This is a genomic window from Nonomuraea cavernae (genome assembly GCF_014646355.1).
Taxonomy (GTDB): Bacteria; Actinomycetota; Actinomycetes; order Streptosporangiales; family Streptosporangiaceae; genus Nonomuraea; species Nonomuraea cavernae.
In genome coordinates this window covers 1-105,614 of sequence record NZ_BMNH01000020.1, presented here as the reverse complement: position 1 = coordinate 105,614, position 105,614 = coordinate 1, and the positions used below count along the sequence as shown (strand labels likewise).

Below are 105,614 nucleotides of genomic sequence, written 5' to 3'. Positions count from 1 at the left end.
CTACCACGGTGCCGCGGAGGTGGGTGCTACCACGGTGCCGCGGAGGTGGGTGCTACCACGGTGCCGCGGAGGTGGGTGCTACCACGGTGCCGCGGAGGTGGGTGGGCGTTCCGGCCGACCGCGATTGCCCGGGGTCTGGTGATGTTCGCCTTCGGCCTTGTTTCGGGCGCGGGGGTATCTGGCACGGTCTTAAGTCGGCCGGAACGCCCACCCACCTCCGCTCTACGGCGCCCCACCGTCCTGTCGCCCCGCCGCAGAGCGGGCCGGGCCTCGTCGCCTTCCTCCTCGCCGACGCTGAAGCGCCCGATCCCGTACGTCGCGGCCGGCCGCCGTAGGCTGAAGCCTGCACTTTCCGACACAGCGCGGGCCGGGCGCCGTAGCCGTGGCGGAGCGCCCGACACGGCCTCCCGGTACACATAAAGGACAACAGGCGCATCCATCTTCGGGTGCAAAGGATCGGTGAGGTGGGTGCCGTGACCTGCTACCGCCAGCCGCGTACGGCTTGAGGAAACACGAGCAACTGAACACGATTGGATTCCTCGCCCGGCTGGAGACAGGAACTAGCTGGTGAGGTGTTCGAGTAGGGCGAACCGCTGGGCGAACGCGGACAGCTCCTCGCGCTGTTGGTCTGGTTCGGCGGCAGTGGCACCTATGACGATGCGGGTCACACCTTGGGCTGCGAGGTCCTCGACCTGGTCGACAGTCATGTCGATCGAACCCCAACGCGTGTACTCCAGAGTTTCCGGGCTCCGACCGGCTTCGACGGCGGTCGATCGAGCGAGGTCCATCTGGGTGGCGCGCTCGTTCGGATCGAGCGCGCCACCCGGGAAGTAACCGTCGCCGCGTCGTCCGGCGCGGCGCGCGGCCGCCCGGCTCGATCCGCCGATGTGGATCGGCAGGTGGGTGACCCCGTGGGGCTTTGGGAATTGGCACAGGTCGTCAAAGGTGAAGAACTCCCCGGCGAAGCTGACGCCGTCTTCGCCGCCGGCCCAGAGCAGCCGCATCACGTCGATCGCCTCGTCGGCCCGACGGCCCCGGGTGCTGAAATCGACCCCCACTGCCCGGGCCTCACCAGGCAGGGTGCCGAGCCCCACGGTCAGTAACCGCATCCGCCCCTTGGACAGCACGTCAATGGTCGCCAGACGCTTGGCGAGAACAACCGGATGGTGATACGGCAGTAGCAGCACGCCTGTCCCGAGCAGGATCCGTCGGGTAGCCGCGGCGACGAAGCTCAGGCAATCGAGCGGGTCGAAGTACGGTAACGACGGCGGGAGCTCAAAGCGACCGGCCATCGCACCGGGATACAGCGCGATGTGCTCGGGCAGATACAGCGACTCGAAGCCGCAATCCTCGGCATGCTGAGCGTAGGCCACGATCTTGTCAGGGTCGACACCGTAGTAGGGCGTGCTGTAGCTGACTGCGAACTTCATCGTCATTCCTCCGGTTAGTCAGCCGATGTGATGGATGGGCGGTCGCTGGTCTGCTCGGCAGATGCAACGGAGGCATCGTGCCCCCGCCATGCGTCCGCGGCCTTCCCACCCGCTGTCGCAGGCACCTTAAAACCTTGTCACCGGCGTCAGGGCAACCTTCGCCCGGTGACATCGCCACGCCTCGAACAGGCAAGTGATCTCAGCGGCCAAGTCGGATCTCCCGCTCAGAATCGGGTGTCCGCCTGGCAAGATCTACGAAAGTGCATGTAGGCCGTTGACAGGCCAGACCCACTTCCGCACGACCACGGAGGGATCGTCGATCCGGCACTCGGGCGGACACGACCACCGGTGTCAACGCTTCTCCAGTCTTCAGAAAGCTGCGACACACCGGTGCCTGCCATTCTCCGTGCAACGCCAGGAGGCATTGTCAGGCGCTCCGCCACGACTACGGAGCCTGGCCCGCGCTGAAGCCCTGACTTTCCGACTGAGGGGCCACAGTGCGGGCCGGGCGCCGCAGCCGTAATGCGTTCGCGGGTGGGCGGTCGCCGCCGTCATGATGTGCCGATGCCTCCGAAGACCGCTTACCACGATGCGCTCGGTGACTACTTCGCTGAGCACGCCGGCATCAGCCCGTACAACGCCTACACCGATCGGCCCGCGATGCTGGAGCTCGCCGGTGACGTCGCCGGCGCGAGGATCCTCGACGTCGGCTGCGGAGCCGGGCACTACGCGACCGAGCTGCTGGCACGCGGCGCCGAGGTGGTCGGCGTCGATGGCAGCGCCACGCTGCTGGATCACGCGCGGGCACCCCACCTGAGGAGCCCGGCGTGTCCGGAAAACGCCGGGCTCCTCAGGTCAGGCGCTCGGCCGCGGCTGCGGCGCCCGGCCCGCACTGTGCCGGCAAGTGAAGGCTTCAGCTACGGCGAGCAGGCCCAAAGGACCGGAAGCGGGCGCTTCAGCATCAGCGGGAAGGAAGGCGACGGTCCCCGGCCCGTTCTGCGGCGGGCAGGCAGCACGGCGGGGGCAGTGGAGCGGAGGCGGGTGGGCGTTCCGGCCGACTTAAGACCGTGCCAAGTACCCCCGCGCCCGAAACAACGCCGAAGGCGAACATCACCAGACCCCGGGCAATCGCGGTCGGCCGGAACGCCCACCCGCCTCCGCGGCCACCCAGGTCAACCCGGCCGTGTGGGCCCGGGGGGCAACCCCGGCCGCGTGGCCCCAGGCAAGACCGGCCGCGTGGCCCCAGGCAAGACCGGCCGCGTGGCCCCAGGCAAGACCGGCCGTGTGGGCACCTCGGCTTGCGGGACACCCGTACAAGCACGAGGCTCCGATGGGTATGGCGTTGGGTCCTGGGAAGTCCAGAGCGTCCCGAGCGCAACCACGGTCTCGTCGTAAGGGATGACCCAACCCCGGTTCTGCCTACAGCCGAGGAGGTGCGACCCGGTCAAATCTGGGCATGTCCCTTCGGGAGCGAGCGCTCGACTACACACGGTAACGATTAAATGGTTTACCAGTAGGAAATAAGGATTAAGGAGGTGACGTCAATGAAGCAAGCTCTGGCGACGATCGTCAAACCCCTGCCGGACCACCTGTTCACCCTGCGCGAGGGCAACGCGGAGATGCGCTGGGAGGCCATGGCCGGCGAGGGCTACCACACCCCCAACGACCGGTTCTTCGTCCGCAACCACACTTCCACCCCTCTCATCGACGCCGCCACCTGGCGGCTGCGAGTGCACGGGCCAGGGGTGCGGCACTCCCGCACGTACGACTACCGGCAGTTGCTGGCCATGCCCTCCCGGACCGTCGACACGGCGATCGAGTGCGCCGGCAACGGGCGGCGGTTCTACGACGTCCAGCAGCACGATCCCATCCCCGGCATCCAGTGGGGCCTCGGCGGCATCGGGGTGGCGCGATGGCGCGGGGTGCCGCTCGGCCACCTGCTCGAACACGCCGGGCTGCGGCCCGACGCCGTGGACGTGGTGCCGCGCGGGCTCGACGCACCGTTCGAGAACCACGGGCACGTACGCCGGCCGCTGCCCGTCGCCAAGGCCGTGGACGACGTGCTCCTCGCCTACGAGATGAACGGTGTGCCGCTTCCACCCGACCATGGATTTCCGGCGCGCCTGGTGGTGCCGGGATGGGTGGGAATCGCGTCCATCAAATGGCTGGGCGACCTGGAAGTGACCACCGAAGAAGCCTCCACGCCATGGAACACCGTCTTTTACCCGGACGTCACGACCCAGCCGGTACGGAGCGCTTTCGAAATCGCCTGGAATGCGACGATCACCATCGGCGGCCCGCACATCCTGCACGGCAGATCATGGTCCGGCAACGGGCGGATCGTCCGGGTCGAGGTCAGCTTCGACGGCGGGCTCACCTGGCAGCAGGCCGAGCACCACGGCCACCACCTGGTCGGCGCCTGGTTGCCGTGGCACATCGGGTGGGCCCCGCAGCGGCCCGGGCCGCACGTGCTCATGGCGCGGGCCACCGACGAGTCCGGCGCGACGCAGCCTCTGATCACGCCACGGCAAGCTTTCGGTTATAACTTCGACGCAGTCGTGCGGCATCCCGTGCAGGTTGTCCATGGATAGGGAATTGTCACCGATCCGGGGTGAGCTGCACGTTCGCGAATAGGGTGTCCGGCTTACCCGAATTCATCTGAAAGACTCTCGCAGAAACGCCGCAGAAACCGTCTCATGTGAGCCTTACCACACGCTGAGGAAAAGGAGGGAAGATGCGCCAGTTGACCGCACTCGACGCGCAGTTCCTCAACGTCGAGTCCGCGACCACCGCCGCTCACGTGGCGGGTCTGGCGATCCTCGACCCGGCCGACGGCTCGGTCAACCGTGAGACGCTCGCCGCGCTCCTGCTGGAGCGACTCCACCTGTCACCCGCGCTGAGCCTGCGGCTGGTGCGGGTGCCGTTCGACCTCGACCGCCCCTACTGGGCGGCCGACCCCGACTTCGACATCGGCAACCACCTGTTCGAGGTCACCCTGCCGCGGCCCGGCGACGACCGGCAGCTGGCCGACGAGGTGGCCCGCATCCATGCCCGCCGGCTGGACCGTGCCCATCCACTGTGGGAGATGCACCTGATCCACGGGCTGGCCGACGGCCTGATCGGCGTCTACACGAAGGTGCACCACGCGGCCATCGACGGCGTCTCCGGCGCCGAGACCCTCGCCACCCTCCTCGACCTCACGCCCGACACCTGCCACGCCACCTCCGGGCGCTCCCGGCGCGGCGCGACCGCAGCCAAGGCGGCCAAGACCCCGGCCAAGACCCCGGCCAAGGCGGTCAAGGCGGCGGCGGGCGTGCCGGACGGTCAGGAGGCGGCCGGTCCGGGCCTGGTCGAGATGCTGGCCGGCGCCGCCGTGCGGACGGCGACCCATCCCGTGCGGGCCCTGCGGGCGGCGGTCCGGGCGGCCGGCGACCTCGACGCGATCCCGCTCGCCGCGACGCTGCCCGGCGCGAAGGCCATCGCGCAGGCGGCCAGGTTCGTGACGGGAGACCGGCACCACCGGCCCGAGCTGCCCCGGCTCTCCGCCCCTCGCACGCCGTTCAACGGCCCGATCAGCGCCCGCCGCCACCTGTCGTTCGGGTCCGTGTCGCTGAAAGACGTCAAGAGCATCGCTCGCGCTCACGGCATGAGCGTCAACGACATCGTCATGGCGCTGTGCACCTCCGCCCTGCGGTCGTGGCTGATGGAGCGCGACGCGCTGCCCGAGCAGCCGCTGATCGCGGCCGTGCCCGTCGCGGTCCGTACGGCCAACGCCCAGGACCTGGTCGGCAACCAGATCTCCGCCATGGTGGCCCCGATGCCCACCGACATCGCCGACCCGCAGGCCCGGCTGCGGAAGGTGGGCTCGACCATGAACGCGGCCAAGCGCCGCTTCGTCACCGCCCCGGCCGGCTGGCTGCTGGAGCTGTGCTCGTTGCTGCCCGCGCCGGTGACCAGCGTGGCGAGCCCGGCGTTGTTCCGGCTGGCGTCGGCGGTGCCGCCGATCAACCTGATCATCAGCAACGTGCCCGGCCCGCAGTTCCCGCTGTATCTGTGCGGGGGGCGGATCCTCTCCTACTATCCGCTCTCGGTGCTGACCGACATGACCGGCGGCGTCAACATCACCTGCTTCTCCTACGACGGCATGCTCGACTTCGGCATCGTGGCCTGCCCCGACCGGATGGACGACGTCTGGGGCATGCTCGGCCACCTGCGGACCGCGCTCGACGAGCTGCTAGACGAGCGAGTGGGCGATGAGTTTCGCGACGGCGTCGGGATCGATCTGGTGGCCGGTTAGCTGGCACAGGTTCTCCTGGTAGAGCAGCACGGCGGCGAACGTGGCCGCCGCGACCTCCAGCCTGGCCGCGTCGCCCCGGCTGCCCGGCAGGGCCAGTTCGAGCGCGAACTTGGCCCGCCTGATCAGCTCTCCGTTGAGGCGGCCGAGCCGTTCCCTGACCGAGCGGTGCGTGTCGGCCTCCCGGAACAGGATGCGCCGCATCGCCGGCGAGGCGTGCAGCGGCAGCCGGCGCGCCAGCCCGGACAGGGTGCCGGCGGGATCGCCGGGGACGGCGTCGACCTCGCGCGACTCCTCGATCAGCGTGCGCTCGTCGACGAGTGCCACCAGCACGTCGATCTTGCGGGGAAAGTAGTGGAAGACCAGCCCCTTGGGCACCCTGGCCAGCCGGGCGATGAGCGCGGTCGGAGTGGCGTCGTATCCGCCGCCGGCGAACAGCTCCTCGGCCGCGTCCAGGATGCGCGTACGCGCGTCACCGATCACCACAGCCGCACCCTAACCGGCACACGCCGGGCACCACCATGCCGCGAACGGGAGACCCTCGTGACGGTCGGTCACCGGACGCCGATGGCCTCCGTCAGCATGGGGTAGGCCCGGTGCAGCTCCCGCTGCCAAGAGGCGTGGTCGTGCCCGCCGTGGTGGAAGTGGGTGCGCACGGGGATGCCCAGCTCGCCGAGCCGCCCGGCGAACTCCCTGGCCGCCCGGTTGGCCAGGTCCTCGACCAGGTCGCCTTCACCGGCGGCGACATACAGCCGGACGCCCTTGAGCTTGCCGGCCTGGTCGTAGGGGTTGTGCGCGCGCCAGACGGCGCGCTGCCGCTCAGGGTCGCCCCAGAGGCGTTTCCAGTCGGTGCCGAAGCAGCCGACCGTGGTGCCCGCCATCACGGCCTGCGGCACGCCGGGGTGCAGGATGTGCACGGCTCCGCTGAACGAGGCGGCGGCCTTGAACCCACCCTTGGCGGCGTACAGCATGGCGCCCTGACCGCCCATCGAGTAGCCGGCGACGGCGCGCTCGCCGCCCGCCCGGTAGCGGGACCGCAGCAGCGGCAGCAGCTCCTTGAGGTGGTAGGTCTCCCAGCGGGGCGGGCCGCCGTCGCCGCCGTTCCACCAGTCGGAGTAGCTGCCGCACTTGCCGCCGTCGGGCATCACGACCATCAGGCCGGAGTCAGCGGTGAGCGCGGCGACGTCGGTTCTGGCCGTCCAGGAGGTGTGGTCGTCGAGGCCGCCGTGCAGGAGCCAGAGCGCGGGCCAGTCGCGCCGGGACTCCCATCCCCTGGGCAGCAGGAGGCGGACCTTCGTGGTGGCGTCGAGCGCCCGCGACCTGATCGTCAGCTCCATCCTGCGCTCGTCGAGCCGCTTCTCCTCGACCACCTCGGCGGTGTCATAGGTCTGGGCCGGCGTCGAGGAGGGGGAGGCTGCCGGGACGGGCGGCTCGTCTCCCCACGGGAGCACCGCGAGGAGCGCCGCCACGACGAGCACACAGAGTCCGCCGGCGACGATCGCGCCGACCAGGCATCCACGCAACCGGAGGGCCATGGAGTCTCCTTGTTGGATGCGCGGATAATAGCGCTATGAGATCGATAGGCACCACGGCCCTGACCGTGTTCCCGATAGCCCTGGGCGCCAACGTCTTCGGCTGGACCGCCGACAAGAAGACGTCCTTCGAGGTGCTCGACGCCTACGTCGAGGGCGGCGGCAACTTCATCGACACGGCCGACTCCTACCCCTACTGGGCGACCGGCGAGTCCACATCAGAGACGATCATCGGCGAGTGGATGGCCAAGCGCGGCAACCGCGACTCGATCGTGCTCGGCACCAAGGTCGGCATGCTGGAGGGGTTCAAGGGCCTGGCGCCCGCGAACATCCGCGCCGCGGTCGAGAGCTCCCTGCGCCGGCTCCGCACCGACCGCATCGACCTCTACTGGGCGCACATCGACGACCGTGACACGCCGCTGGCCGAGACGCTGGCCGCGTTCGACGCGCTGGTGCGCGAGGGCAAGATCCGCTACATCGGCGCCTCCAACTACGAGGCCGACCGGCTGGCGGCGGCGCTGAAGATCTCCGACGACGAGGGCCTGGCCCGCTACGTCGCGCTGCAGCAGCAGTACAACCTGGTGGAGCGCGGCTACGAGGGTGCCCTGCGGGAGGTGACGGCCCGGGAGGGGCTGTCCAGCACGCCGTGGTCCTCGCTCGCGCGCGGCTTTTTGACCGGCAAGTACGCCCCGGGCGTCACGGTCGACAGTCCCCGGGCTGGAGGGGCCGCCGGATACCTTGAGACCGAGCGGGGGCCGCGGACCATCGAGGCGCTGACCAAGGTGGCGGCCGAGCGCGGGGTCGAGCCCGCCTCGGTGGCGCTCGCCTGGCTGGGGGCCCAGCCCACGGTCGCGGCGCCGATCGCCAGCGCCCGTGACGTGGCGCAGCTCCAGCCGCTCCTGGCCGCCGCCGGGCTCAAGCTCGGCGCCGAGGAGCTCCGGCTGCTCGACGAGGCCTCTCGCCCCTGACCGCGCGTGCGCGGAGACGCCCCTGATCACGGGGTACGCGTACGGCGCCCCGCGTGCGTGAGACACGCCCCGCTCTGCTCGGTCCAGGGCCGGGCGGGGTGTCTCGCGGCGAGGTCAGTGGCTTCGCTCGACGAGGGACAGGCAGAGGTCGCGTAGTTCGGTGGCCTCGGGCAGGCACTCGACGACGATCTCCATGGCCGTCGTGAGGTGCAGCCGTGCCTGGTCCAGGGCCGCGGTGCGGCCGCCCGCCTCGATCACGAGTCCGGCGGCACGGCGTACCTCGTCGTCGTCCAGGGCGTCGGAGGCGAGCAGGCCGGACAGCTCGCGGGCGGCCCGCCCGGCGGGGCGCGCCTCGGCGAGCGGCGAGGACGGGGCGAGGGCGGCGAGGACGGGCAGCGTCTTCTTGCCGCGACGCAGGTCGTTGTGGATGGGCTTGCCGGTGACGGCCGGGTCGCCCCAGAGGCCCAGCAGGTCGTCGACGATCTGGAAGGCGACGCCCAGCTCGCGGCCCATCGTCCAGAGGGGTTCCGCCAGGCCGGGCGCGCCCCCCAGCGCGACACCCGCCGCGGCGGCGGCGCCCAGCAGGCCGCCGGTCTTGCCCGCCGCCATCTGGGTGTACTCCTGGACCGTGACCTCGCCGGGGCCGGTCCACGGGCGGTTCTCGAAGGCCATGTCCTCCGTCTGGCCCCGCACCAGCTCGATCAGGGCCCGCGACAGGTAGCGCATCGCGACGGGAGCGTCCGTCAGCTGATCGACCGCGAGTGCCAGCAGCGAGTCGCCGGCCAGCAGCGCGGGGCCCACGCCGTAGGCCTTCCAGAGCGCCTCGCGGTGCCGGCGCCGCTCGTCGTGGTCGATGATGTCGTCGTGCACCAGCGAGAAGGCGTGCACCAGCTCCACCGCCACCGCCCCGGGCAGCGCCGCCTCCGGGGGCGCGCCGACGGCCTCGGCGCAGAGCATGGCGATGGTCGGCCGCAGGTGCTTGCCGCCGCCGGCCACCAGGGGCCCGCCGTCGGCGTCGGACCACCCCAGTGTGTGGGCGGCCATCTTGGCGCCCCACGGGTGCAGTGCGGAGACCGCTTCTCGAAGGGCTGGTTCGAGCAGTCGCCGGCAGCGCGCTGTCGCGTCGCCGCCGGGGCTGCCCGCCGCCTGATGGCTGACGTCCACGTGGTGCTCCTGCCGAAGTGCGATCTTGAATCTATACACACGACCATGTGATAATCCAGCCCAGAAACGCACTTTTGCGGGAAATATCCCGTCATGCGTGACGGGCAGGTCGAAGGAGCATACGTGCCCATTGGGGGCATTTCGACACGTAAAGCTACCAATGTCCCCTTCTTAGCCTCTTTGACCAGGAACGCGCGCACGCCGATCGACGCCTTCACCGAGGCGAGCGAGCGAGCCGGCGGCGAGCTCGTCCGGCTCAACATGGGCCCGTTCCGCCCGTATCTGGTGACCCACCCCGACCACGTCCAGCATGTGCTGATCCAGAACCAGCCCAACTTCGTCCGGGAGGGCATGTTCTGGAAACCACTGGCGCCGCTGCTCGGCGAGGGCATCCTGTCGGACGGCGAGACCTGGGCGGAGAGCCGGCGGATCCTGCAGCCGCTCTTCACGGCCAGGTACGTCAACTCACTGGCCGAGCAGATGGCTGTGATCATCAACGAGCTGATCGAGGAGACGATCACCCCCGGCCGGCCGTTCGACATCGCCAAGGGGATCTCGGCCATCGTGCACCCGACGATCGTCCGGCTGTTCTTCGGCTCGAAGATCTCCGTCGCGGACATCCAACGGCTGGTGCCGGCCTACGACGTCGCCGTCACGGCCAAGGCCGTCCGGCTGCTGATGCCGTTCGTGCCGCAGGGCGTGCCGATGCCCGGTGACCGGGCGTTCCGGCGTGCGATCAAGACCATCGACGGGGTCGTCTACCCCCGGATCCGGGAGGCCAGGGCACGGGCCCTGGAGAGCCCGGGTGAGGAAAGCACCGACGTCGTCTCGCGCCTGGTCAAGGCCCGCCAGGACGTTGCGGGCGAGGAGGGCGATCGCCGGATCAGGGACGACCTGGTGGCCATGCACGGAGCCTCCACCGAGACCTCGGCCACGGCGCTGACCTGGGCATGGCCGGTCCTCGACGCCCACGCGGACATGGCCGCGAAGGTGTACGAGGAGATCGACCGGGTGGTCGGCGGCGACCCGGTCAGCACCGCGCATCTGCCGCACATGCCGTACCTGCGGATGTTCGTCAACGAGCTGCTGCGCCTCTACCCGCCGGGCTGGATCCTGCCACGCATGGCGGTGGCCGCGGACGTGATCGGCGGGGTCGCGATCGAGGCTGGCTCCACCGTGCTGCTCAGCCCGTATCTGACGCACCGGATGGCGGAGTTCTGGGACTCGCCGTCGGTGTTCGACCCGGACCGGTTCGCGCCGGGGCGGGAGGCGGGGCGGCACCGGTACGCGTACTGGCCGTTCGGCGCGGGCCCACACGTGTGCCTGGGGCAGCATCTGTTCTTGATGGAGGCGCCGCTGGTGATCGCCGGCATCCTGCGCAAGTACCGGCCGGTGATGCGCCTCGACCGGCCGGTGACTCCGCGGCTGGCCTCCTCGCTGCGCCCCCCGTCCGGGCTGACGATGACCCTTGTACCGAGGGGGCGCTCGTGAACGATCCTGACGCGTTGCGCATCGCCGGGCGGACGTGCGCGCTCGCGGTGGCGGGCGGGCGCGAGCTGGAGCGGTGCGCGGCACGGTACGACGGCCTGTTCCCCCGTGAGTCCTTCGACTCCGGCCTCTACGGCTCGCTGGCGATGGCCGGGGCGTTCGGCTCGCCGTGGGCGAGCGTGGCGGGGCTGCGCGTGGTCAACCGGGCGTCGCTGCTGGTGTTCGCGGTGGACCGGCTGTTCGACGAGGAGGCGGCCTCGCGGGACGACGTGGCGGCGCTGACGGGGACGTGCCTGGCGGCCGTGGCCGGCTCGGCACCTGTCTCCCCCGTCGCCCGCTTCCTCGCCGACCTGCGTGCCGAGCTCACCACCGCACGCGCCTTCGCCACGCTGGAGGCGGACTGGCGTGACCGGCTGGAGCGCATGCTCGCCGCGATGGCCCGCGAGTGGGAGTGGAGCCGGGGCGGGAACAGGCCCGCCCGGGAGGAGTATCTGGCCAACGCCGACAGCAGCGGCGCCCTGTTCATCGCCGTCTCTCACTGGATCTACACCGGCGAGGTCAGAACTCCCGGGGACCTGACGCGGCTGCGTGCGGCGGGCGAGACGGTGCAGCGCTACCTGCGGCTGCTCAACGACCTGGCCACGCACCGCAGGGAGTCGGCCTCCGGTGATGTCAACGCTCTCACGATCGGCATGACGGCGGACGAGGTCAGCGTGCGCATGGCGGAGCTGTCGAGCGAGGCCGCCGCGCTGATCCAGCCGGTGCGCGGCGACCATCCCCGGGCCGCCGAGTACCTCTGGTGGCAGCTCCACTACAGCGCCGGCTTCTACGGGCTGTCTGACTTCTGGGCTTCGAGAGAGCTGTGAGCGAGAGAGCCGTGAGCGAAAGAGCCGTGAGCGAAAGAGCCGTGAGCGAAAGAGCCGTGAGCGAAAGAGCACTGAACGTGAGAGCACTGAGCACCGACATCGCACGGCGTGCCGCCGATCTGATCGCCGGCCTCATGGCCACCCCGTGGGGCCAGGTGTCCCCCTCGGTGTACGAGACGGGGCGGCTGGTCACGCTGGCCCCATGGCTCGTCGGTCATCCGGAGAGGATCGCGTTCCTGCTGGCCGAGCAGGGAGAGGACGGCTCGTGGGGCCAACCGGGCGGATACCGTCTCGTACCGACGCTGAGCGCGACGGAGGCGCTGATGAGCGCGGCGCGCGACGGCGACCGCGAGGTGCTCCTGTCAGCCGCGAAGGCGGGGCTGGAGGCACTGCGTCGCATGCTGACGCAACCGGCCGAGCTGCCGGACACCCCGGCCATCGACCTGATCGTGCCGTCGCTGGTGGCGCTCGTCGACGCGCACGGGTTCGGCGATCCGCTGCCGCGTCCGGCCGGGCTGGACGGTTCCCGGCTGGGGCTGGTCAAGCGCATGCTGGAGTCCGGCACGGAGCCGCCGCGAAAGGTGTTGCACGTGCTGGAGGCGATGGTGCCGCAGCGGATGGACGGCATGCTGCCCACGCCGATCGGCACGGTCGGCGCGTCGCCGGCGGCCACGGCCGCGTGGCTCGGAGGCTCCGCGCCGTCCGATTCGGCCGACTTGGCCAGGCACCACCTGGAGGCGGTGGCCGAGCGGTTCGGCGGACCGGTCCCTGTCGGGCTGCCGATCACCGTTTTCGAGCGCGGCTGGGTGCTGAGCTGGCTGACCAGGGCGGCCGTGCCGGTGGAGGTGCCGCCGGAGATGATCGCCGACCTGCGGGCGGCGATCGCTCCGGAAGGCGCGCCGGCGGGGGCCGGGCTGCCCGCCGACGCGGACACCACCAGCGTCGCCCTCCATGCGCTGGCCCTGCTCGGCGTGCCATGCGACCCCGCGTCGCTGCTGCTGTTCGACACGGGCACGCACTTCTGCACCTGGCAGGGCGAGGACGGCTTCTCGCCCAGCGTCAACGCGCACGTGCTGGACGCGTTCGGCCAGTACGTGCGGGCGAGGCCCGCCGCCGCCGGGCGGTACGGGGCGGTGATGGCGCGGGTGGCCGGCTGGCTGGCCGGGCGGCAGCGGCCTGACGGGAGCTGGGAGGACCGGTGGCACGCGTCGCCCTACTACGCGACGCTGGGCTGCGCGCTGGCGCTGGGCGAGTTCGGCGGACCGGAGCACGCCGACGCCGTGCTGCGGGCCCGGGAGTGGGTGTTGGCCACCCAGCGGGAGGACGGGTCGTGGGGGCGGTGGACGGGCATCGCGGAGGAGACCGCGTACGCCGTGCAGACCCTGCTGCTGTCAGGACCGGAGCCGGACGAGCGGTGTAAGCGGGCAGCGGGGCGCGGATACGACTATCTTCTACAGGTGGTCGATCTGCCGCATTTACCACCAATGTGGCATGACAAGGACCTATACTCGCCGACAGCAATTGTGCAAGCCGCGATCCTGGCGGCCCTACACGTGACAGAACGCCACCTACAACACGAATTTAACCGGCAAAACGGGACATAGCGGCCTAATGGTGGCGTTTTGTGTTGAGGGAGTAATAGCGCATTGCTAGGGTGACCCGGGTGTCAGATTCCTGGTATGCCCCTTTTGCCGTCTTGACAAAGCATGCTTACGGCGCTTTTCCGCTGGGTGGGCCCAATGCGCTTCCGTAACGCCAGCGTCCGGTCCAAAATCACGGCCCTGATCGTGTCGCTCACCCTGTTGTGGGCGTTCGCCGCGTGGGTGACGCTGCGGGAGGGCGTCAACCTGATCGGGGCGGCCGCCGTTGACGCCCAGTTGGTCGAACCGAGTGAGCCGCTGCTCGTCGAGCTGCAGCGCGAGCGCCGCCAGACCATCGCCCGCGTGGGGGGCGGGGCCAGGATCGTCGACAAGGCCCTGCGTGACCAGCGCGCGCGCACCGACGCGGCCCGCGCCGAGTTCGCCACCTCCCTTGACAGCTCCAGCTTGGCGCTGGCCGCCGACGACGCGCTGATCGCGCGCGCCAGGGATGTGCTGGACGAGCTGACCAAGCTGGACACGGCCAGGAAGTCGATCGACTCGGGCCGGGTCGGCGCCTCGCAGGCCGTGGCCGCCCCGTACAACAATGTGATCGACTCTCTCTACCGCATGTACGACTCGGTGGCGGCGTTCGACGACAAGGAGATCGCCAAGGACGGGCGGACCCTGTCGGAGATCAGCCGCTCGCGCGAGTTGCTGGCGCGCGAGGACGCACTCATGGCCGGCGTCTTCGCCAGGGGCGTCTTCACCGGGGACAGCCACGCCGAGTTCGTCTCCACCGTGGGCATCTTCCGCTACACGCTGGCCGAGGCCATGTCCAAGCTCCCGGAGGAGGACCGGACGGCCTACGACCGATGGACGAAGAGCGCGCACGCCACCCGGGTACGGGCGATGGAGCAGCAGCTCATCCAGCACGAATCCGGCACCGGCCCGCTGCCTGTCGACGCCGAGGAGTGGCGCAAGGCGACCGAGTCGACGCTGACGGACATGCAGGCGGTGACCCTCGCGGCGGGCGACCGCCTGGCGGAGCGCATCGTCCCGATCGCCGTGGGCGTCGTCGTCCGGCTCCTCCTGGCCGGTGGCCTGGGCCTGCTGGCGGTCATCGCCTCGATCGTGCTGTCGATCACCACGACGCGGCAGCTGCTCGCCCAGCTCAGGAAGCTGCGCGACGCCGCGCACGAGCTGTCGGACGAGCGGCTGCCGAACGTGGTCGAGCGGATCGGCCACGGCGAAGTGGTGGACGTCACGAAGGAAGTGCCCGACCTCGACTTCGGCGACGACGAGATCGGGCAGGTCGGCCAGGCGTTCAACACCGTGCAGCACACCGCCGTCAGCGTCGCGGCCGAGCAGGCCGAGCTGCGGCGCAGCATCCGCGACATCCTGCTCAGCCTGGCCCGCCGGACGCAGGGCCTGGTGCAGCGGCAGCTGAGCGTGCTGGACGTGATGGAGCGCCGGGAGACCGACCCGGAGGAGCTGAAGGAGCTCTTCCGCCTGGACCACCTGGCCATCCGGATGCGGCGCAACGCCGAGAACCTGATCGTGCTCTCCGGCTCCTCCCCCGCCCGAACCTGGCGCCGCTCGGTGCCCATGGTGGACGTGGTCCGCGGCGCGCTCGCGGAGGTCGAGGACTACACCCGCGTGACGCTCATGCCGATGGGCGACGTCGTGCTGGTGGGCCGGGCCGTCGGTGACGTCATCCACCTGCTCGCCGAGGTGATCGAGAACGCCGTCTCGTTCTCCCCGCCCTACACCTCCGTGCAGGTCAGCGGGCAGCTCGTGGCCAACGGCTACGTCATCGAGATCGAGGACCGCGGTCTCGGCATGAAGCCCGAGGACCTGGACGCCGCCAACGAGCGCATCGCGGACCCGCCGGAGTTCCGCATCACCGGCACCGCGCGGCTCGGACTCTACGTGGTCAGCCGGCTGGCCGAGCGCCACGGGATCCAGGTGGTGCTGAAGTCCTCGCCGTACGGCGGGACCACGGTCGTCGTGCTGCTGCCGCCGGAGCTCGTGGAGCAGGAGGAGACCCCCAAGCCTCCCGACGACACGCCGCGAGCCGGTCTGCCGCGCAGGCCGACGGCCGTCGCCACGGCGACCCGTCCGGCCTCGGCCGAGAACGTCCGCACGCTCAACGTCGCCTCCTCGCGCCGGGCGCTCACCTTACAGCCCGACGTGCCCCAGGAGCAGGCGGCGCCCGTCCCCCGCGAACCGGAGCCCGAAGGGGAAAGCGATGTGAAGCCCGCCGAGTTCACGCCCTCGGGCCTGCCACTCCGGGTGCCTCAGGCCAACCTGGCGCCCGCCCTGCGCGAAGAGGCCCCTGCCGTACTGACCAGCGACAAGGAAGACGATGACGAGCGCTCGCCGGAAGAGATCAGGGCCATGATGGGATCCCTCCAGTCGGGCACCCGGCTGGGCCGGACCGAAGCCGCCAAGCTCATCGAGGACCAGCAGCCGGGAGGCTCCACGTGACACCGACTTCTGGCACGGATCTCAACTGGCTCCTCGACGACCTGATCGGCCGGGTCAAGGACGCCGAGCACGCCATCGTGCTGTCGTCCGACGGGCTGCTGATGGCCTCGTCGGCGGGGCTCGAACGGACCGACGGCGAGCACCTGTCGGCGGTCTCCTCCGGGTTGCAGAGCCTGGCGAAGGGCGTCTCCGAGCACGTCGGAGGCGGCGCGGTCAAGCAGACGGTCGTGGAATGGCGCTCGCAGTTCCTCATCGTGACCGTCGCGGGAGAGCGCGCCTGCCTGGCCGTGCTCTGCGCGCAGAACGCCGACATCGGGCTGATCGCGTACGAGATGGCCATGCTGGTGGCCCGCGTCGGCCAGTACCTCACCTCGGCGGCGCGGACCGGCGGGGCCGTCGCCGGGAGCGACCGGTGAACGGCCCGGACGAACCGGGCGAGGACCACTGGATCGACCCGGAGATCATCCGGCCGTACGTCGTGACGCGCGGGCGCACCCGCCCGGCCCACGGGAGGTTCGATCTCATCTCCATGGCGCTGGCCGTCGGCCCCCCGCCGGGCCCGGAGGCCGGCCTCGACCCCGAGCATCTCCGCATCCTGCGGCTGTGCCGGGAGCCGAAGTCGGTCGCGGAGATCGCCGCCCATCTGAATCTGCCCGCGGGCACGATCCGCGTGCTGCTCGGCGACCTGTTCGACAGAGAACTCGTATCGGCCCAGGAACCGCAATCCGAGGTGGACATGCGTGACATGAAGATGTACAGGGCGGTGCTCGATGGTCTTCGATCGCTCTGAACGCCCGCGTATCCCGACCGCGATCAAGATCCTGATCGCGGGCGGTTTCGGTGCGGGCAAGACCACGATGGTCGGCGCGGTCTCCGAGACCCGGCCGCTGCGCACCGAGGAGGTGCTCACCGATCGGGGAGTCGGCATCGACGACCTGACGGCGGTGGAGGCCAAGCGCACCACCACCGTGGCGATGGACTTCGGCCGCATCACCCTCAGCGACGAGTACGTCCTCTACCTGTTCGGCACTCCGGGGCAGGAGCGGTTCTGGTTCGTCTGGGACGAACTGGCCGAGGGCTCGCTGGGCGCGGTCATCCTGGCCGACACCCGCCGCCTGGCCGACTGCTTCCCCTCGGTCGACTACTTCGAGCGGCGCGGCACGCCGTTCGTGGTGGCGGTCAACTGCTTCGAGGGGTCGTCCACGTTCGAGCTGGACGAGGTACGGCTGGCGCTCCAGCTCAACCCCTCGATTCCGATCATCATGTGCGACGCGAGGAAGCGCGATTCGAGCAGGGAGGTGCTCATCGCGCTGGTGAAGCACTCCGCCCGGCTGCGGGCCGAGCCGGTGAGCTCGTAGGGGCCCGGGGGCCCGGCCGCGACGGGACGACCGGGCCCCCTTCACCGAGCGGGGATCAGTGCTTGGTGGCCTGCTCGGCGCCGACGCCGGTGAGCGAGCGGACCTCGATCTCGGCGTACTTGGCCGCGTTGTACTCCTTGCTCAGCACGGTGCCGAGCCAGCCGCACAGGAAGCCGAGCGGGATCGAGATGATGCCCGGGTTGCTGAGCGGGAACCAGGCGAAGTCGGCCGTCTTGAACAGCGACGTCGGCCCGCCGGACACCACCGGGGAGAAGATGACCAGGACGAGCGCCGAGACCAGGCCGCCGTAGATGGCGCTGACCGCGCCGGCCGTGTTGAACCTCTTCCAGAACAGGCTGTAGAGGATGGCAGGCAGGTTGCCGGAGGCGGCCACCGCGAACGCCAGCGCCACCAGGAACGCGACGTTCTGCCCCTGCGCCAGGATGCCCAGGCCGATCGAGACGGCGCCGATGACGAACGCCGAGACGCGGGCCACCAGCACCTCCTCGCGCTCGGTGGCGGTGCCGCGCTTGAACACGTGCGCGTACAGGTCGTGGGCGAAGCTGGAGGAGGAGGCGAGCGTGAGGCCGGCCACCACGGCCAGGATCGTGGCGAACGCGACCGCGCCGATCAGCGCCAGCAGGATCGTGCCGCCCACGTCCCCGAGGAACGTCTCGCCGATGGCCTTGGCCAGCAGCGGCGCGGCCGTGTTGCCGGCGGCGTCGGCGGCGGCGATCGCCTTGCTGCCGACCAGGGCCGCGGCGCCGAAGCCGAGGACCAGGGTGAGCAGGTAGAACGTGCCGATGATGCCGATGCCCCAGAGCACCGACTTGCGGGCGTCCTTGGCGGTCGGGACGGTGTAGAAGCGGATCAGGATGTGCGGCAGGCCCGCGGTGCCGAGCACCAGGGCGAGGCCGAGGCTGATCAGGTCGATCTTGCCGGCCAGGCCCTGCGCCTCGGTGCCGTACTTGAGGCCGGGGATGAGGAAGTTGTCGCCCTTGCCGCTCTGCGACGCCGCCTCGCCCAGCAGGGACGAGAGGTTGAAGCCGTAGTGCGCCAGGACGAGAACGGTGATCAGCGCCGCGCCGCCCATCAGCAGCACGGCCTTGACGATCTGCACCCAGGTGGTGCCCTTCATGCCGCCGAACACCACGTACACGATCATGAGGGCGCCCACGCCGACGATCGTCCACGCCTTGCCGGCGGGCGAGGTGACGCCGAGGAGCAGGCCGACCAGGGCGCCGGCGCCGACCATCTGGGCGAGCAGGTAGAAGATGCTGACCGTGATCGTCGAGACGCCCGCGGCGGTGCGCACCGGGCGGGGGCTCATCCGGAAGGCCAGCACGTCGGCCATGGTGAACTTGCCGGAGTTGCGCATCAGCTCGGCGACCAGCAGCAACGCGACCAGCCACGCCACCAGGAAGCCGATGGAGTAGAGGAAGCCGTCGTAGCCGGACAGGGCGATGATGCCGGCGATGCCCAGGAAGGACGCGGCCGACATGTAGTCGCCGCCGATCGCCAGGCCGTTCTGCGCGCCGCTGAAGGACCGGCCGCCCGCGTAGAAGTCGGCGGCGGTCTTGTTCTGCCTGCTGGCCCTGAACGTGATCACCAACGTCAGCGCGACGAAGGCGAGGAACAGGACCGTGGCCAGGAGTTCGGAGTTCACTGAGTCTTCTCCTCGACCTCGTGGCGGAGCTTGTCGGCGATGGGGTCGAGCTTCTTCTCGGCGTGGCGGGCGTAGGCCCAGGCGATCCAGAACGTCGACACGAACTGGAGCAGCCCGAACAGCAGCGCCACATTCAGGTTGCCGACGAGCTTGATGCCCATGAAGTCACGCGCCCAGCCCGACAGCACCACGTACAGCAGGTACCACACCAGGAAGGCCACGGTCATCGGGAACGTCCACCGGCGGAAGCGCCGCTTCAGATCCTGGAATTCGCTGCTCTCCTGAACTTCCTCATAGACGGATGCGTCATGTTCTCTGGTTGTCACGAGTCCTCCACTGTGATGCGGATCACGCTCAAGGTAAGAGCGCAACCTATCCGGCGTGGAGAGCGGGGACGGGGTTGTTCGGCGAGTCGCAGGCGAGCGGCGGTTAGTTGTGTACGGCTTGCGATGAAAGGTCCCATCCGTACGACGAACGGTCGCCCCTACGGGGTCAGGAGGAGCGGGGCCGCCAGTCACCTCGGTCGAGGGCGAGGTTCTCCGGCGTGTGCAGCCGGACCATCGTCCTGGCCACGCCCGCCGGCACCCGGTGCGGCGTCAGGAACGACACCGCCACCATGACCGTGAACGCGATCGGCACGGTCCAGGCCGCGGGCTGGGCGAGCAACGCGTCGGCCAGCCCCTCGTACGGCCCGCCCACGATGGTCACCAGCACCGCCGCGCAGGCCAGCCCGCCGCCCACGAACAGCCCGGCCAGGGCACCCGTGCTGCTGAGCCGCCGCCACCAGATGCCGAGCACGAGCAGCGGGCAGAACGACGACGCGGCGACCGCGAACGCCAGCCCCACCACGTCGGCCACCGGCAGGGCGCGGGCCCACAGCGCCAGCGCCAGCGGCACGCTGACCGCCATCAGCGTCGCGATCCGGAACGAGCGCACTCCGCCCTTGAGCAGGTCCTGGGCGATCACCCCGGCCACCGACACGGTCAGCCCCGACGAGGTCGACAGGAACGCCGCGAACGCCCCGGCGGTGACCAGCGCCGTCAGCAGGTCACCCAGGGTGCCGCCGACCATCCGGCCGGGCAGCGTGAGCACGACCGCGTCGGTGCGGACCAGGTCGGGCGCGTACATCCGGCCCAGCCAGCCGTACACCGAGGGCAACAGGTAGAAGGCGCCGAGCAGCGACAGCACGACCAGCGTGGTGCGGCGGGCCGCCTGGCCGTCGGGGTTGGTGTAGAAGCGCACCAGCACGTGCGGCAGCCCCATCGTGCCCAGGAACGTGGCCAGGATCAGCGAGTAGGTCGAGTAGAGCCCGTACTCCTTGCCTCCGGCCAGCGGCACCTGCCAGGTCGCGGCGTCCGCCGCGCTCACCGCCGGAGCGCCGTCGCTCTTCCAGGCCAGCAGCAGGAACACCAGCGGCAGCGCCAGCGCGGTCAGCTTGAGCCAGTACTGGAACGCCTGCACGAACGTGATCGACCGCATGCCGCCCGACAGCACGTTGACCGCGACCACGACGGCCACCAGCAGCCCGCCCGCCCACACCGGCGCCCCGGTGATCGTCCGCAGCACCAGGCCGGCGCTCTGGAACTGCGGCATCAGGTAGAGCCAGCCGATGAGCACCACCAGCACGCTGGCCGTGCGACGCACCGACATCGACTCCAGCCGCGCCTCCGCGAAGTCGGGCAGCGTGTAGGCGCCCGAGCGGCGCAGCGGCGCCGACACCAGCACGAGCAGCACGAGGTAGCCGCCGGTCCAGCCGACGGGCAGCCAGAGCATGTCGGCGCCGAACGACAGGATCAGCCCGGCCACGCCGAGGAACGACGCGGCCGACAGATACTCGCCGCCGATGGCCGAGGCGTTCCACAGCGGGCTGACCGTGCGGGAGGCGACGTAGAAGTCGGAGGTGGTGCGGGAGAAGCGGATGCCGAAGGCGCCGATGAGCACGGTCGCCACCATCACGGTGACCACCGCCGCCAGACTCACCGGCCCGGCTCCGCCGAACGCCCGCTCACGGGCGTTCGACCAGGTCGGCGAAGTGGCGCTCGTTGCGCTCGGCCTGGCGCACGTAGAGCCAGGCGCCGACGACGAAGGCGGGGTAGATCAGGCCGGCGAGCACCGCCCACGGCACCGGGATGCCGAGCAGGTCGGCCTCGCGCAGCTCGGGGATGGCCAGGAACAGCAGCGGCAGGCCGCCCACGACACACGCCAGCACGGTGCAGACGAACAGCGCGAGACGGAACTGGGTGCGCAGCAGCGAGCGCATGTAGACCTCGCCCAGGTGCGTCTGCTCGTCGATCTCGCGGGTGGCGGGATAGCGGGGGCGGCGCGCGGCGGCCGTGCGCGGGCTCGTCACGGTCACCCGGCGGGGGACGTCGCCGCGGCCGGACGGGACCCTGCGGGCCGGCCGGGGCTCGGGGCTCACTCCGGTCTCCCCTTCCTGGCCCGGCGGACCAGCAGGTCACGCAGCTCACGGGTGTGACGGCGGCTGACCGGTATCTCGGTCTCGCCCACCCGGACCGTACACCGCCCGGAGTCGATGTGCAGCTCCTCGATGTGCTTGACCGCGACCAGGTGGCTGCGGTGCACGCGGACGAACCCGGCCGTGGACCACCGTTCCTCCAGCGTGGCCAGCGGGATGCGCACCAGATGGCTGCCCGCCGCCGTGTGCAGCCGGGCGTAGTCGCCCTGCGCCTCGACGTAGACGACGTCGGCGCTGGACACGAACCGGGTCACGCCGCCCAGCTCGACCGGGATCGTGTCGGACTCCCCGGCGTCCACCGGCACGTCCGCCGAGACGGCGACCCGCCTGATCGCCTCGGCCAGCCGTTCCGGGCGCACCGGCTTGAGGAGGTAGTCCTCGGCCTTGATCTCGAACGCGTCGACGGCGTGCTCCTCGTACGCGGTGACGAACACGACCCGCGGCGGGTTGGCGAACTGCGACAGCAGCCGCCCCAGCACCACGCCGTCCAGCCCGCGCATCCTGATGTCGAGGAAGACCGCGTCGATCGGCCGGCCCTCGGCGATGGCCCGGTCGAGCAGGCGTAACGCCGCCGCCCCGTCCCTGGCCGTGGCGACCTCGCCGATGCGGGGATCGGCGCGCAGCAGGTAGGACAGGTCTTCCAGGGCCGGAAGCTCGTCGTCGACCGCGAGGACCCGTAGTTGTGCCATAGACAGTGATAAAACCGACAAGAAAGATCGAGGTCAACGGGCGGAGACGCCGGGGTGATACTTCGGCACCCTGACGTTGACCTTCGTGCCCGCCCCCGCTCCCGTCTCGACGACCAGCCCGAAGTCGTCCCCGTACACCTGGCGGAGCCGTTCGTCCACATTGGCCAGGCCCACCCCGCCCTCGGGGGCGATCTCGCCGGCCAGGATGCGGCGTAACCGGTCGGGTTCCATGCCGAGGCCGTCGTCCTCGACGCTGATCCGGCACTCCGCCCCGGCGTCCTCCGCGATGATCGCGATGCGGCCGACGCCGTTCTTGCTCTCCAGGCCGTGCCGGACGGCGTTCTCCACCAGCGGCTGCAGGCACAGGAACGGCACCGCGACCGGCAGCACCTCGGGCGCGATGCGGAGCGTCACCTGCAGCTGGTCGCCGAACCGGGCCCGCTCCAGGATGAGGTAGCGGTCGATCGAGCGCAGCTCCTCGGCCAGCGTGGTGAACTCACCGTGCCTGCGGAAGGAGTAGCGGGTGAAGTCGGCGAACTCCAGCAGCAGCTCGCGGGCGCGTTCGGGGTCGGTGCGGACGAACGAGGCGATGGTGGTGAGCGAGTTGTAGATGAAGTGCGGGGAGATCTGCGCGCGCAGCGCCCGCACCTCGGCCTCCATCAGCAGCGTCCGCGAGCGGTCCAGCTCGGCCAGCTCCAGCTGCGAGTCGACCCACCCGGCCACCTCCTGCGCGGCCCGGACCAGGCCCGCCGAGGCGTTCGGCCCGTAGGCGGCCAGCGCGCCGACGACCCGGTCGTCCGTGGTCAGCGGCACCACCACGGCATGCCTGATCGGGCACTCCAGCAGGTGGCACTCGATGGCCAGCACCTGGGTGCGGCCGTCCTGCAGCGTCGCCTGGGCGTGCTCGAACGCCTGCGCGGCGTGGTGGTCACCGGCGCCGTCGTAGACCAGCAGGCGTTCGCCGTCGGTGACGGCCAGCGCCGACGAGCCGAGCAGCGCGCGCAGATGCCGCGACGCCCGCTCCGCCCCGTCCGCGGTCAGGCCCGCGCGCAGCGGCGGGCCGGCCAGGGAGGCGGTGTGCAGGGTCTCGAACGTGGCCCGCTCGGCCGGGCTGGTGCCGAGCTCGCGGCGGCCGCGCATGACCCGCCAGAGCACGATCGCGGGCACGCCCACGAGGACGGCCACGACCGCGACCCCGACGAGGTATTCCACGTCGCCGGAGCCTACCCGGCGGACGTCACGTCGCGCCCCCGGACAGCGCCCCGGCGATCGTGGCCGCGTAGGACCGGGCCTCCTCGTCGGAGGCGTACCTGGTGCGCGGCCAGAAGAAGCCCCGCAGGCCGTCCATGGGGTTGCGCGGAACCACGTGCACGTGCAGGTGCGGGACGCTCTGGCTGACGCGGTTGTTCAGCGCGACGAACGTCCCGCCCGCCTCCAGGCCCGCCTCCACGGCACGCGCCATCTCCTGGACCCGCTCGAAGAACGGGCCCACCTCCGTCAGGTCGGACAACGTCTCGACATGGGCCCGGGGCACCACCAGCACGTGCCCCTTGAAGACCGGGCGGCCGTCGAGGAAGGAGACGGTCAGGTCGTCCTCATGGACGACGAACGCGGGCCGCTCCCCCGCGATGATCCGGCAGAACGGGTCGTCGCTCACGAGGCCGCCGCCCTGGCGGCGAAGGCCGTCCAGCTCGTCATGTTCGGCGCCGACCAGGCCGTGGGCGCGTGCAGGAAGTGCTCGCCCACGTGCTCACGCAGCCGGCCGGGCACCTCGGCCGTCTTGGCGCCCCGGCAGTGGTAGACCAGCGCGCCCTCGCGCTGCCCCATCGCCATCCACGGCAGCCACGGCGAGACCCGGCACCAGGAGAACACGCACGGCACGTCGGGCATCTCCGAATCGAGGTCGCCGGCCCGGGCGAAGAACTGGAACAGCTCCATCGCCCGGTAGGTGTCGCCCGCCGAGTGGCGCGGATGGTCGGCCACCCTGAGCGGCGACGGGTAGGCCAGCCGGACGTCGACGTTGAACGCCACCTGCTCGCCCAGGCGCGTGGCCGGCACCGGACGATCGCCGAGCCGCTGGTTGACGGGGTCGTTGAAGACGTGCTGGACCTCGACCCGCTCGCCGGTGAACGGGTTGTCCCAGGCGTCGACGACCTGCCTGGTCTCGGGGTCGAGGTAGGCCGCCGCCTCGCGGCTGAGCAGCCGCCAGCCGTCGTCGGCTCGTACGGCGCGGGCCACGTTGAGGCCCTCGAAGCCGAACAGGTGGTGCGGGCCGTCGTCGCGCCGCCAGCCGTACACGTCGCCGGTCCACCACGAGATCGTCTCCGCGCCGTCGCCGGACGCGCGCACACGCATGAAGTCCACCAGACTGAAGTCCATGCGGCGAAGCCTCCCGGAGGCGGCCGCCGGGGGCAAGGACTCACCTGACGGTGAGCTCGAAGATCGCCTCGCCGGACAGCTGCCTGCTCTGCTCGTCGGGCGGCGCCGTGCCGGTGCCGCACCGGACGCAGTCGCGCAGCGTGATCCGGGCGCTGCCGGGCCCCTTGGTGTTGAAGACGAAGTAGGTGGTGCCGCCCGCGCCGGGCGCGTCGCCGGCGGGGCGGCGCTCCTCGCTGATGTACGAGGCCACCGTGGCGTCGGGCACCGCGACCAGGCTCCACTCGTCGCCGGCCGACGGGTCGTCGGCGACCGCGAGGGAGAAGCGCTTGCCGACGCCCAGCTCGACCGGCACGGTCGCGCCCTTGGCCCCCTTGACCACGGTGCCCAGGTCGCTGACCGCCGATCCTCCGCCGCAGCCCGCGGCCAGCAGCGCGACCAGCGCGACGGACGGCAGCGCCTTTCGAGACCTCATCCCGGCAGGCTATCGGGCTCCGGCTCGTCACGCGGGACCGCGTAGGGCTCCTGCTCCACACGCCCGCCCTCGGCGATGTGCCGCTCCCTGATCAGCTCGGCGTCCAGCTCGGCGCCGAACAGCAGCGCCATGTTCGACAGCCACAGCCAGATCAGGAAGACCACGACCGCGGCCAGCGTGCCGTACGTCTTGTTGTACGAGCCGAAGTACGCCACGTAGAGCGCGAACCCGCCGGAGACGATCACCCACAGGAGCACCGCCAGGAGCCCGCCCGGTGTGATCCAGCGCAGCCCGGGCTGGATCACGTTGGGCGCCGCCCAGTAGAGCACCATGACCAGCCCTGCCGCGATGAGGGCCAGGACGGGCCACTTGAGCACGTCCCAGGCGTTCACCGCGGCGCTGCCGAGCCCGAAAGCCTTCCCCGCCACGTCGGCCAGCCGGCCGGTGAGCGTGACCGCGATCGCCCCTGCCGCCAGCAGCACGGTCACCAGGATCGTGAGGCCGATCCTGAGCGGGGTGACCTTCCAGAAGGGACGCCCCTCCTCGATGTCGTAGATGACGTTCGCGGCCCGGATGAAGGCCGCGATGTAGCCGGAGGCCGACCACAGCGCGACCGCCAGGCCCACGATCGCCATGAGACCCGCCGAGCCGCCCACCCGCTGGACGCCCGACACGCCCTCCGTCAGCAGGTCGCGAACCTCGGCGGGCGCCAGCACGGTGATGCCGCCGACCAGCGCGGCGGTGTCCTCGCGGCCGAGCAGCCCGAGCAGCGACACCAGCACGATCAGCGCCGGGAAGATCGACAGCACCGCGTAGTAGGTGAGCGCCGCTGCCAGGTCCTGCACCCTGTCCCGTCTGAACTCGGAGAACGTCCGTTTCAGCACACTCCACCAGGCTCGGCGCGGCAGATCCGTGGGACCCTGCGGGGCGCTCAACGGGTCACTTCCTCCTCGTGCGCCGGGTCATCCGGCGGAGCAGGAGCGCGACGACGACGCCGGCCGCGGCGATCGCCAGCGCCGGCCGCCTGCGCGCCTCCGCGGTGACCTTGTCCGCCGCGTCCTTCACCTGGTCGGGGGTGACCTCGCGGACCTTGCCGGCCACCTCGGCCGCCTTCTCCTTCGCCACCGCCGCCGCGTCGGACGCCTTGACCTTGGCCACGGCCGTCGCGTCGGACGCCTTGTGCCTGGCCAGCGCGGTCGCGTCGGCCGCCCTTTCCTTGGCCAGCGCGGTCGCGTCCGCCGCCTTGTGCCTGGCCGCCGCCGTGGCGTCGGCCGCCCTCACCTTCGCGGCGGCCGCGGCGTCGTTCGCCCGAGCCTTCACGTTGGCCTTGTCGGCGAGTGCCGCCACGGTCTCACCGAGCTCCTGCCGGGTGGTCCTGATCTCTTCACGCACGCGTTCCTCCTCGTCGTCTCCCACCGCCCACCGGCGTCCTCCGGTGCCGGTGTGGCGGGTGGTGGTATGGGTGCCGGCCGGCCCGGCCTGATCCCCGCCCTGCAGGGACCGCGTCTCGAGCTCACGGGCGCGGAGCGCGGCGGCCCGATCGTCCTCGAGCGGGGCCTCGGGGATGAACTTCCCGTGCTCCTCGCGTTCCTCCTCGGCGTGCAGCGCGTTCTCCGCCGCGCCCGCCCTCGTCGGAGGCACGTTGATGGACTTGTCGTCCGTGGGCATGCCCACCCTGCTCCTGTGGGCGCCCACCTCTCCGGCGTGCTCCTCGCTGTAGCCGGGGTCCGTCTCGCTCATCGCCGCACACTCTCCTTGACCGTCTCGATATCGGCCTTGACGCTCGCGATGGTCTCCGCGGGCATCGGCGAACCGGCCTGCTTGACCTTCTTCTTGCCGACCAGCCCGAGCACGCCGGCGATGGCGAACAGGACCACCGCCACGACGACCGCGGCCACCCATGCGGGCATGACCAGGGCGAGCAGCATGACGAAGGCCGCCACGAGCGTGGCCGCGCCGAAGAACGCGACCATGCCGGCTCCGCCGAAGAGACCGGCGCCGAATCCGGCGCGTTTCCCCTTCTCGGTCAGCTCGAACCGGGCCAGCCGCACCTCGTCTCTGACGAGCCTGGAGACCTGCTCTGACAGATCGTTGACGAGCTTGTGTGTGTCGTTCACGTGGTCGCCTCCCTCTGCTGAGGAAGGCGACTACCCAGCCAGAACGCCTTCTATCACGCGGACGGCGCGACGGCGCGGGCCGTCACCTCCTGGCGGCGCGAACCAGGAAGTCGAGCACCGACAAGATCGGCGACTTGGGCGTCTCACACCAGTTGTCGGGCTTCTTCGGCTTGCTCCACGCGGACGGGAGCTCGCACGAAGGAGCCTGCGGCTTGGGCCGCTCACACCACGATCCGGGAGGATTCATACCTCAAGCCTACGACTCCTCCCTTCGCTCGCCGCGGTCCGCGGCCACTCTCTCGCTGGGTCAACGGACGGTCACGCGGTGTAGTGTTCTCGATGACACGGACGAAGGGGTGACGGCCATGGCCACCGGCATCACGGGCAGGAAAACCCGCCAGCACGACACCGTGCGGGGTCCCGAGCCGCAGCCGCCATCCGCCCGCACGTGGGGGCCGGGATGGGGGGCATCCGGCCCGACCGAGGACGAGCTCCGCCGCGAGCGGCTCTGGCAGGACCTCATCCAGGACGGCTGGAGAGCTGAGATCGTGGGCGGAAGGATCATAGTGAGCCCTTGGACCGAGAGGCGCCACGCGCAACTCGTGCACCGTATCCAGGTGCAGCTTTTCAACATCGTGGTGGAGAACGGCTGGGAGTTCTACCAGACGTGGTCCGTTCACATCCCCCCTGCGCGTGGTGACCGTCGGCTGCCCGATCTGCTCGTGGCCCCACCGGACAGCCCCGAGTTCGACGACCATCAGGCCTACGGATATGGCACCCTGCTCGCGGTCGAGATCACCTCCTCGGACAACCGTGTCGACGACCTGGAGGTGAAACCTGCCGAGTATGCCAGGGCGGGCATTCCTATCGTGCTGATCGTCGACGAGTTCACCGAGCCCAAGGCCATCACGTTGCTCTGGGATCCTCATGACGGCGAATACCGCTCCATGACGAAAGTGAGCGAAGGAGTGCCGGTGGAGCTGCCGGAGCCGTTCGGGATCAAGCTGGAGACAGACCTGATCTTCCGCTGAGCCGGTAGCCTGCCGTGGTGTCAGTGCTACACGCGGTCTGGGCGGGAGACGGTCTCGCATTCTGGGCGGAGATTCCCGATTCCGCTCCATCCCTTGCCCCTCCTGCCTCCCCGGCGACCAGACCCGGGACCGCGCGCCTTCACCCCTTCGCCGCACCGGCCCACACTCTCGCCGACGCCCTCGCCCACACCGGTCTCGAAGCCGAGGGCTCTGAACGGGTGCTGGAGCTGTTGCTGCCCGGGTCGGTCAGGGAGCCGGTGCCGTCACCCGAGACGGGGCGGCTGTCCGAGGTGGTCAGGCCGCGTCTGCGGTTGTGGCGGGTGCCCGCCGTCGTGCCGGCCACCGGCGACGCCCTGCGCGTCCTCGCGCAGCCCCCGCCCACCGCCACCGTCCGCCACTGGGCGGCCGTCGCCGCCTTCGCCCACGATCTGCTGCGACGCGGACGCGTCATCCCCCAGTTGGTCACCGCCCCGGCGTCTGCCCCCACCGCCCGGGCCGGCGGCCCACGCGCCCGGCGGGACCGGCCGGAGGCGGGCGCGCGGGCGGTGTGGCGGCCGGTGGTGACCGGTGCCGACGCCGCCTACGCGAGGGAGCTGGCCGAGGCGATGCCGCCCGCCTGCCGCACCGCCGCGACCGAGCGCCCGTCCGGCGCGGTGCTCACCGAGGCGCTCGACGTGTTCACCGACGCGTTGATGAGGCAGGCTCTGCACGAGCCGCTGGTGAGCGGGCCGAAGACGCTCGAAGAGCGCTGGCTCGCGGCGCTGACCGGCCCCGACCCCTCCTGCCCTGACGATCCTCGGCTGCGGGCGGAGCTGGAGGCGTGGCGCGAAGCGGTCACCAGGGCCGAGGGCGCCACCCGCGTCTGCTTCCGTCTCGTGGAACCCCCCGTCCCCGACACACCTGCCGGGGAGAGCGAGCACACCCCGGCCGTCGAACCTGCCGAAGCCGGTGAGACCGCCAGGGTCGCCGAGCCTGCCGGGGGCGGTGAGTGGCGGGTGGAGCTGGCTCTGCAGGCGGCCGACGACCCGAGCCTGTACGTGCCGGCGCGCACGGTGTGGAGGGGCGAACGGGTCACGGGCCTGCCCGGCCGGCCCGAGCGGGAGCTGCTGGCCGGGCTGGGCCGCGCCGCGCGGCTGTATCCCGAGCTCGACCGGGCGTTGCGCGTGGCCGAGCCGGACGAGCTGCGGCTCGACACGGCGGGCGCGTTCGCGTTCCTGAGGCAGGCGGCGCCGCTGCTGCAGGCGGCGGGGTTCGGGGTGCAGCTGCCGCGCTGGGCGGGCCGCAGCAGGCTGGGCCTGAAGCTGACCACCCGCGCCAGGTCGCAGGCGGCGGCGAGCCAGGGGTTCGGGCTGCGCGAGCTGGTCGACTTCCGGATCGACCTCGCGGTGGGCGACGAGACGATCAGCGAGGAGGAGCTGACCGAGCTGGCCAGGCTCAAGGTGCCGCTGGTCCGGGTCCGCGGGCAGTGGGTGGAGCTCGACGACCGCGGGCTCGACGCGGCGCTGAAGGCCGTGGAGCGCGAGCGGACGGGCGAGTTGCCCGTCGCCGACCTGCTGCGGCAGGTCGTGCAGGGCGACGACGAGCTGCCGCTGGTGGCGGTCGACGCCGACGGGGTGCTCGGCGACCTGCTGTCCGGCCAGGCCGAGCAGCGGTTGCGTCCGCTGGCCACGCCCCATGGCCTCGACGCCGTGCTCAGGCCCTACCAGGAGCGGGGGCTGGCCTGGCTGAGCTTCCTGTCGGAGCTGGGCCTGGGCGGGGTGCTGGCCGACGACATGGGCCTGGGCAAGACGGTCACCACGCTGGCGCTGCTGGTGCACGAGGCGGCTGAGACGCCGACGCTGCTGGTGTGCCCGATGTCGCTGGTGGGCAACTGGCAGCGTGAGGCGGCCAGGTTCGCGCCGGGGTTGCGCGTCTACGTCCACCACGGCGGCGGGCGCGACACGGCGGAGATCGCGGGCGCCGACCTGGTGATCACCACCTACGGCACGGCGCAGCGCGACCTGGAGGCACTGCGGCAGGTCGAGTGGCGCCGGGTGGTGTGCGACGAGGCCCAGGCGATCAAGAACAGCGGCACCCTGCAGGCGCGGGCGGTGCGCGCCATTCCGGCCCCGACCCGGCTGGCGCTGACCGGCACACCGGTCGAGAACCACCTTGCCGAGCTCTGGTCGATCATGGAGTTCGCCAACCCGGGGCTGCTGGGCTCGCGGCAGAGGTTCAGGAGCCGCTTCCAGGAGCCGATCGAGGCGCGCCAGGACGAGCAGGCGGCGCGGGCGCTCAAGCGGGCGACCGGCCCGTTCGTACTCCGGCGGGTCAAAACCGACAAGTCCATCATCTCCGACCTGCCAGAGAAGCTGGAGGTCAAGGAGTGGTGCCCGCTCACCCCCGAGCAGGCCACGCTCTACCAGGCGGTCGTCGAGGACATGCTGGCCAGGATCGACGGCAGCGAGGGCATCGAGCGGCGCGGCCAGGTGCTGGCGGCCATGGCCAGACTCAAGCAGGTCTGCAACCACCCCGCCCACCTGCTCAAGGACGGCTCCCGGCTGGCCGGCCGGTCGGGCAAGCTGGCCCGGCTGGAGCAGCTGGCCGAGGAGGTCCTGGCCGAGGGCGAGAAGGCGCTGGTGTTCACGCAGTACGCGGAGTTCGGCACGATGCTCCAGCCCTACCTGGCGCAGCGGCTCGACCGGCCGGTGCTCTGGCTGCACGGCGGGCTGCCGAAGAAGACGCGTGACCGGCTGGTCGAGCGGTTCCAGCGGGACGAGGAGCCGACGCTGTTCCTGCTGTCGCTCAAGGCGGCGGGCGTGGGCCTCAACCTGACGGCCGCCAACCATGTGATCCACGTCGACCGCTGGTGGAACCCCGCCGTCGAGGACCAGGCGACCGACCGCGCCTTCCGCATCGGGCAGCGGAAGAACGTACAGGTCCGCAAGCTGATCTGCGCGGGCACGCTGGAGGAGCGCGTCGACGAGATGATCGAACGCAAGAAGGCGCTCGCCGAACGCGTGGTCGGCACCGGCGAGGACTGGCTGACCGACCTGTCCACCGAGGAGCTGCGCGACGTGTTCCGGCTGACGGCCGAGGGGGTGGCCTGAGCATGCCGATCGGCAGGGACGGCTGGTTCGAGGCGACCAGGGCGATCAGTGTCGAGGGCGGGATCCGGGCCCGCACGCAACGCGGCTCGATCGGCTCCACCTGGTGGTCGAGACGGTTCATCGACATCCTGGAGCGGGTCTGCGACAAGGGCCGCCTGACGCGCGGGCGCGCCTACGCGCGCAAGGGGCAGGTCCTGTCCATCGACCTGTCCCCCGGCCTGGTCCGCGCGTCCGTCCAGGGCTCGCGGCCCAAGCCCTACCGGGTCACGATCAGGATCGAGGCGTACGACGAGGAGCGGTGGGCGTCGATCGAGGAGGCGATCGCGGCGCAGGCGGTGCATCGGGCCAAACTGCTGGCCGGCGAGATGCCGACGGAGATCGAGGAGGTGTTCGCCGCGCTGGGCGTCGACCTGTTCCCGCGCGACCTCGACATGGACTGCTCGTGCCCCGACTGGGGTTTCCCGTGCAAGCACCTGTCGGCGGTGCTGTATCTGCTGGCGGAGTCGTTCGACGACGATCCGTTCCTGGTGCTGGCCTGGCGCGGCCGGGGCCGGGAGGAGCTGCTGGGGTCGCTGGCCGACGAGCCCGCGGCGGCCGGCCTGTCACAGGTGGAGGACGTGCCGTTCGCCGACCGGCTGGCCGACTTCTACGCGCCGGGCGCGACGGCGCACCGGCCGGAGCGCCGCCCGTCGGCGGCGGCACCCGATCTGCTGCTGCGCGTCTTCCCGCCGCCCGGCGACCTGGCCCCGGCGCTGACCCCCGCCTACCTGCGCCTGGGTGATGCCTGGCAGGCCGGCGCAGCGCTGACCTGACGCGGGCTCACGGCCGCGTCCCGCGGGACGTCCTGGCGGCTCGGGCACACCCCGTCGTACGGGTCAGCTGTCCTCGAAGGAGGCGGGCACCATCACGCGGACGCCGTTGGGCACCACGCGCAGGCGGATCGGGGTGCGCAGGCGCACCTCGCCGTCGACGTCGGCGGCCATCGGCGGGTCGGTCTCCAGCAGCATCTCGCGGCCCGTGACGAACGGGCCGCCGGCCAGGCTGCGCCAGCGGCCGGTCGTGGCGCGGGCCAGGGTCTCGACGAGCAGCCGCAGCTTCTTGCCCGAGCCGAGCTGGTAGGCGACGAGCAGGCCGTTGTCGATGCTGATGTCCTTGGCCACCTGCCAGCCGCCGTGGAAGCGGCCGTTGGCGATGTTGAGCTGGTGGGTGAGGAGCTCGTGGCGCTCGCCGTCGACCGTGATGTAGGCGCGGAACGGCGTGTGGCCCGGCAGGATCGTGAGCGCGGTGAGCGGGTAGGCGGGGCGGCCGATGACGCGCTTGAGCCAGGGCTTGACCTTGCCCGCCACCTCGACCGAGACGCCGAAGCTGGCCAGGTTGGCGAACGGCCGGTCGTCGGCCATGCCGAGGTCGATGTCGGCGACCTTGCCGGTGGTGAACACCCGGATCGCGCCGGCCAGGTCGAGCGGCAGGCCGAGGCTACGGGCGAAGTTGTTGGTGGTGCCGAGCGGCAGCACGCCGAGGGCGACGTCGCGGTGGGCGACGTGGCGGACGGCCGAGGAGAGGGTGCCGTCGCCGCCGCCCACGACCAGCAGGTCGGGGCCGGTGGCGAGGGCGGTGTCGAGCAGGTCGCGCAGCCGCTTGGGGTTGTAGACGCCGATCTCGGCCAGCGGCTCGATGCCGAGCGCGTGAATCTGGTCGATCACCTCAAAGTAGTGGCGCCGGCCCCGCCGGGAGCGAGTGTTGACCACCACCGCCACCCGGCGTTCCGTGCGGATCGCCTCGGTGTGCTCGGCCTTGGTGCGCAGTTCGCTCATGGTCATCAATCGTAGGCGTAGCGGCCGGTGCCTGAGGTCGCCTCAGGGCCGCCGGGAGGGGGTCCCGGCGGCCCCGGAGGGTCACTTCTTGGGCGGCGTCACCTGGATGACCGCGGCCAGGTTGCCCGGCAGCGGCGAGACCAGCTGGAACTGCACGCCCAGGGCCTTGCCCTCGTCGCCGGGGTTGCCGGTGCCGAGGATGTGCCCGTCGCCGAGGTCCGTGCCGTACAGCTCGGTGGCGGGGGTGCCGTCGAGGTTCACGACGCGGGTGGTGTACATCTGGTCGTCCTTGGACGGGACCACGACGGAGGCGTCGAAGTCACGGTAGAAGAGCGACCCGTTCTGCACCTCGAGACCCGGATACCAGGTCTTGGCGTCGGTGAACTGCGAGACGCCCTTGAGCGCCTTGATCTCGGTGCAGTACTCGCTGAACGGCTCGTCGGGCGCCTCCAGGCACTCCTTGAGCGGGTAGGTCTTGCCGAAGGAGAACGCCGCGTTGGACGTCTGTGTACGCCCTTCCATGTTCTTGTTCCTGGACGGGTCCTTCGTGGCCGCGGCGCCGTCCCGGCGTAGCGGCTCGAAGTGGGAGTCGACCAGGAGCAGGGTGCCCTTGCTGCCGATGCTCGGCGGCAGGTTGAGGTTGGGGACGATCACGTTGTTGGTGTAGGTCGAGTCGCGGTACCAGACCAGCAGGCCGGGGGCGTTGTACTTGACCTTCTCCACCTTCCAGGCGCCGTCACGCGAGTACGTGGTGTCGTAGGCGTACTGCAGGCCCTTGTCGAACCCGTCGAAGTTGCGCCACTCGGCGAGGTAGAAGCGGGAGATCTCACGCGAGCCGTTGTTGATCGTCCAGCCCTGGCCGCTGGTGTTGGTGAACGTGCCGCCGGAGGCGTGCCAGCCGTTCGCGCCGCCCTCGACGTCGTCGCTCCACACGGCGGTGCCGCCGTTGGTGAGCTGGAAGTCGTCGGCGTGCCAGCCGCGCGGGGTGAAGGCGGCGTCGGTGTTGTAGACGAGCCGCAGCTTGACCGTCTGCCCGGCGAACGGGGTCAGGTTGACGTAGTCGTGCCTCCAGCCCGGGGTGTCACCGGTGAGGCCGTACTTCTTGTCGCCGAACGTCTTGAGGTTCTTGTTCGGGTCCGGGTAGTCGTCCGGGGTGGTGACCTCGGTGCCGGCCTCGTCGAAGACCTTCTGCTGGGCCCAGGTCTGACCGTTGTCGGTGGACACCTCGACGAAGCCGAAGTCCCAGTCGGACTCGATCTCGTAGTTGTTCCACATCCAGAACCGGACGTCGGTGCCGGCGGGCACCTGCACGTCGCGGACCAGGGAGACGTTGGCCCACTCCTGGTCCATGCCGGACCACCAGGCGTTGGCGCCGCTGTGCGGGTCGATCATCTTCAGCGGCTCGGACGCCAGGTTGACCCGGACGCCGTCCTGGGTGAGCTTGGGCGTGCGCGAGGACTGGCCGACGGTGACGAGGCCCTTGCGGTCACCCGGGTCGAAGACCTTGGGGTTGGCCCAGCCGAGCACCCACTTGTCCCACAGGCCCATGTGGGTGGGCATCGACTGGAAGATCGGCCCGGAGTGCGAGCCGCTCGACATCAGGTCCCAGAAGTCCACGGCGGAGCTGCCGGAGCCGGAGGTGTCGTACAGGTCGGGCAGGCCGAGGTCGTGGCCGTACTCGTGGGCGAAGACGCCGACGCCGGAGTCCTCGGGCTGCACGATGTAGTTGGAGATCTTCTTGTCGGTGCCGGGCACCTGGTAGCCGCCGGCGACCGCGCTGGAGTGCGCCCAGATGGCGTAGGTGCCCTCCGCGCCGCCGTCGGCGGACTTGTCCTTGCCGGCGTGCACGAGCACGAGGTGGTCGATGACGCCGTCGGGCTCGGCGAAGTTGCCGTCGCCGTCGGCGTCGGAGACGTCCTCGAGGTCGTAGTCGGCCCAGGGGAAGTCGGGCTGGGTCTGGGCGAGCACGTTGACCGCGTCGATGGCCAGTTGCCCGGCGCCGAGCGGGTTGTCGGGGTGGCCGGACATGTCCTGGGGATTGCCGCCGCAGGCGGCGGCGCCGTACCACGCCTCGGAGTGCGGGGCCTTGATCCAGCCGACGGCCGAGCCGGTGACGGAGTAGGCGCCCTTGGACATCTCCTCGTACATCTTCTTCAGCGTGAAGCCGGAGATGTCGATGCCGGGTCTGCCGTCGCGCGGGTCCTTCAGGTCGGGACGCACGCGCTCGGTGATGCCCTGGTCGGTGTAAAGCATCTTGTTGAAGTGGGCGGTGCTGAAGTCCTTGACCCAGAAGGAGTTGTTGTCCTTGTTCGGCAGCGTGGCCGGGTCGGGGATCGTGTTGTGCAGCGGCCCGTTCATCCGGGTGCCGGGCGGCTCGACGAGGCAGTCGTCCGGCGGGCTGTCGACGGTGCGCAGCCGGTTGAAGCCGGAGAAGTCGTCGTTGGCGTTCTCGTTGAACTCGACCAGCACGGTCAGGAGCTTGGCGGTCTTGGCCTGCTTGGCGTTCTTGAAGATGAACTCAGCGGGGTTGCGGCCGGTCTTGATGGCCTGGTTCTCGCGATTCGCCAGGACCCTGGCGGTGACCGGGTTGCCGCTGGCGAACTTGCGGTCGATCTTCTGAGCCGGAGTGAGAGAGCGGGCGTTCTTGCCGGGAAGGCGCGGATCGCCGGGATCCGGTTCGACCCTCGGGGGCGCGTAGTTGATGTAGTAGTCGGACGCGCTCGGCTCGTACGTCGCGACGGAGGCCTGAGCCGCCGGAGGGGCGGTGAGTGCGGCTCCGAGGAGGGCGGCCGCCGGGAGTGTGGCTAACAGGCGCTTTTTTCTATGCACCGGGAACCCTCTCTGCCCGGCATCGCCGGGCGCATGGCCATGAGGTATTGCCATGCGGGACGGTAGAGGGTGAGTAAAGCCACCGTAAAGAGGAAAGCTGAAATGTAATGATTTCAGGACATTTCACAACAGCACAACGGCGGCGGTCACCCCGCCCGCGACGGCCGCGCCGTAGCAGAGCACCGCGATCACCAGGTCGAAGCGGGCGATGCCCAGCAACTCCTCACTGGTGAACCTGATCCGGTGCGCGGCGTGAAACAGGCAGAGCACCACGACGACCACCAGCGCGAGCCGTACCAGCAGGTGGTCCAGGAGCGCGGTCAGATGGCCGGCGGACGGCCAGTCGACCACCCCCAGCGGCATCAGCACCCCGAACAGCAGCACCAGCACGGGCAGCGCCAGCGCCGCCACCACCCCGCCGCCGCTGAACAGCAGCCACAGGTACGGCTCCAGGGTCCGCTTCACGACGACCTCAGCACGAAGTAGGCGATCAGCCCGGAGATCACCAGCCAGGCCGAGTGGTTGCCGCCCTGGATCACCCAGTCGGGCACCCGCCAGCCGTCCAGCCTGACCACGGTGGCCTTGGGCGCCAGGTTGAGGAACGTGACGGCGTGGAAGGCGGTCGCGGCCAGCGCCACCACGTTCAGGGCGATCATCCAGGGCCGGGCGGCCAGCGCGGCGAACTCCCGCGTGGTCCCGCTCAGCACGGCGTCGGCGAGCAGCAGCAGGAAGACCACCGACCAGGCCACGAACACGCTGGTCAGCTCACGCAGCACGAACACCGTGGCGGAGCGGGTCCGGGTGAACCACAGCCTGTCCCGGGGCGGCCGGTACGGCGCCCGGACCGTCATCGCCTGCTCCAGGGCAGCACCGAGCGCAGCGCGGCGGTCAGCTTGTAGCGCTGGATGGCCTCGGCCGGATCCACGTGCTTGGGGCACACCCGCGTGCAGTCCCCCACGAACACGCACCCCCACACCGCCTCGTCCAGGTTGAGCACGTCGAACCGGTCACCCATGTCGCGCGAGTCGAGGTTGTAGCGCTGGGCCAGCGCGATGGCCGCCGGGCCGAGGAAGTCGGGGTCCAGCACGTAGACGGGGCAGGCCGAGTAGCACAGCATGCAGTTGACGCACATGCTGTACTGCTTGTAGGCGTCGAGCTGCTCGGGCGTCTGCGCGTACTCCGCGGTCAGCGGCGGCTCCTCGCCCTCCCTGATCAGCCAGGGGCGCACCGACGAGAGCTTGTCCAGGAAGTCGTCGATGTCCACGACCAGGTCCCTGATCACCGGGAAGCCCTTCAGCGGCTCGATCCTGATGGGGCCGTCGCCGTACTCGGCGAGGAACGACCCGCAGGTCAGCCGGGGCTCGCCGTTGACGTTCATGCCGCACGAGCCGCAGATGCCCATCCGGCACGACCAGCGGAAGGACAGGCTGCCGTCGAGCCGGTCCTTGACGTAGGCGAGCCCGTCGAGCACCGCCCAGTCGTCCATCAGCGGCACGTCGTAGCCCTGGAAGACCGGCTCGCTGTCCTGTTCCGGACGGTAGCGGGCGACCTCCAGCCTGATCGTGGCCGGTTGCTCGGCGTCAGTCACGGCCGTAGACCCTTTCGCCTGGAGGCCAGCGGGTGATCGTCACGGGTAGCAGGCCGACCGACGGCGTGCCGTCGGGCGCGCGGTGCACCAGCGAGTGCGCCAGGTAGGTCTCGTCGTCCCTGGCCGGGAAGTCGGTGCGCTGGTGGGCGCCGCGCGACTCCTGCCTGCCCAGCGCGCAGGCCACGACGGTCCGCGCGACGTCGAGCATGGCGCACAGCTCCTGCAGGTTGATCAGCTCGGTGTTGAACGTCGCGCTGGTGTCCTCGAGACGGGCCTCCTGCGCCCGCTCACGCAGGTCGGCCAGCGTGTCCACGGCCTTGGTGAGCTCGTCGCCGGTGCGGTAGATCCCGGCCGCGCCTTCGAGCGCGTGCTGCATCCGCTCGCGCAGGTCGGCGATCCGCTCTCCCGTGCGCGACCCCTCACGCGTCCGCGCCAGCCGCCGCGCCTCGTCGTCTCCCTGGCTCCGTACGGCGGGCGGCTCGCTCTCCCGGTGGGCACGGGCGAACTCCGCGGCGGCGACGCCGGCCCGGCGGCCGAAGACCAGGATCTCCGGGAGCGAGTTGGAGCCGAGCCGGTTGGCGCCGTTGATGCTCACGCAGGCCGTCTCGCCGGCGGCGAACAGCCCGGCGATCGTGGTCGCGCCGTCGAGGTCGGTGTGGACCCCGCCCATCATGTAGTGCACGACCGGGCGGACCGGGATGAGGTCGGTGGCCGGGTCGAGGTTCTGGTAGCTGCGGCACAGCTCGCGGACGAACGGGATGCGGGCGTCGATCTTCGACTCCCCCAGGTGCCGCAGGTCGAGGTAGACGACCGGCCCGTACGGGGTGTCGACCGTGCGGCCCTTCCGCTGCTCGTGGACGAACGCCTGGGACAGGCGGTCGCGCGGGCCGAGCTCCATGGCGCGCAGCCGGGGAGTGGGGGTCGGGCGGCCGAGGTCGTAGTCCTGCAGATAGCGGTAGCCGTCCTTGTTGATCAGCCAGCCGCCCTCGGCGCGGGCCGCCTCGGTGATGAGGATGCCGGTGAACGGCAGGCCGGTCGGGTGGTACTGGACGAACTCCATGTCCTTGAGCGGGGCTCCCGCCCGGTAGGCGAGGGCCATGCCGTCGCCGGTCTTGATCGCGGCGTTGGTGGTGAACGGGAAGACCCGGCCGCCGCCGCCGGTGGCCAGGATGACGGTCCGGGCGGCGATGGTCTCGACGCGGCCGGTCCTGATGTCGAGGGCCACGACGCCGTGGACGCGGCCGTCGTCGACGACGAGGGTGGTGACGTACCACTCGTCGTACCTGATGATGTCCTGATATTTCAGGGTTGTTTGGAACAGGGTGTGCAGCAGGTGGAACCCGGTCTTGTCGGCGGCGTACCAGGTGCGCATCCGCTTCATGCCCCCGAACGGGCGGACCGCGACCCGGCCGTCGGCCTCCCGGCTCCACGGGCAGCCCCAGTGCTCCAGCTGGATCAGCTCCCGGGGCGCCTCGGCCACGAACGCCTCGACCGCGTCCTGGTCGCACAGCCAGTCGCCGCCCGAGATCGTGTCGTAGCAGTGCTCGTCGAGCGTGTCTCCCACGCCGATCACGGCCGCCGCGCCGCCCTCGGCAGAGACCGTGTGGCTGCGCATCGGGTAGACCTTCGACACGACCGCCACCTTCAGCGCCGGGTCCGTCTCGGCGACCGCGAGGGCCGCGCGCAGACCCGCTCCACCCCCTCCGACGATGAGCACATCGATCATCTGCGTTCACTTCCCGCGGTCGGGTTCGCTCTGGTCTCGTACGCGCCTGCCGTCGTGGCGGACGACGGACAGGTGGATGCTGCCGTCGTGGTACTCGTGCCGGATCCGGCGACAGCCGCAGTCGAAGAACTGGTCGCGGATCACCAGGCCGTAGCCGTCGTCGTCGAACAGGCGTTCACCGCCGGACCTCTTCCCGCAGGGGGCCGTCTCGGGGGCGAAGGGGGTCTTCGTGCCTGTCATCGCCGATCTCCTTAGATGGCGGACTTTGGCGAAAATTTGGCGAAACGTCACCTCCACACAAGCACCGTGACCTTCGCCGGGAAAGGGTCAGCCGAGCGTTTCCTTCGGCTCCTTCGGCGCGTGCGGGTAGTGCAGGTCGAAGGCGGGCCGTTCGGAACGGATGGGCGGCATCGAGGTGAAGTTGTGCCGGGGCGGCGGGCAGGACGTGGCCCACTCCAGGGAGTTGCAGTAGCCCCACGGGTCGTCGAGCGTGACCTTGGGCGCGTGGCGGGCCGTCTTCCAGACGTTGTAGAGGAACGGCAGCGTCGAGGCGCCGAGCAGGAACGCGCCCACCGACGAGATCTCGTTGAGCGCGGTGAACCCGTCACCCGGGCTGTAGTCGGCGTAGCGGCGCGGCATGCCGATCGCGCCCAGCCAGTGCTGCACCAGGAACGTGGTGTGGAAGCCGACGAACAGCGTCCAGAAGTGCACCTTGCCGAGCCGGTCGTCGAGCATCTTGCCGGTCATCTTGGGCCACCAGAAGTAGAACCCGGCGAACATCGCGAACACCACGGTGCCGAAGACGACGTAGTGGAAGTGGGCGACGACGAAGTAGGTGTCGCTGATGTGGAAGTCGAGCGGCGGCGAGGCCAGGATCACCCCGGTGAGCCCGCCGAGCAGGAACGTCACCAGGAAGCCGATGGAGAAGAGCATGGGGGTCTCGAAGCTGAGATGGCCCCGCCACATGGTGCCGATCCAGTTGAAGAACTTCACGCCCGTGGGCACCGCGATGAGGAAGGTCATGAAGGAGAAGAACGGCAGCAGCACCTGCCCGGTGGGGAACATGTGGTGCGCCCACACCGTCATCGACAGCCCGGCGATGGCGATGGTCGCCCCCACCAGTCCCATGTACCCGAAGATCGGCTTGCGGCTGAAGACCGGGATGACCTCGGTGATGATGCCGAAGAACGGCAGCGCGATGATGTAGACCTCGGGATGGCCGAAGAACCAGAACAGGTGCTGCCAGAGCAGCGGCCCGCCGTTCTCCGCCAGGAAGACCTGGGTGCCGAGCTTGCGGTCCGACTCGAGCACCAGCAGCGCGGCGGCCAGCACCGGGAAGGCCATCAGCACGAGCATGCTGGTCAGCAGCGTGTTCCAGGTGAACAGCGGTAACCGGAACATCGTCATGCCGGGCGCGCGCATCCCGATGATCGTGGTGACGAAGTTGACCGACCCGAGGATCGTGCCGAGACCCGACAGCGCCAGCCCCATGATCCACAGATCGCCCCCGATGCCGGGCGAGTAGGTGGCCGAGGCGAGCGGCGTGTAGGCGAACCAGCCGAAGTCGGCCGCCCCGCCCGGCGCGGCGAACCCGCCCAGCGCGATCAGCCCGCCGAACAGGAACAGCCAGTACGCGACCGCGTTCAGCCGGGGGAAGGCGACGTCGGGAGCGCCGATCTGCAGCGGCATCACCACGTTGGCGAACCCGGCGAACAACGGGGTCGCGAACAGCAGCAGCATGATCGTGCCGTGCATGGTGAACAGCTGGTTGTACTGCTGCTGGTCGACCAGCTGCATGCCCGGCTGGGCCAGCTCGCCCCTGATCACCATCGCCATGACGCCGGCCACCAGGAAGAACACGAACGACGTGATCAAGTACAGGTAACCGATGACCTTGTGGTCGGTCGTCGACAGCCAGGAGGCGATCACGGTCCCGGTGCGACGCCGTCTGACCTGCTCGATCGAGGTCTCGCGAACAGTGGTCACGGCTTGCTCCCTCCGACTGGAGTGGTGGCCTGCCCCGATTCCCATCCATTTCACGCCAACGATCGCCGCTCGGGAAGCGGTTCGGCGACATTGCCCGTGCCGCGACGCGCCCGACGCGCCGATCTGGGCCATCCACATCGCGAAACCGGTTCCAGGTCCGGTGTCCGCGTCTTCTATCCTTCGTATCCGTACCGATCGGAGGAGAAAGATCTCGTGAACGCCCAGCGCGACTACGCCGACCTCGTCCAGCGTGGCCTCTCGCTCGACCTGACCCGCGGCAAGCCGTCCCCGCGCCAGCTCGATCTCTCCAACGACATGCTCCGGCTGCCGGCCTCCTACCGGGCGGCCGACGGGACCGACGGCCGCAACTACGGCAACCTGCAGGGCCTGGCCGAGCTGCGCGAGCTGTTCGCGCCGCTGCTCCAGGTGCCGGCCGCGCAGCTGGTCGTGGGCGGCAACGCGAGCCTGGCCATGATGCACGACACGGTCGTGCACGCCCTGCTCTCCACCGTCCCCGGCGCCGTCCGCCGCTGGGTGGAGGAGCCGGAGATCACGTTCCTCTGCCCGGTCCCCGGCTACGACCGGCACTTCACCATCTGCGAGCGGCTCGGCATCAGGATGGTGCCGGTGCCGATGGGCGCCGACGGCCCCGACATGGACGTGGTCGAGCGGCTCGTCGCCGCCGACGCGAGCGTCAAGGGCATCTGGTGCGTGCCCAAGTACAGCAACCCCTCCGGCATCGTCTACAGCGACGAGACCGTGCGCCGGCTGGCCGCCATGGAGACCGCCGCGCCCGACTTCCGGATCTTCTGGGACAACGCCTACGCGGTCCACCACCTCACCGACACGCCCGCCGAGCTCGCCGACCTGCTCGCGCTCTGCGCCGAGCACGGCCACGCCGACCGGGCGTTCGTCTACGGCTCCACGTCCAAGGTGACGCTGGCGGGCTCCGGCGTGGCCTTCTTCGGCTCCTCACCGGACAACGTCGCGTGGTTCCTGGCCAACACCGGCAAGCAGTCGATCGGGCCCGACAAGCTCAACCAACTGCGCCACGTGGAGTTCCTGCGCGACGCCGAGGGTGTGGCCGCGCACATGCGGCGGCACGCCGAGCTGATCTGGCCCAAGTTCGAGCTGGTCGACCGGGTCCTGGCCAAGGAGCTGGGCGGGCTCGCCACCTGGACCAGCCCGCGGGGCGGCTACTTCATCAGCCTGGAGGTGCCGCACGCCGGCGAGGTCGTGGCGAAGGCCAAGGCCGCGGGCATCGCGCTCACCCCGGCCGGCGCCACCCACCCCTACGGCACCGACCCCGCCGACAGCACGATCAGGATCGCGCCGACCTACCCCGACCTGGAGGAGCTTGAGCAGGCCATCGCCGGGCTCGCGGTGTGCGTGCGTCTCGTCGCGGAGGAGCGGGGCTGACGGCCGCCGCTCGCGCCGCCCTCCCGCCACACCGGGAGGGCGGTCAGACGCGGGTACGCCGGAAACCGAAGATGTACTCCCTGGTCTCGCTCGGGTGGAACGACACGTCCACGCCCGGCTCGAAGGCGACGTTGTCGCGGCGGCAGTAGTAGAGGCGCTGCCACACGCCGAACGCCTGCTCCCTGGCCGGGGCCTCGGCCAGGTCCCGCTTGCGCGCGCCGTACGAACCGACCACCTGCAGCACGCCGAACAGCCAGAACACCCCGGTCAGGCAGAACGGCGCGAGCAGCACCTCGCCCCAGCCGGTGTCCTTGCCCATCGCGATCACCAGCGAGACCACCAGGTGGACCAGGGCGGCGATGATGAGCAGCACCCAGCCCTGGTTGCGGACCCACGGCGTGTAGTGACGGCTCGGGAACGACAGCCACACCGCGAGCTGCGTGCGGCTCATCAGCCGCTTGGAGGCGCCCAGTGACGCCGCCGTGGGCAGGTCGGCGATGTCGCGCTCGCCGGGCAGCCGGACGCGCCCGATCCGGTACGTGGTGCCCTCGGCCACGGTCCCCGGCACGGAAGCGACCTGGTCAGCATGGGCGCACATCGGGCACATCACTTTCACCCGGGCAGTCTGGCCTTAAGCACCGGTCCACGCAAACCATAGGCTTCTATCTGTGAGACCGATGGAAATCCTGGCGAACGCCCTGCCCGCCGGCCGCGTCCTGACCGACCCCGACGTGACCGGCTCCTACGCTCGTGACCGCACGTTCGTCGAGCCCGGCAAGCCCCTGGGCGTGGTGCTCGCCACCTCCCGTGACGACGTGGTCACCACGCTCCGGTGGGCCACGGAGCACCGGGTGCCCGTGGTGCCGCGCGGCGCGGGCACCGGCCTGGCCGGGGCCGCCACGGCGACGGACGGCGCGATCGTCCTGTCGCTGGCCAGGATGACCGCGATCAGGGAGCTCTCCCCCGCCGACGAGATCGCCGTGGTCGAGCCCGGCGTGATCACCGCCGACCTCGACCGGGCGGCCAGGGAGCACGGGCTCATGTACGCGCCGGATCCGTCGTCGTACGAGATCTCCACGATCGGCGGCAACCTGGCGACCAACGCGGGCGGGCTGCGCTGCGTGAAGTACGGCGTGACCCGGGACTCGGCGCTCGGCCTGGAGGTCGTGCTGGCCGACGGGCGGATCCTGGACACCGGCCGGCGCACCATGAAGGGCGTCACGGGCTACGACCTGACCGGGCTGTTCGTCGGCTCCGAGGGCACGCTCGGCGTGATCACCGCGGCCACGGTACGGCTGCGCCCGGCGCCGGCCGCGCCGCCCGCGACGTTCGCCGCGGAGTTCGGCTCGCTCCGCGACGCGGGCGCGGCGGTTTCGGCGATCATGGCGGCCGGCTGCCAGCCGTCGCTGATGGAGTTGCTCGACCGCGCCACGCTGGAGGCGATCGACGACTGGCGCAACATCGGCCTGGAGCCCGGCACGAACGCCATGCTGATCGGCCAGTCCGACGCGTCCGACTCCGAGGTCGCGGTGCGGCGGATGGAGGAGCTCTGCATGGACAACGGCGCGTCGTTCGTCGCCGTCTCCTCCAGCCCGCAGGAGACCGAGGAGCTGATCGGCCTGCGCAGGATGGCCTACCAGGCCAAGGAGCGGCTGGGCGCGTGCCTGGTGGAGGACGTGTGCGTGCCCCGTTCGGTGCTGCCGGACATGATCACCGCGATCGAGGCGGCCGCGGCACGGCACGGCGTGCGGATCTGCACCGTCGCGCACGCCGGCGACGGCAACCTGCACCCGGTCTTCATCTTCGAGCACGGCACGGCCGAGCCGCCTGCCGAGGTCTGGGCGGCGGCCGACGAGGTCTTCACGCACGCTTTGAGGCTCGGCGGCACGCTGACCGGCGAGCACGGCGTCGGGCTGCTCAAGCAGCGGTGGCTGGCGCTGGAGTCCGGGCCGCTCACCCAGGAGGTGCAGCGGGGCATCAAGGCGGTGTTCGACCCGCTGGGGCTGCTCAATCCGGGCAAGGCCATCTGACCCGGTCCTATCTGGGACTGTTTCCGTTTCGAAACACTGACATCCGTCATCAAAACGTGAAAGATTTGGCACGGTCCGGCCACGCACCAATCGTCACGCTGGTAGCGTTTCGCCGCAGCTGTCGATTTGTCATGTGTGGTCTTGGGGGTCCGACGTGAATCAGTACCAGCCGTTGGCGTCGGACGACCCGCAACGGCTGGGGACGTACGATCTCCTCGCCCGGCTGGGCGAAGGCGGCCAGGGGGTCGTCTACCTCGGCAGGAGCGACTCCGGCGAGCAGGTCGCGGTCAAGCTGCTGCACCACGCCTCCGTGGCCGACCCCGAGGCCCGCAGCCGCTTCCTGCGCGAGGTCGCCGTCGCGCAACGGGTCGCCCGGTTCTGCACGGCCCCCGTGCTCAACGCCGACCTGGAGGGCAGCCGGCCGTACATCGTCAGCGAGTACGTCCCCGGCCCGTCGCTGCGCGAGCTGGTCATCAACGAGGGCCCTCGCCGTGGGGCCGCCCTCGAACGGCTGGCGATCAGCACCGCGACCGCGCTGGCCGCGATCCACCGGGCCGGCATCCTGCACCGCGACTTCAAGCCAGCGAACGTGCTCATGGGCCCCGAAGGCCCCGTCGTGATCGACTTCGGCATCGCCCGCGCCCTGGACTCGCCCGGCGCGACCGCCACCGGCATGGCCATGGGGACGCCGTCCTACCTGGCGCCCGAGCAGCTCAGCGGCGCCAGCGTGTCGGGGGCGGCCGACGTCTTCGCCTGGGGCGTCACCATGGTGTACGCCGCCACCGGCAGGCCGGCCTTCGGCGCCGACTCGATCCCGGTGGTGATGCACCGGATCCTGCACGAGCCGCCGCAGCTCGGCGGGATGGAGGGGGCGCTCGCCCAGGTCGTCGGGGCGGCCCTGTCCAAGGACCCCGCGCACCGGCCGTCGGCGGACGAGCTGATCATCCGCCTCACCGGCCAGCCCTTCCCCTCCGCCGTCCTCTCCGGCCCCCAGGCCCCTCCCGCGCAGCCCGGCCCTCAGCCGGTCGGCCCGGGTCCGCAGCCCGTTCCGGGGCAGCCAGGAGGCGCGCACGGCGCAGGTGGCCGGCCGGGGCCGCACGCCCACCCGGGTCAGCCGGTCCACCCTGGCCAGCCGTCCGCACCTGACGGCTCCCTGGCCGCGTGGATGCAATCCGGGGACAGACCTCAGCCTGGCCAGGCAGGCCCCTTCGGCCACCCCGTCGCCCCGAACGGCCCGGTCGGCCCGAACGGCCCGCTCGGCCCGGTCGGCCCCATGACCGCGGGCCCTTCCACGCCCAACGGCCCACACTCCGCCGGAGGCTGGCCGGGCATGGGCGGCCAGCAGCCCCCCTTCGGCCCCGCCTCGGGCGGCGAGCAGGCGCCGACGGCACAGCCACCCGGCCATGCCCCCGCATCGCGCCAAACGCCCAGACAGGCGCCGGCGGCGCAGCAGGCGGCCGGCCACACCCATGCGGCGCAGGGTCCGGGCCATGCCACCGTGGGTCAGCGAACAGCCGGGTACGGTCCTGGGGCCGGGCAGGCGGGCGCCACAGGACAGCCGACCCCTCCTAAGCAGAGGGACGGATCGGCCAAGCAGCGGCGAACGCTGACGTTCGCCCTGACGGGAGCAGCGGCGGCCGCCGTGCTGGTCGTGGTGGGAGCGGTCGTGGTGCAGGCCAACAGCCGGTCCAGCATCGTGCCCGTGGGCAACACCACGCAGGCCACGGCCGACGCCGGCGACGGCACGCCGGCCGACCCGCTGGGCGGCGAGCCGACCCCCGAGGTGCCGTCCGACACCCTCCCCACCCCGAGCCTCGACGAGCCCACGAAGACGAGGAAGACCAAGGCGCCGGCCACCGCCGCGCCCGAGCCGGTCATCGTGTACCCGACGGCCAAGCCCACCACCAGGAAGCCGAGCCCCACCCCGAAGGTCACGAAGACGAAGAAGCCCTCGGACATGGTCGACCCGGACGCCGAGCCCACGGACGCTCCGACTGTCGGCCCGACCGTGCAGCTGACGAAGTCCCGCAGATAGCCACCGCCCCGGCTGCCCGTGGTGCTCCCGCTCCTGGACGTCCGGCTGGAGCCGCCGCATCTGACAGGACGGCGGCTCTCGGGCGGTCGTGACCGGAGTAGGTTCGGAGCATGAGCACTGACGACCGGCGGCCTCCACTCTTCGAGGTCCTCCCGGAGCAGGACGAGCGGCCCGAGCCGATCATCATGCACGCTGCCGAGGGCACGCTGGAGGTGGCGGGCGATCTGACGGCCGAAGAGTTCGAGATCCTCAACGAGCTCAGGCGAGCTGCCCGAAGGCAAGGCTGAGGTTTGGCAACGGAAGGCCGATATCTGGCGATCCGTCTGTACCATGCTGCTTCGATTTACTAGCGCGAAGGGGGCGGCATGGGTGACGGCTACATCGCCGCTGACCGTGAGATCAGGCGGTCCGGGCTGGCCTCGGCGCAGGAGGCCGAGCGCGTCCGCGGTGTGCTGCGCGACGTGCGCGAGGCGTTCGTGGCGGCCGGGCGGCCGATGGGCGACGACCAATACGGCGCCGAGATGGAGAAGAGATTCCCGGTCATGCGCGACGGTGTGATCGATGCCTTCGCCGCCTACATCGACGAGCTCGAAGGGGTCGGCGGCGGGCTGCGCGTGACGGCCGCGAACTACCGGGCGGCTGAGCGGCCGGGGCCCTGACGACGGGTGTGGCTCGACTGGGACATACCTGACTGGGCGCGGCCGTGGGTCGGCTGGGTGGTCGGCATGGACTGGCCCCAGGGCGAGGAGTCCAAGCTGTTCGCGCTGGCCGACGCGCTGGCCCAGGCCGCCTACCGGGTCGCCGACGGCTCCGGCGTCAAGCCTCCTGACCAGGACTCCTGGGACGGTGAGGCGTTCAGAGCCTTCGTCACCAAGGCCTCGGCCAGGGTCGGCCAACGCCAGGCGAAGGTCCTGACCCGCCTGGCGGCCATGGCGACGGAGCTGAACAACCTCGGCGTGCAGGTCCAGTACACCAAGCGGATGATCACCATGTCGATCGGGCTGCTGATCTTCCAGCTGGCCACGCTGCTGCCCTTCCTCCTCAACCCCGCCACGGCGAGCACCGCCACCGCCACCGCGGGCCTGCGCGCCCGCTTCACCCGCGAAGCCATCGCCCAACTGGCCAAGCGACTACTGTTCAACATCGCCCTGTTCGGCGGACTCATGGGCGGAATGGACTATACGTACAATCCACCCAAGACCGGCGCGAGCAGATCGACTGGCAGCAGGTACGCACCTCAATCGGCACCGGCGCGCTCAACGGCATATTCCTGACCGGCGCCACCTGGCTGTCACCCCCACGCCGACTACTCGACCTCATGCTCGCCTCCGGCATAGCAGGCGGCCTCACCGACGCCACCACACAAGCCTTCGACGACCAACCCTTCGACCTGACACGACTCCTCAAAGGCTTCACCTCAGGAGCCATCGGCGCCGCCGACGCCCACTGGGCAAGCTGGAACCCACACTTCGGCAGGCCCAACACCGACACATCCACAGTCGGCACCCACGAACCATCCACCGACTCACCATCCACCACTCCGGCGGAAAACCGTCAGACCACCGCCTCCCAGGACCCCTCCCAGCGAGCCGACCCCGCAACACACACGGGACCGCCACCACGGCCAGCACCATACGGCGACGCGCCGTCACGGACCGCACAAGACGTCGAACCGTCGCCAGGCACCGATCCGCCCCCACGTCCGACAGCAGCCACAGACCCTCGCACCATGCTCGCCCAGCACGAACCACAACAGCACGCGAGCCCCGACGGCGCGCGACAGGCGCAGCAGCCCTCCACCCCGCGTCAGGACCTCGTACCTGGGCCCCGCTCCATCGACAGCCTCCTCAACTGGGGCCCGGAACGGCCCGCCAGCGATCAACCCGCGCCGCCGCACACGTCCCGAACGGTAGCGGCCTCATCTCCGCCGGAGAGCCCATCCCAGCACCTCGCCCCCCAGAGCCGGGAAGCCGGGATCATCGCGGACCTCAGGGACACCACTTCGCCCGGCGCCGATCGCCCCCTGATGGACCCCGCCCAGCGGCTGACCGAGAACCTCAGCGATGTCGCGACCCTGGGCAGGTACGGCGACACCACCGTTGTCATCTTCCGAGACGGGTCGCAGGCACTTGAGCTGACCGGCGAGGCAGCCACCCAAGCGATAGAGGCCGCGCTGACCCGGCGCGCCCTCGGCCTGGACGGCCCCGCCGTCCACCAGACCGCCGACGGCGTCGTCTACCAGGCCCACGGCAGCGACCAACTGCGCGCCGCCCTGACCAGCGGCATCCGCCAGACCGACCTGATGCCGCTCCTCCTGGCGGGGAAAGAAGTGGTGACGTTCAACGACGGCACGCGCGCCATTCGCCACGAGTTCACCACCGTCAAAGAGGCCGACAAGTTCGAGATGCGTGCCAACGCCGCGCACAGCATCAGGGATGGCGTTCCGGGCACCTACCGGGCCGGCCCCACCATTGTCTACGAGCACCGCATCGACCCACCGTACGTGGAGAACAAGGGCGCCGCGCCCGCCGCGCTCCGGCCGGAGCTGGACAGGCGAGCGCTGTACGTCGCACTCACCCGCAACGACGGCTTTCGGGACGGACCGCCCGTGTCGTCGGCGATCCGGCGGAACCCACTCCTGAAGCATGTCGCCTACGTCGGCAAGGCACTGCTCACCGAAGCCGACAGCACCGCGCTGCGCGCTCGATACGAGGCGTTGCGGCCAGAGTTCGAAAGACATGGCCTGACCGCCCACTACGACGAACACCTGAAACTGATCAGCCGCACCGACCCGAACGCGCCGCTCGACCTCGGCCCGCTACACGATTCCTCCCCTCTGACACCCGACTTCCGGGACATGCCCTGGCGACCACCAGACCACCACGCCCGCGCACTGCCACACCTGCTGGAGAGCTCCCATCTGCGCCAGGTCAACGAACTCCTCGCCGAACGCATCGACGACCCGGCGCTCGTCACCGCCGCCGAGTCCATCCTCGGCAGGGCGGACGCCGAGCTCGCCGCCCGGCTCACCACGGAGGGCCACGTCTCGGCGCGCGTGCCCGCCCACTGGCTGCCGCGCTACGTCCGGCCCGGCAGCGAGATCGCCTTCCACGGAATCTTGGAAGGCGTCAACGCACCTAACTTCCTGGGCGACATGCCCAACAGCGTGCGCCTGACCATCAGGGGCGAGTACATCGGAGTGACGGATCTTTCGGGCAAACCCGCCCACGCCGTCTTCCGAGCCGGGGTCCGGCTGAAGGTGGTGGCCCAGCTGGAGTCGTTCGGCGAGCGGCATCTGCTGGTCATGCAGGTGCCCGAGGGCCGCGACATTGACTCGATCGCGATCTCGGAACCGCGAAACAAACCCCGACTCTCCCGGCAGCTGCGCCACCACCTCTTCCAGGACGTCGAGCGGATCCCCGCAGGCGTATGGCTGCGCGACCTCAACAACGCGCACGACATGCAACTGGCCCCTCACGCCCGCGACAGAGTGCCCGTCAACGGCCTCTTCAACGTCGTGGGGCACGGCTCAGAGGACGGCAACTGGATCGGCGCACAACGCCTGGACGCCGACCAGACCGCCTCGCTGCTGTTGCACATGCCCTGGCTGTCGGAGCACGACGTCATCCTGCTCACTAACTGCCATGTTGGCGCGAACCGGCACGCGTTAGAGATCGCCCAGTGGACCGGGCACGTGGTGATCGCCAACGACTCCAAGACCTGGCTGTCGCTGGACGGCTACCTGTCGACGGCCGAGCCGGGGAAACTGGGCAGCAGCGGCCAGTTACGCATCTTCCTCCCGGACGACATAGTTCCCCCCAAGTGATCGACAAGGTCAAGGGACGGTTCCGGCGGTGAGGAGGGCTGACAGAGATGGCTTTCCCTGCTTGGAGCGGACGCGTACGATGGCTGACGTGATCGTCAAGTCTGAGGGGCTGACAGCTCGCGGGCGGCGGACCAGGGCCGCGCTGGTGCGGGCCGGGCGGGAGGCGTTCGACGAGCACGGGTACGAGGCCGCGCGCATCGACGACGTCTGCGCCCGGGCCGGGGTGTCGCACGGCACGTTCTACACCTACTTCGACTCCAAGGAGTCGCTGTTCGGTGAGGTCGCCGGGGCCGTGGTGGGCGAGATGTTCACCGCGAGCATCGTCGGCCCGGCCGCGCCCGGCGACCCCTACACCCGGATCGAGGCCGCCAACCGGCTCTACCTGCGCGCCTGGGCCGCCAACTCGCGGCTGGTCAGGATGCTGGAGCAGGCCGCGCTGACCGAGGACGGCTTCCGCGACCTGCTGCTGGAGCTGCGCGAGGTGTTCGTGCGCCGGGGCGCCGAGGGGCTGCGCCGGCTGCAGGAGCAGGGGCTGGCCGATCCCACCCTCGACCCCAGGCTCACCGCGATCATGCTCGGCGGCATGGTCGAGCACTTCGCGCACGTCTGGCTCGACCTGGGTGAGCGGGCCGACGAGCGGACGGCGGTCGAGTTGCTGACCAAGCTCTGGGCGCGGGCCATCGGCCTGACGTCGGTGTCAACTACGGAGGCGAGCCAGTGATCAGGAGCGAGCTCGACCCGACGGCGGCCGACCATCTCGGGCGGCGGGCGGCGATGCTGGCCAAGCTGGCCGACCTCGACGCCGAGCACGCCAAGGCGGTCGCGGGCGGCGGGGCGAAGTACGTCGAGCGGCACCGCGCGCGGGGCAAGCTGCTGGCCAGGGAGCGCGTCGAGCTGCTCGTCGATCCCGACTCGCCGTTCCTGGAGCTGTCGCCGCTCGCGGCGTGGGGCAGCGACTTCCCGGTGGGCGCCAGCGTGGTCACCGGCATCGGCGTGGTGGAGGGCGTCGAGTGCCTGATCTCGGCGAGCGACCCCACGGTCAGGGGCGGCGCGTCCAACCCGTGGACGCTGCGCAAGTCGCTGCGGGCGTCCGACATCGCGCTGCGCAACCGGCTGCCGTTCATCAACCTGGTGGAGAGCGGCGGCGCGGACCTGCCGACGCAGAAGGAGATCTTCATCCCGGGCGGCCGGATATTTCGCGATCTGACGCGGATGTCGGCGGCCGGGATCCCCACGATCGCGCTCGTGTTCGGCAACTCCACCGCCGGCGGCGCGTACGTGCCCGGCCTGAGCGACCACGTGGTGATGGTGCGCGAGCGAGCCAAGGTGTTCCTGGGCGGCCCGCCGCTGGTCAAGATGGCGACCGGCGAGGAGTCCGACGACGAGTCGCTGGGCGGCGCCGAGATGCACGCGCGCACCAGCGGCCTGGCCGACTGCCTCGCCCTGGACGAGCACGACGCGCTGCGGATCGGCCGGCGGATCGTGCGCTCGCTCAACTGGCGCAAGCGCGGCGTGCAGCCGCTGCCCGTGCGCGAGCCCGCCTACCCGGCGGAGGAACTGCTGGGCATCGTGCCCGAGGATCTGAGGATCCCGTTCGACCCCCGCGAGGTGATCGCGCGGATCGTGGACGGGAGCGAGTTCGAGGAGTTCAAGCCGGTCTACGGGACGTCCCTGGTCACCGGGTGGGCCACCCTGCACGGCTATCCGGTGGGCATCCTGGCCAACGCGCGGGGCGTGCTGTTCAGCGAGGAGTCGCAGAAGGCGACCCAGTTCATCCAGCTGGCCGACCAGTCGCGCACGCCGCTGCTGTTCCTGCAGAACACGACCGGCTACATGGTCGGCAAGGAGTACGAGCAGGGCGGCATCATCAAGCACGGCGCGATGATGATCAACGCCGTGTCCAACTCGACGGTGCCGCACCTGACCGTGGTGATGGGCGCCTCGTACGGAGCGGGCAACTACGGGATGTGCGGGCGGGCCTACGATCCGCGCTTCCTGTTCAGCTGGCCCAGCGCGAAGTCGGCCGTGATGGGGCCCGCGCAGCTGGCCGGAGTGCTGTCGATCGTCGGGCGGGCCTCGGCCCAGGCCCGAGGGCAGGTCTACGACGAGGAGGCCGACGCGGCGATGCGGGCGATGGTGGAGGCGCAGATCGAGGCGGAGTCGCTGCCGTTCTTCCTGTCCGGGCGGCTCTACGACGACGGGGTGATCGATCCCCGCGACACCCGGACGGTGCTGGGGATGTGCCTGTCGGCGATCAACAGCGCCCCGGTGCCGGAGGCGGCGGGATTCGGGGTGTTCCGGCCATGACCACTCCTCCCACGAACACCCCCGTGAACACTCCTCCCGAGACCGCTCCTGTCGCCATCGCTCCTGTCGCCATCACGCGCCTGCTGGTGGCCAACCGGGGAGAGATCGCCCGGCGGATCTTCCGCACCTGCCGCGCGCTCGGCATCGAGACCGTGGCCGTGCACTCCGACGCCGACGCCTCCGCGCCGCACGTGGCCGAGGCCGACTACGCGGTGCGTCTCGACGGCGTGCTGCCCGCCGAGACGTACCTCGCCATCCCGAAAATCATGGCGGCCTGCCGGGCCGCCGGCGCCGACGCGGTGCACCCGGGCTACGGGTTCCTGTCGGAGAACGCCGCCTTCGCGCAGGAGGTGCTGGACGCGGGGCTGGTGTGGGTGGGGCCGCCGCCCTCGGCGATCGCCGCGATGGGTTCGAAGATCGAGGCGAAGCGGCTGATGAGGGAGGCGGGGGTGCCCGTGCTGCCGTCGCTGCCGCCCGAGGGGCCGGCCGGCGCGCCGGACTGGGAGTATCCCGTGCTGGTGAAGGCGTCCGCCGGAGGCGGCGGGCGCGGCATGCGCGTGGTGCGGGCGGCGGCCGATCTCGAACGCGAGGTCGCGTCCGCGCGGCGCGAGGCCGAGGCCGCGTTCGGCGACGGGTCGGTGTTCGTGGAGCCGCTGCTGGAACGGGCCCGGCACGTGGAGGTGCAGATCCTCGCCGACCGGCACGGGCACGTCTGGGCGCTCGGCGAGCGCGAGTGCAGCATCCAGCGCCGGCACCAGAAGATCGTGGAGGAGTGCCCGTCGCCCGGGATCGGCGACGAGACGCGGGCCCTGCTGCTGGAGGCCGCGGTCAGGGCCGCCCGGACGATCGGGTACGTGGGTGCCGGGACGGTGGAGTTCCTGGTGCGGGACGACCAGGTGGCGTTCCTGGAGATGAACACCCGGCTCCAGGTGGAGCACCCCGTAACCGAGCTGGTCTACGGGGTCGATCTCGTCCGGCTGCAGTTGGAGGTCGCCGAGGGGGCCGCGCTGCCGGACGGGCCGCCGGAGCCGCGCGGGCACGCGATCGAGGTCCGGCTGTACGCCGAGGACCACGACCACCTGCCCCAGACGGGGGTGCTGCGGCGCTTCGAGATCCCGGGTGACGTCCGCGTCGACTCGGGGGTGGAGTCAGGCTCGGTGGTCTCGCCGTACTACGACGCGATGCTGGCCAAGGTGATCGCGTACGGGGCCGGGCGCGACGAGGCCGTGCGGAAGCTCGCGGCGGCCCTGCGGCGCGCGAAGCTGCACGGGGTGACCACGAACCGCGAGCTGCTGGTCAGCATCCTGAAAAATCCCGAGTTCCGGGCGGGCAACACGCACACCGGTTTCCTCGACGAACACCGGGAGGCGCTGGTCGGGGGACGGCCCGAGGCCCCGCGTTCCGCGCGGCCCACGCCACCGGGCCTGCTCGCCCCGGCCGAGCCGGTCAGGCCGGTCGAGCCGGTCGAGCTGTCCGTTCTGGCCGCCGCGCTCGCCATGGCCGCCGCCAACCGCGGCCGGGCCAGGGTGCTGGGCAGTCTGCCCGGCGGCTGGCGCAACGTCCGGTCGCAGCCGCACGTCGCCAGGTTCGAGGAGGCCGAGGTCGTCTACCAGCCGCTTCCCGACGGCGTCACGCTCGTCGCCGCCGAGCCCCACCGGGTCGTCCTGGAACACGACGGCGTCCGGCACACCTTCGACGTCGCCCAGTACGGGCGCCCGCACGGCGGCCCACACGGCGCCCCACACGACGGGCCACACGACGGGCCACACGACGGGCCACACGACGGGCCACCGTGTGGGCCACACGGCGGGCCACCTGACGACTCGCACGACGAGAAGGTGTACGTCGACTCCCCCGCCGGGTCCGTCGCGCTGACCCCGGTGCCGAGGCTGCCCGAGCCGGTCGCGCACGTGGCCCCGGGATCCCTGCTCGCCCCCATGCCCGGTAGCGTGCTGCGCGTCGAGGTCGAGCCGGGTGACCGCGTCGTCAAGGGCCGGCCGGTGCTCGTCCTGGAGGCGATGAAGATGGAGCACCGGATAACCGCGCCGGCGGACGGGGTCGTCTCCGACGTACGCGTGGAGAAGGGCCGGCAGGTCGAGGCGGGAGAGGTGCTGGCGATCATCGAGGAGATCACCCAGGAGAGGGAAGCATGACACGGCTGGTGCACCAGGAGCTCGTGAACGGCGTGGCGACGATCACGCTCGACTCGCCGCCCAACCGCAACGCGCTGTCCGTACGGCTGCTGAGCGACCTGAAGGACCGGCTGGACTGGGCGCTGGCCGAGCCCGAGGCGCGGGTCATCGTGCTGACCGGCACCGGCAAGGTCTTCTGCTCCGGCGCCGACCTGAAGGAGCAGCGGGCCGACCCGGCCTCGGGCGCGGCGGGGGCGCCGGTGACCGCGTCGTTCCCCGAGATCCTCACGCTCATCTGGGAGAGCCCGAAGCCGGTCATCTGCCGGCTCAACGGCACGGCCCGGGCGGGCGGGCTCGGCCTGGTCGCCGCGTGCGACCTGTCGATCGCGCCGCTGACCGCCTCGTTCGCCTTCACCGAGGTGCGCCTGGGCGTGGTGCCCGCGATGATCGCGGTGCCCGTGCTGCGCCGGCTGGACTCCAGGGCGGCGGCCGAATACTTCCTGACCGGTGAGGTGTTCGACGCCGCCAGGGCCGTGCAGATCGGGCTGCTGACGCGGGCCGTGCCCGAGGAGGAGCTCGACGCGACGACCGCCCGCTACGCCGAGCTGCTGGCCAGGGGCGGCCCCGAGGCGCTCGCCATCACGAAGAGGCTGATCAGGGACCTTCCGGAGGTGCCGTTCGAGGAGGGGCTGCGGCAGATGGCGGAGCTGTCAGCCGAGCGCTTCACCTCCGAGGAGGGCCAGGAGGGCATCGCGGCCTTCATGCAGAAGCGTCCCCCGTCGTGGGTCCCTCCGGCCCTGTGAGGAGCAGCCATGTCCACCAGCGCGGCAGGTGACCGGGGATCGGCGCGGGCGCCGTTGCGCGTCGCCAACTGCAGCGGCTTCTACGGCGACCGGCTGTCGGCGGCGCGCGAGCAGGTGGAGGGCGGCCCGATCGACGTGCTCACCGGCGACTGGCTGGCCGAGCTGACCATGCTCATCCTGGCCGGCAACCGCCTCAAGGGGCGTCCCGGCTACGCGACGACGTTCCTGAGGCAGCTCGAAGACGTCCTGGGGACGTGTCTCGACCGGGGCATCAAGATCGTGGCCAACGCCGGCGGGCTCGACCCGGCCGGATGCGCGCAGGCCGTGCGCGAGCTGGCCGCCGGGCTGGGCCTGTCGCCCAGGATCGCCCACGTGACCGGCGACGACCTCACCGGCCGCGACCTCGACCTGGTCAACGCCGACACGGGTGAGCGGCTGAGCGCCACCCCGCTCACCGCCAACGCCTACCTGGGCGGCCGCCCGATCGCGACCGCCCTGTCGGCGGGCGCCGACGTCGTGGTGACCGGCCGCGTGACCGACGCCGCCCTGGTGACGGGGCCCGGCATCTGGTGGCACGGCTGGCGGCCCGGCGACCTCGACGCCCTGGCCGGCTCGGTCGTGGCGGGCCACGTCATCGAGTGCGGCTGCCAGGCCACGGGCGGCAACTACGCCTTCTTCCAGGACGTGCCCGACCTCGCGCACTGTGGCTTCCCCATCGCCGAGCTGCACGCCGACGGCTCCTCCGTCATCACCAAGCACCCCGGCACCGGCGGCCTGGTCTCGACCGGCACGGTCACGGCCCAGCTGATGTACGAGATCGCCGGCCCCCGCTACCTGGGCCCGGACGTGACGGCCAGGTTCGACACGATCGTCCTGTCCGACGACGGCCCCGACCGCGTCCGGATCTCCGGCGTGCGCGGTGAGCCGCCGCCCGGCACGCTCAAGGTCGCGGTCAACCACCTGGGCGGCTACCGCAACACGATGACCCTGGTGCTCACCGGGCTCGATCTCCCGGCCAAGGCCCGGCTGGCCGAGGAGGCCATCTGGGCCAGGGTGCCGCGCGACTCGTTCGACCAGGTCGACGTCACCCTCACCGACTCGGGGCTGCTGCGGATCACCGTCATGGACGCCGACCGCCGCCGGGCCGGTCGCGCCTTCTCCGCCGCCGTGGTGGAGACGGGGCTGGCCAGCTATCCGGGGTTCTACGGTCTCAACCCGCCGGGCGACGCGTCGCCGTACGGGGTCTACTGGCCGGTGCTCGTCCCGGCGGGCGAGGTGCAGCCCGAGGTCTTCCTGGACGGTGAGCCGCTCACCTCCGCCGTCCCGGTACCCGACGCCGCTCCCGCCGCCAGTGCGTCCGACGTCCCGGTACCCGACGCCGCTCCCGCTGCCGGGACGTCCGACGGCCCTGCCCCGCCTCCGGACGCGCCGCTTCCGAACCCTCCGGCCGGCCGGACCCTCGACGTGCCGCCCGGCCAGACCGTCTTCGTCCCGTGCGGCCGTACGGTCGAGGTGCCGCTGGGGCGCGTCGCGGGGGCCCGCTCGGGCGACAAGGGCGGCAACGCCAACCTGGGCGTCTGGGTGCGCACGACCGAGCAGTACACCTGGCTCGCCGGGCACCTCACCGCCGACCGGCTGCGGGAGCTGCTGCCCGGCCTGGCCGGGCACCGGATCGACCGCTACGAGTTCCCCAACCTCAACGCCCTGAACTTCGTCGTCCACGGCCTGCTCGGCCGGGGTGTGGCGGCCAGCCCCCGGATGGACCCTCAGGCCAAGGCCCTGGGCGAGGAGCTCCGTGCCCGGCCCGTCGCCCTGCCGGAGGAGCTGCTGCCGTAAAGGCCGCTATACCTGCACAAATCTGTTTGAACGGGTCGGAACGAATGCTGCAGGATGGCGCGCATGAACATCCGCCGCCTCACCGCCGACGACCTCGACGACTGCGCCCGCCTGGCCAAGGACCGTGACTGGCCGCCCGAGCGGCACAAGTGGGCGCTGCTGCTGGAGGTCGGCGAGGGTTACGGCATCGACGCCGACGACGGTGACGGGCTGGCGGCGACCAACGTCATGACCCGTTACGGCGACGACCACGCCGTGATCAGCATGGTGCTGACCGCGTCCCGCTACGCCCGGCGGGGGCTGGGCCGCGCGCTGATGGAGCACGTGCTGGAGCGGGCGGACGACCGGACCGTCTCGCTGCACGCGACCGAGAACGGCCGCCCCCTGTACGAACGCCTCGGTTTCCGCACGGTGAGCCGGGTCGCCATGCGCACCGGCGTCTTCCGGGGCGAGCCGTCGGGCGCGACCCGTCCCGCCACCGAGGACGACCTCGGCGAGATCCTGGCGCTCGACGCCGAGGTGTTCGGCACCGACCGGTCGCGGCTGCTGCGCCGGATGTTCGGCTTCGGTGAGCAGGTGCGGATCGCCGACGGCGGCTTCGGTCACTGCTGGCGCAACGACCACAACGTGGTCCTCGGCCCCGTCGTGGCCCGCGACCTGGCGACCGCCCAGGCGCTGATCGGCGATCTGGCGCTGCACGCCGGCGGCACGGTGCGGATGGACCTCGATCTGGCTCAGGAGGAGCTGGCCGGGTGGGCCGGGCGGCACGGCATGGGCGAGCCTTGGGAGGTCTCGCTCATGGTGCGCGACGGTGACCCGCCTGGCGACCGGAGCCGTCAGTTCCTGCCGTTCATGCAAGCTCTGGGTTGACCGTGTCGGCGCGGCTCTCGTAGGGTCGCGACTAGAATATCATTCGGTCCTGAAGGACGGCCATGACCTCCACCCACATCGACGTCAACGCCATCGACCTCGGCGGGCTCGGCGCGTGGATGGACGCCAAGGGCCTGCCCGGCGGCCCGATCACCGGCACCGCTCCGGTCGCGGGCGGCACCCAGAACGTCATGGTCCGCTTCGAGCGCGGCGGCAGCACCTACATCCTGCGCAGGCCCCCTCAGCACGCCCGGCGCAAGAGCAACGAGGTGCTGCGCCGCGAGGCGCGGCTGCTCGCGGCGCTGCGCGACACGCGGGTGCCCGCGCCGCGACTGGTGGCCGCGCAGACCGAGCACGAGCCGGTCTTCTATCTGATGGAGCCGGTCGACGGGTTCAACCCGTCGCTCGGGCTGCCCGACCCGCACGCCTCCGACCCGGCCATCAGGCACCGGATGGGGCTGGAGGCCGCGGCGGCGCTGGCCGAGCTGGGCCGGGTCGACCCCGGCGTGCTGCCCGGCTTCGGCCGGCCGGACGGCTTCCTCGAACGGCAGGTGCCGCGCTGGCTGGGCGAGCTCGACTCCTACGGCCGGCTCGACGGCTATCCCGGCCCTGACATCCCCCACCTGGCCGAGACGGCCGGCTGGCTGGAACGCCACCGCCCGGCGACGTTCACCCCGGGCGTCATGCACGGCGACTACCACTTCGCCAACCTGATGTTCGCCCACGACAGCCCCCGGGTGGCCGCGATCGTCGACTGGGAGATGTCCACGATCGGCGATCCCCTGCTCGACCTCGGCTGGCTGGTGGCCATGTGGCCCGCCAACGACGGTCACGTGCCGGGGCTGCCGTCGCCACGGGAGATCGTCGACTGCTACGGCGCCCTGTCCGAGCGCGACCTGTCCGCCCTCGACTGGTACGCCGTCCTCGCCTGCTTCAAGCTCGGCATCGTCCTGGAGGGCACCCACGCGCGCGCCTTCGCCGGCCAGGCGCCCAAGGAGATCGGGGACCTGCTGCACACCACCACGCTCACCCTGTTCGGCCGGGCCCGGCAGATCATGGACGGGCTGCTCGACGAGGGCTGACCCGCGCCGGGCACGGGATCGACCAGAACAGTCAGATTCCAGAAAACTCACCATATATACCGATTTTTCATGAAACGATCACGTATGCCCTGAGAAGCCGTACAATTGCGCGCAATTGCAGTTGTCATCGGGGAAGGAATGTCCATGCGTATGCGGTTCCTCGGCTCCACCTCGGAGGCGGGCGCCTGCCCCACCCTGTACGAAACCGATCGCGGCACCATCGTCGTGCAGGGACTTCAGCTCACCGACCCTCAGGCACTCGCCGACCTGCGCGACGTGCTCGACGGCGAGACCGCGGTCGAAGTGCCCCGCGAGCTCATCACCGAGATCGCCCGCCGGGTGCTGCCCGACGGCTCGGCGACCATGTGGCCCGCCCACCCCTCCCCACCTACAGCGATGGGTTAGTCACAATTGCGCGACTGCCCCTGGCATGATCCACCCAAGCGGGTCTAGCCTCTTGGCGCGTGACGTCCTTTCAGCAGGCGCGCATCGACCTCGGCAGCCAGCTCCGGCAGCTGCGCGAGACCGCACATCTGTCGGGGAAGGAGCTTGCCGAGAGGCTGCGCTGGCAGCCCTCCAAGGTCTCCCGGCTGGAGAACGCCCGGCAGACTCCGACCGAAGACGACGTCGTCGTGTGGGCGCAGGCCGTCCACGCGGCTCCCGAGACGACCGACACCCTGATCAGGCAGGCGATCGCGCTGCTGGAGCGGCACGACGGCTGGAAGCAACGCCACCGCAGCGGCCTGGCCGCCATCCAGGAGGACGTCCGCGACCTCGAGTCGAAGACCAAGCTCTTCAGGGTGTTCGAGCCCAACATCGTGGTCGGGCTGCTGCAGACGGCGGAGTACGCAAGGCACGTGTTCCACAAGGTGAAGCGCCTCTACAGCGCACCCGACCAGATCGACGCGGCGGTCCGCATCCGGATGCAGCGGCAGGAGATCCTCTACGACCGCAACCGCTCGTTCAGGTTCGTGGTGTACGAATCGGCCCTGCGCACCCGGCTCACCCCGATCGACGTCATGCGCGGCCAGTTCGACCGGCTGCTCGCGGTCAGCACGCTGCCCAACGTGGAGTTCGGCGTCATCCCGTTCGGCGCCGAGCTGCCGGCCTCGCCGATCAACGGCTTCTGGATCTTCAACGAGGCTCTGGTCATCGTCGGCACCATGACGAAGGATCTGATCCTGCGCGACCCCGATGACATCGCGTTCTACGCGCGGGCCTTCGACGACTACGCAAAGGCGGCACAGTTCGACGAAGCCGGACGAGATGTCATCATCCGCATTCTTGACGAATATCGGAAACAATCGTCACATTAATCCTCGCAATTGCTTGCCTGCCACCGCAAGATCGTGCAATTCTGTCGCCGAAGACGTTGCGGAGGTGACGCATGATGCTTGATACCGCGCACAGCCTCGAGCGGTTCGCGTGGTGTGCCGGCCGTCACGCTGACCTGTCGGTCCAGAACGTCGCCCTGGCCAGCGAGCCCGCCTACGTGTCGGTGCGCAACCGGTTCTCCGCCACCCTCGCCGAGAGCGTCACCTGCTCCGAGGACGGCAGCTTCGTCACCTCGTGGGGCTACCGCCTCGGCACCGTCGACGACGTCGAGGGCGCGGCCGCGCGGCTCGCCTTCCTCCTCGCCGCCCTGCCCGCCTGACGGGCCGGCACCCGCTCAGAGGTGATCTTCAGCATCGCCACGGACGTCGCGCGGGCCCCCCTCAGCGGCCCTGCGCGAAGACGCTCACCGGGATGCCGGCCTCCCGGGCCGCGGCCGTGCGGGCGTGGGCGAGCAGGCGGGTGCCCGACAGCACGTCAGGATGCAGGGTGTAGCGGATGACCAGGCCGTCGAGCATGGCGTCGATCCGCTCGGCCGCGCCCTCGGGGTCGTCGCAGGCGAACTCGCCGGAGCTCGTGCCGTCGGCCAGCACCCGGCTCAGCGCCGTCAGCCAGGTGGTCTCCAGCTCCAGCATGATCTGGTTGATCGCGGGCTCGCGCAGCGCGGTGTTCCAGGCGTCGATCCAGAGCAGCCAGCTCTGGTCGGACCTCGACTCGGGGATGTAGTAGCGCAGCACCCGGTCGAGGCGCTCGACCGCCGTGCCCGGCCCCCCGACCAGCTCGTCGAGCCTGGCGCTCTCGACGTCGAGGGAGGCCCGGAGCATGGCGGTGATCAGCTCGTCCTTGGTGGCGAAGTGGTAGTGGACGAGGCCGCCGCTGACGTTGACGGACTTGGCGATGTCGGCGATGCGCGTGTGGGCCAGACCTCGCTCCAGGACCACCCTGCGGGTGGCCTCCAGCAGCTCGGCCCTGCGCTGGTCGGCCTGCTCGGCCCGGCTCGTACTCCGCACCGGGCAAGCCTATCCGCCTTCGGCGGCGTGCTTCGCGGAGCGCCGCCAGCCGTGGTCATCAGGAAGGTCGTCAGGAAGGTCGTCGGGACGTTCTGCGGCTCGGGTGGAAGATCCACACGCGCAGCAGGAGGAAGCGGACCAGGGTGGCGCACGCGTTCGCGATGACGACCGCGACCAGTCGCACCTCATGGGAGACGTCGTCGGGCAGCAGCGCCAGCCCTCCGGTGGTGAGCGCGAGCCCGACGAGAAACGCGATGAGCCCCTCGACCTGGTGCCGCAGCGCCCCGGCCGGGCCGCTCACGCCGAAGGTGAAGCGGCGGTTCGCGGCGGTGTTGGCCACGGCAGTCACGAGCAGCGCGACGGCGTTCGCGGCGAGCACCGGCATCATCAGCCCCAGCAGCGAGAACAGCAGCAGATAGGCGACGGTGCTGACCACCCCCACGATCGCGAACCTGGGCAACTGGTGCGCCATGCCTCGCGGCAGCCGGGCCTCGCGCACCCGGGCGGGCATGGGGAGGTTGGCGGCTCCGGACAGGGTCCTGCGGGCCACCCTGGTGAGGCCGCGCAGGTCGTCCAGAGCGGTGCGCAGGATGTCGACGCGGCTGTCCGGATCGTCCACCCAGTCGACGGGCACCTCGTGGATGCGCAGCCCGTGCCGTTCGGCGAGCAGCAGTAACTCGGTGTCGAAGAACCACTGCTCGTCCTCGACGGCGGGCAGCAGCGCCTGCGCGATCTCGGTGCGCGCCGCCTTGAAGCCGCACTGCGCGTCGGAGAACCGCGCGCCCATCACGGACCGGAGCAGCAGGTTGTACGAACGGGAGATGAACTCACGCTTGGGCCCGCGCACCACCCGCGACGCCCTGGACAGCCGGGTGCCGATCGCCAGGTCGCTGTGGCCCGACAGGAGCGGCGCGACCAGCGGCAGGAACGCGTCCAGGTCCGTGGACAGGTCGACGTCCATGTAGCTGACGACGTCGGCGTCGCTGACCGACCAGACCTGGCGCAGCGCCCTGCCCCGCCCCTTGGCGTCGAGGTGGACGGCCCGCACGTTCGCCAGCTCGGCCGCCAGCTCCCCGGCTAACCGCCAGGTGTCGTCGGTGCTGGCGTTGTCGGCGATCGTGATCTGGAAGCCGTACGGGAACGTGCTGGTGAGATAGGTGTGCAGCCGCAGGACGCTCGCGCGCAGGGCCCGCTGCTCGTTGTGAACGGGGACGACCACCTCGACCAGGCGCGTCTTGACTGATGATTCCATGCCCCCAGCTCACGCCCCCGGCTTATAAGCAGACTTATCCGATTATGAGGGTGAAGTGCGATCACCGGGAAGAGTGATCGTCGCGATCACCCCGCCGTCCGGCGCGTTGGCGAGCCGTACGTCTCCCCCGGCCTCGGCCACGGCCTGCGCCACGATCGCCAGGCCGAGCCCCGACCCGGGCAGGCCGCGCGCCGACGGCGACCGCCAGAAGCGCTCGAAGACGTGCGGCAGGTCCTCCTCGGGGATGCCCGGCCCGTGGTCGCGGACGGTCAGCGTGCCGCCGTGGAGGCCCACCTCGACCTGGCCTGGACCGAACTTCCCGGCGTTGTCGATGAGGTTGAGCACCGCCCGTTCGAGAGAGGCGGCGTTGCCGACGACGTACCAGGGTTCGAGGTCGGTGGTGACCTCCGCGCCGCGCAGCCTGGCCCGGTCGACGGCGGCCCGCACCACGTCGTGCAGGGCCACCTCGACGTGCGGCTCGTGGTCGGTGTCGCCGCGGGCCAGCTGCAGCAGATCGCCGACGAGCGTGGACAGCTCGGCGAACTGCGCCTTCACGTTGACCAGCAGCCGCTCCTTGGCGCCGGGATCGAGCTGCCGGCCGGTCTGCTCGCTGCGCAGCAGCAGGTCGATGTTGGTGCGCAGGGTGGTGAGCGGGGTGCGCAGCTCGTGGCCGGCGTCGGCGACGAGCTGGTGCTGCCGGTCGCGCGACCCCGCCAGGGAGGCGGTCATGGCGTTGAACGAGGCGCTCAGCCGGGCGATCTCGTCGGTGCCCTCGACCGGGATGCGGGTGTCGAGATCCTCGGTCTGCGCGATGTGCTCGACGGCCTTGGTCAGGCGGCCCACGGGCGCCAGCCCGGCCCGCGCGACGGCCATCCCGGCCCACGCCGCTCCCAGGACACCGAGCGCGGCCACGGCGCCGAGCAGCAGCGCGACGTTGCGCAGGGTGTCCTTCAGCTGGTCGATCCGCTTGGCGTCCATGACGGCCATGCCGGGGCCGACGTTCTCGGTGAGGATCCGCATCGGCGTGCCGTCCGCGGTGGTGCCGTTGTGCAGGTGGGACCTGCCTCCCTGGGCGGCGATGCGCAGGTCGTAAGGAGTGATCGTCAGAGCCGGGCCCATGTGGCAGGTGGGCCGCCCGTCGCTGTAGATCACCTGGGTGGACTCGGGCGGCCGGTAGCGGCCCGTCGGCTGCTCCGGCGAGGTGGTGCAGTGCTTCATCAGCCAGTCGAGGTCGTTCTGCTTCTGGTACGAGTTCTGCGCCTTGGCGGGAGACGGCACGAGGGCGCGGTCCACCTGGTCGTACAGCTGCTTGCGGACGATCATGAAGCACGCGCCGGCGCTGATCGCGATGGCCAGGGCCACCGCGACCGTGACCAGGAGCGTCAGCCTGGAGCGCAGGCTGCCCCATCTCATGGCACCGCTCGCAACACGTACCCGACCCCGCGGACGGTGTGGATCAGCCGCGCCTCCCCGCCCGCCTCGGTCTTGCGCCGCAGGTACATCACGTACACGTCGAGCGAGTTGGACGTCGGCTCGAAGTCGAACCCCCAGACCTCGCCGAGGATCTGGTCGCGCGTCAGCACCTGGCGCGGATGCGCCAGGAACAGCTCCAGCAGGAGGTATTCGGTCCTGGTCAGGTCGAGCGGCCGGTCGCCCCGGGTGACCTCCCGGGTGCCCGGGTCCATGCGCAGGTCGTCGTAGGACAGCACGCTCTGCTGGGCGCCGGCGCCGAGCGCGCCCCGCCGCAGCAGCGCGCGCACCCGCGCCAGCAACTCGTCCAGCTCGAACGGCTTGACCAGGTAGTCGTCGGCCCCCGCGTCGAGGCCGGAGACCCGGTCGCCGACGGCGTCGCGGGCCGTCAGCATGAGCACCGGCACGTGGTTGCCGGTCGCGCGGAGCCGGCGACAGGCGGTCAGCCCGTCGAGCCGGGGCATCATGACGTCGAGCAGCACCGCGTCGTAGCTCTCACCGGACAGCCGCTCCAGCGCCGCCTGCCCGTCGTTGGCCGTGACGACCCGGTACCCCTCGAACTCCAGGCTCGACTGCAGAGCCTCGCGCAGCGCGGGCTCGTCGTCCACCACCAGCAACCGCGCCGACTCGCTCATGCTCACAAACCTAAGGGACCATCATGAGAACGCTATGAAGTCCTCTTGAGGTCCTCCCCCGTCACGTCAGGAGCGCCATGGCCGCGTTGTGGCCGGGGATGCCGCTGACGCCGCCGCCCCTGCGGGCGCCGGCGCCGCACAGCAGGATCCGCTCGTGCTCGGTCTCCACACCCCAGCCGCCCTCGTCCGCGTACGGCCAGCTCAGGTCACGGTGGAAGATGTGGCCGCCGGGCAGCCCGGCCTCCTCTTCGAGATCGACGGGGGTCTTGGCCTCGACGCACAGGCCGCCGCCGGGGGCCCGCAGCAGGCAGTCCTCGATGGGCTCGGCCAGCACGCGGTTGATGGAGTCCAGGGTGGCGCGCAGCGCCTCAGCCCGCGCCTTTTCCGGATTTTCCCGAAAAAGGCGGGCGGGCATGTGCAGGCCGAACAGCGTCATCGTCTCCGCCCGCCCCCGCAACTCGGGCCCGAGGATGGACGGGTCGGTCAACGAGTGGCAGTAGACCTCGGCGGGCGGCAGCTCGGGGATCCGGCCGGCGGCGGCCTGCGCGTAGGCCCGGGCCAGCTGGTCGCGGCTCTCGTTGATGTGGAAGGTCCCGCTGAACGCGGCCCTCGGGTCCACCGCCGCGTCCTTGAGCCGGGGCAGCCGGGTCAGCACCATGTTGACCTTGAGCTGCGCCCCCTCCGGCGTGCTCTCCGGCCTGCCCCGCACCCGGTCGAGCACCCGGTCGAGCACGGCGGGCGGCAGGTTGACCAGCACGTGACCGCCCGTGACCGTGTGCTCGCCGTCCTCCGTCCGGAACGTCACCTCGCCCGAGGGGGAGATGCCGACGATCTCGGCTCCGGTCCTGATCTCCGCCCCGGCCCGCCTGGCCGTGGCCTCCAGCGCCCCGGAGACGGCGCCCATGCCGCCCACCGGCACGTTCCACTCTCCGGTGCCGTCGCCGATCACGTGGTAGAGGAAGCACCGGTTGGCCAGCAGGTCCGCGGCGGGGTCGGCGAACGTGCCGATCAGCGCGTCGGTCAGCACCACGCCGCGCACCGTGTCGTCGCCGAACCGTTCGTCCACCGTCTGGCCGATGGGCCGCGCGAACAGGTCCCGCCACGCCTCGGCGCCCACCAGCCGCTCGATCTCGCCGGCGGTCCTCAGGGGTTCGAGCAGGGTGGGCGCCAGGGTCCGCGCGACCTCGCCGGCCATGGCGTAGAACTCCTGCCACGCCTTGTGGTCGGCGTCTCCCCCGGTGACCTCCCGGAACGAGGCCGCCGTACGGTCCGCGTCGCCGTTGTCGACGAGCAGGCCCGTGCCGCCCGTGGGCGTGTAGGAGGCGTAGCGGCGGCGGCGCAGCTCCAGGTCGAGGCCCAGGTCCCGAACGATCTTCGTCGGCAGCAGGCTGACCAGGTAGGAGTAGCGCGACAGCCGTACGTCCACGCCGGGAAAGGCTCGGGCGGAGATCGCCAGCCCCCCGGTGTGGTCCAGTCGCTCCAGCACCAGCACCCGCCGCCCTGCCCTGGCCAGGTAGGCGGCGGCGACCAGCCCGTTGTGCCCGCCACCGGCAACGACGATGTCATAGATCCCCATATCGGCACAATACGGTCCAGAGCGCCATGACCACAGTCCTCTACGGTCACGGAAGGTGTCCGGGTCAGGGGCGGCTGGCGATCGTGAGCAGGGTCGCGGCCGGGCCGGCGAGGAGGCGGCCCCGTCGCCACACCGCGCGCAGGTTGCGCACGAGGTTGAGCCCCGCCAGCGGCACCTCCACCAGCCGCCCGGTGGCCAGCTCGGCCTCGACCGCGTAACCGCTGAGCACGGCGGGCGCCGACCCCGCCTGCGCCGCCCCCTTGACCGCCGCGTTGGACCCCAGCTCCAGGCGCGGGCTGGCCTGGCGCAACTCCCTGAACGCCACGTCGAGCGTCTCCCGCGTGCCCGACCCCGGCTCGCGGACGACGAGCGGGGTGGCGGCCAGCTCGGGCCCCCTGAGCACGGTACGGCGACGCGTCCAGGGATGACCGGGCGCCACCACGACCACCAGCCGGTCGGTGCCCACCACCCGTCCGGCGAGCCCGTCGGGCACGGTCGGCCCCTCGACGAAGCCCAGCTCGACCTCCTCGGCCAGCACCCGGCCGGCCACGTCGGCGGAGTTGACCACGTCCAGCCCCACCTGCACGTCGGGGTCGCGGTCCTGCAACTCCCCCAGCCAGCGCGGCATCAGGTATTCGGCCACCGTCATGCTCGACGCCACCCGCAGGTGGGCGGCCCCGCTGTGCCGTACGGCCTGCGCGGCGCGCGTGAGCTCCCGGGCCGCGGCCAGCACCCGGGTGGCCCAGCCGGCCACCATCCGGCCCTCGGCGGTGAGCGTGGAGCCGCGAGGTGTCCGTTCCAGCAGCGGAAGGCCGAGCCGGCGCTCCAGCAGGGCGAGCCGTTTGCTGGCCGACGGCTGCGTGATGCCCGACGCCCTGGCCGCCCGCCCCAGGCTGCCCAGCTCGCCCACGTCGACCAGGAGCTGGAGCGAGTCCAGGTCGGGCAGTGCACTCATAGCCTCAGGCTATGACCTGCCAGGCAACCCACGGCTACCGGGACCGGCGGGGCCTCAGAAGACTCGGGGCATGCCCTTCGCCGATCGTCTGCCCGGTGTCGCCGCGGCCCTGGCGGCGGTGGTCTTCGCCCTGGCCGCCCACCACTTCGTGCCCGCGTTCAGCCCGGCGATGGTCGCCGTCGTCACCGGCGCGGTCGTGGCCAACGTGTGGGGGATCGGCGAGCGGCTGCTGCCCGGCCTGCGGTTCGTGGCCAGGCGGGTGCTGCGGGTCGCGATCGTGCTGCTCGGGCTGCAGATCGCGGTGCCGCAGCTGCTCGCGCTGGGCTGGCAGGCACCCGCGATCATCGTGGTCGCGACCGGCGTCACGTTCACCCTCACCCCGCTCGCCGGTCGCCGCCTCGGCCTGCCGCCCGGCACGTCGCTGCTGGTCGCCGCCGGGGTGTCCATCTGCGGCGCCGCGGCCGTCGCCGCCATGCGCCAGAGCACCGACGCCACGGACGACGACGCGGCCGCCGCGCTCAGCGTCGTCGTCCTCTACGGCAGCGCCGCCATCCTCGTGGTCCCCCTGGCGGCGACGTGGCTCGGACTGTCCGGTCCGCAGCTGGGAGTCTGGACGGGCGCGGCGGTCCACGAGGTCGCCCAGGTGGCGGCGATCGGCTCGGCCACCGGCGTCCTCGCCACGGCGGTCACCGTCAAGCTCGGCCGCGTCGTGCTGCTGGCCCCGATCATCGCCCTGACGACCGCGCGGCGGCGATACGCCGAGACCATCGCCGTCGGCCGCGGTGCCCGCGCCGACGCCGGCACCGCGCGCGGGGCTCACCCCACGAAATCCGCCGGCGCGCCGGTGGTCCCGTTGTTCGTGGCAGGGTTCCTGGCGATGGTCGCGCTTCGCGGCACCGGCCTGGTGCCGTCACAGGTCACGGCGGTGGCGCCGGAGGTGACCGGCATCCTGATGGCCGCCGCCATGTTCGCCCTGGGCACCGGGATCGACGTCCGTACGCTGGTCAGGGCCGGCCGGGTGCTGGCGCTCGGCGCGCTCGCCACCGGATGCGTCGCGGCCGTCTCGCTGGCGGGTGTCTTGATCCTGGCCTGACATCCTCACCCGCAGGAGGGGATGATCGGACAGACAGCCTTATCAGGCACACAGCGTGCCCGATTTCGCACAAAATCCGTGAAATACACTTAGGCACGCTATTTATCTGGATTCACACCGGATCACATGAGGAGCACCGGACCCACATGCGCGACACCGCAGACCCCATACTCCAGCAGTCCGACGAGGTCGCCGAGGCCCTGGCCGCGGGCGCGCCGGTGGTGGCGCTGGAGTCCACGATCATCTCCCACGGCCTGCCGCAGCCTCGCAATCTGGAGGTCGCCAGGGAGCTGGAGGGGATCGTCCGGGAGGCGGGCGCCGTGCCCGCCACGATCGCGGTGCTCGACGGCGTCGCCCGCGTCGGGCTGGACGAGGCCGAGCTGGAGCGCGTCGCGACCGAGCCTGGGCTGCGCAAGCTGGGCCAGCGCGACCTGCCGGTGGCGGCGGCCCTGAAGGCGAGCGGCGCGACGACCGTCTCGGCGACCTCGTTCCTGGCCGCCCGCGCCGGCATCCGGATCTTCGCCACGGGCGGGCTCGGCGGCGTCCACCGCGGCTGGACCCAGGATCAGGACGAGTCGGCCGACCTCGACACCCTGGCCCGCACCCGGATCACCGTGGTGTGCGCCGGTGTCAAGTCGATCCTCGACGTGCCCGCGACGCTGCAGCGCCTGGAGACCCGTGGCGTGACCGTGGCGGGCTACCGTACGGACACGTTCCCGGGCTTCTACCTGCACTCCTCCGGCGAGCCGATCGACTGGCGGATCGAGTCGCCCGAGCAGGCCGCGGCGATCATGCGCGGCCAGGACTCGTTCGGCGGCCAGGAGAGCGCGCTGATCGTGGCCAACCCCGTCCCGGTGGACCGGCAGCTCGACCCCGTCCTGCACGACCGCGTGCTGGCCGAGGCACTCGCCGCGGCCGAGCGCGAGGGCGTCACCGGGCAGGCGATCACCCCGTTCCTGCTCGGCTACCTGGTGCGCGGCACGGGCGGAGCCTCGCTGGAGGCCAACCTGGCGGCGGTCCGCGGCAACACGGCCCTGGCGGCGCTGATCGCGCTCCGCTGGGCAGAGCGGTGACCGGCGGGGGTCTGCTCGTCATCGGCGACGTCATCACCGATGTGGTGGCGATCCACGGCGCGCCGGTGCTGGCGGGCACCGACACCGCCGCGGACATCGCGCTCCGGCCGGGCGGCTCGGGCGCCAACACCGCCGCCTGGGCCGCCCACCTGGGCGCCGACGTGCGACTGCTGGCCAGACTCGGCTACGACAGCAGCGAGTGGCACACGACGGAGCTGGTCCGAACGGGAGTCCGGCCGCACGTCAGGGTGGACCCCGCCCATCCCACGGCCGTGGTCATCGCGATGGTCGACGGGTCGGGCGAACGCTCCATGCTCACCAACCGCGGCGCGGGCGGCCGCATCTCCGTCGACGACTGGGATCCGTCCCTGCTCGACGGGGTGGGCCGGCTGCACCTGTCGGGCTACCTCCTCTTCGCCGAGCCGGGGCTGGAGCTGGCCAGGCTGGCCAGCTCCGAGGCGGCGGCCGCGGGTGCCCGCATCAGCGTCGACCCGGCCTCCACCGGCCCGCTGCGCGAGTTCGGCGTGGACCGGTTCCTGCGCGAGACCGCCGCCGCCGACCTGATCATCCCCAACCTCGACGAGGCCCTCCTGCTCACCGGCGCCCCGTCACCGGAGCGCGCCGCCGAGCTCCTCAGCGACAGGTACGGCACCGCCGTCGTGAAGCTGGGATCCAAAGGCGCCGCGGTGGCGACAGGAGGGCGAATCCTCGCTACTGCCGAAGCGTCGCCCGCCAAGGTCGTAGACTCGACCGGAGCCGGAGACGCGTTCGCAGCCGGATATCTCACAGCTTTTCTCAAGGGCGCCGACGAAGCGGCAGCTCTGCAGGCGGGTTGTCAGGCGGGTGCCACTTGTGTGGCCCTGGTGGGCGGTCGGCCGCGATACGGTTTGGAAGTGAACCGTCTTTACCCTATTCACACCGATTGATAGCTTGCCGCGTAGGCTGCACCATTAGCCACATGCGTGTTTCCTAGCAACGCGGCTCACTCTGGGGAGGATAAGGTCCGCCGATGGACGTCGAGTCATCGATCTGCCTGAGCGACCTGGTCCCTGCCCTGCGCTGGAGCCGTCCCCAGCAGGTCGCGGAGGCCCTGGGCGATCCGCGGCTGCCGACCGGCTGGTGGTCGTCGCTCGCGCTGTCGCGGGCCCTCGGCACGGCCGGGCTCGACTGGATCTGCGAGCGGCTGGCCCGCCTGGCCGCCTCCCGCTGGGACCACCTGCCCCTCGCCGACCTCCTGCCCGCGCTCACCGTTCACCAGGTCGACCCGGCGATGCCCGGCTGGCCCGAGGCCACCCGCACGGCGGTCACCGGCCTGGGCGGCTGGCATCGGCTGCGCCGCCTGACCCCCGGCGACCTGGTCATGCCTTCGGCCACGGCCGAGGTGGTGATCGGCTCGGTGTTCCGCGAGGTGCTCGGCCAGCTCCAGCTCGACGCGTCCCGCCCCGCCGCCGTCTCGCCCGTATCCACGGGACACCCGGAGGCCACCCGCCCCCTGCTCCCGCGCGGCACCGTTCCCGGGCAGCGTGAGGGAGCCGCCGTCCAGGGCACGACGGGCCCGGCCCAACCCGAAGCCACTCCCCAGACCGGCTCCTTCTCCGGCCAGCCCGGCGCCGCCTCTCCAGCGGCCGGGCTCCCGGCCCGGGGCGTCCCTCAGTCCGGTTCGTTCACCGCCCAGCCGTCAAGCGGCGGCTATCCCGCGCAGCCCGAGGGCGCACCCCGCACCGGCGGTTATCCCGGCCGACCCGACGCCCCGTCCCGAGCCGGCGGACACGCCGCCCAGGCTGCCCAGCCCGACGGCGGCCCGCAGACCGGCGGCTTCCCCGCCCTGCCGGGCTCCGCGTCCCAGACCGGCGGCTTCCCCGCCCAGCCCGGCTCCCCATCCCAGACCGGCGGCTTCCCCGCTGTGCCCGGCTCCGCGTCCCAGACCGGCGCCACCGCCCAGCCCGGATCCACGCCACAGACCGGGGGCTATCCGGCGCGACCAGGCGCGACCCCCCAGACCGGCGGCTTCCCCTCCCAGCCGGCCTCGGGCCCGCGAACCGGCGGCTATGCGGCCCAGCCCGGCTCCGACTCACAGAGCGGATCGGCGCCGTCAACCGGATCCGGCGCGCGGAGCGACTCCGCCTCCCAGACCGGCGGCCTCCCCGCCCAGCCCGGCTCGGCACCCCAGACCGGCGGCTTCCCGGCCCAACCCGGCTCCACATCCCAAACCGGCGGCTTCCCGGCCCAACCCGGCCCCGCCCCCCAGACCGGCGGCTTCCGGGCACAGGGGGAAGGAGGGGCCGCACGCCAGACCGGATCCTTCCCCGCCCAGTCCAACGGCCTCCCGCAGCGTCCGACCGGCGACCGCCAGAAGGCCGACCCGCTGGCCGGCATGCCCAACGGGCTGTCCGGCGCGCCCCACACGGGCCCGCTGCCGAGCGTGAGCGGTGCCGGCGCCTACGGCGGCACCACCGAGCAGGCCGCCACGCCCCCGCTGTCCGACACGGACCACGCGATGGTCCGGGTCGTCGACAGCCTCTTCCGCAGCCTGGACAAACTCGAGCTCGCCGTCGCCGTGCACCGGCTGTTCGCCGAGGACCCGATCAGCCTGCGCACGCTGGCGCACAAGATGCTCGTCGATCGCGACGTGCTCTCCCAGGCCCAGCGCACGGCGGAGGAGCGCGTGCTGCACTGGCTGCGTTCGTCGGAGTCGGCTCCGGTGACCGGGCACATGTTCCGGCTGACGGAGTGGCTGGGCGCCGCCGCCACGGAGGAGCAACTGATCGGCGCCGACCCGGCGCACCCGGTGATGGTGCCGTCGCTGCGCACCCCACTGTGGCGGGTGCTCGTCACGCTCATGCCCGACCGCCGCCTGCAGGACGGCTGGCTGGTCATCGGCGACCTGCAGCGGCTGCAGGCCCGCACCCGGCAGCTTCTCGCGACCCGCACCTCCGACGTCGACGTGGTGGAGGTGCTGAGCGAGCTCGGCATCCGCGCCCACTCGGCCAAGGCGTGGCTCGACGCCCTGCCGCCGGAGTCCGCGGCGCACCCCACGGCCTCCTCCCAGGCTCCGGCCCAGCCGCTGCCGCGCCGCACTCCCGGCGCCAACGGCCACCACCACCGCGGCGGACAGCCCATCCCCGCGGCCCCGGCGGGGTCGATCGACCCGTCGGCGGCGCTGGCCACGCTGTCGGCCCTGTCGGGCGGGCGCTCGCCGATCCTTCCCAGCCTCGCCGGCGCCCCGTCCACCCCGCCGCCTCCGCTGCCGAGCCCGTCGTCCGACCCGCGCCGCTGGCAGCGCATAGAGGTCACGCCCGAGCATCTGCGGGGCGGCCCGGTGCCGGTGCCGGAGGGCTACGCCACCCAGCTCGGCATGCGCCCGGGCACCCTGTTGTCGGTGACGGGCCCCGGAGACAACGCGATCGTCCTGGTCTGGCAGGGGCACCAGCCGGTCTTCGACTCGCTGCAACCGGTGCTGATGCGCCTCAACGCCCGCCCCGGCGACCAGGTGTACGTGACGGTCGACGGCTATCGGCTGGAGGCGCAGCTCACGGGCTGACCTCAGGCGAGCCCGTCGAGGTCCTCGAACAGGCGCAGGCGGTGCGCCGTGGCGGCGGCCTCGCCGCGTGAGGCGACGCCGAGCTTGGCCAGGATGTTGGACACGTGCACGCTGACGGTCTTGACCGCGATGAACAGCTGACCGGCGATCTCCCGGTTGCTGTGCCCGGCCGCCACGTGGCGCAGCACCTCCAGCTCACGCGCGGTCAGCCCCAGCGGCGGGCCGTCGGTCGGGGCCCCCTCGGCGAGGGCGATGCGGGCGCGCCGGGCGATGCCGTCGAGCTCGGCCAGCAGGGGCGCGGCGCCGAGTCGTTCGGCGAACTCGCGGGCCCGGGTCAGCCGGCTGGCGGCCTGCTGCCGATCTCCGCACGCCAGCGCCGCCTGGGCGGCACCGGCCAGCGCGCGAGCCTCCGCGTACGGCTGGCGCAGCGCCGCCCAGGCGGCCACGGCCTCGTCCAGGGTCTTGAGCCGGTCGGCGGCCTCGTCGCCGCCGGACTCCGGGCCGGCCACGGCGGCGAAGGTCAGGCGCTGGGCCTGCTGGAGATCACCGTCCACGCCGAGCCGCCCGGCCAGCGACCGCAGCTGGGCGAGCAGCGGCCCGCCGAACTGGGCGAACGTCACCAGCAGCGGCCACGAGTAACGCGGGCTGGCCACCAGGTCCTGCTCGCGCAGGGTGCGCACGGCCAGCTCGCCCGCGTCGTCGGCCCGGCCGCCCGCCAGCAGCAGCTCGAACTCCCTGCGCACGTGCGGCAGCACGCTCTGGTCGCGGAACGCGCCACGCGACAGGACGGCGCGCGACTTGGCCCACAAGCGCTCGGCCGACTCGATCTGGCCGCGGGCCAGCGCGAGGTCGCCGGCCAGCCCCTGCAGGCTCGCCTGGATCGGCGGCGGCGGCACGAGGTCGAGTGCGTGGTCGACGACCTCCAGCGCCTCGTCCCAGCGTCCGAGCGACACCAGGGGCTCGGCCAGGTTGATCGCCAGGAACGCGCCCGAGGTGCGGGCCAAACCGTGTCGCTCGGCCTCGGCGATGCCCTCGCGGGCCACCCGGGCCGCCTGTTCGTGGCGGCCGGCGCCCTCCAGCGCGTCGGACTCGGAGATCGCGCACCGCATCAGCGCGTTGTAGGAGCCGGACGTGGTCGCGATGCGCCGCGCCTCGGCGAACGCCTCGACCTGCCGGTCGATCTCGGCGTAACGGTAGCGTCCCCAGGCCAGCGTGATCAGCGCGTTGGCCTCGACCGGGGCGTCACCGGCCGTGTGGGCGAGCTCGGCGGCGTGGCCCGCCGCCTGGAGCTTCTCCGGCCGGTCGCCGGGCGCGTGCAACATCCGGGCGAGGCTCTCCAGCACCTGGGCGCGGAGCCTGACGGGGGCTCCGTCGGGCAGCAGGGCGGCGGCCTCGCGCAGGTCGTCGATATAGCCGGGCCGGCTCAGGTCGTAGCGGACGAGCCCGCGCTGGCGCAGCAGCCGGGCGGTCCTGATGGGGTCGGCGGCGCGGTCGACCTCGGCCAGGGCGGCGCCGGCGAGGGTCAGGCCACGCTCGAACTCGCCGGCGAGGTGGGCGACGGTGATCGCCTGGCGAAGCACGCCGACGTGGTCGATCCCGATGCGCTGCTCGGCGTCGGGCACCTGCCGCCACAGCTCCAGCACCCGGGACAGCATCCGGAGCTGCTCGCCGTAGGCTGTGGACCTGCGCGCGGCGGCGGCGGCGTGCCAGGCGCTGACCAGGGCCCAGTCGGCGTCGCGGGCAGCGTGCCAGTGGTGGGCCAGCTCGATCGCGCCGCGCGGCGCGGGCAGCACGGACAGGTCGCGCTCCAGCGCCTGGGCGAAGCGGGTGTGCAGGCGGATGTGCTCGCCCGGCAGCAGGTCGTCGTGCAGCGCCTCACGGATCAGGGCGTGGCGGAAGGAGTAGCCCTCGCCGTCGACCACCAGCACGTTGCCCGCCACCGCGGGCCGCAGCGCGCGAGAGAGCGCGGCCTCGTCGAGGCCGGCCACGCCGGACAACAGGTCGTGCTCGATGTGCTGGCCACCGGCGCTGGCCACCCGCATCAGCTCCTGGGTCTCCTCGGGCAGTCGCTCGACGCCGGCGAGCAGCAGGTCGCGTAGCGACTCGGGCAGTGACTCGTCGCCGCCGGCCTCGCTGAGCAGGGCCTCGACGAACAGCGGGTTGCCCTCGCTGCGCGCGTAGATGAGGTCGATGGCGGACGTCGACGGCTCTCGCTCCAGGATGCTCGCCGCCTGGGCGACGACCTCCCGGCGGGTGAGCCTGCGCAGCTCCAGCCTGGTCACCCAGGCGACGCGGCTCAGCTCGGCCAGCAGCGGGCGGAGCGGGTGGGTGCGGTGCAGCTCGTCGGACCGGTAGGTGACGGCGATCAGCAGGGCGGCGTCGGAGCGCTGGTAGCGCACCAGGAACGTGAGCAGGTCGCGGGTGGACCGGTCGGCCCAGTGGGCGTCCTCGACGACCAGGACCACCGGCCGGTCCTCGGCCAGCCGCTCCAGCAGGCCCAGCACCTGCTCGAACAGCCGGGCACGGGCATCGGAGCCGTCGCGGTCGGGCTCGCCGAACTCCGGCAGCAGCCGGGCCAGGCCGCGGGTGTCGCCGCCGGGCACCAGCGCGGCGACGCCGTCTGCGCCCAGCTCGCGCACGAGGCCGCGCAACACGGCGGAGAAGGGCGCGAACGGCAGCCCCTCGGTGCCGAGCTCGAGACAGCCGCCGGACAGGACCAGGGCGTCACCGGCGAGCGAGCCGAACTCCCTGATCAGGCGGGTCTTGCCGACGCCCGCCTCGCCTCCGATGAGCACGGTGGAGGATGCTCCCGCGCGGGCGGCGGCCAGGGCGTCGACGAGCGCGGCGAGCTCGTCGGACCGGCCGACGAACAGGGGGCTCACCGGGTGGATGGTCACGCCCCAAGGATGCCACCCCGGCGCCAAGGGACGCGGCGCGCCCCTTAGCGCAGGACCTTGCGGAAGAACGTGGCCGACGCCTCGTAGCCGAGCGCGTGGTAGAACTCCGGCGCCCGCCGGGTGGCCATCGCGACGTAGCCGGCCTCGCGCGAGCGGGCCCACTTCTCGAACTCCTCCAGCAGCGACCGGCCGATCCCCTGCCTGCGCGACCCGGTCCGCACCATGGCCTCCTCCACCCAGGCGACCGGGCCGTTGGCGAACAGCGTCAGATGCACGAATCCGAGCAGGTAGCCGGTGACCTGGCCGCCGACCACGGCCGTGAGCAGCAGGGCGTCGTCGTTGCGGAGCAGCTGGGGCAGCGCCCGGTCGAACGCCTCGCGCTCGGGGCTGAAGGTCAGCCCGAACTCCCTGGCCAGAGCGAACACCTCGTCCGCGTCGGCCTGCTCGGCCCTTCTGATGAGAAGGTCGTCACACGTCATGACCTGTGACCCTGAATCGTGCTTCATGCCCTGTCCAATCCGGCTCAGCTCGTCAGCGCCTTGACCGCCTCTTTCACGATCTCCTCCGCGCCCTTCATGAGCACGTCCTCGGGCACCGGCCTGGTGTCGCCACCACGGGCCAGGATCTCGCCGCCCTCGTTGTCGGTGCCGTGGTAGCGGACGTTGATCGTGGTGTTGCCCAGGACGACGTACGTCCAGACGTTCGTGGTGCCCTTGAGGTTGCCCGTGTACATGGCGTGCGCCTCGTCGCCGACGCCCTCGAACGTCCTCATCTCACCGTACGTGCTCAGATACTGCAGGCCGGGGTTCTCCTCCTTGGTGCCGGCCATGTCGCGCATCGAGCGGAAGTTGGACTCGGCGTCCTCCCTGGCGTCGTCGACCGTGGGCCAGACGTTGACGGCCAGGGAGATGCTGCGCCATTCGAGGTAGCCGTTCTTGATGTTCTTGCCTTGCGGGGTCCATTCGCAGCCCTTGCGGAGGGCGCCGTAGCCGTCCTTCTGGACGCCCGGAGCCGACTCGGACTTGGGCGCGAGCCGGGTGGTCAGGCTCGCCGGGAGCAGATCGCACACTTCGGGCACGGCTTTCAGCGCCGGGAAGGTCGAGGTGGCCGCCGGGGTCTCGGAGCCGGCCGACGTGGGCTGCTCGGAGGCGGTGGGCGGGCCGTCTGACGGCAGTTCGCTGGGCAGCATGGACGGCAGGTCCACCGTGGGCGGTGGCGTGGACAGCGCGACCGGCGGGGTGCCCTGACCGGCGTCGCGCACCGCGATGAGCCCGCCGCCGAGCACCGCCACCGCAGCGGCGCCCGCCAGGATCCCCTTGGCCCACCCCGGCGCCTTCGACGTCGCGGGACGCTCACCCCCGGCGTCCGGCCAGTAGGAGGCGGGAGGGACCGGCGGTGCCTGCGGAGCTCCTATCATGGCCACCCCCCTATGTTCGGTTATGGCAAATGAGATGCCTGTTTCAGGTGTCAAGCACCGAAATATAGCGAACTTGGAGCAACAAACACTATGGTCTCCTGCGTGCCTGGACAGGGGGATTCGAAAATCGCAGGCCGCTACCGAGTGTTACGCGCGCTCGGCCAGGGAGGCATGGGGACGATCTGGCTGGCTCACGACGAGCTGCTGGATCGCCAGGTGGCCATCAAGGAAGTGCTGCTACCCCAGTCTCTGGACGAGGCCGGGCGGGCCGAGGCGCTCCAGCGTGCCATGCGCGAGGCGATGGCCGCCGCCCAGCTGCGCCATCCCGGGATCATCACGATCCACGACGTGCTGCAGCAGGACGGCAGGCCGTGGATCGTCATGGAGCTGCTCAGGGGCCGCGACCTCAAGGAGGCCGTGGCCGCCGAGGGGCCCTGGGCGCCCGAGCGCGTCGCGGAGCTCGGTGTGCGGGTCCTGGAGGCGCTCTCGGTCGCGCACGCGCGCGGCATCCAGCACCGTGACGTCAAACCGGCCAACGTGTACCTGAGCGACGACGGCCGCGTCATCCTCACCGACTTCGGCATCGCCCGCCTGGAGGACCAGGCGACGATCACGGAGTCGGGCCTGCTGATCGGCTCGCCCGGGTTCATCGCGCCCGAACGGCTGCGCGGCGAACGCGGCGGGCCCGAGTCCGATCTGTGGTCCCTGGCGGCCACGCTCTACGCCGCCGTCGAGGGCCAGGCGCCCTACACCGGCACCTCTCCCCTGTCGGTGCTGCGTGACGCGCTCACCCTGCCGCCGAGGCCACCGCAGCGGGCCGGGCATCTCGGCCCCGTGCTGATGGCGATGATGGCCCGCGAGCCGTACCAGAGGCCGGACCCGCAGGCCGCGGAGCAGATGCTGCGGCGCGTCGCGGAGGGCGGGCAGGCGCTGGCCCCGCTCGCGCCCGCCAGGCGGACCGGCCGGGCACCGATCCTGGCCGGCGCGTTGGTGGTCGTGGCCGCTGCGGCGGCCGTCGCGTTCGTCGCCCTGCGGCCGGACGAGCAGCCACCGGCGCCCCGGCAGGCGTCCACACCGGCCGCGGCCCCGACGACCGCCCCGACGAGCGCCCCGACGAGCGCGCCGACCCCGGCGGAGACGACCGCGGCACCCACGCCGGAACCCGAGAAGACCGCCAGGTTCACCGCGGCGGTCAACCTCTGCACCCTGCTCACGACCCGCCAGGCCGGGCGGTTCGTCCCGGGCACGGGCGAGGGCAAGAGAGGCGCTGACTCCTGCGAGTGGACGACCCGCGGCAAGGGACTCCAGGTCAGGGTGCTGTCCAACAGCCAGCTCCCCGACCAGTGGAGCGGGGCCGTCGAGGACGCCGAGGAGCAGTACGCCAACTCCCGCAACAGCCGCGGCAGGGAGGGCTCCAGGATCACCTGGAGCTGGCCGGAGATCGGTCTGGCCAAACCCATCACGCAGCCCCGCCGCAACGTACAAGATCTGAAGGGGATCGGCGACGAGGCGTTCAGTTACGAACTCGTCAACCCCGACGGGCATCCCGAGCACATCACGCTGGTCTTCCGGCTGAGCAACATCAACGTCGAGGTCAGCCACGTCAACGCCGACAAGATCGGCAAGGTCGCCGCACTGCGCGCGGCGACGCGCGACGCCGCGCGGCGACTCGCCAAAGCACTAGACGGCCAGGAGTGAGGCAATGAACCAACCACGACTCGTGGGCGGCCGCTACGAGCTGCTCGACCAACTGGGCCGGGGCGGCATGGGCATCGTCTGGCGTGCGCGTGACGTCACCATCGGCCGGGAGGTGGCCGTCAAGCAGGTGCTGCTCCCGACCGGCCTCTCCCCCGACGACCAGGCCGCGCTGCGCCATCGCCTGCTCCACGAGGCTCGCACGGCGGCCGGGATCCGCCATCCCGCCGTGGTCGCCGTGCACGACGTGGTCGAGGACGGCGGTGAGCCGTGGATCGTGATGGAGCTCGTCCGTGGCCGGTCGCTCGACCAGGTCGTCAAGACGGGCGGGCCGATGTCGCCGGCGTGGGCGGCCTCGGTGGGGCTCTTCGTGCTGTCGGCGCTGGCCTCCGCCCACGCGCGGGGGTTGCTGCATCGCGACGTCAAACCGGGCAACGTGCTGCTCGCCGACGACGGGCGCGTCCTGCTGTCCGACTTCGGCATCGCCGCCCCCGCCGGCACGGCCCAGCAGGGCGCCGCGCCGGTGGGCACGGCCGGGTTCGCCGCGCCGGAGTGCCTGACGGACGGCGTCGTGCCCGGCCCTCCGTCCGACCTGTTCTCGCTCGGGGCGACGATCTACGCGGCGGTCGAGGGGGCGCAGCCGTTCCAGCGCAACACCGCGATGGCCACGCTGGGCGCGGTGATGACCGAGCCGCCCGCGCCGCCGCGACGGGCGGGCGCGCTCGCCCCGTTGCTGATGGCCCTGCTCGCGAAGGACCCGGTGCACCGGCCCGACGCGCGCACGGTCCGCCGGCTGCTGGAGAAGGCGACCGGGCAGCCGGTGGCCACCGTGAGTTCGCCCGCGGCCGCGTGGGTGGTGCCGCGCGCGGCCGCGTTCGGCTCGGCCGCCGCCGTGGTGGTGGCGTTCGTGGCCGCCGTCACGCTCATCCTGACCACGTCGTCGTCCGCCACCCGGGCGGAGCCGAAGCCGACGGTGGCGGCACCGACGGCGAGCCCGCGAACCGGCGACCCGACCGGCGCCCCCACCGGCGCCCCCACCGGCGACCCGACCGGTGCCGTCACCACCGAGTCACCCGCTCCCAGTGCCTCCCCGGCCGCCACGCTGCCGCCCGGCAAGTTCTCCAAGATGCCGCGGCCCTGCGTGCTGCTCAGCAGGCAGCAGGCCACCCAGCTGGTCGGCCCGTACATCACCTCGTCGCTCGATCCGTCCTTCAAGTGCACCTGGGGCACCACCGGGCTGCCCGCGAAGGGCAAGGAGCTGGGTCTCTACCTCACGCTCTGGCTCTATCCGCAGCAGGGCGACGGCTACGAGAGCACCCTGGCCCACGAGCACGTGGCCGGGGCCAGGAAGGCCGCGGAGGAAAAGGCGGGCAGGGGCGGCTCCGGCGAGACGCAGGGCGAGGTCTTCGAGATCTCCGGCGCCGGGGACGAGGCGATCGCCTACGAGGTGACCAAGACCCGGTTCGGCAGGGGCAAGGAGTTCGAGGTCCAGGTGATGTTCCGCACCGGCAACATGGTGGGCGAGTTCCGCTTCACCCGCGACGTGGCCAAGGACCCCGCCCTGCGGGACAAGGCCGCCCAGGCCGCCAAGTGGCTCGTGGCCGGCCTCGACGCCAAGGCCTCCTGACGCCATGAGGATGATCGCCGGACGCTACCGGCTGCTCGCGCCGCTCGGCGCGGGCGGCGCGGGCACGGTGTGGCGGGCTCGCGACGAGCTGCTGCACCGTGAGGTCGCGGTCAAGGAGGTACGCCTGCCGCCGGGCGAGGACCGGGGTCAGGCGCTGGTCGACACGCTGCGCGAGGCCCGCGCGGCGGCGTCGCTCAGCCATCCCTCGATCATCACCGTGCACGACGTGATCTCCGAGGACGGGCAGCCGTGGATCATCATGGACCTGCTCGCCGGCCGCTCGCTGGGCGACCTGGTCAAGGCACAGGGCCCGCTGCCGGTCGGCCAGGTGGCCACGGTGGGCCTGCGGGTGCTCGACGCGCTGGAGGCCGCGCACCGCCGGGGCATCCTGCACCGGGACGTCAAACCGGGCAACATCATGATCACCGACGCCGGTGAGGTGGTGCTGACCGACTTCGGCATCGCCGCGCACACCGCCGACATACCCGCCGCCCACGCGGCCTCCGGGCATGTCCCCGGGTCTCCCGGCTACGTCGCGCCCGAGCATCTGCGGGCCGAGCCGGCCGGCCCGGCCGCCGACCTGTGGTCGCTGGCCGCGGCCCTCTACCTGGCCGCCGAGGGCAGGCAGCCGTTCGACCGCGACTCGACGATGGCGGTCATCGCGGCCGTGCTCACCCAGCCACCGCCGCCACCGGTCAACGCGGGCCCGCTCAGCGGGCTGCTGCTGGCCATGCTCGACAAGAACCCGGCCGCCCGGCCGCACCCGCACGCGGTCGCGGCGCACCTGCGGACGCTGGCCACGCCGCTGCCCGGCCGCCCCCGCGAGGCAGCCGCTGTCACGGTTCCGGTGCGGGCCCGCCCGCGACGTACCGGCCTGCTGTTCGGCGGCCTGGCAGCCGGGACGGCGGCCACGGTCACGGCGCTCGTCCTGCTCAGCGGCACCGGATCGCCCTCCGCCAGGACGGCCACCACCACAACCACCACGCCCCCCTCCCCCGCCAGCGTGTCGGCCTGGCCGGCCACCCCGCCGCCGGCCACCGCCACGGCCTCCCCGTCGCCGTCCGCCAGGGGCGACGGCAGGTTCGCCGAGCCGCCCAGGGCCTGCAAGCTGCTCACCGAGGACCAGGCCGAGGACATCCTCCCCGGCTCCCGCTCCCGCCAGCCCCGCATGTACGACGAGAGCGAGTGCTACTGGTCCGTCGGCTCGCTCGGCCTGCTCGAGAGCACCTCGATCACCCTCAAGGTCAAACGCGCCGACGAGGTCGCGGCGGCCAGGCGGACGTTCGCCCAGACGGTGAAGTCCCGCGACGCGGCCGCCGGCAGCGCGCAGACCGTGACGGTCGGCCGCACCAGGCGCGTGTCCGCGGGCGACGAGGCCGCCGCCCAGGACAAGGAGGCGGGCATCACCACGACCTCGACCACCACCGTCTGGATGCGCGTCAGCAACGTGATCGTCCAGATCGAGGTCAGCCATCCCAAGCGTACGAAGGTGACCGAGGAACTCCGCGACACCGCAGTCACGACCGCCCGCGCGGTGGCCGACACCCTTCAGAAGGCGCGATGAACCCCAATCAGCCAGACCAGTTCCCGACCGTGGCCGTGCAGCGCACCGCCCCCACCCAGCAGTCCCGGCCGGGGCTGCGGGTGACGCCCGTCATCCTGGGCACGGCCATGACCGTCGTCGTGCTCATGCTGTTCACCGTCGTGTTCCTGCTCACCCGCGAGCCCGAGCCGGCTCGCTCGGCCACTCCGGCCGCGACGCCGCCGTCACAGGCGGCGACGGCCGCGCCCGAGCCGTCGCCGCGCGAGCAGTCCCCGACGAGCGAACCCGCCCCGACCGGCCCGGCCACGATCACGAAGGAGGCCGACCCGTGCGCGCTGGCCGACGAGGACCTGGTCAAGAAACTCACGCTTTATCCCGACGACAAGTCGCAGATCCGGGCGGACGAGTGCGAATGGTCCACGCTGCCCCGGGGAGCCTCCCTGCCGGACAACATGTCGTTCCAGCTCAGGGTGTACGTGAAGGTCTTCCCGGGCGATGTGGCGGCGGCGCATGAACAGCACGTGGCGCAGCGGCGGGAGGCCATGCTGCTGGCCCGCGACTCCACCCCCGCCGACCCGCCCGTCGGCGACTCCTCCTGGACCACCCGTTTCACCATGCCCGGCGGCACCGGCAACGGCCCGACCACCGCGACCGTCGGCGTACGGGTCAGCAACGCCGTGATCCAGGTGGTCTACCAGCGGCGTGTCCCCGAGGACCCGTCCGACAGGCTCACCAAGGGCGCGCTGGAGATGGCCACGGCGATCGCCGCCAAGCTCGGCACCGGTGACTGACGGTCGCCGTCAGATCGTCAGCCTCAGTGCCGGGAGGACGGGCCGAAGAAGTCCCGCGCGGCGTACGCGCCTCGCCGGTCGCGTCGGACCCCGAAGATGATGGAAGGATCCGATCATGACCTCAGAGACGATCAACGCGGCGGCTGCGGGCACCTGGGAGCTCGGCGACCTGACCGTCAACCGGATCGGCTTCGGCGCGATGCGCCTGACCGGCAGCGCCGCCTTCGACCTCGGCACGCCGAGCGATCGCGATCGGTCGATCAGGGTGCTGCGGCGCGCGATCGAGCTCGGCGTCAACCACATCGACACCGCCGCGTTCTACTTCTCCCGGCTGCGTTCCGCGAACGAGCTGATCAATCGCGCGCTGGCTCCGTACCCGGACGATCTGGTCATCGCCACCAAGGTCGGCCCGAGCCGGGATCCTTCGGGGGCCTGGCTGCCCTGGGCCGCGCCGGAGCAGCTGCGCGGCCAGGTCGAGGAGAACCTGCGTCAACTCGGTCGTGACCACCTCGACGTGGTGAACCTGCGCCTCAGCGGTCCCGGCCCGATCGCCGAGCATTTCGGCGCGCTGGCCGACCTGCGCGAGGCCGGGCTGATCCGGCATCTGGGCATCTCCAACGCCGGCCAGGAGCAGCTCGCGGAGGCGCGGGCCATCGCGCCGGTGGTCTGCGTGCAGAACCGGTACGGCCTCGACTCCCGCAGCGCCGACGATGACGCGTTCCTGCGAGCCTGCGGCGAGCAGGGCATCGCGTTCGTGCCCTTCTTCGCGATCGCCGGCGCGGGAGGCCCGGCGGGCGCCGGCGGCGGCGACAGTCCGGAGGTTCTCGCCGTCGCCCGCGCCCACGGCGTCACGCCGGCGCAGGTCCGGCTGGCGTGGACGCTGCGGCGCGGGCCGCACGTGCTGGCCATCCCGGGCACTGGCAACCCGGATCACCTGGTCGCCAACGTGGCCGCCGGTGCGCTGCGGCTCACGGAGGACGAACTGGCCCGTCTCGAGTCGCCTCAGCCGGGCGGAGCCGCGGACTGACCGCACCTCCTCGCGGCGCGGGTCAGAGGTCGCCGAGGCCGAGCTGACGGGCGATGAGCATGCGCTGGACCTCGCTGGTGCCCTCGCCGATCTCAAGGATCTTGGCGTCGCGGTAGAAGCGGCCGACCGGGAACTCGTTCATGAAGCCGTAGCCGCCGAAGATCTGCGTGGCGTCGCGGGAGTTGTCCATGGCCGCGTTGGACGAGACCAGCTTGGCGATCGCCGCCTCCTTCTTGAACGGCACCCCGGCCAGCATCTTCGCCGCCGCGTGGTAGTAGGCCAGGCGGGCGGTGTGGGCGCGGGCCTCCATGTCGGCGATCTTGAACTGGATGGCCTGGTAGTGGCCGATCGGGTGGCCGAACGCCTTCCTGTCCCTGACGTAGCGCAGGCACTCGTCGACGCAGCCCTGCGCGAGCCCGACGCCGACGGCCGCGATGGCGACGCGGCCCTCGTCGAGGGTGCGCAGGAACTGCGCGTAGCCCCGGCCGCGCTCGCCGAGCAGGTTGGCGGCGGGCACGCGGCAGTCGGAGAACGACAGCTCACGGGTGTCGGAGGCGTTCCAGCCGACCTTGGAGTACTTCTTCGACACGGTGAACCCCGGAGTGCCGCTCGGCACGAGGATCGTGGAGATCTCCCGCTCGCCGGTGAGGGCGGCGACGGCCACGAGGCCGGTGATGTCGGTGCCGGAGTTGGTGATGAACGCCTTCGTACCGTTGATCACCCATTCGCCGCCGTCCAGCACGGCCGTGGTGCGCATGCCGCCCGGCACGTCGGAGCCGCCGCCGGGCTCGGTCAGTCCGAACGCGCCGAGCATCTCGCCCGAGGTCAGCCGGGGCAGCCACTCCGCGCGCTGGGCCGGCGTGCCGTAGCGGTAGATGGGCATCGCGCCCAGCGACACCGCGGCCTCCACGGTGATCGACACGCTGGAGTCGACGCGGGCCAGCTCCTCCAGGGCCAGGCAGAGGGCGAAGGAGTCGCCGCCCATCCCGCCGTACTCCTCGGGGATGGGCAGCCCGAACAGGCCCATCGCGCCCATCTGCCGCACGATGTCGTACGGGAACTCCTCGCGCTCGTAGTAGTCGCCGATCACCGGGGCGACGACGTCACGGGCGAACGCCTCGACGGTCTTGCGCAGCTCTTCGTACTCGCTGCTGAGCTCGCTGGTGAACATGGGTGTCAGCCTTTCGACAGGGCCTGGACGACGCGGGAGGGGCTGGGGCGGCCGAGCCGCTCGGCCAGCCAGGTGCTGGTGGCCACGAGCTTGCCGAGGTCGAGGCCGGTCTCGATGCCCAGGCCGCGCAGCATCCAGACGAGGTCTTCGGTGGCGAGGTTGCCGGTGGCCGACTCGGCGTAGGGGCAGCCGCCGATGCCGCCCGTGGAGGCGTCGACGGTGGTGACGCCGGCCCTGAGCGCGGCCAGCGTGTTGCCGAGCGCCTGGCCGTACGTGTCGTGGAAGTGCACGGCCAGCCGGTCGGGGTCGCGGAACGCCTCGATCAGGGCGGTCACGTGACCGGGCGTGCCGACGCCGATGGTGTCGCCGAGCGACAGCTCGTGGCAGCCGAGCCCGAGCAGCCGCTCGCCGACCGCGACGACCTGCGCGATGGGCGTGTGCCCCTCCCAGGGGTCGCCGAAGCACATGGAGACGTACGCGCGCACCTTGACGCCGTGCTCCAGCGCCCTGGCGATGACCGGCTCGAACATGTCGAACTGGCTCTCCAGGCCGCGGTTGAGGTTCTTGGCGGCGAACGTCTCGGTGGCGCTGGCGAACACGGCGATCTCCTCGACACCGTGGGCCAGGGCCCGGTCGAGACCGCGCTCGTTGGGCACGAGCACCGGGTAGCGGATCCCCGGCCGCCGGTCGAGCCCGGTCAGCAGGTCCTCGGCGTCGGCCAGCTGCGGGACCCATCGCGGGTGGACGAAACTGGTCGTCTCGATCACCTTGTGCCCGGCGTCGGCGAGGCGGCCGATGAACTCCGCCTTCACCTCGACGGGGATGATCGCGGACTCGTTCTGCAGCCCGTCACGGGGCCCGACCTCGTAGACGGTGACGTGCCGGGGAAGACCCGCCATCGGGTACGGCACGCTCATCACGCCTCCTCGGGTGTGATCACGGCCAGGACGGCGTCCATGTCGACCGGCTGGCCCGCCTGCGCGCGCAGCTCGGCGACCAGGCCGTCAAGGGGGGCCGTCACTGTGTGCTCCATCTTCATGGCCTCCACGATCAGCAGCGGCTGGCCCGCGCCGACCCGCTCGCCCTGCTGGGCCTTCACCACCAGGACGGTGCCCGGCATCGGGCTCCTGACCACGCCGTCGCCGGCCCCGGCCGCGCCGGGCCGGTCGCCCGGGTCGCCGATGCGGTGGCGGGTGACGGCCCAGGCCGCGCCGCCCCTGCCGAGCCAGAGCGTGTCGCCGTGGCGGACGTGGGCGTAGTGCTCGGCACGGCCGCCGAGAGTGACGGTCAGCGTGTCGCCGTCGCGCCTGATCCGGGCCGGGACGCCCCGCCCGCCGCCGGCGCCCTCCGGAACGACCCCCTCGGCGTCCGCGCCGGACGAGCCGGGGACGCCGGGCAGGTCGTGGGGACGTACTTCGGCCGCCCGCTCCGGCAGGCCGCGGACCTGGACGGCGTGCAGCCCGCCGCGGGCCTCCAGCCGCCAGGTCGTCCAGGCGGGCCGGCCGACCCGCCAGCCGTCGGTGGCGTCCCACGGATCACCGCCCTGCGGCCTGGCGTGGAAGACGAGCGCGGCGGCGGCCAGCACCTCGGCGGGCACTCCGGCCGACGGCAGCAGGTCGGGCAGGATCCGCTCGACCAGCCCGGTGTCGAGCCGGCCCGCCCGGACCGCCGGGTGCGTGACCAGGGCGCGCAGGAACGGGATGTTGGTGGTGACGCCGAGGATCACGGTCTCGCCGAGCGCCCGGTCGAGCCGCCGCAGCGCGGCCTCCCGGTCGGGTGCCCAGGCCACGACCTTGGCCAGCATCGGGTCGAACTCACTGCCCACGACCCCGCCCTCCGCCAGCCCGGAGTCGACCCGGACCTCCTCGGGCTCGCGCAGCGCGAGGACCGGGCCGCCGGTGGGCAGGAAGCCCCGGGCGGGGTCCTCGGCGTAGACGCGGGCCTCCACGGCGTGGCCGTCGAGGCGTACCTGATCCTGGGTGAGCGGCAGCGGCTCGCCGGCGGCCGCCCGGAGCTGGAGCTCGACCAGGTCGAGGCCTGTGACCAGCTCGGTGACCGGGTGCTCCACCTGGAGACGGGTGTTCATCTCCATGAAGTGGTGCTCGCCGGTCGTGCCGTCGACGATGAACTCGACCGTGCCGGCCCCGACGTAGCCCACCGCGCGGGCGGCCTCCACCGCGGCCGTGCCCATCCGGTCGCGCATCGCCGGGTCCACGAACGGGGACGGCGCCTCCTCGACGATCTTCTGGTGCCGTCGTTGCAGGCTGCACTCGCGTTCGCCCAGGTGCAGGACGTTGCCGTGGGTGTCGGCCAGCACCTGGATCTCGATGTGGCGTGGGTTCTCGACGTAGCGTTCGATCAGCAGGGTGCCGTCGCCGAACGCCGCGCGGGCCGTACGGCGGGCGGACTCCAGCGCCTCGGGCAGCTCGGCGGCGGACCTGACCAGCACCATGCCCTTGCCGCCACCTCCCGCCGACGGCTTGATCAGCGCGGGGAAGTCGGCCCAGGCGGTCAGCTCGTCGTCCGGCTCGGCGCCGCCCGGCACCACGGGGACCCCGGCGGCCGACACGGTGGCCTTGGCGCGGATCTTGTCGCCCATGGCGTCGATCGCCTCGGGCGGCGGGCCGACGAAGACCAGCCCGGCCTCGGCGCAGCGGCGGGCGAACTCGGCGTTCTCGGCGAGGAAGCCGTATCCGGGATGTACGGCCTGGGCGCCGGACTCGACGGCCGCCGCCACGATCGCCCCCATGTCCAGATATTTCGGGACCTGGAGGGCTATGTCGGCGTCGAGAACGTGGCGCGCGCCCGCGTCCGACGCGGTGTGGACGGCCACCGAGGTGACGCCGAGCCGGCGCAGCGTGCGAATGATCCGGACCGCGATCTCACCCCGGTTGGCGATGAGCACCCGGTCGAACATGTGCGGCGAAGGAGTCATGCGATCAGATCCTGAAGACGCCGTAGGCGACGGGGTCGAGCGGGGCGTTGGCCGCCGCGGAGAGGGCCAGGCCGAGGACGGTGCGGGTGTCGAGGGGATCGATCACGCCGTCGTCCCAGAGCCTGGCGGTGGAGTAGTAGGGGTTGCCCTGGTGCTCGTACTGGGCCCGGATCGCGTCGGCGTCGGCGTCGCCCACGGTGGTGAGCACGTTGGCGGCCTGTTCGCCGCCCATGACCGAGATGCGGGCGTTGGGCCACATCCACAGGAACCGGGGCGAGTAGGCGCGCCCGGCCATGGCGTAGTTGCCCGCGCCGAACGACCCGCCGATCACCACGGTGAACTTCGGCACCCGCGCGCACGAGACCGCCGTGACCATCTTGGCGCCGTGCTTGGCGATGCCACCCGCCTCGTACGCCTTGCCGACCATGAACCCGCTGATGTTCTGCAGGAACACCAGCGGGATCTTCCGCTGGTCGCACAGCTCGATGAAGTGGGCCCCCTTCATCGCCGACTCGCTGAACAGGATGCCGTTGTTGGCGACGATCCCGACCGGGTGGCCGTGCAGGTGGGCGAAGCCGGTGACCAGCGTGGCGCCGTACTCGGCCTTGAACTCCAGGAACCGCGACCCGTCGACGAGCCGGGCGATGACCTCGCGCACGTCGTAGGGCTGGCGGGTGTCGGCGGGCACGATGCCGTAGAGGTCGCGCGGGTCGTACGCGGGCTCCTCCGGCGGGAGGGTGTGCCACGGCCGCTCGGCCCGGGGCGCCAGCGTGGAGACGATGTCGCGGACGATGGCCAGCGCGTGGGCGTCGTCCTCGGCCAGGTGGTCGGTGACGCCGCTGACCCGGGAGTGCAGGTCGCCGCCGCCCAGCTCCTCGGCCGTGACCTCCTCGCCGGTGGCGGCCTTCACCAGCGGCGGGCCGCCGAGGAAGATCGTGCCCTGGCCGCGCACGATGACCGCCTCGTCGCTCATGGCCGGCACGTACGCGCCGCCGGCCGTACAGGATCCGAGGACGGCGGCGATCTGCGGGATGCCCCGCGCGGACATCGTGGCCTGGTTGTAGAAGATCCGGCCGAAGTGCTCGCGGTCGGGGAAGACCTCGTCCTGCCGGGGCAGGAACGCGCCGCCGGAGTCGACGAGGTAGACGCACGGCAGCCGGTTGTGCAGCGCCACCTCCTGCGCGCGCAGGTGCTTCTTGACGGTGATCGGGTAGTAGGTGCCGCCCTTGACGGTGGCGTCGTTGGCCACGATCACGCACTCACGCCCGGCGACCCGGCCGACGCCGGTGATGATGCCGGCGGCGGGCGCCTGGTCGTCGTAGAGACCGCCGGCCGCGAGCGGGGACAGCTCCAGGAAGCGGGAGCCGGGGTCGAGCAGGCCGTCGACGCGGTCACGCGGCAGCAGCTTGCCCCGCTCGACGTGCCGCCGCCGCGACCGCTCGGGACCGCCCAGGGCCGCCACGGTGAGCCGCTCCAGCAACTCGGCGGCCAGCCGCTCGTTGAGCTCGGCGTTGCGCTTGAAGAGCTCGCCGCCGGAGTCGGCGGACGACTTCAGCACCGGCCAATCGCTCATGACTCCCCTTTCGTCATGTGCGAGATGTTAGTCATCATTAACGAAACCGTCTAGCATGTGAGACGTGACGACTGCCCGGACACCTACCCGCAATCGCGGCAACCGGCGCACCGAAATCCTCGACGCCGCCGCGAGACTGTTCGCCGCCCGCGGCTTCCACGGCGTCTCGATCGAGGACATCGGAGGGGCGGTCGGCGTCTCCGGCCCCGCGCTCTACCGGCACTTCAGCGGCAAGGAGGCACTGCTCGCCGAGATGCTGCTCGGCATCAGCTCGCGGCTGCGCGAGTCGGCGGTCGCCGTCGTGACCGCGTCCGGCGGGCCGGGCGAGACGCTCGACGCGCTGCTCGACACGCAGATCACGTTCGCTCTGGAGCAGCCCGCGCTGATCACCGTGCACGACCGCGAGCTGGGCAACGTGCCCGAGCCCGCGCGGCGGCAGATCAGGAGGCTGCAGCGGCTCTACGTCGAGGAGTGGGTGACCGTGCTGGCCGAGCTGCACCCGTCGTGCCCGGCGGCGCGGCTGCGCGCGGCCACGCACGCCGTCTTCGGCCTGCTCAACTCCACCCCGCACAGCGCCGGCGAGCTGCCGCCCGAGGCCATGCGGCCCCTGCTGCGCGCGATGGCGCGGGCCGCCGTCGACGCCGCGGTTAACGCCCGCTAACACTCTCCCCATCCACCGAAAACGCCTTGCTGGCTCAACTATCTAGATATATCGTCAAGGTATCTCGATAGTTGGAGGTGTTGTTCATGCACGCTTGGGACGATCATCCGGGCTTCCCGCCGACCCCCCACGGCGCGACCGTTCCGCCGGCGCCCTTCCCTCCCGTGCCGCCCATGCCCCTCGTGCCGCCTCTCCCCCCTGCGGCCTGGGAGGGCGACGCGCCCCGGGTCCGGCGAGGCGACGTGCGGGCGGCGCTGCTGATCCTGCTCGCCGAGGAGCCGAAGAACGGCTACCAGATGATCCAGGACATCGAGGCCCGCAGCCGCGGCGTGTGGCGGCCGAGCCCCGGCTCGGTCTATCCCGCGCTCCAGCAGTTGGAGGACGAGGGGCTGGTGACCGGCGACGAGTCCGGCGGCACCCGCACCTACCGGCTGACCGAGCAGGGCCGCGCGCAGGCCGAGCGGCAGCTCGACGCCGAGGCCCCCTGGGACGAGGTGGCCCGCACGATCCCCGAGGACCGCCACGAACTGCGCCTGCTGTGGGCCCAGCTCAACGAGGCGTTCATCCATCTGACACGCACGGCCAACGACCGCCAGGTCGTCGCGGCCAAGCAGTTGCTCAGGCAGACACGCAGATCCGTTTTCCAGATCCTGGCGGAGGACTGATGGCCGACCAGACGGCGGTGGCCGTACGCAAGTTGTCCAAGACCTACGGAAAGGTGGAGGCCGTCAAGGGCGTCGACTTCGAGGTGCCGCCCGGCGAGGTGTTCGGCTTCCTCGGCCCCAACGGCGCCGGCAAGACCACCACGATCAGCATGCTGTGCACGCTGGTCAACCCCACGGGCGGCAGCGCCACCGTCGCCGGCTACGACGTCGTCCGCCAGCGCGACGACGTGCGCCGCAACATCGGCCTGGTCTTCCAGGACCCGACCCTCGACGGCTACCTGAGCGCCGAGCAGAACCTGCGCTTCCACGCGGAGCTGTACGGCGTGCCGAAGAGCGTCGTAGGCGACCGGATCCGACAGGTCATGGAGATGGTCGCGCTCTGGGACCGCAAGGACGCCAAGGTCATGACGTTCTCCGGCGGCATGAAGCGGCGCCTGGAGATCGCCCGCGGCCTGCTCCACTCACCCCGGGTGCTGTTCCTGGACGAGCCGACCGTCGGGCTCGACCCGCAGACCCGCTCGGCCATCTGGGGCTACATCAACCAGTTGCGGCGCATGGAGGACATCACGATCTTCATGACCACGCACTACATGGACGAGGCCGAGTACTGCGACCGGATCGCGATCATCGACCACGGCGAGATCGTCGTCATCGACTCGCCGGAGGCACTGAAGGCCAGCGTCGGCAAGGACCGGGTGCAGATCCATACCGGTGACGACGCGCGCGCGATCGAGGCGCTCCGGGAGAGGTTCGACCTCGACGCGGCCGTGCACGAGGGCGCGGTGACGTTCGCCGTGGCCTCGGGCGAGGAGTTCGTGCCCCGGCTGTTCGCCGAGCTCGGCATGCCGATCACCTCGGTCAGCGTCTCGCGGCCCTCGCTCGACGACGTGTTCATGTCCTACACCGGCTCCACCATCCGCGACGCCGAGTCCGGCGCCGACACGATGGCGTGGATGCGCACGATGGCGAGGCGATGACGATGGCGACAGAGGCGATCTCCGTCCGGACGCCCGCGCGCGGCGCGGGCCATGACCTCCGGGCGATCAAGGTAGTGCTCCATCGCGAGATGCTGCGCTTCGTCAACGACCGGACACGCATGCTGTCGATGCTGCTGCAGCCGGTGCTCTGGCTCTTCGTCATGGGCACCGGGCTGGGCTCGCTGGTGCAGGGCTCGATCCCGGGCGTCGACTTCCGTACGTTCATGTATCCCGGAATGATCTCGATGACCGTGATCATGACCGGCATGTTCTCCGCCGGCTCGATCGTGTGGGATCGCGAGTTCGGCTTCCTGCGCGAGATGCTCGTCGCCCCCGTCTCACGAGGGGCGATCGTCGTGGGCAAGTGCCTCGGCGGCGCGCTGGTGGCCACCGGGCAGGGCGTCATCATCCTGGCCATGGCCGGGCTCGTGGGCATCCCCTACTCGCCGGCGCTGATGCTCACCCTGCTGGCCGAGATGTTCCTGGCCGCCTTCACGATCACCGCCTTCGGGGTGCTGCTGGCCGCCCGGATGAAGAACATGCAGACGTTCTTCGGGCTGATGCAGATGGCGATCATGCCGATGGTGTTCCTGTCGGGAGCGATGTTCCCGCTGGCCAACCTGCCGTCGTGGCTGCACTTCCTGACCGTGATCAACCCGATGACGTACGCGGTGGATCCGATGCGGCAGGCCGTCTTCTCCCACCTCGACGTCCCCGCCCAGGTGAACGCGGCGCTCAATCCCGGGGTCCAGTGGTTCGGCTACCAGGTGCCGGTGCCGCTGGAGCTCGGCCTGGTGGCGGCGCTCGGCGGGGTGCTGCTGATGTTCGCGGTCGCGCAGTTCCGCCGGGCCGAGTGAGAGTTTTTCGGAAACGGAGTGCGACGACTCGACAGCGGAGGGTAGTGTTCACGAAGTGCAACACCCCCCGAAAGGATTGAACATGCTTGACCTCCAAGTGCAGGTTCGTGACCTCCAGACCAGGGTCGCGGCTCTCGAGTCTCGTACAGTGAGTGGCGTGTCAGACATGAGCATCGCCGAACGCTTCACCGCCCTGCACGACCGCGTCAGCGACGTCGGGCAGAACATCCTCGCCAAGATCGACACCCTCGACAAGAAGATCGACATACGGATCGAAGAGGTCCGGATGGAGATGCGGGCAGGCTTCGCGCAAGTCGACCAGCGGTTCGAAGCCATGGACCAGCGGTTCGAGGCGATAGACCAGCGATTCGAGCGGGTCGACCAGCGGTTCGAGGCGATGGATCAGCGGTTCGAGCGGGTCGAAGGGAGCTTGACCGAGATCAAGGCGATGCTCGTCGGCTTGGGCGCGCAGGCGCCCGGGAGCCGGGTCAACTGAGCGGGTGAGGCCCGGAGCGGACGCGCTCCGGGCCTCGATGTCGCGGCTGGGTGGTGGTTACCGCTTGACGCGGACGTAGTCCCTGCGACTGGTGTCGCCCCAGGTGTCGTCGTCACCGCGGAAGACGAGCTTCCACCAGCCCGACTTCCAGCCCTTGACCTTGGTGTAGACCTTGCCGCTGTCGTTGGACCAGGTCGACTTCACGTACTGCCACTTGTGCGAGCCGGCCGGCTTGAAGTAGAGCCGCACCTTGCCGGAGTAGCCCTCCCAGGAGCCCTCGTCGTCGACCTGCAGCTTGCCGCGGAACTTCACGTACTTGCCGCGCTTGACCGGCTCCGGGTAGGCGTTGAACTTGATCAGGCGGGTGTCGGCCTTGTCGACCTGCACCGGCGGCGGGGTGGGCTGGACGACGCGGACCCAGTCGGGGCCGCCGGCCGAGCCGTTGATCCCCTTGGTGCCGGCGTACTCCGCGCGCCACCAGCCCGAGGTCTCGGCCGTGGTGGAGGCCCAGAAGCGGCCGTCGCGGCCGGTCACGTCACTGGCGACCCACTGCCAGCGGTCGGTTCCGGGCGCCTTGAACACGATGTTCACGCGCTGGCCGGGCAGCGAGCGCCAGCCCTCGGCCTGGAGGGCACCGGTGAAGGTGAGCTTGTCGCCCTTGTCTACCGGCTCGGGATGGGCGTCGAACCCGACGATCCTGCTGTCGCGGTCGCGGCGCTTGACGTCGACCCTGTCGGTGTCGCTGACGGAGGACCTGGCGAACGCGTCACCGCCGTACTCGGCCCGCCACCAGCCGGTGGCCTCGGCCTTCACGTGGGCGGAGAACCAGCCGTTGGCCGCGGTCGTCGACTTGGCGACGTGCCGGTAGGCGTCGGTGCCCTTGGCGCGGAAGGTGATCGTCACCGACTTGCCGCCGTAGCCCTTGCCGTCGGCGAGGAGCCGGGCGGAGACCCTGATCCGGTCGCCTCTGTCGACCAGGTCGGGGTTGGCGTCGAAGTCGACGATCTTGGTGTCGAGTGCCTTGCGGACCTCGAGCGTGCCGTTGACGGACTTCTCGCCGTCGCCGTGGGCGATGGCGAGGAAGCTCCACTGGCCGGCGTTCGCGGCCTCGAAGGTCTTCGTGCCGGTCCACTTGGTCCACTGGCCGAACGGCTTCGGCGTCAGCGCGACCTGGCCGCCGACGCTCGCGCCGGGCGGCTTGAGCTGGAGCTCGGCCTTGCCTGCGTCCTTCGTGGTGAACGAGAACGTCGCCGTCACCGGCTTGTCGAAGACGACGATCGGCGATGCGGGACTGACGGCTACGGGGGAGATGGTCGGCGCTTTGGCCGTGGCCGACGCGGGTGTCGCCAGGACGAGTGTCCCGGCGCCCATCGCCAGCACGAGGGCGGCCGCGCGCATGCGTCGTAACATGCGGGTTCCTTTCTGGAGACCCAGTGGTTTCAACGCGGCATTGAGGGTGCCACGCGTATCTATCTCAGTAGACGTATAAATCGCGCTAATGGTTTAGAAATCTGACAAGCTGTTATTGATCGCTGTCAATAGGATCGGTCCAATTTACCGGTGACCTCGGACCGGCAGACATGGACCGCTCCAGGGAGACATAATCGGTTTTGTGGCGCGCGACACTGTTGAGACTCACTTCACCCAGGCCGTTGCGACGCTCAAGGCGGGCGCGGCCCGAGATCCCGGGCAGCCCCTTCGCGAGGGCGGTCCGCTGACCGGCGAGCAGTGCCGCAGGCTGTTCCAGCGCCAGCTCGACAGCCGCATCCTCGACATCGCGGCCCGCTGGCTCCGCGAGCAGCAGCAGGGGCACTACACGATCGGCTCGGCCGGGCACGAGGGCAACGCGGCCGTGGCCGCCGCCCTCCGGCCGGACGACCCGGCGCTGCTGCACTACCGTTCGGGCGCCTTCTACCTGACCCGGTCCGAGCAGGCCGGGCGCCTGCCCGAGCAGGGCATCCGCGACGTCCTGCTGGGGCTGACCGCCTCGTCCGAGGAGCCGATCGCGGGCGGCCGGCACAAGGTGTTCGGCCATCCCGACCTGGCGATCATTCCGCAGACCTCGACGATCGCCAGCCACCTGCCCCGCGCCGTCGGCGTGGCCTTCGCCATCGAGCGGGCCCGCGCGCTCGGCGTCCCCGCGGCCTGGCCGGGCGACGCGATCGCCGTGTGCAGCTTCGGTGACGCCTCGGTCAACCACGCGACCGCGCTGGCCGGCTTCAACACCGCCGCCTACGCCACCCACCAGGGCCAGGCGATGCCGATCCTGTTCGTGTGCGAGGACAACGGCCTCGGCATCAGCGTGCGCACGCCCAAGGGCTGGGTGGAGGCGGCGGCACGGCGTCCCGGCATCGCCTACTTCTCCGGCGACGGCTGCGACCTGGCCGACGCGTACGACGCGGCGACGCGGGCGGTCCATCACGTGCGCACCCACCGCTCCCCCGCGTTCCTGCACCTGAGCATGGTCCGGCTGATGGGCCACGCCGGCTCCGACGTCGAGGCCGCCTACCGCGGCCAGCGGGAGATCCGCGCCGACCTCGAACGCGACCCGCTCATCGCCTCCGCCCGCCTGCTCGTCGAGGCCGGCCTGATCACGCCTGACGAGTTGCTCAGGAGATACGAGCTGTCGCGCGAGCACGTGCTGCGCATCGCCCTGGAGACCACCCGCACCCCACGGCTGGGGTCGGCCAAGGAGGTCATGGAGCCGCTGGCGCCGCGCCGCGCCGACATGATCGCCAAGATCAGCCCGGTGGCCGCCGAGAGCACGGTCAGGGAGCGGGCGTTCGCCGGGGCGCTGCCCGAGGCGGAGCGGCCGTTGACGCTGTCCCAGTCGATCAACCGTACGCTGGCCGACGCGCTCGCCGTCTACCCCGAGATGATGGTCTTCGGCGAGGACGTCGGCCGTAAGGGCGGCGTCTACGGCGTGACCCGGGGCCTGCAGAAACGCTTCGGCGGCGGCCGGGTCTTCGACACGCTCCTCGACGAGCAGACCGTCCTCGGGCTGGCGCTGGGCGGCGGGGTGTCCGGGCTGCTGCCGGTGCCCGAGATCCAGTACCTCGCCTACCTGCACAACGCGCTCGACCAGATCCGTGGCGAGGCCGCGACGCTGTCGTTCTTCTCCCAGGGCTCGTACGTCAACCCGCTGGTGGTCCGGGTCGCCGGCTACGGCTACCAGAAGGGGTTCGGCGGCCACTTCCACAACGACAACGCGGTCGGCGCGCTGCGCGACATCCCCGGCCTGGTCATCGCCTCGCCGTCGCGCCCCGACGACGCGTCGGCCATGCTGCGCACCTGCCTGGCCGCCGCCCGCACCGAGGGGTCGGTGTGCGTGTTCCTGGAGCCGATCGCGCTCTACCACACGCGTGACCTGTTCGACGAGGGCGACGGCGGCTGGCTGGCGCCGTACGCCCCGCCGGCGCGGTGGCGGGAGACCCATGTGCCGATCGGCCGCGCCCGCTCCTATGGCGACGGCCGCGACCTGACGATCGTGACGTTCGGCAACGGGCTGCGGATGAGCCTGCGGGCCGCGGTCCGGTTGACGCAGGAGGGCCACAGTTGCCGGGTCCTCGACCTGCGCTGGCTGGCGCCGCTCCCGGTCGACGATCTGCTGCGGGCGGCCGAGCTGACCGGCAAGGTGCTGATCGCCGACGAGACCCGCCACACCGGTGGCGTCTCGGAGGGCATCGTGGCCGAGCTCGTCGACGCCGGCTTCACCGGGCAGATCGCGCGGGTGACGTCGGCCGACAGTTTCATTCCGCTGGGGGCCGCCGCCGATCACGTGCTGCTGTCGGAGGAGGAGATCGAACAGGCCGCTCGCAAGCTACTCGGCTGATTATGCGACTTGTCGCATAATGACTGCATCTGTTAACAAAGCCGAAACGCTGGTAGTTTAGGGAGCGCTCCCAATAGATCTTGGGCGAGGTGCATCGTGACCGATTTGCCCACGCTCGCACAGGTGGCAGCGGCAGCCGGTGTATCCCCGGCGACCGCCTCTCGCGTATTGACTGGCACCGTCAGGGTCAGCACCTCGACCCGCCGCCAGGTCTACGAGGCGATGTCACGTCTGGGCTACGTGCGCCACCGGGCGCCCCGGGGCGCCCCCGCCAGGCGGACGACCGGCGGCGTGGCCGTGGTGATCTGTGACCACCTCCACCGGCTGTTCTCCGACCCCTACTACGCGCGGTTCCTGTCGGCCGCTGGAGAGGTGCTGGCGGAGCACGGCGTGCCGCTCATGGTGACGACGGTGCCTCCGGCCGGCCCCGGCGCCATGCCCGCGCTGGCCGGGGCCGCCGACGGGGTGCTGCTGATCGGCGCGCGGGAGCGGCATCCGCTGGCCATCACGCTGTCCACCTCGGGCATCGCCGTACGCGGCATCGGCCGCCCGCCCGACGACGTGAAGCTGCCGTACGCCGACGTCGACAACCACGACGGCGCCCGGCAGGCGGCTGAGCATCTGCTGCTCGGCGGGCGCCGGGCGGTGGCCATGATCGCCGGGCCGCCGCCGCTGCCCGCCGCGCAGGACCGGCTCGAAGGGTTCGTCCACATGCTCCGGCGGGCCGGGATCGGCGACGTGCCCGTGGCGTACGGCGACTTCAGCATGCCGTCGGGCACGCACGCGATGCAGTGGCTGCTGCGGCGCGCGCCCGCGCTCGACGCGGTGTTCGCGGCGTCCGACCTGATGGCGGCCGGGGCGATCCACGCGCTGAGACGGGCCGGGCGCAGGGTGCCGGACGACGTGGCGGTGATCGGGTTCGACGACGCGCCGGTGGCGCGGCGGACCGTGCCGGCGCTGACGACCGTCCGCCAGCCCGTGGAGGAGCTCGCCGCGCTGGCCACCCGGCTGCTGCTGGCGGGCACCTCCTCGGTCAACCCCGTCCTGCCCGCGGAGCTGATCGTCCGTGAATCAGCATGAGCCGGGCGATGTCCTGGCCCGCCGGTACGTGCTGCTCGACCTCATCGCCGCGGGCGGCACGTCGGTGCTGTGGCGGGCCCGCGACCGGTCCCTGGACCGGCTCGTCGCGGTGAAGGTGCTGCAGGACCAGCGCGAGCTGGCCCGCAAGGAGGCCAGGACGACGGCCCGGCTGTCCCATCCCGACGCGATCGAGGTCTACGACTACGGCGAGACGGTGACGGCGCGGGGCCGCGTGGCGGCCTTCGTGGTGCTGCGGCTGCTCGACGGGGAGCCGCTGGCGGAACGGCTGACGCGCGGGCCGCTGCCCTGGACCGAGGCCGCCGGCACGACCGCCCGGATCGCCCGCGTGCTGGAGGCGGCGCACGCGCAGGGCATCGTGCACCGGGACGTCTCGGCGGAGAACGTGCTGCTGACCGAGGGCGGGCCGAAGCTCCTGGACTTCGGGATCGCAGCGCTGGCCGGGGATCCCGACGACGAGCGCGGCACGCCGCCGTACGTCGCGCCGGAGCGGCTCACAGGCGCCCCGGCCCATCCGGCGGTCGACGTGTACGCCCTGGGCGTGCTGTTCTTCCAGATGCTCACCGGCGCGACCCCGTACCCGGAGACCACCTGGGAGCAGTTGGAGACGGCGAGCAGAGCCGGGCCCTGCCCTCGGCCGCCGGGCGTGCCGGGTGACCTGGCGGAGCTCTGTCAGCGCTGCCTCGACCCGGCGCCCTCGCGGCGGCCCAGCGCCCGCGAGGTGGCCGACCAGCTCGGGCAGACGCTGGGCCGGACCAGGTTCCGGCACCGGGTGCGGCACGGCCTGGCGCTGATGGCGCTGGGCACGGTGGCGGCGACGATGCTGTGGGCCGGGCCGGTCGGCGACCAGGGGCGCCCGGCGGGCCCGGCGTCGCTGCCCGAGCCGCGACGCACGGCCGCCGAGCTCCCCTCCTCGGCGCCCCTGGCCTCGCCCGCGCCGCTGCTCTCGTCCACGCCTCTGGCCTCGCCGGCGCCGCTCGCCTCGTCCACGCCCTTCGCCTCGCCGGCGCCGCTGGCATCGTCCACGCCGCGGAACACCCTCGCGGCGAGCGCCGTCCCCGAGGTGCTCGACCGGTTCCGCGTCCAGCTGGCGGAGGCGGCGCGGGCTCAGCGGATCAGGTCGGACGTGGCGCTGGACCTGCGCCAGACGCTGGCGAACGGCACCACCCCCCAAGGGGTCGCCGACCTGCGGCGAAAGCTCGACGACCGGTTGCGGGAAGGGGCCGTCGAGCTTCGCCTGCACGGCGAGCTCGACGCGTTGCTGGCCGAGCTCGCCGTGGTCGTCCGGAGCTGAGTACGTCCGGACCTGAGTCATCCCGAACCGAGACGTCCGGAACCCGGGCATCCCGAACCGGGACGCCCGGAACCCGGGCATCCCGAACCGGGTCGTCCCGAACTGAGCGGACGTACGGCTACGGTGTGCGGGCGCACGATACGGCGGGTGCCGGGTTCGTGCCGGTCCAGGTGCCGAGGAAGCCGAACGTGGTGCTCGCGCCGGGTGCCAGAGCGCCGTTGTAGGTCTCGCTGGTGACCGTGTAGGGGCTGGCCGTCTGGCTGGTCCGGCCGTTCCAGACCTGGGTGACGGTCTGGCCGCCGCCGAACGTCAGCGTCACCCGCCAGCCGGTCGTGGCCGTGGCGCCGGCGTTGGTCACGATGACCTGGCCCTGGAAGCCGCCGCCCCAGCTGCCCGTCTGGGTGTAGACGGCCGTGCAGCCGCCTCCGCCGCCGCCTCCGGTCGTGGTCACCGTGACCGTGTTGGACACTGCCGAGACGTTGCCCGCCGCGTCCCGCGCCCGCACCTGATACCGGTACGTCGTGTTCGCCGACAACCCCGCATCACCGAACGACGTCGAACCCGACGACCCCACCACTGCGAACGCCCCCGACGCGCCGGCACGCAGCACGTCATAACCCACCACGCCCACATTGTCCGACGACGCCGACCACGACAGACCCACCCCACTCGCCGTCACCCCCGAGGCGGCCAGACCGCCCGGCGCGCTCGGCGGGGTGGTGTCGCCCGGGACTCCGCCGGTGCTGTAGCCGAAGGTGTCGACGGCGAGACCGACGCCGCCGACCCATGGCTCGAACCCGGCCTGGACACTGGTCAGGTACCAGGACCGCTGGGCGTAGCCGCGGCTGACGGCGTCGCCGTAGAAGGTGTCCACGGCGAAGTCGATCGTGGTGGCGGGCGCGGTCCGGACGTAGGAGACGACGTTCCAGCCGATGTTGCCGAACCACACGTCCCACGTGCCGCCCGCCAGGTTGACCGTGGCCACCCGCGAGCCGACGGGCTGGACCGAGCCGGTGCGGTGCAACCAGATCATCAGCTCCGCGCCGGTGTTCTGCCCGTCGGTGCGGGGCGTGGGGTCGAACCACAGGTCGTAGGCGGCGTCGTACACGCCGGAGCTCGGATACCTGAAGGTCACGTTGGTCCGCACGCCGGCGAACCGGGCGTCGCTCGCCTGCATCGGCAGGCCGCTGCCGGTGGAGCAGACCGCGTAGTGGCAGCCCGCGAAGACGCTCGGGTAGGAGCCGGGGGCGCCGTTCTGCGGCTTGTCGTGCACGGCCTGCGTCACCGTGAAGCCGGTGTCGGTGACGTCGATGCACTGGGTGGTGTCGTCGCCCCAGTTGTTGTTCTGGACGACGTACCTGCCGCCCTGGATGGTGGTCGAGCCCCACTTCTCGCAGATCACGACGTCGGCGTGGGCCGGGCCGGTGAGCATCGCCGTGGCGGCGGCGAGAGTGGCGAGCGCGGCCAGGATGCGCGCGATCATGACGTCCCCCCTTGACAGGTGTAGCCGGATGGCACGGAGGTGTCGCCGCCCGGGCGGGCGGCCTGGAAGCCGAAGCCGGCGGTGGCGTTCGGCGCGATAGTCCCGTTGTAGGAGAGGTTGCGGGCGGTGACGGTCTGCCCGCTCACCGACACGGCGGCGTTCCACGAGCCGGTGATGGTGTGGCCGGCGGGGAGCGTGAAGGTCACGGTCCAGCCGTTGATCGCCGAGCCGCCCGTGTTGGTCACGGTCACCGGCTGCACCACGTAGCCGTTGCCCCACCGGCTCTGTACGGTCGCCACGGCCGTGCAGCCGCCTCCGCCGCCGCCTCCGGTCGTGGTCACCGTGACCGTGTTGGACACCGCCGAGACGTTGCCCGCCGCGTCCCGCGCCCGCACCTGATACCGGTACGTCGTGTTCGCCGACAACCCCGCATCACCGAACGACGTCGAACCCGACGACCCCACCACTGCGAACGCCCCCGACGCGCCGGCACGCAGCACGTCATAACCCACCACGCCCACATCGTCCGACGACGCCGACCACGACAGACCCACCCCACTCGCCGTCACCCCCGAGGCGGCCAGACCGCCCGGCGCGCTCGGCGGGGTGGTGTCGGAGGAGCCGCCGTAGATCGTGGCCTCACGGGCCGTCGCCCGGATGCCGTTCGCGCCGTTGAACAGCCGCTGCCCCCACGAGGTGAGGTTGGCGGCGTTGAACGAGGTGACCTGGTCGAGGTACTCGACGCCGCCGCCGTTGCCGCTCCACGACCAGCCGAGGTAGCCGATGCCCCGGCTCTGCGCCTGGGCCATGATCGTGTCCTCGTCGGGGTCGCCGTCGGAGTGCAGGTGGCCGAACTCACCGATGACCAGCGGCAACCCGGCCGTCTGGAAGGCGTCCAGGTAGGCGCTGATCTCGGCGGCCGTGTCGTAGACGCCGTACATGTGGATGGAGAAGACGGTGTTCTTCTGCGGATCGGCGTTGAACACCGTGCTCGCGTTGTCGCGCATCACGCCCTGCCAGTCCTGGCCCCAGTTGGGGGCGTCGACCATGAGCAGGTGCTGGAACCCGGCGCCCCGCATCCGGGTGATGGCGGCGGAGGTGGCCTGCGTCCAGCCGGGGGTGACCGCGTTGTTGCCGACCGGCTCGTTGCCGATATTGATCACCATGTGGTTCTCCTGGCCGGTCAGCACGCTCTGCAGCCCGATCCAGTACGTGACCGCCTGGTCCAGGGTGTAGGCGCCGCTCTGCTCGCCGTAGCCGGTGGTGTCGTGGTTCTCCAGCACGCAGATGAGCCGGTTCTGCTTGCACAGGGAGACGACATTGGCCACGTCGGAGGCCGAGTTGGCCGTCCACCTGCCGCCGCTGAGCACCACGCGGACGGTGTTGGCGCCGAGCGACTTGACCCCGGCGAAGGAACTCGTCTCGCTGGGATACCAGGTGTGCGCGTGGCTGGTGCCGCGCATGACGAAGGCGCTGCCGTTGGCCTCCAGGACGCGGGTGCCGCTGACCCGCAGGCCCACCGCGGCGGCGGCGGACTGCGGGACCAGCAACACGGCGCCCACGAGAGCGAGGAGCGCGAAGAGTCTCGTGGTCAACTGACGGTCATCCGTTCGGGAAGAGGCTGCCGTAGTCGGCGGCGGCCATGGCGATGTCGGCCTGCGCCCAGAACCGGTGGTAGCTGAAGGACGGCGCCGGGCCGGTGCCGTTCAGGTACGCCTGGACGGATCCCCAGGCGGGGTCGTTCTTGTAGAAGGACCTGATGTCGAGGAACGTCTTGCCGGAGCTGATGACGTCGCCGTTCGGCATGGTGCCGGAGTAGCCCGGAGGGACGTACAGGCCGGTGTCGGCGGCGTCGTCGTGCGGGTCGTCGAAGCGGTTGTAGTCCGCGCGGGTCTCGCTGACCGTGGCGCCCTTGGCGTCCTTGTGCGACAGGATGCCGTCGATCAGGTTCTTGGCCGCGCTCTTGGCGGTGGCGCTGCCGGACTTGGCGGCGTACCAGGTGAGCGTCCTGGCGTAGGCCGCGGCCACGCCGACGTCGTCGGTGTGGTTGACGACGGTGACGTGCAGGCCCGGGTTGGCGGCCGGGCCGCTGCCGCCGCCCGAGTAACTGGCCGACGGGGCGCCGGACCAGGTCATGTCGTTGGGGATCCGGTAGCTGTTGTTCGCGCCGAACGTGGTGTTGGCCAGCGCCCACGGCACCCACTTGTCGAGGATGGCCTTGGCCTTGGCGTCACCGGTCACGTAGTAGTACTCCGCGACCCGCTCCAGCGACCACGCCTGGAACCCGAACCACCGGTTGCTCGGCGGGTCGTGGAAGACCGGCTGGTGGTCGTAGGCCCAGCCGTGGAAGGTCGGCGTGCCGGCCGGGGGCGTCTGGTAGTCGCCGTTCCAGCTGTTGGTGGCGCCGCCCGCGATGCCGCCCTCGGCCGACTGCAGCCACAGGTAGGAGTCGAGTTGCCTGCCCAGGCTGGTCTGCCAGTCGGAGGCCGCCGTCGCCGACCGCGGACGCAGCGACGAGGGGCCGGCCGGCGACAGCACCCAGGCGGCCAGCGGGTTCTGGTAGCCCTGGTGCCAGGAGCTGGAGCCGATCCGCCACGCCCACGAGCCGCCGATGTCGCCGCCCCAGGAGTAGTACCAGGTCAGCATGTACGACGAGCTGCTCTTGCCGGTGCCCGGGGTGCAGGAGGTCGAGGTGCAGCCCGGGTTCTTGAAGTACTTGTCGTAGAAGGCGTACCTCAGGTGGTCGCCCATCTTGGCGGCCTTGGCCATGGTCGCGCTGACCTGCGACTGGTTGCCCTGGGCCGTCGCCCAGGTCAGCGCCCAGTAGGCGGCCTGCACGGCGCGGGCGTCGGCGTCGGGGGCGTTGGTGTAGCGCCACTGGTTCGCGCCGCCGCCCTGGATGAACAGCGGCGGGTAGCCGGCGCCCGGCTGCCCGAAGCGCCCGGTCTCACACGACGGATGCGGCACGGTCTCCCACACCGACTCCTGCGGTCCGCGCTGGTAGGTGTTGATGTACGTGACGCGCTTGGTGTCGTCGCCGCACTCGCTCAGGCCGCTGCCCCTGCCGGTGCCGTAGCCGTACACGTCGTCCACGTCGAGCAGCCAGTGCATGCCGTACACGAGCCGGTTGCCGTAGGTGCTCTGCAGTTCGCTGGCGAGCGGGTCCTGGCCGGCCACGACGCCGGTGTTGAGCGCGACCGGGTAGCCGCTGGGCTTGGGCCGCTCGGGCGCGTAGTCGGCCGGGTCGTTCGGGTTGTAGGTGGCGGAGCCGCCCGGCTGCCCTGCGGCGCTCGGGATGATGTACTGCTCCATCACGTTCCAGGCGTTGTTGAACGGCGTCCAGTTGCCGGTCACGCGGCCGTACTGCGCCTCCAGCCAGAGCCAGAAGCTGAACGCCTCCGAGGTGGTCTCGTGGCCGTGGTCGGGCGCCTCGACCATGAGCGTCTCGACCGAGTGGTACGGCACGCCCTCCGGTGAGAAGTAGCCGTTGGCCGGGTTCTTGAGCTTGTTGTACTGGGTGGTGAACTCGGTCAGGTAGCTGTTCTGGGGCGCGTCGTCGTCGGCTTCGGTGGCGGTGACGGTGACGCTGGTCAGGCCGGTGGAGGCGACGGTGATGGGCCGGGTGCCGTTGGTGGTGTCACTGTCCTGCGCCGCGGCGACGGTCACGTTCTGCGGGGTGTTCCAGTTGGCGGTGGTGAAGGTCAGCGACGCGCCGGAGGTGATGGTCAGGTTGGTGTCGCCGCTGCCGGCCGTGGAGGTGACGGTGACGTTCGCCGTGGGCTGCGCGGCGAGACGGACGGAGAACGGCGCGCTGGAGCCTTCGGGCACGGTCAGCGCGGTCGGGGCGACGACCAGGGCCTGCTGTGTGGAGCCGGTGACGGTGAACGACGTCGTGGGCGTGGTCGTGGTGAGCGCCGGGTTGCCGTCGTCCACGGCCCGGGCCTGCGCGGTGTGGCCGCCCGCGGCCAGGCCGGTGGCGCCGAAGGTGTAGGGCGAGGTGGTGTCGGTGCCCACGAGGACGCCGTCGACGAGGAACTCGACGCGGGCCACCGCCCCGCCGGGGTCGCTCGCGGTGGCGGCCAGCGGCACGGTGCTGCCCGACGGGTAGGAGGCGCCGGCGCTCGGGCTGGTCAGGGTCACCGTGGGCGGGGTGTTGGCGCCGGTGCCGCCGCAGGTGACGCCGTTGATGGCGAAGGTGGCGGGGTTGGTGTTGGTGGTGGTGTAGGTGCCGTTGAAGCCGATGGTCCATTGGGCTCCGGTGGCCTGGGT

The 105,614-nt window shown here is 71.4% G+C and carries 91 protein-coding genes; 48 read left to right on the top strand and 43 right to left on the bottom strand.

Annotated elements, in window-relative coordinates; translation table 11 throughout:
- Window positions 1-560: 560 nt before the first annotated feature.
- Window positions 561-1,430 carry a TIGR03619 family F420-dependent LLM class oxidoreductase gene (locus IEY82_RS27065; RefSeq protein WP_189127044.1) on the bottom strand — a complete coding sequence of 290 codons (870 nt, stop codon included), beginning with the start codon at window positions 1,428-1,430 and terminating at the stop codon, window positions 561-563.
- Window positions 1,431-1,952: 522 nt separating this feature from the next.
- On the opposite strand from IEY82_RS27065, the gene IEY82_RS39420 reads away from it, so the two are divergent.
- The 3 genes from IEY82_RS39420 to IEY82_RS27050 all read left to right on the top strand — a co-directional run bounded on the left by IEY82_RS39420 (window position 1,953) and on the right by IEY82_RS27050 (window position 5,727).
- Window positions 1,953-2,825, top strand: a complete 873-nt coding sequence (locus tag IEY82_RS39420) for a class I SAM-dependent methyltransferase (protein WP_308425876.1) — start codon at window positions 1,953-1,955, stop codon at window positions 2,823-2,825.
- Window positions 2,826-2,974: 149 nt separating this feature from the next.
- A complete protein-coding gene (locus IEY82_RS27055; protein ID WP_189127043.1) occupies window positions 2,975-4,021 on the top strand; it encodes a sulfite oxidase in 1,047 nt (348 codons plus the stop codon).
- A 143-nt stretch (window positions 4,022-4,164) separates the two neighbouring features.
- The gene (locus tag IEY82_RS27050) at window positions 4,165-5,727 is read left to right on the top strand and encodes a WS/DGAT/MGAT family O-acyltransferase (RefSeq protein ID WP_189127042.1); all 1,563 of its coding nucleotides are present in this window, start codon (window positions 4,165-4,167) and stop codon (window positions 5,725-5,727) included.
- Here IEY82_RS27050 and IEY82_RS27045 read toward each other — a convergent pair.
- Together IEY82_RS27045 and IEY82_RS27040 are read right to left on the bottom strand one after the other, a co-directional pair.
- Window positions 5,665-6,210 carry a TetR/AcrR family transcriptional regulator gene (locus IEY82_RS27045; protein ID WP_189127041.1) on the bottom strand — a complete coding sequence of 182 codons (546 nt, stop codon included), beginning with the start codon at window positions 6,208-6,210 and terminating at the stop codon, window positions 5,665-5,667. The two genes, IEY82_RS27050 and IEY82_RS27045, sit on opposite strands and share 63 nt — an antisense overlap.
- Before the next feature lie 68 nt (window positions 6,211-6,278).
- On the bottom strand, window positions 6,279-7,259 hold the full coding sequence (locus tag IEY82_RS27040) for an alpha/beta hydrolase (RefSeq protein ID WP_189127040.1): 981 nt from the start codon (window positions 7,257-7,259) through the stop codon (window positions 6,279-6,281).
- A gap of 35 nt (window positions 7,260-7,294) precedes the next feature.
- Here IEY82_RS27040 and IEY82_RS27035 point away from each other — a divergent pair, with 35 nt between their 5' ends.
- Entirely contained in the window at window positions 7,295-8,224 is a 930-nt protein-coding gene (locus tag IEY82_RS27035; protein ID WP_189127039.1) for an aldo/keto reductase, read from the top strand.
- 114 nt (window positions 8,225-8,338) lie between these two features.
- Here IEY82_RS27035 and IEY82_RS27030 read toward each other — a convergent pair whose 3' ends face one another.
- A complete protein-coding gene (locus tag IEY82_RS27030) occupies window positions 8,339-9,388 on the bottom strand; it encodes a polyprenyl synthetase family protein (RefSeq protein WP_225263795.1) in 1,050 nt (349 codons plus the stop codon).
- A gap of 93 nt (window positions 9,389-9,481) precedes the next feature.
- On the opposite strand from IEY82_RS27030, the gene IEY82_RS27025 reads away from it, so the two are divergent.
- From IEY82_RS27025 to IEY82_RS26995, 7 genes are all read left to right on the top strand, one after another.
- Window positions 9,482-10,879, top strand: coding sequence for a cytochrome P450 (locus IEY82_RS27025; RefSeq protein WP_225263797.1), 1,398 nt, complete (start codon window positions 9,482-9,484; stop codon window positions 10,877-10,879).
- Window positions 10,876-11,742 carry a terpene synthase family protein gene (locus IEY82_RS27020; RefSeq protein WP_189127037.1) on the top strand — a complete coding sequence of 289 codons (867 nt, stop codon included), beginning with the start codon at window positions 10,876-10,878 and terminating at the stop codon, window positions 11,740-11,742. The genes IEY82_RS27025 and IEY82_RS27020 overlap by 4 nt, the downstream gene beginning before the upstream one ends.
- Window positions 11,743-11,819: 77 nt before the next feature.
- Window positions 11,820-13,346, top strand: coding sequence for a prenyltransferase/squalene oxidase repeat-containing protein (locus tag IEY82_RS27015; protein ID WP_225263799.1), 1,527 nt, complete (start codon window positions 11,820-11,822; stop codon window positions 13,344-13,346).
- Between the two features lie 135 nt (window positions 13,347-13,481).
- Complete coding sequence (locus IEY82_RS27010) at window positions 13,482-15,809, top strand: sensor histidine kinase (protein ID WP_189127036.1); 2,328 nt, start codon at window positions 13,482-13,484, stop codon at window positions 15,807-15,809.
- The gene (locus IEY82_RS27005) at window positions 15,806-16,225 is read left to right on the top strand and encodes a roadblock/LC7 domain-containing protein (RefSeq protein WP_189127035.1); all 420 of its coding nucleotides are present in this window, start codon (window positions 15,806-15,808) and stop codon (window positions 16,223-16,225) included. Before IEY82_RS27010 ends, IEY82_RS27005 begins: the two co-directional genes overlap by 4 nt.
- Window positions 16,222-16,599, top strand: a complete 378-nt coding sequence (locus tag IEY82_RS27000; RefSeq protein WP_189127034.1) for a DUF742 domain-containing protein — start codon at window positions 16,222-16,224, stop codon at window positions 16,597-16,599. Before IEY82_RS27005 ends, IEY82_RS27000 begins: the two co-directional genes overlap by 4 nt.
- Window positions 16,580-17,167: a GTP-binding protein gene (locus tag IEY82_RS26995; RefSeq protein ID WP_189127033.1), complete on the top strand. Its 588-nt coding sequence runs from the start codon at window positions 16,580-16,582 to the stop codon at window positions 17,165-17,167. The genes IEY82_RS27000 and IEY82_RS26995 overlap by 20 nt, the downstream gene beginning before the upstream one ends.
- 55 nt (window positions 17,168-17,222) lie before the next feature.
- On the opposite strand, the gene IEY82_RS26990 is transcribed toward IEY82_RS26995, so the two are convergent.
- The 13 genes from IEY82_RS26990 to IEY82_RS26930 all read right to left on the bottom strand — a co-directional run bounded on the left by IEY82_RS26990 (window position 17,223) and on the right by IEY82_RS26930 (window position 27,213).
- Window positions 17,223-18,833 (bottom strand): monocarboxylic acid transporter, encoded by a 1,611-nt coding sequence (locus IEY82_RS26990; protein ID WP_189127032.1) that lies wholly within the window; start codon window positions 18,831-18,833, stop codon window positions 17,223-17,225.
- Window positions 18,830-19,159, bottom strand: coding sequence for a DUF485 domain-containing protein (locus IEY82_RS26985; RefSeq protein ID WP_189127031.1), 330 nt, complete (start codon window positions 19,157-19,159; stop codon window positions 18,830-18,832). Before IEY82_RS26985 ends, IEY82_RS26990 begins: the two co-directional genes overlap by 4 nt.
- Window positions 19,160-19,325: 166 nt before the next feature.
- The gene (locus tag IEY82_RS26980) at window positions 19,326-20,813 is read right to left on the bottom strand and encodes a sodium/solute symporter (protein ID WP_225263801.1); all 1,488 of its coding nucleotides are present in this window, start codon (window positions 20,811-20,813) and stop codon (window positions 19,326-19,328) included.
- Window positions 20,814-20,838: 25 nt separating this feature from the next.
- Complete coding sequence (locus IEY82_RS26975) at window positions 20,839-21,252, bottom strand: hypothetical protein (protein ID WP_189127030.1); 414 nt, start codon at window positions 21,250-21,252, stop codon at window positions 20,839-20,841.
- The gene (locus IEY82_RS26970) at window positions 21,249-21,998 is read right to left on the bottom strand and encodes a LytR/AlgR family response regulator transcription factor (RefSeq protein WP_189127029.1); all 750 of its coding nucleotides are present in this window, start codon (window positions 21,996-21,998) and stop codon (window positions 21,249-21,251) included. The genes IEY82_RS26975 and IEY82_RS26970 overlap by 4 nt, the downstream gene beginning before the upstream one ends.
- Window positions 21,999-22,031: 33 nt before the next feature.
- Window positions 22,032-23,210, bottom strand: coding sequence for a sensor histidine kinase (locus IEY82_RS26965; RefSeq protein ID WP_189127028.1), 1,179 nt, complete (start codon window positions 23,208-23,210; stop codon window positions 22,032-22,034).
- Window positions 23,211-23,235: 25 nt separating this feature from the next.
- Window positions 23,236-23,655: an HIT family protein gene (locus IEY82_RS26960; protein WP_189127027.1), complete on the bottom strand. Its 420-nt coding sequence runs from the start codon at window positions 23,653-23,655 to the stop codon at window positions 23,236-23,238.
- Window positions 23,652-24,377 (bottom strand): DUF1838 family protein, encoded by a 726-nt coding sequence (locus IEY82_RS26955; protein WP_189127026.1) that lies wholly within the window; start codon window positions 24,375-24,377, stop codon window positions 23,652-23,654. The genes IEY82_RS26960 and IEY82_RS26955 overlap by 4 nt, the downstream gene beginning before the upstream one ends.
- Window positions 24,378-24,417: 40 nt before the next feature.
- Entirely contained in the window at window positions 24,418-24,849 is a 432-nt protein-coding gene (locus IEY82_RS26950; RefSeq protein ID WP_189127025.1) for a protease inhibitor I42 family protein, read from the bottom strand.
- On the bottom strand, window positions 24,846-25,733 hold the full coding sequence (locus IEY82_RS26945) for a YihY/virulence factor BrkB family protein (protein ID WP_225263803.1): 888 nt from the start codon (window positions 25,731-25,733) through the stop codon (window positions 24,846-24,848). The genes IEY82_RS26950 and IEY82_RS26945 overlap by 4 nt, the downstream gene beginning before the upstream one ends.
- Window positions 25,734-25,788: 55 nt before the next feature.
- Window positions 25,789-26,589 carry a DUF3618 domain-containing protein gene (locus IEY82_RS39415; protein ID WP_225263804.1) on the bottom strand — a complete coding sequence of 267 codons (801 nt, stop codon included), beginning with the start codon at window positions 26,587-26,589 and terminating at the stop codon, window positions 25,789-25,791.
- Window positions 26,586-26,966 carry a phage holin family protein gene (locus IEY82_RS26935; RefSeq protein WP_189127023.1) on the bottom strand — a complete coding sequence of 127 codons (381 nt, stop codon included), beginning with the start codon at window positions 26,964-26,966 and terminating at the stop codon, window positions 26,586-26,588. The genes IEY82_RS39415 and IEY82_RS26935 overlap by 4 nt, the downstream gene beginning before the upstream one ends.
- 82 nt (window positions 26,967-27,048) lie before the next feature.
- Window positions 27,049-27,213 carry a hypothetical protein gene (locus IEY82_RS26930; protein ID WP_189127022.1) on the bottom strand — a complete coding sequence of 55 codons (165 nt, stop codon included), beginning with the start codon at window positions 27,211-27,213 and terminating at the stop codon, window positions 27,049-27,051.
- Window positions 27,214-27,331: 118 nt separating this feature from the next.
- Here IEY82_RS26930 and IEY82_RS26925 point away from each other — a divergent pair, with 118 nt between their 5' ends.
- The 3 genes from IEY82_RS26925 to IEY82_RS26915 are packed head-to-tail and all read left to right on the top strand — an operon-like array spanning window position 27,332 to window position 31,898.
- A complete protein-coding gene (locus tag IEY82_RS26925) occupies window positions 27,332-27,997 on the top strand; it encodes a Uma2 family endonuclease (protein WP_189127021.1) in 666 nt (221 codons plus the stop codon).
- A 17-nt stretch (window positions 27,998-28,014) separates the two neighbouring features.
- Window positions 28,015-31,086: an SNF2-related protein gene (locus tag IEY82_RS26920; protein ID WP_189127020.1), complete on the top strand. Its 3,072-nt coding sequence runs from the start codon at window positions 28,015-28,017 to the stop codon at window positions 31,084-31,086.
- 2 nt (window positions 31,087-31,088) lie between these two features.
- Window positions 31,089-31,898: an SWIM zinc finger family protein gene (locus IEY82_RS26915; protein ID WP_189127019.1), complete on the top strand. Its 810-nt coding sequence runs from the start codon at window positions 31,089-31,091 to the stop codon at window positions 31,896-31,898.
- A 63-nt stretch (window positions 31,899-31,961) separates the two neighbouring features.
- Here IEY82_RS26915 and IEY82_RS26910 read toward each other — a convergent pair whose 3' ends face one another.
- The 8 genes from IEY82_RS26910 to ctaD all read right to left on the bottom strand — a co-directional run bounded on the left by IEY82_RS26910 (window position 31,962) and on the right by ctaD (window position 41,029).
- Entirely contained in the window at window positions 31,962-32,900 is a 939-nt protein-coding gene (locus IEY82_RS26910; protein WP_189127018.1) for a diacylglycerol/lipid kinase family protein, read from the bottom strand.
- An 81-nt stretch (window positions 32,901-32,981) separates the two neighbouring features.
- Window positions 32,982-35,729 (bottom strand): immune inhibitor A domain-containing protein, encoded by a 2,748-nt coding sequence (locus IEY82_RS26905; protein WP_225263806.1) that lies wholly within the window; start codon window positions 35,727-35,729, stop codon window positions 32,982-32,984.
- A gap of 123 nt (window positions 35,730-35,852) precedes the next feature.
- Window positions 35,853-36,194, bottom strand: coding sequence for a fumarate reductase subunit FrdD (gene frdD, locus IEY82_RS26900; RefSeq protein ID WP_189127016.1), 342 nt, complete (start codon window positions 36,192-36,194; stop codon window positions 35,853-35,855).
- Window positions 36,191-36,580: a succinate dehydrogenase/fumarate reductase transmembrane subunit gene (locus IEY82_RS26895; protein WP_189127015.1), complete on the bottom strand. Its 390-nt coding sequence runs from the start codon at window positions 36,578-36,580 to the stop codon at window positions 36,191-36,193. The genes frdD and IEY82_RS26895 overlap by 4 nt, the downstream gene beginning before the upstream one ends.
- Entirely contained in the window at window positions 36,577-37,317 is a 741-nt protein-coding gene (gene sdhB / locus IEY82_RS26890; RefSeq protein ID WP_372459750.1) for a succinate dehydrogenase iron-sulfur subunit, read from the bottom strand. Before sdhB ends, IEY82_RS26895 begins: the two co-directional genes overlap by 4 nt.
- Window positions 37,310-39,043, bottom strand: a complete 1,734-nt coding sequence (frdA, locus tag IEY82_RS26885) for a fumarate reductase (quinol) flavoprotein subunit (protein WP_189127014.1) — start codon at window positions 39,041-39,043, stop codon at window positions 37,310-37,312. Before frdA ends, sdhB begins: the two co-directional genes overlap by 8 nt.
- A 6-nt stretch (window positions 39,044-39,049) precedes the next feature.
- Window positions 39,050-39,283, bottom strand: coding sequence for a hypothetical protein (locus IEY82_RS26880; protein ID WP_189127013.1), 234 nt, complete (start codon window positions 39,281-39,283; stop codon window positions 39,050-39,052).
- An 87-nt stretch (window positions 39,284-39,370) separates the two neighbouring features.
- On the bottom strand, window positions 39,371-41,029 hold the full coding sequence (gene ctaD / locus IEY82_RS26875) for an aa3-type cytochrome oxidase subunit I (protein ID WP_189127012.1): 1,659 nt from the start codon (window positions 41,027-41,029) through the stop codon (window positions 39,371-39,373).
- A 213-nt stretch (window positions 41,030-41,242) separates the two neighbouring features.
- Between ctaD and IEY82_RS26870 the strand changes: the two genes are divergently transcribed.
- Window positions 41,243-42,448, top strand: a complete 1,206-nt coding sequence (locus tag IEY82_RS26870; protein ID WP_189127011.1) for an aspartate aminotransferase type Ic — start codon at window positions 41,243-41,245, stop codon at window positions 42,446-42,448.
- Between the two features lie 43 nt (window positions 42,449-42,491).
- On the opposite strand, the gene IEY82_RS26865 is transcribed toward IEY82_RS26870, so the two are convergent.
- Window positions 42,492-43,016, bottom strand: coding sequence for a hypothetical protein (locus IEY82_RS26865; RefSeq protein WP_189127010.1), 525 nt, complete (start codon window positions 43,014-43,016; stop codon window positions 42,492-42,494).
- A 109-nt stretch (window positions 43,017-43,125) separates the two neighbouring features.
- Between IEY82_RS26865 and IEY82_RS26860 the strand changes: the two genes are divergently transcribed.
- The 16 genes from IEY82_RS26860 (at window position 43,126) to IEY82_RS26785 (ending at window position 61,023) form a co-directional block, all read left to right on the top strand.
- Complete coding sequence (locus tag IEY82_RS26860; RefSeq protein ID WP_189127077.1) at window positions 43,126-44,478, top strand: FAD-binding oxidoreductase; 1,353 nt, start codon at window positions 43,126-43,128, stop codon at window positions 44,476-44,478.
- A gap of 154 nt (window positions 44,479-44,632) precedes the next feature.
- Window positions 44,633-46,513 carry a serine/threonine-protein kinase gene (locus IEY82_RS39410; RefSeq protein ID WP_225263807.1) on the top strand — a complete coding sequence of 627 codons (1,881 nt, stop codon included), beginning with the start codon at window positions 44,633-44,635 and terminating at the stop codon, window positions 46,511-46,513.
- 110 nt (window positions 46,514-46,623) lie between these two features.
- The gene (locus tag IEY82_RS26850; RefSeq protein ID WP_189127009.1) at window positions 46,624-46,800 is read left to right on the top strand and encodes a hypothetical protein; all 177 of its coding nucleotides are present in this window, start codon (window positions 46,624-46,626) and stop codon (window positions 46,798-46,800) included.
- A 78-nt stretch (window positions 46,801-46,878) separates the two neighbouring features.
- A complete protein-coding gene (locus IEY82_RS26845) occupies window positions 46,879-47,172 on the top strand; it encodes a hypothetical protein (protein ID WP_189127008.1) in 294 nt (97 codons plus the stop codon).
- A gap of 6 nt (window positions 47,173-47,178) precedes the next feature.
- Window positions 47,179-47,787: a WXG100-like domain-containing protein gene (locus tag IEY82_RS26840; protein WP_443686246.1), complete on the top strand. Its 609-nt coding sequence runs from the start codon at window positions 47,179-47,181 to the stop codon at window positions 47,785-47,787.
- Between the two features lie 752 nt (window positions 47,788-48,539).
- Window positions 48,540-50,339 carry a DUF8616 domain-containing protein gene (locus tag IEY82_RS26835; RefSeq protein WP_189127006.1) on the top strand — a complete coding sequence of 600 codons (1,800 nt, stop codon included), beginning with the start codon at window positions 48,540-48,542 and terminating at the stop codon, window positions 50,337-50,339.
- Window positions 50,340-50,427: 88 nt separating this feature from the next.
- Complete coding sequence (locus IEY82_RS26830; protein WP_225263809.1) at window positions 50,428-51,060, top strand: TetR/AcrR family transcriptional regulator; 633 nt, start codon at window positions 50,428-50,430, stop codon at window positions 51,058-51,060.
- A gap of 53 nt (window positions 51,061-51,113) precedes the next feature.
- Window positions 51,114-52,646, top strand: a complete 1,533-nt coding sequence (locus tag IEY82_RS26825) for an acyl-CoA carboxylase subunit beta (protein ID WP_189127076.1) — start codon at window positions 51,114-51,116, stop codon at window positions 52,644-52,646.
- A gap of 23 nt (window positions 52,647-52,669) precedes the next feature.
- The gene (locus IEY82_RS26820) at window positions 52,670-54,799 is read left to right on the top strand and encodes an acetyl/propionyl/methylcrotonyl-CoA carboxylase subunit alpha (RefSeq protein WP_229697694.1); all 2,130 of its coding nucleotides are present in this window, start codon (window positions 52,670-52,672) and stop codon (window positions 54,797-54,799) included.
- Window positions 54,796-55,581, top strand: coding sequence for an enoyl-CoA hydratase-related protein (locus IEY82_RS26815; RefSeq protein ID WP_189127003.1), 786 nt, complete (start codon window positions 54,796-54,798; stop codon window positions 55,579-55,581). Before IEY82_RS26820 ends, IEY82_RS26815 begins: the two co-directional genes overlap by 4 nt.
- A gap of 9 nt (window positions 55,582-55,590) precedes the next feature.
- Entirely contained in the window at window positions 55,591-57,417 is a 1,827-nt protein-coding gene (locus tag IEY82_RS26810) for an acyclic terpene utilization AtuA family protein (RefSeq protein WP_189127002.1), read from the top strand.
- Between the two features lie 63 nt (window positions 57,418-57,480).
- Window positions 57,481-58,287 (top strand): GNAT family N-acetyltransferase, encoded by an 807-nt coding sequence (locus IEY82_RS26805; protein ID WP_225263812.1) that lies wholly within the window; start codon window positions 57,481-57,483, stop codon window positions 58,285-58,287.
- A gap of 62 nt (window positions 58,288-58,349) precedes the next feature.
- Window positions 58,350-59,369 (top strand): phosphotransferase family protein, encoded by a 1,020-nt coding sequence (locus tag IEY82_RS26800; RefSeq protein ID WP_189127000.1) that lies wholly within the window; start codon window positions 58,350-58,352, stop codon window positions 59,367-59,369.
- Window positions 59,370-59,513: 144 nt separating this feature from the next.
- Entirely contained in the window at window positions 59,514-59,774 is a 261-nt protein-coding gene (locus tag IEY82_RS26795; RefSeq protein ID WP_189126999.1) for a hypothetical protein, read from the top strand.
- A gap of 59 nt (window positions 59,775-59,833) precedes the next feature.
- Window positions 59,834-60,685 (top strand): helix-turn-helix domain-containing protein, encoded by an 852-nt coding sequence (locus tag IEY82_RS26790; RefSeq protein WP_189126998.1) that lies wholly within the window; start codon window positions 59,834-59,836, stop codon window positions 60,683-60,685.
- 71 nt (window positions 60,686-60,756) lie between these two features.
- Window positions 60,757-61,023: a hypothetical protein gene (locus tag IEY82_RS26785; RefSeq protein ID WP_189126997.1), complete on the top strand. Its 267-nt coding sequence runs from the start codon at window positions 60,757-60,759 to the stop codon at window positions 61,021-61,023.
- A 61-nt stretch (window positions 61,024-61,084) separates the two neighbouring features.
- Here the strand turns inward: IEY82_RS26785 and IEY82_RS26780 are convergent, their stop codons facing one another.
- From IEY82_RS26780 to IEY82_RS26755, 6 genes are all read right to left on the bottom strand, one after another.
- The gene (locus IEY82_RS26780; RefSeq protein ID WP_189126996.1) at window positions 61,085-61,711 is read right to left on the bottom strand and encodes a TetR/AcrR family transcriptional regulator; all 627 of its coding nucleotides are present in this window, start codon (window positions 61,709-61,711) and stop codon (window positions 61,085-61,087) included.
- Between the two features lie 70 nt (window positions 61,712-61,781).
- Window positions 61,782-62,963, bottom strand: a complete 1,182-nt coding sequence (locus tag IEY82_RS26775) for a bifunctional glycosyltransferase family 2/GtrA family protein (RefSeq protein WP_189126995.1) — start codon at window positions 62,961-62,963, stop codon at window positions 61,782-61,784.
- A gap of 42 nt (window positions 62,964-63,005) precedes the next feature.
- Window positions 63,006-64,376 (bottom strand): sensor histidine kinase, encoded by a 1,371-nt coding sequence (locus tag IEY82_RS26770; RefSeq protein ID WP_189126994.1) that lies wholly within the window; start codon window positions 64,374-64,376, stop codon window positions 63,006-63,008.
- Window positions 64,373-65,068 carry a response regulator transcription factor gene (locus tag IEY82_RS26765; RefSeq protein ID WP_189126993.1) on the bottom strand — a complete coding sequence of 232 codons (696 nt, stop codon included), beginning with the start codon at window positions 65,066-65,068 and terminating at the stop codon, window positions 64,373-64,375. Before IEY82_RS26765 ends, IEY82_RS26770 begins: the two co-directional genes overlap by 4 nt.
- A gap of 61 nt (window positions 65,069-65,129) precedes the next feature.
- Window positions 65,130-66,644, bottom strand: coding sequence for a phytoene desaturase family protein (locus IEY82_RS26760; protein WP_189126992.1), 1,515 nt, complete (start codon window positions 66,642-66,644; stop codon window positions 65,130-65,132).
- A gap of 64 nt (window positions 66,645-66,708) precedes the next feature.
- Window positions 66,709-67,599, bottom strand: coding sequence for a LysR family transcriptional regulator (locus tag IEY82_RS26755; protein WP_189126991.1), 891 nt, complete (start codon window positions 67,597-67,599; stop codon window positions 66,709-66,711).
- A 70-nt stretch (window positions 67,600-67,669) separates the two neighbouring features.
- Here IEY82_RS26755 and IEY82_RS26750 point away from each other — a divergent pair, with 70 nt between their 5' ends.
- From IEY82_RS26750 to IEY82_RS26735, 4 genes are all read left to right on the top strand, one after another.
- Window positions 67,670-68,692 (top strand): YeiH family protein, encoded by a 1,023-nt coding sequence (locus tag IEY82_RS26750; RefSeq protein WP_189126990.1) that lies wholly within the window; start codon window positions 67,670-67,672, stop codon window positions 68,690-68,692.
- A gap of 146 nt (window positions 68,693-68,838) precedes the next feature.
- On the top strand, window positions 68,839-69,765 hold the full coding sequence (locus IEY82_RS26745) for a pseudouridine-5'-phosphate glycosidase (protein ID WP_189126989.1): 927 nt from the start codon (window positions 68,839-68,841) through the stop codon (window positions 69,763-69,765).
- The gene (locus IEY82_RS26740; RefSeq protein WP_189126988.1) at window positions 69,762-70,691 is read left to right on the top strand and encodes a carbohydrate kinase family protein; all 930 of its coding nucleotides are present in this window, start codon (window positions 69,762-69,764) and stop codon (window positions 70,689-70,691) included. Before IEY82_RS26745 ends, IEY82_RS26740 begins: the two co-directional genes overlap by 4 nt.
- 83 nt (window positions 70,692-70,774) lie before the next feature.
- The gene (locus tag IEY82_RS26735) at window positions 70,775-73,306 is read left to right on the top strand and encodes a hypothetical protein (RefSeq protein ID WP_189126987.1); all 2,532 of its coding nucleotides are present in this window, start codon (window positions 70,775-70,777) and stop codon (window positions 73,304-73,306) included.
- A gap of 2 nt (window positions 73,307-73,308) precedes the next feature.
- Here IEY82_RS26735 and IEY82_RS40190 read toward each other — a convergent pair whose 3' ends face one another.
- From IEY82_RS40190 to IEY82_RS26720, 3 genes are read right to left on the bottom strand one after another with little or no spacing between them, the layout of a single operon-like run.
- A complete protein-coding gene (locus tag IEY82_RS40190; protein WP_189126986.1) occupies window positions 73,309-76,203 on the bottom strand; it encodes a helix-turn-helix transcriptional regulator in 2,895 nt (964 codons plus the stop codon).
- A 44-nt stretch (window positions 76,204-76,247) separates the two neighbouring features.
- Window positions 76,248-76,709: a GNAT family N-acetyltransferase gene (locus tag IEY82_RS26725; protein WP_225263813.1), complete on the bottom strand. Its 462-nt coding sequence runs from the start codon at window positions 76,707-76,709 to the stop codon at window positions 76,248-76,250.
- A 17-nt stretch (window positions 76,710-76,726) separates the two neighbouring features.
- Window positions 76,727-77,626, bottom strand: coding sequence for a hypothetical protein (locus IEY82_RS26720; RefSeq protein WP_189126985.1), 900 nt, complete (start codon window positions 77,624-77,626; stop codon window positions 76,727-76,729).
- 84 nt (window positions 77,627-77,710) lie between these two features.
- Between IEY82_RS26720 and IEY82_RS26715 the strand changes: the two genes are divergently transcribed.
- The 5 genes from IEY82_RS26715 to IEY82_RS26695 all read left to right on the top strand — a co-directional run bounded on the left by IEY82_RS26715 (window position 77,711) and on the right by IEY82_RS26695 (window position 84,303).
- Window positions 77,711-79,318 carry a serine/threonine-protein kinase gene (locus IEY82_RS26715; protein ID WP_225263815.1) on the top strand — a complete coding sequence of 536 codons (1,608 nt, stop codon included), beginning with the start codon at window positions 77,711-77,713 and terminating at the stop codon, window positions 79,316-79,318.
- Between the two features lie 4 nt (window positions 79,319-79,322).
- Window positions 79,323-80,942 carry a protein kinase domain-containing protein gene (locus IEY82_RS26710; protein WP_189126983.1) on the top strand — a complete coding sequence of 540 codons (1,620 nt, stop codon included), beginning with the start codon at window positions 79,323-79,325 and terminating at the stop codon, window positions 80,940-80,942.
- A 4-nt stretch (window positions 80,943-80,946) separates the two neighbouring features.
- The gene (locus IEY82_RS26705) at window positions 80,947-82,506 is read left to right on the top strand and encodes a serine/threonine-protein kinase (RefSeq protein WP_189126982.1); all 1,560 of its coding nucleotides are present in this window, start codon (window positions 80,947-80,949) and stop codon (window positions 82,504-82,506) included.
- Window positions 82,503-83,276, top strand: a complete 774-nt coding sequence (locus IEY82_RS26700; RefSeq protein ID WP_189126981.1) for a hypothetical protein — start codon at window positions 82,503-82,505, stop codon at window positions 83,274-83,276. The genes IEY82_RS26705 and IEY82_RS26700 overlap by 4 nt, the downstream gene beginning before the upstream one ends.
- 115 nt (window positions 83,277-83,391) lie before the next feature.
- Window positions 83,392-84,303, top strand: a complete 912-nt coding sequence (locus tag IEY82_RS26695) for an oxidoreductase (RefSeq protein ID WP_189126980.1) — start codon at window positions 83,392-83,394, stop codon at window positions 84,301-84,303.
- Between the two features lie 22 nt (window positions 84,304-84,325).
- Here IEY82_RS26695 and IEY82_RS26690 read toward each other — a convergent pair whose 3' ends face one another.
- From IEY82_RS26690 to IEY82_RS26675, 4 genes are read right to left on the bottom strand one after another with little or no spacing between them, the layout of a single operon-like run.
- Window positions 84,326-85,474, bottom strand: coding sequence for an acyl-CoA dehydrogenase family protein (locus tag IEY82_RS26690; protein WP_189126979.1), 1,149 nt, complete (start codon window positions 85,472-85,474; stop codon window positions 84,326-84,328).
- A gap of 5 nt (window positions 85,475-85,479) precedes the next feature.
- A complete protein-coding gene (locus IEY82_RS26685) occupies window positions 85,480-86,391 on the bottom strand; it encodes a hydroxymethylglutaryl-CoA lyase (protein WP_189126978.1) in 912 nt (303 codons plus the stop codon).
- Window positions 86,391-88,409, bottom strand: coding sequence for an acetyl/propionyl/methylcrotonyl-CoA carboxylase subunit alpha (locus IEY82_RS26680; protein ID WP_225263816.1), 2,019 nt, complete (start codon window positions 88,407-88,409; stop codon window positions 86,391-86,393). The genes IEY82_RS26685 and IEY82_RS26680 overlap by 1 nt, the downstream gene beginning before the upstream one ends.
- A gap of 4 nt (window positions 88,410-88,413) precedes the next feature.
- A complete protein-coding gene (locus tag IEY82_RS26675; protein WP_189126977.1) occupies window positions 88,414-89,982 on the bottom strand; it encodes a carboxyl transferase domain-containing protein in 1,569 nt (522 codons plus the stop codon).
- Window positions 89,983-90,046: 64 nt separating this feature from the next.
- Between IEY82_RS26675 and IEY82_RS26670 the strand changes: the two genes are divergently transcribed.
- From IEY82_RS26670 to IEY82_RS26650, 5 genes are all read left to right on the top strand, one after another.
- Complete coding sequence (locus IEY82_RS26670; protein WP_189126976.1) at window positions 90,047-90,643, top strand: SACE_7040 family transcriptional regulator; 597 nt, start codon at window positions 90,047-90,049, stop codon at window positions 90,641-90,643.
- Window positions 90,644-90,729: 86 nt separating this feature from the next.
- The gene (locus IEY82_RS26665; RefSeq protein WP_189126975.1) at window positions 90,730-91,308 is read left to right on the top strand and encodes a PadR family transcriptional regulator; all 579 of its coding nucleotides are present in this window, start codon (window positions 90,730-90,732) and stop codon (window positions 91,306-91,308) included.
- The gene (locus IEY82_RS26660; protein WP_189126974.1) at window positions 91,308-92,285 is read left to right on the top strand and encodes an ATP-binding cassette domain-containing protein; all 978 of its coding nucleotides are present in this window, start codon (window positions 91,308-91,310) and stop codon (window positions 92,283-92,285) included. Before IEY82_RS26665 ends, IEY82_RS26660 begins: the two co-directional genes overlap by 1 nt.
- Window positions 92,282-93,142, top strand: coding sequence for an ABC transporter permease (locus tag IEY82_RS26655; RefSeq protein WP_189126973.1), 861 nt, complete (start codon window positions 92,282-92,284; stop codon window positions 93,140-93,142). Before IEY82_RS26660 ends, IEY82_RS26655 begins: the two co-directional genes overlap by 4 nt.
- Window positions 93,143-93,299: 157 nt before the next feature.
- Complete coding sequence (locus tag IEY82_RS26650) at window positions 93,300-93,638, top strand: hypothetical protein (protein WP_189126972.1); 339 nt, start codon at window positions 93,300-93,302, stop codon at window positions 93,636-93,638.
- Window positions 93,639-93,695: 57 nt separating this feature from the next.
- Here the strand turns inward: IEY82_RS26650 and IEY82_RS26645 are convergent, their stop codons facing one another.
- Window positions 93,696-95,048 carry a hypothetical protein gene (locus tag IEY82_RS26645; RefSeq protein ID WP_189126971.1) on the bottom strand — a complete coding sequence of 451 codons (1,353 nt, stop codon included), beginning with the start codon at window positions 95,046-95,048 and terminating at the stop codon, window positions 93,696-93,698.
- 202 nt (window positions 95,049-95,250) lie between these two features.
- Here IEY82_RS26645 and IEY82_RS26640 point away from each other — a divergent pair, with 202 nt between their 5' ends.
- The 3 genes from IEY82_RS26640 (at window position 95,251) to IEY82_RS26630 (ending at window position 99,862) form a co-directional block, all read left to right on the top strand.
- A complete protein-coding gene (locus IEY82_RS26640) occupies window positions 95,251-97,470 on the top strand; it encodes a thiamine pyrophosphate-dependent enzyme (RefSeq protein WP_189126970.1) in 2,220 nt (739 codons plus the stop codon).
- A gap of 96 nt (window positions 97,471-97,566) precedes the next feature.
- Window positions 97,567-98,550 (top strand): LacI family DNA-binding transcriptional regulator, encoded by a 984-nt coding sequence (locus IEY82_RS26635; protein WP_189126969.1) that lies wholly within the window; start codon window positions 97,567-97,569, stop codon window positions 98,548-98,550.
- The gene (locus IEY82_RS26630; RefSeq protein ID WP_189126968.1) at window positions 98,537-99,862 is read left to right on the top strand and encodes a protein kinase domain-containing protein; all 1,326 of its coding nucleotides are present in this window, start codon (window positions 98,537-98,539) and stop codon (window positions 99,860-99,862) included. Before IEY82_RS26635 ends, IEY82_RS26630 begins: the two co-directional genes overlap by 14 nt.
- Before the next feature lie 118 nt (window positions 99,863-99,980).
- Here IEY82_RS26630 and IEY82_RS26625 read toward each other — a convergent pair whose 3' ends face one another.
- The 3 genes from IEY82_RS26625 to IEY82_RS26615 all read right to left on the bottom strand — a co-directional run.
- Window positions 99,981-101,345 carry a GH12 family glycosyl hydrolase domain-containing protein gene (locus IEY82_RS26625; protein WP_189126967.1) on the bottom strand — a complete coding sequence of 455 codons (1,365 nt, stop codon included), beginning with the start codon at window positions 101,343-101,345 and terminating at the stop codon, window positions 99,981-99,983.
- Window positions 101,342-102,940, bottom strand: coding sequence for a cellulase family glycosylhydrolase (locus IEY82_RS26620; protein ID WP_189126966.1), 1,599 nt, complete (start codon window positions 102,938-102,940; stop codon window positions 101,342-101,344). Before IEY82_RS26620 ends, IEY82_RS26625 begins: the two co-directional genes overlap by 4 nt.
- A gap of 7 nt (window positions 102,941-102,947) precedes the next feature.
- A partial coding sequence (locus IEY82_RS26615) for a glycoside hydrolase family 48 protein (RefSeq protein ID WP_189126965.1) occupies window positions 102,948-105,614 on the bottom strand: 2,667 nt, incomplete at its 5' end.

Excerpts from the sequence above, each read along its gene's own strand:
- IEY82_RS27065 (WP_189127044.1), bottom strand. The coding sequence starts at position 1,430 with ATGAAGTTCGCAGTCAGCTACAGCACGCCCTACTACGGTGTCGACCCT.
- IEY82_RS39420 (WP_308425876.1), top strand. The coding sequence starts at position 1,953 with ATGCGTTCGCGGGTGGGCGGTCGCCGCCGTCATGATGTGCCGATGCCT.
- IEY82_RS27055 (WP_189127043.1), top strand. The coding sequence starts at position 2,975 with ATGAAGCAAGCTCTGGCGACGATCGTCAAACCCCTGCCGGACCACCTG.
- IEY82_RS27050 (WP_189127042.1), top strand. The coding sequence starts at position 4,165 with ATGCGCCAGTTGACCGCACTCGACGCGCAGTTCCTCAACGTCGAGTCC.
- IEY82_RS27040 (WP_189127040.1), bottom strand. The coding sequence starts at position 7,259 with ATGGCCCTCCGGTTGCGTGGATGCCTGGTCGGCGCGATCGTCGCCGGC.
- IEY82_RS27035 (WP_189127039.1), top strand. The coding sequence starts at position 7,295 with ATGAGATCGATAGGCACCACGGCCCTGACCGTGTTCCCGATAGCCCTG.
- IEY82_RS27025 (WP_225263797.1), top strand. The coding sequence starts at position 9,482 with ATGCGTGACGGGCAGGTCGAAGGAGCATACGTGCCCATTGGGGGCATT.
- IEY82_RS27010 (WP_189127036.1), top strand. The coding sequence starts at position 13,482 with ATGCGCTTCCGTAACGCCAGCGTCCGGTCCAAAATCACGGCCCTGATC.
- IEY82_RS26995 (WP_189127033.1), top strand. The coding sequence starts at position 16,580 with ATGGTCTTCGATCGCTCTGAACGCCCGCGTATCCCGACCGCGATCAAG.
- IEY82_RS26970 (WP_189127029.1), bottom strand. The coding sequence starts at position 21,998 with ATGGCACAACTACGGGTCCTCGCGGTCGACGACGAGCTTCCGGCCCTG.
- IEY82_RS26955 (WP_189127026.1), bottom strand. The coding sequence starts at position 24,377 with ATGGACTTCAGTCTGGTGGACTTCATGCGTGTGCGCGCGTCCGGCGAC.
- IEY82_RS26950 (WP_189127025.1), bottom strand. The coding sequence starts at position 24,849 with ATGAGGTCTCGAAAGGCGCTGCCGTCCGTCGCGCTGGTCGCGCTGCTG.
- IEY82_RS39415 (WP_225263804.1), bottom strand. The coding sequence starts at position 26,589 with ATGAGCGAGACGGACCCCGGCTACAGCGAGGAGCACGCCGGAGAGGTG.
- IEY82_RS26930 (WP_189127022.1), bottom strand. The coding sequence starts at position 27,213 with ATGAATCCTCCCGGATCGTGGTGTGAGCGGCCCAAGCCGCAGGCTCCT.
- IEY82_RS26925 (WP_189127021.1), top strand. The coding sequence starts at position 27,332 with ATGGCCACCGGCATCACGGGCAGGAAAACCCGCCAGCACGACACCGTG.
- IEY82_RS26915 (WP_189127019.1), top strand. The coding sequence starts at position 31,089 with ATGCCGATCGGCAGGGACGGCTGGTTCGAGGCGACCAGGGCGATCAGT.
- IEY82_RS26910 (WP_189127018.1), bottom strand. The coding sequence starts at position 32,900 with ATGAGCGAACTGCGCACCAAGGCCGAGCACACCGAGGCGATCCGCACG.
- IEY82_RS26895 (WP_189127015.1), bottom strand. The coding sequence starts at position 36,580 with ATGACGGTCCGGGCGCCGTACCGGCCGCCCCGGGACAGGCTGTGGTTC.
- frdA (WP_189127014.1), bottom strand. The coding sequence starts at position 39,043 with ATGATCGATGTGCTCATCGTCGGAGGGGGTGGAGCGGGTCTGCGCGCG.
- IEY82_RS26880 (WP_189127013.1), bottom strand. The coding sequence starts at position 39,283 with ATGACAGGCACGAAGACCCCCTTCGCCCCCGAGACGGCCCCCTGCGGG.
- IEY82_RS26860 (WP_189127077.1), top strand. The coding sequence starts at position 43,126 with ATGGAAATCCTGGCGAACGCCCTGCCCGCCGGCCGCGTCCTGACCGAC.
- IEY82_RS26850 (WP_189127009.1), top strand. The coding sequence starts at position 46,624 with ATGAGCACTGACGACCGGCGGCCTCCACTCTTCGAGGTCCTCCCGGAG.
- IEY82_RS26845 (WP_189127008.1), top strand. The coding sequence starts at position 46,879 with ATGGGTGACGGCTACATCGCCGCTGACCGTGAGATCAGGCGGTCCGGG.
- IEY82_RS26835 (WP_189127006.1), top strand. The coding sequence starts at position 48,540 with ATGGACCCCGCCCAGCGGCTGACCGAGAACCTCAGCGATGTCGCGACC.
- IEY82_RS26825 (WP_189127076.1), top strand. The coding sequence starts at position 51,114 with ATGCTGGCCAAGCTGGCCGACCTCGACGCCGAGCACGCCAAGGCGGTC.
- IEY82_RS26815 (WP_189127003.1), top strand. The coding sequence starts at position 54,796 with ATGACACGGCTGGTGCACCAGGAGCTCGTGAACGGCGTGGCGACGATC.
- IEY82_RS26810 (WP_189127002.1), top strand. The coding sequence starts at position 55,591 with ATGTCCACCAGCGCGGCAGGTGACCGGGGATCGGCGCGGGCGCCGTTG.
- IEY82_RS26805 (WP_225263812.1), top strand. The coding sequence starts at position 57,481 with ATGAACATCCGCCGCCTCACCGCCGACGACCTCGACGACTGCGCCCGC.
- IEY82_RS26800 (WP_189127000.1), top strand. The coding sequence starts at position 58,350 with ATGACCTCCACCCACATCGACGTCAACGCCATCGACCTCGGCGGGCTC.
- IEY82_RS26795 (WP_189126999.1), top strand. The coding sequence starts at position 59,514 with ATGCGTATGCGGTTCCTCGGCTCCACCTCGGAGGCGGGCGCCTGCCCC.
- IEY82_RS26785 (WP_189126997.1), top strand. The coding sequence starts at position 60,757 with ATGATGCTTGATACCGCGCACAGCCTCGAGCGGTTCGCGTGGTGTGCC.
- IEY82_RS26775 (WP_189126995.1), bottom strand. The coding sequence starts at position 62,963 with ATGGAATCATCAGTCAAGACGCGCCTGGTCGAGGTGGTCGTCCCCGTT.
- IEY82_RS26770 (WP_189126994.1), bottom strand. The coding sequence starts at position 64,376 with ATGAGATGGGGCAGCCTGCGCTCCAGGCTGACGCTCCTGGTCACGGTC.
- IEY82_RS26765 (WP_189126993.1), bottom strand. The coding sequence starts at position 65,068 with ATGAGCGAGTCGGCGCGGTTGCTGGTGGTGGACGACGAGCCCGCGCTG.
- IEY82_RS26760 (WP_189126992.1), bottom strand. The coding sequence starts at position 66,644 with ATGGGGATCTATGACATCGTCGTTGCCGGTGGCGGGCACAACGGGCTG.
- IEY82_RS26755 (WP_189126991.1), bottom strand. The coding sequence starts at position 67,599 with ATGAGTGCACTGCCCGACCTGGACTCGCTCCAGCTCCTGGTCGACGTG.
- IEY82_RS26750 (WP_189126990.1), top strand. The coding sequence starts at position 67,670 with ATGCCCTTCGCCGATCGTCTGCCCGGTGTCGCCGCGGCCCTGGCGGCG.
- IEY82_RS26745 (WP_189126989.1), top strand. The coding sequence starts at position 68,839 with ATGCGCGACACCGCAGACCCCATACTCCAGCAGTCCGACGAGGTCGCC.
- IEY82_RS26735 (WP_189126987.1), top strand. The coding sequence starts at position 70,775 with ATGGACGTCGAGTCATCGATCTGCCTGAGCGACCTGGTCCCTGCCCTG.
- IEY82_RS26725 (WP_225263813.1), bottom strand. The coding sequence starts at position 76,709 with ATGAAGCACGATTCAGGGTCACAGGTCATGACGTGTGACGACCTTCTC.
- IEY82_RS26715 (WP_225263815.1), top strand. The coding sequence starts at position 77,711 with ATGGTCTCCTGCGTGCCTGGACAGGGGGATTCGAAAATCGCAGGCCGC.
- IEY82_RS26710 (WP_189126983.1), top strand. The coding sequence starts at position 79,323 with ATGAACCAACCACGACTCGTGGGCGGCCGCTACGAGCTGCTCGACCAA.
- IEY82_RS26705 (WP_189126982.1), top strand. The coding sequence starts at position 80,947 with ATGAGGATGATCGCCGGACGCTACCGGCTGCTCGCGCCGCTCGGCGCG.
- IEY82_RS26700 (WP_189126981.1), top strand. The coding sequence starts at position 82,503 with ATGAACCCCAATCAGCCAGACCAGTTCCCGACCGTGGCCGTGCAGCGC.
- IEY82_RS26695 (WP_189126980.1), top strand. The coding sequence starts at position 83,392 with ATGACCTCAGAGACGATCAACGCGGCGGCTGCGGGCACCTGGGAGCTC.
- IEY82_RS26690 (WP_189126979.1), bottom strand. The coding sequence starts at position 85,474 with ATGTTCACCAGCGAGCTCAGCAGCGAGTACGAAGAGCTGCGCAAGACC.
- IEY82_RS26685 (WP_189126978.1), bottom strand. The coding sequence starts at position 86,391 with ATGAGCGTGCCGTACCCGATGGCGGGTCTTCCCCGGCACGTCACCGTC.
- IEY82_RS26680 (WP_225263816.1), bottom strand. The coding sequence starts at position 88,409 with ATGACTCCTTCGCCGCACATGTTCGACCGGGTGCTCATCGCCAACCGG.
- IEY82_RS26675 (WP_189126977.1), bottom strand. The coding sequence starts at position 89,982 with ATGAGCGATTGGCCGGTGCTGAAGTCGTCCGCCGACTCCGGCGGCGAG.
- IEY82_RS26665 (WP_189126975.1), top strand. The coding sequence starts at position 90,730 with ATGCACGCTTGGGACGATCATCCGGGCTTCCCGCCGACCCCCCACGGC.
- IEY82_RS26660 (WP_189126974.1), top strand. The coding sequence starts at position 91,308 with ATGGCCGACCAGACGGCGGTGGCCGTACGCAAGTTGTCCAAGACCTAC.
- IEY82_RS26655 (WP_189126973.1), top strand. The coding sequence starts at position 92,282 with ATGACGATGGCGACAGAGGCGATCTCCGTCCGGACGCCCGCGCGCGGC.
- IEY82_RS26645 (WP_189126971.1), bottom strand. The coding sequence starts at position 95,048 with ATGTTACGACGCATGCGCGCGGCCGCCCTCGTGCTGGCGATGGGCGCC.
- IEY82_RS26625 (WP_189126967.1), bottom strand. The coding sequence starts at position 101,345 with ATGATCGCGCGCATCCTGGCCGCGCTCGCCACTCTCGCCGCCGCCACG.